We start from the raw sequence: 95,169 nt of genomic DNA on the forward strand, positions 1-95,169 counted from the left end.
CGCCAACCTCAACCAGTTCAGCGGAGGACGGCTGATCCTCGGCGTCGGCGTCGGGTGGGCGCGGGAGGAGTTCGAGGTTCTCGGCGTGCCGTTCGAGCGGCGCGGGAAGCTGACGGACGAGTACCTTCAGGTGATCCGTAAGGCCTGGGAGAACGAGGCCGACTACCGCAGCGGGGGGATCCCACTGTGGGTCGGTGGCAACAGCGCCGCCGGGATCCGCCGGGCGGTGCGGCTCGGCGCGCCGTGGCATCCGCTGCGGAACAGCCTCGACTGGCTTCGTGAGGCGGTGGAACGGATGAAGGAGATCGCGGCCGAGGAGCAACGGCCGGTGTCCGCAATAGTCCCCCGCATCGTCCTGCGCTTGACCGGCGAGCCGGTCACCCGACCCGACCGGCTGGCCGGCGAGGGCACGATCGATCAGATCCTCGATGACCTCGAACAACTGCGTGTGCTGGGGGCCGAGACTGTCGTGCTCGACCCCTTTGGCGGCGATCCCCAGGAGACATGCCACCCGGAGGTGGCTTGGCAGGCGCTCGCGACCGTGGCCGCCCACCGGCACCGGGCCCGGGAGCACGCCCCGTCGTAGTGGACGCGCCGGACCCCCGTCACTCGGCAGTCCCGGGGGTGAAGCCGGCGACCCGGGACCTCCGCTCCTTCGGAGTCGATGCGCTTGCCCAGAAAGTACGCGGTGCGGGTCACCGCGGCGCCGACGCCGAAGCCGCCACCCTCTGCCTCGCGGGTCAAGTGAGCCGCGCGGTGGCGACCCCGGCCCGGACTTTGTGCAGGACCGTGCAGGTCCCGGCCTTCCTCAATCGTCTCCGGACATCCCCGCCGATCGCGCATGATCGGTCGTGCTGCCGCGCCTGGCCTAACGCGGTTACCCGGCGGGCCTCGGTCCCGGTGGGCGGATCAGCCGCCGAAACACTCAGTCGATGAGACGTGCGAGTTCTGTGAGGTCCTCCGCGGTGAGGGAGGGCTCGGTCAGTGAACGCGGGTAGGTGGTGACCCCGCGCCGGATCCAGGCGCCGCCCAGCCCCGCCCGCTGGGCGCCGTCGACGTCCCACGGGTGGACGGCCACCAGCATGGCCTGGTCGGGGCGAACAGCGGAGCGTTCGACCGCGTAGCGGTAGGCGCGCGGGTGCGGCTTCCACCGGCGAGGGCCGGTCACATCCCACAGCGCCTCGAAACACTCCCGTAGGCCCGCCTTATCCAGGAGCTGGTCAGTGAGGGCGGCGCTGCCGTTGGTCATGGTCACCAACCGGTATCCGGCCTCGCGCAACGCCCGCACCCCGGCCGGCACGTCAGGGTGAACCTCCAGCGCAGAGAACCCGGACACGACGTGGCGGACCGCCGCTTCCAGATCGGTGGGCTGGTGCGCCGTTCCCGCCAGTAGCCCGCGCAGGCTGTCGCGGGCCAGGTCGGCGAAGTCCGCGTAGCCGTCGGCCGCCGCGAGCGCGAACCCGTCACGGAGGATCCCGGCGAACCACAGGGGCATCAGATCGGCGGGGGCGCCGATCTCCTCGAACCGGCCGCGCAGCGGGGTCAGGTCGCTGAGCGTCTCGTTCACATCGAAGACAATCACCAATGGTCGGTTCGCGGGCATGGCGGTCCTCCTGCGGGACGAGGTCGTGCATGGACGAGGGGCCATGGGTCAGTCTGCCCAGCCCCCTCGGAACACCGGGTCAGTCTGCCCCGGCTCGCTGAGCGAGCATCTTGTCCGAGCCGCTCACATCCGCTGCGGTCAGCGCCTCGCACACCGGTCGGCAAACGGTGTACACGTGAGCTGGCGCCGCCTGTTCCATGCCGGCGCGGCCCTTGGGGTGTGGACGAAGGCACCCCGTGCGCCGTAGGGGCGCTCCTCACCTGGGTTTGCCCGGGTTGGGCGGCCCACCGCCGTACCGCCATCCTGGTCACGTCGGCCCGCGCCGTAGCGCGGTCCGCGCGCCTGCGCGCTGACCAGCCCCTTCGGCGCGACATCGCTTGGCCGACGCGTGGCCTTGTGCCGGCGGCGCGCGGATCTCACACGAGAGGAGGAGGCCTCCGTGGCTGAGACACCGCACACCGTGAGAGACGTAATGACCCTGCCCGTCGTGGCCGTCGGGCGGCCCGCCTGACCCGGGCGGTGGAGGGTGCTGTGGACGTCGAGTGCCATGTCACCGGTGAATACGGCGTCGCGGACCGGCCGCCAGGAAGCGTGTCCTGAACAGTGCCGATGTCTACGCGGCGGCTATTCGGCGGCCCGTCAGGCGTTTGGGTTCGATGGACACCCAGAGCGGGCGGTCGCCTCCGGCCCACGGCCGGGTGTGAGCTCGCCCGGCCAGCCGTCGCATCGCGTCGGGCTCGGTGACAGCTCGGGCCGGCCCGACGGCCAGCACGCTCCAGCCCTGACTCATGGCGTCGTCCACGTGGTCGACCTCGAACGCGACATCCGTTCCCACAGCCGCTGCCGGGGCGGCATCGGGTGCGGTGCGGAAGACGATCGCGTCGTCGACGACCTCGTAGTTCACCGGGACGACCGCCGGGCCTTCGGGTGTCGAGACCGCTACCCGTCCCACTCCGTGTGTGGCGAGCCGGTCCCGGCACTCATCGGGATCCATCTCCCGAAGCTCGGGGTGGAGCAGCGCCTGACCCTGACCGGGCGGGACGTCCGTACCACCGCCGCGCAGGTCGGCGACCGTGGTCCCCAGTGCGGCGGCCAGTCTCATCAGAGTTCCGAGACTCGGATCCGCCGGCCGCTCCTCGAGGTACGCCAGGTACTCCGGGGACATGGCGGCGCGGCGGGCCACCTCCGCACGGGTCAGCCCTTGCCGCCTGCGTTCGTGGGCCACGCGCCGACCGATGTCCGACACGGCCACCGCCTCCCTCCTTCGAATCCTCCAGTACCAGCGTCCTCCCAGAAGCTCAGCCACGCTCGGCCGGGCGCGGGCCGTCGCCTCGCCCCGCTGAGAGGAGACGGAGTGGGGGGATGGACACCCACACCTGCTGGGGATCCTCGGAGCGCATCGGGTACCGGACCGACGACACCCAGAGCTCAGCCAGCGGTGGATAAGGCGATCTTGCGGGCCACCCGGGATCCACATCAGCAAGGCCAGTGGCAGGAGTCTGAGCTCTGAAGCCGCCCCCGGGTGTCGCCGACGATCATGTGAGCCATCCGGCCCTCTGACGGTCGGGCGGCGACGCGCCCATGCCCTCGATGTCGCGCTCGGCGGCATCAACGAGCTGCTGGGCGAGGTCTCGCATGGCCCGGCCCGCGGCGAGCTCGTCACCGATCTCCGGTACGTCCGTGTCCGCAGGGTTGCACCGAGCGATACCTCGGCCGGTCAGTGCGGTCGATCCGGTATCGAGCACCACCCGGGCCGTCGTCGTTCCCTGGTCCTCGAACAGGTAGAGGCGGACCTTCCACTCCACGGTGTGCGACATCGCTTGCTCCTCACTTCGGCTCGGGCCGACGCGGTCCGGGCGCGGTCCGCTCCCGGGCGGGACTGCTGCCGCCGTGCGGTTTCAGGGCTTCCTCCGCGATACGCCGGTGTGCCCGGTCTGTGAGTGCCGGCCCGCTGCTGGGGGAAACCGCACGCGGGCGACGGGGCTCCTGATCGACCGGGCCCGCTTGCAGAAGTCCGGCCACATCGGCGGCGACCGCCGCGCCCCTCCTGTCACACCGCCCGGACCAGATGAGCCAGGGGGTGATTCGGGGTAACTGTGGAGGCGGGTGGTTCGTCCGACGTGTCCGCGCATGAGTCGCGTACCCGTTAGGGCAGGACTCGCACGGCGATCTCCCCACGAGGGTGAGATCGTGGGCATTTCCTGCGGGGGTGTCTCAGGGGATGGGGTGACAGGGCCGCGGGATCACGAATGGGCCGGGCAAGCTCAGGGTGGGGTTGGACGCTCCCGGAGCACGGCCAACCGCCGCCGGTACTCCTCCTCGTCGATCTCTCCACGGGCGAACCTCTCGGCGAGCAGTTGCTCGGGCGAAGGGCCGGTGGGAGTGCCGGGGTGCTGTGGAGCGCGTACGCCGGACCGGAAGATCAGGAAGAGAATGGTGACGATCAGCGCCCAGAACAAGATCATGCTGACTGTCATCCCGAGCCATCCCCAGCCGCCGTGGGGGCCGTACCAGAACACCATCGGTTGTCACCTCCCCGGAGCGCCGGGCGTGAGCGTGATGCTCATATCCCGGGTCGGCGTTCTCTGTCACTGCCATGGTCACTCCTCCCGGCAGCGAAGGGTGACTTTGCGGTCCACTACGCAACATCAACCGGAGCGACGGATCGACGCGGCACCCACGTCGCATATTGGCGGGATGGCCCGGGCGAGGGCGGTGCTGTGGAGGGCGTCGGCGGGATCCTCGACGGGCTTGTCGGTGCCGAACTTGTCGGTGCCGAACTTGTCGGTGCCGAACTTGGCGGCGGCCACCTTGTCGGCTGACTCCAGGCGTTCGGCGGACAGGTCGGCGAGAGCCGGCAGCCCGGGAATGGTGTGCGTGGGGTTGTGCAGGGCCGTGGCTGCGTTGGAGCGAGTGGTCGGCCGCTGGGCGGCAACGGCGACGCCGGGGCCGGCGCCGAGGGTGACGGTAACGCCTGTGGCGGTGGCCAGTGCGAGTTGGAGCGACAGTCCGGCGCCTTGCAGCTGACCGCACCAGGTCACCTCGCTACCGGGCAAACCCTGGCTGACGCGGCGCTAGTTGAGAACTCGCTCGTCGAACGGAATCGGCAGCCACGTGTCTTCGCTGAAGCCCGGGTCGCCCGCGTAATGCAGCTGCCAGGCGGTGCGGGCGTAGCCCTCCGATGGGATGGTGCGGAACGGCTGGCCGTCGTCGAGCCACTGGGTCGTGTGGACCTCACCGTTCTTCTCCCAGACGATCTCCGGCACCCAGGTGCAGTCGCACTGCCGCGTGCTCACGGTCAGATCCACATCCAGCGTTCTGCCGCCGAGGATCTCCCATGGGAGCGTTGCCTTGCCGCCGGTGACCACCACCCGGGCGTACTGGCCGCCGCCATCCAGGTCGGCTTGGGCCTTAATCTCGTCCACCGTGCCGCCGCACCCACCGGTCAGCAACCCCAGCACTGTGGCCTCGTCCGGCCCGGGCGCCGGATTGCGCTCAAGGACCTTGACCCGGACCTCTCTGACCACCAGTGGCCTGCTTCCCTCAGGCTGAATGGACAGGCTGAGCACCGTCTTGTCGGGATCACCGGCGTTCCGGTAGGAGACCAGGGAGCTGTCCAACTCTGCGCCTGACACCGGCGGGTACACCAGTGCACTCGTCGGAGCCTTCACCACCCAGACGTCCCACGGGCACAGGTAGGAGGCGTCACCGACTTTGAGACCTTCGTTGTAGGCGGTATCCGGATCAACTGAGTCCGTGGATTGGGAAGGTGTGGCCGAGGCCGTGGCCAAGGCCGGCGGGGAGCTTGTGCGAGTGGCCTCCACCACCGAAGCGCTCGGAGTCGGGCTCGGTCTCGGCGATTCCACCGTCCGAGGCGCTCGCGATCCCGACACATAGATGGGCGGCTCCTCCCCTTTGATCTTGTCAGCCACCCAAGAAAATCCCCCGGTGAGCCCGAGCCCGATCGCTGCCGCGACGGCGGCCACCACGATGGGCGCGACGACGGTAGTGGCCATGAAACGGCGGTCTCGTAACGGGAAGTAGCTCCTTCCCGGCCGGCCTTCAGGCTGACTGCCGGACTGGTCCCGCTCAGGCTGGTGGCTACCAGACTGGTCAGGCCCGGGCTGATTCGGACGCTCCACATCTCCCCCTCACTATGACCGCACACGCTAACGAGGAATTAGGAGAGAAGCAGGCGAAACCCGGCAGTAGGGAGCAATCAGCCTGACGTGCTGCTAGATTTCCAAGACACTCGCCGTCGCAAACCGGGGGCATGCAGCGCGGTGAAACCTCAGTCCGCTCGAGGGTGTTCACTTTCACTGCTCCAGGCACCGCATGCAGGACATCGGGGCCGACGGCAGGGAGCACCGTCTCCCGGGCCGGGGGCCGCAGCACCGCCACCACGAGGCCTTCGGGGAGCTCGGCAAGCAAGTCGTGGACGGCGGCGCCCTCTCGGAGAAGGCCCAGCAGGCACTGGAGAGACCATGCAAGCCATCTGGGGAGCTATCCACGATGCGTGTGGACAGCGCCTGAGGGCACGAGGCCGTGGCGCCGTGCTGGGCAGAGAGTTGCGTGAGTGACATGCAACTGCTGACCTTCGGCCACGGCACCGCGGACGCCATGGAGATGGCGCGGCTGCTGCATGGCTTCGGGGTGCGCCGGCTGATCGACGTACGGACGGCGCCGGGCAGCCGACACAATCCCGACGCCAACCGCGACGCGATGTCACGATGGCTGCCGCACGCCGGCATCGCCTACCGATGGGACAAGCGGCTCGGCGGCTGGCGGAAGGCACGCCCGGACACGCCCGACAGCGCCTTGCGCAACCGTGCTTTCAGCGGGTACGCCGCCCACATGCGCTCGCCCGAGTTCCTCTCCGCGATCGACGACCTGCTCACCGAAGCGGCCGAAGAACGCACCGCGGTCATGTGCGCGGAGTCCGTGTGGTGGCGCTGCCACCGCAAGATGATCGCCGACTTCCTGGTGCTCGCCCGCGAGGTCCAGGTCCTGCACCTCATGCACGACGGAACACTGCAACCGCACCCCCCGAGCCCCGAGGCACGTCTGCTGCCCGAGCGCCGCCTGCTCGTCTACGACGCGGGTCAACCTCCCCTCCCGGAGTGAACCCGGTCCTCCCAGCGCGGACCGCGTTCAATCTGGTGCCCACACCTGGCCCGGCGCCGCGGCAGGCCCGCCGGCCATACGCCGAGCTCGTCGAATCCACCGTCGACGTCCAGGAGTCCAGGGGCAAGACGGCTGGGGGCAGCTCAACCGTTTACAAGATCGACCACACCGCGACCGGCGCGCACCGGCGTTCACCTCGTCAGCAGACCCGCCGGGAAGGGAGCTTCCGGGAGTCGGCATCGCCGGAGGAGCACCGGGCACCGACACTTCCGGAATTGCCTGGGGGCGGCGGCTACCCGCGGCGGCTCTGATGAGTCGCAGAGCGGGTCAGTCTCGCGGTACGCACCGCTCTGGGACTGGGCGTCCATGCGAAGCCGTAGGCGCCTTCATCCGTACGCTTGCCCGACCTCTTCACCGAGCTGCCGCGAACCCATGACGAACGGGCCGTAGGATGCCCAGCATTCGAACGAATCCCTGGGCTTCCACCAACTGCCCGCTTACACAATGGAGTTACTGTTGGGCGACATCGAGATCCAAACCGCAGGTGTACGCGCCGCAGCAGAACTTCGCGCTCAAGCACGGCGCTACCGAGGTCCCACGCTCCGATGTGAAGCCGGGCGGCATCATCTACTACGAGCAGTCAGGCCCGAACGGCTCCATCGAAAAGGGCAACGCCCACCACGCGGCGATCGTCACCGCGGTGACGCCGGACGGCGAGATCAAGTACACCCAGCACATCGACTCGTACCAGAACGTGAGCCTGGAAGGCGGGGTTCCGGCGACAGAGAAGCATGAGGGTCAGCAGCACATACGGATCGTCCGCGCCAACCCGGACTGGTACTGATGACCATGGACACGCGGATACAACCATCCGCACCCGCGCCCTCCTGGCGACGTTGGTTCCTGCTGGTGCCAGTGTTGACGGTCGCATCGGCTGGGCTGCTAGCGGCCCATTTCTCCTTCGACGGCGACACCTTCCAGGAGTGCCGATACCTTGGCCCGTCCACGCGGATGTACGTCACCGCCTGGGCCGCCCCGGTGTGCGGCCTCGCGGCCCTGCTGCTCCTGCTGAACCTGCGTCGAGGCGCGCACCGCCGGGGGCAGCGCCCGGAGGCGGCTTGGCAGGGGCGGGTGGCCATGACGGCCGCGTGCCTCGTGCCGGTACTCCTCCTGGTACAGCTCGCGGCCCTGTACTGGGTGTACGAACCCGACCCGTCCGGAGGTCACGACTGCTCAGGCCTGGCAATAGCCCACAGCCGAACAGCTCCTCAGGCCTGGCGATCGATAACCCTGCCCTTGCCGAAACCCATCGGGGAGCGAATCCGTTCGCGATGTGACGGCTGCTGCCGATGAGCGGGCCGCGACTCGCTCAACGAGTCGAGGGGACGCACTGCGCGACGCGACCGCGCCGCCCGAAGAGGAAGAGAGAAGGCATCCATGAACGTCAGTGCACACATCGAGGCCGTCTACGCGGGGGTCTGCCAACGGAATCCTGGAGAGACGGAGTTCCACCAGGCGGCGGCAGAGGTGCTGCACTCTCTTGCGCCGGCGCTGCAAAAACACCCGGAGTACGTGGACGCCCGGATCGCCGAGCGCCTGTGTGAACCGGAGCGGCAGCTCATCTTCCGGGTTCCGTGGGTCGACGATCACGGTGACGTACAGGTGAGCCGCGGTTTCCGGGTGGAGTTCAGCAGCGCGCTCGGCCCGTACAAGGGAGGCCTGCGCTTTCACCCGAGCGTCAACCTCGGCATCGTCAAGTTCCTCGGCTTCGAGCAGATCTTCAAAAACGCGTTGACCGGGATGGCCATCGGGGGCGGCAAGGGCGGATCGGACTTCGATCCCAAGGGCCGCTCGGACGGGGAGGTCATGCGGTTCTGTCAGTCATTCATGAGCGAGTTCCACCGCCACATGGGCGAGCACACCGACGTTCCCGCCGGAGACATCGGCGTGGGCTCACGGGAGATCGGCTACCTCTTCGGCCAGTACAAACGGATCACCAACCGCTACGAGGCAGGGGCCCTCACCGGTAAGGGGATCGCCTGGGGCGGCTCGCACGCCCGCACCGAGGCCACAGGCTACGGCGCGGTCTATTTCGCCCACGAGATGCTCGCCACCCGCGGCGACGCCCTCGACGAGCGCCGAGTGGTCGTCTCCGGTTCCGGGAACGTCGCCATCTACGCGATCGAGAAGGTCCACGCCCTGGGCGGTTCGGTGGTGGCATGCTCCGACTCCTCCGGATACCTGGTCGATGAGGACGGAATCGACCTGGAACTACTGAAGGAGATCAAGGAGGTTCGCCGGGCACGGATCTCTGCCTACGTCGAGGCAAGGCCGACCGCGCGGTTCTCCGACCAGGGATCGGTGTTCGAGGTGCCCTGCGACATCGCGCTGCCGTGCGCGACCCAGAACGAGTTGGGTGAGCAAGACGCCGTCGCCCTGGTGAAGAACGGCGTGCTCGCCGTGGCCGAAGGCGCCAACATGCCGTGCACGCCCGAAGCGATCGAGATCTTCCGGGAGGCGGACGTGCTCTTCGGCCCGGCGAAGGCCGCCAACGCGGGTGGAGTGGCGACCTCCGCACTGGAGATGCAGCAGAACGCCTCCCGCGACATGTGGACATTCGAACAGACGGAGGCCCGACTCGCGGCCATCATGCGGCACATCCACGCTCAGTGCCGCGCCACCGCCGAGACCTATGGCCGCACCCCCGACGACTACGTGCTCGGTGCGAACATCACGGGCTTCCTCCGCGTGGCGGAGGCTATGGCAGCCCAAGGCGTTGTGTGAAACACCTACCGCGGACATGCGGGCGCACTTGGACCACGTGCCGGACGTGCCGGACGTGCCGGACGTGCCGGACGTGCCGGAAGCTGCACACCATGACGGCCCAGGGGGACTTGCCGTGCGGCGGCTTGGTGGGCAGGTTCGAATTCCGACTCGAGTGCGTGATCGACCGCGGTGGTGGGAATCGATGGCATCGTGCGGGCCTCGACGGCGATCGTGATCGAGGATCCGGTGCCGCTCCGGATCATTCCACCGGTGCGCCGGGCGTCGCCGCAGGCGCCGTAAGGACCGCTGGAGGACCACCCTTGAGGGAGGGACCGAGAAGTGAACTTCTGGGAGTACCTGGGCACCCGCTACCAACAGCTGCTGGTGGACGCGTATCAGCACGCCAGCGCCGTCTTCCAGTGCATGGTCGCCGCCACGGTGCTCGGGGTCCTGATCGGCGTCCTCACCTACCGCACCGAGTGGGCGGGAAACCTCGCGATCACCACGACCGCAAGCATCCTCACCGTCCCCTCCCTGGCCCTCATCGGCCTGCTCGTCCCGGTCGTCGGCCTCGGCGTCGCGCCGACCGTCATCGCGCTGACGCTGTACGGGCTGCTGCCCGTGGTCCGCAACGCGGTCGTCGGATTACGCGGGGTCGATCCGGCACTCGTCGAAGCCGCCAAGGGCATGGGGATGTCGCGGTTCACCCGGCTGTTCAGGGTCGAACTGCCGCTCGCCTGGCCGCCGATCCTCACCGGCGTCCGGGTGGCGACCCAGATGCTGATGGGCATCGCGGCGATTGCGGCCTTCGCCTCGGGGCCCGGGCTCGGCAACCAGATCTTCCGCGGGATCTCCAGCCTGGGCAGTGCGAACGCGCTCAACGAAGTACTCTCGGGGACGCTCGGAATCGTCGTCCTGGCCCTGCTGTTCGACGCCGGGTATGTGGTGATCGGACGGCTCACCATCTCACGGGGGATCCGTGGCTGAACCTGCCGAAACCGCCGAACCCACCGCCCAGGCTTCCGCAGCCGCGGAGTATGCCGGGCTCGCCCAGCCGGCCGAAGCCGGCGCGAGTATCCGACTGGACAACCTCACCAAGCGCTACCCGGACAGCCCCGCTCCGGCCGTGGAGGACGTGACCCTGGACATCGCGGCGGGCGAGACCGTGGTCCTCGTGGGTCCCTCGGGCTGCGGCAAGAGCACCACCCTCAAGATGATCAACCGGCTGATCGAGCCGACCTCGGGGCGGATCACGATCGGCGGCGAGGACGTCACCCGCATCGACCCCGTGGCGCTCCGCCGCACCATCGGCTACGCCATCCAGGCCACCGGCCTGTTCCCGCACATGACTGTTGCCGAGAACATCGCGCTCGTACCGAAGATGGCCGGCTGGCCCCGGGCGAAGGTGCGAGACCGGGTCGAGGAGATGCTCCATCTGGTCGGGCTGGATCCTGGGGAGTTCCGCGGCCGCTATCCGCGCCGGCTCTCCGGCGGCCAGCAGCAGCGGGTCGGGGTGGCGCGGGCGCTGGCCGCCGACCCGCCCGTGCTGCTGATGGACGAGCCGTTCGGGGCCGTCGACCCCATCACCCGCGACCGCCTTCAGGACCAGCTCATCCGGCTGCAGCGAGAGCTGCGCAAGACGATCGTCTTCGTCACCCACGACTTCGACGAGGCCATCAAGGTCGGCGACCGGATCGCGGTGCTGCGCGAGCGGTCGCACATCGCCCAGTTCGACACTCCGGAGGCGATCCTGACCAGCCCGGCCGACGACTTCGTCGCCGGATTCGTGGGCGCGGGCGCCGGGGTGAAGCGACTGCAGCTCAAGCGCGTACGGGACGTGGAACTCGGCGACGTCCCGACCGCCACCGTCGACGACCCGCTGGAGACCGTCCTGGAGCTGCTGCGCGCGGGCTCCGCCCCCGCCGGTCTACTGCTGTTGCTGGACCGGGACCGGCGCCCGCACACCTGGCTGCGGCGCGAGGACCTGACACGCGCCCAGAGCGCGCAGCCCGCCACGGAGCCCTTGCCCTTGTCGGCGGGCCTCCCGGTACGGGGCCGGATCGGAGTGGAAGCGACGCTGCGGGACGCGCTGGAGGCGCTGCTGGGCGACGGCTCGGGCCGCGTCGCGGTCACCGGGCAGGGCGGCGAGTACGTCGGCGTCGCGGGCATGGCGACGCTGCTGAACGCCATGAACGGGGCGCCGGAAGAGCGGCGGGCTGAGGAGGCTCAGCGGACCGGCCGGGGTGAGCCCTCGTGAGCCGGAGCGAGGTCAGCGGCAGGGGTGGCGGCGGGGCCGGTGGCAGGGCGGCTCCCGAGGCCGGTCACGGGGCTCCGGGGCCGGACGGGCGTGGTACCGGGCTCGGCGCACCCGACCGGGTCCCACCCCGTGTCCCGGCTATCACCTGGCAGAAGCTGGTGACGGTGCCGGCCTTCGTCGCGACGGCCCTCGGAGCCACCGCTCTGTATCTCAGCACCGCCGAGCTGGACTCGATCGCCAGGAACTCCCTCTCCGGCGGCATCGTGGGCATCACTCTCCGCCAGCAGACCGAACTCGTGGCGATCTCCACCTTTTTCGTGCTCGTCATCGCGATCCCGCTGGGCGTGGCGCTGACCCGCAGCGGCCTGCGCCGGGCCGCCCCGCCGATCGTCGCCGCGGCCAATGTCGGCCAGGCGACTCCGGCCCTGGGCCTGCTGGCGCTGCTGGTGATCTGGCTCGGCATCGGCCGGCGGGCGGCGCTGATCGGCATCGTGGCGTTCGCGGTGCTGCCGGTGCTGAGCAACACCGTCGCCGGGCTGAAGGCCATCGACCCGGCGCTCGTGGAGGCGGCGCGCGGCATCGGGATGCCGCCGCGCCTGGTGCTGTTCCGGGTCGAACTGCCGCTGGCCGTACCGCTGATCCTGGCAGGCATACGGACCGCGCTGGTGCTGAACGTCGGCACCGCGACGCTGGCCACCTTCGGCGGCGGAGGCGGCCTCGGCGACCTGATCTCCTCCGGCATCACCAACCAGCGCATGCCGGTGCTGGTGCTCGGCTGCGTGCTGACGGTCGCCATGGCACTGATCGTGGACTGGCTGGGGATGCTCGTCGAGATGCTGCTGCGCCCGCGCGGCCTGGAGGTGGACTGATGCGCCTGTCCCGGGTACGGGCCGCTGCCGCGGGCGCTTGCGCGCTGCTCCTTGCCGCCGCGGGCCTGAGCGGCTGCGGGCTGACCAGCGGCAGCCCGCTGGCCGACTCGGTGCGGCCGGGCTCGATCGGGAAGGGGCGGCCGCTGGCGGGCGCCCGGCTGACCGTCACCTCAAAGGAGTTCACCGAGCAGATCATCCTGGGCCAGATCATGGGGCTGGCCTTCAAGGCGGCCGGCGCGGAAGTCCTGGACCGGACGAACATCCAGGGCTCGATCGGTGCCCGCGAGGCGGTCAAGTCCGGTGCGGCGGACGGGATGTACGAGTACACGGGCACGGCCTGGATCACGTACCTCGGGCATACCCGGCCGATCGTCGACCCGTACGGGCAGTGGGAGGCCGTACGCGACGAGGACCGCGGCCACGGCATCACCTGGCTGCCCGCGGCCCCGCTCGACAACACCTACGCGCTGGTCGCGAACCAGGCGAACGCGCAGCAGTACCGGCTGCGCACCCTCTCCGATGTGTCACGTCTGGTGAAGAAGGACCCGGGCGCAGCCACGATCTGCGGGGGGAGCGAATTCGCGGTGCGCGAGGACGGCCTGCCGGGCGTGGCGAAGAAGTACGGCTTCACCCTCCCGCCCGGGAACTTCAAGAAGATGGACGACGGAGTCGTCTACACCCAGGTCGCCAAGGGCGCCGCCTGCACCCTCGGGGTGGCCGCCACCACCGACGGCCGCATTCCGGAGCTGAGGTTGAAAGTGCTGGAGGACGACCGGCACTTCTTCCCGAACTACAACGCGGCGCCGGAGATGAACAGCGGCGCGATGCAGAAGTACCCCGCCATCGCCGAGATCCTCGCCCCGATCAGCAGGCGGCTCACGTCGGCGGAGGCCCAGCGGCTGAACGCGCGGGTGGATGTGGGAGGGGAGGACCCGCACGAGGTGGCGAAGGACTGGCTGGTGCGGAAGGGCTTCATCCGGGAGGGCTGACAGACGGTCAACGGTCTCGCCGGGCTGGCCGGCGAGGCCGGGTTCGTTGAAGTGGGCCCGATGCTGCGCGAGCCCCGTGAGGAGGAACGGCACCGCCGGGGCCGTCTGCTGAGGTCGCCGAGGTGACCGCGTGGCTGAAGTCGGCCGGGCCTGAAGGTCACCGCCACCACGCGCCACTACACCGCCGTCACCGGTGACGTGGCGGCCGCCGAGAAGGCGTCCGGCACTCAGCCGCAGCCGCAGGATGAGCTGCTTGACGATGGGCCTGGTGGAGGTCCCAACATGCCTGCCTCCAAACCATCCTGACGAGGTATGTGGGTGCGGGGGTACGCGGGGTCCCACCGCGCAGTTACAGGGGGCGTGGAATCTTGCCCCTGCTTCCGCTGGTTCGCTGACGCCTCGGGCCGAGGTCTTGTGACCGTGTGACAAGGGGTAAGGCCAAGAAAGCGAAGAGTAACCAGCCAGCCAACCGCCGCTCCCACGCAGCATCCCGGACGAGTATCCGCCCGGCCTGAACGTCCGTTTCATGGGCATCAGCGATCAGGCCGTCATGCGCTACGTCGTCACCGCCCACTACAGCGCCGCGATCCTCGTGCCCGACGCGATGGGGCTGCTGGAGAACGTTGAGATTGCGAGGTATGACACGTGATTCCCGCCGTGTTGCATCCGATTCCCGTCCCTGTTCAGGCCCCGCACACATCGGGTGTTCTGGGAGCATCGGCCCTCACCCCCATGGGCACCACCAGGGGCACCGAGCAGTTGTACTGCCCCCCGCCAGTCCGTGATGATCCGGTGCTGGCGGACGAGATCAACCGGCGCATCCTGGTCTGGATGGACGAAGTGGGGCTCGGCGCCGAGCAGCACCACGAAGGTGTGCTGGCCCACGACCCCGGACGGGGCACGGTCCTGTGCCATCCGGGCTGTGACGACATCGAGCGGCTGATGGCCCCCGCGAAAATGGTCGTCGCCGAGACAGCGGTCGACGACTACTTCTGCGAAACCAACAGGTACCGGGACCGGGCGGACCAGAGCATCGGGCCCAACCTGTCCCTGGCTCAGTCCGCCATCGACCCGCCCCGCCTCACCGGGGAACTCCAGGCCACGTGGGAGAAGCACCGCGACAGCCAGCCGGTCATCAAGGCCCAGCATCAGGCGATGAACCACCTCGCCCGCTACGCCACGCCGGCCCAGCTCAAACGCGCCCAGCACGATATCGCGCAGCTCTACCTCGGATATCAGGCCGAGAATGGGTGGCGTATCGCCGGCCAACTGCCGCCTGTATGGCAGTACCTCGCCAACCGGCAGATGAACTCCTTCCGGCCCTGCCTGACCCTCACCGACAGCGTCGACGGATACGAGATTCCCCCACAGCTGTACGCGCACCCGCTCGTTCAGGACGCCACCGCCACAGCGTCCCTGGCCACCACCCTGGTCAACGACGTGTACTCCACGCTGCGTGAGCTCCGCGCAGACGGCCTTCCGTTCAACCTTCCCTGTGTCATCGCCGCCGACGAACACCTCCCTCTCGACGAGGCGTTCCGCAAAGCCGTCCGGATCCACAACGACCTCATGCACGCCTTCGAAGAATCCGCAGCGGCAGCCATGGCCGCCGTGCCCGAGCCCACCGTCGTCCGCTACCTGACCGGCGTGTGGAACTGGATGGGCGGGAACCGGGAATGGCACGCCACCAGCACACGCCACCAGGTCACCGACACCCAAGGAACGTCAGCATGAGCCCGCACAGGCAAGCGCACATCCCCGCCCAAATCCCGAACCCGATCATCGGGACCGGCTACCAGCAATCGGTCGCCACCTACTGGAACAGGGAACGAAACCCGGTCAACCTCCGGCTCGGAGAGATCGACGAGCTCTTCCACCATCACTACGGCATCGGCGACGTCGACTGGTCCGTTCTCGAGGGTGACCCGGACACGATCGAACAGCGGACGATCGCGGAAATGCACCGGCTCGAGACCGCCCAGGCAAACTTCCTCCTCGACCGCTTCGGCGACATCAAGCCCCATCACAGGGTGCTGGACGCGGGCTGCGGGCGGGGCGGGTCGTCGATCATGGCCCATGAGCGGTTCGGCTGCGAGGTGGACGGCATCACCATCTCCCGCCACCAGGCCGACTTCGCCACCCAGCAGGCGGCCAAGCGCGGAATCTCGGGCAAGGTCAGGTTCCACCTGAAGAACATGCTTGACACCGGGTTCCCGTCGGGCACCTACCAGGCGATCTGGAACAACGAGTCCACGATGTACTGCAACCTCTTCGACCTGTTCGCCGAGCATGCTCGTCAGTTGTGTCGCAACGGCCGGTACGTGACGATCACCGGCTGCTACGACGACACCTACGGACTGCCGTCCAAGGCCGTTTCTACGATCAACGCGCACTACATCTGCGACATCCATCCCCGGTCCATGTACTTCAAGGCGATGGCGGCCAACCGGCTGGTGCCGGTTGAGGTCGTGGACCTCACGCAGGCGACGATCCCCTACTGGGAGCTGCGGAAGAAGTCCAGCGTGGCCACTGGCATCGAGGACGTATTCCTCGAGGCCTACACGGGCGGCAGCTTCCAGTACATGCTGATCGCCGCCGACCGGGTGTAGGCCGATGCCGGGCCGGGCGTTGCCGGCGGTGCCGCGCGGGTGGTGCGACCTCGACGGTCTACAGACGGTGCCTCCGCGACAGCGGTGAGCGCCGCTTCAGGAGTTCGGGTGATCACCATGGCTCATGTTCTGCTGAGCGCTGTCGTCTCTGGTCCAGGGGGAGCGCCACTGCCGCCCCCGGCTGTCACAGGCACAGCACGCTGGCTCCCAGGACCGCCGGGTTCGGGGGCGAGCTCGGCGTCCGGCTCCGTCGGGCAGCAGCCGGCCGCGCAGTGCTCCCGCCAGGCCGGGTAGGTCACACCCGCACTCCTTGAGCATTTCCGCGCTGCTGACGGCGAGCGGCGGCGGCATCCAGCAGCTCGCCCACCGTACGCTCCCCGGACCCGCCGTCATCGGGTACGCGGACGCCGAGCAGGCGTCGCTGGAGTTCGGTGCGCAGAAGGGGGTCGTCGTCGCGGAGCAGGCGCAGCAGGAGGTTGTCCTTTTCAGCGGTGTCCAGGGCGGCAACCGCAGCGGCCAGGTCCCGGGCCTCTTCGCCCTCCGGCCGGGGTTGGCCGGCTCCACTGGCCTGGACGGCGACCGCCAGGAGGTCGTCGTCCAGGCGCAGGAAGTCGGCCAGGGCACGCTGCGGTGCGCTCAATTCGCCGAGGCCTGAGGGCACCGGCGGCTCCAGTTCTGCCTCGGTGTCTTCGTCGAAGGCGTACTCGTCCCGCTCCCACGTGCCGATCCCGGCAAGCCAGGCCACGTACAGCGGCCGCAGATCGCCGCCCGCCAGCTCGCCGCGGACGCCGACGATCGCGGACAGCGGCGTCTCTGCCGTCTCGTCCCAGTCGCCCCCCTCATCCTCGCTGCACATATCGAGGATGAGGTGGCTGTCATGGGTCCACGCGCGCAGGGCGTCCCCGAGGCGGAATCGCTCGACGACCCGCGCGGGCAGCGCGCGGACAGGGAAGCGGAGCATGATCCGCCGGGTGCCCCAGTCGGCGCGGTACAGGTGAGCGTCGTAGAAGCGCTCCATCAGCTTCGCAGGATCGCCCCGGAAGTCACCCCAGTGGTACTCGTTGGTGAAACTCGTCGCAGTGATCAGCGCCCTGGTAGACAGTTCTCGGACGGACGCCTGCTGCTCGGTCCTCAGGGGCCGGTCGATGGCCAGGAACTCGTAGTACTGGTACTCGCTCACCCGCCTGAGCCTACGCGGAACGCGGATCCCGCTTGGACGCGGCCGAAGACGCAGAGCTGCTCGTGCTACGGCACGAGAACACGGTCTGCGCCGGCGACTGCCGACCCGGTCCGCTACGAGCCAGCGGCGCAGGGCGCTATCCCGATACAACTCGACCAGGTCGGCAGTGTCGGCCAACCTCCACGGACGCAGAAGGAGAGCGGGCAGGCCTGGCAGTCGTGGGCCCTGCTGTGCCTGGTGATCACGGCACGGTACAGCCGTCGGAATCTTCCCCGATGGTGTGGGAGCGCGGGGCTCGTCGCAGGTCATATCGTCGACAGTGGGCCGGGGCCGGCGGTGCCCCGGTGACAAGGTCCGGGAGACGGTCCGATGTGCCAACCCATCGAACCGGCTCAACCGCTCAACACCGGCGGAGCACGGCTCCGAGAAGAGGAGTGAACCATGGGGCGAGTGACCGTACGACGGCGGGTTCTGCGCATTCGGGAGGGGGCGGCCTCGCATCGCCCGGACACCCTGGCCGCCGAGGAGCCGATGGAGATCCGGGTCGGCGGGCGCCCGCTCACCGTGACCATGCGCACCCCGGGCGACGACTTCGACCTCGCGGCCGGATTCCTGGTGAGCGAGGGCGTGGTGCACGCTGCCGACGACGTGGCCGGGATCCGCTACTGTGCGGGCGCCACGGCCGATGGCGGCAACACCTACAACGTGGTGGACGTCGTCCTGGCCCGGGGTGTGGCCGCTCCCGACGCGTCGCTGGAGCGGAACTTCTACACCACGTCCTCATGCGGGCTGTGCGGCAAGGCCAGCCTGGACGCGGTGCGCACCCAGGCGGCGTGGTCCGTTGCCGAGGACCCGCTGCGCATCGGACCGGAGGTGCTGACGGCCCTCCCCGACCGTCTGCGGGCGGCCCAGCGGGTGTTCGACAGCACCGGCGGTCTGCACGCCGCCGGACTCTTCTCGGCCGACGGGGAGCTGCTGTGCCTGCGGGAGGACGTCGGTCGGCACAACGCCGTGGACAAGGTCGTCGGCCACGCCCTGCGGTCGGGACTGCTGCCGCTGCGCGAGACGGTGCTGATGGTGAGCGGCCGGGCCTCGTTCGAGCTGGTGCAGAAGGCGCTGATGGCCGGAATCCCCATGCTGGCGGCCGTCTCCGCCCCGTCCTCGCTCGCAGTGGACCTGGCCGCGGACAACGAGCTGACCCTGGTCGGTTTCCTGCGCGGCGCCTCGATGAACGTCTACACCGGCGCCGAGCGCCTGCAGCCACTGCCCGTGGCCTGACATGCCCCACCGCTGCATGCCCTCGATGACGCGGCTGCCTCACCGAAGGCCGCATGCCGCACGCACGTGCGCGTCGTCGGTATGTGCCGCGGTTGGCACGGACCCCGATCAAAGATCGGGCAACACAGCACTGAGGAATGACCCGGCCCGCCAGGCCTTCGTGACCGAGATGGTCGGGCCGAAGGCCTGGCGAGCCGGGTTCCCAGGAACTCGGCAGCCGCTGTTGGCCTGGGACTTGCGGTCGGGGTCAGGCGGGGCGGGATCCTGACGCGCATCGCGGACATAAGGCCAGGATGGACGGCTGCTCGCCCGGCGGGGCAAGGATCTCGTGCCACCCGGCGAACAGGGTGTCGCACGCGAGCTGCTGGAACTTCGGGTCTCGCCCGGCCACCTCGTACACGGAATCCGCAAGACTGCCCGACCGCAAGGTCTCCACCAGGGGCGGAAGGCTGAAGTACCGCACTGCATGCCCCTCAACGCTCCATCACCATGCCACCCCGAGGCGACAGGGAGCGCAACATACCGGTTGCCCGTCCGCCGTACCAGCCAGAGCGCGTTGGCGCCCCCGCGCGCGCCCCCAGTGGCGCGTACCGGTTGAGGGGCCTGGAACCAGGCACTGCTCCCTGCGGGGACTTATCCGACATTCCGCCTTTATGGCGTTCGTCGCCTGTGTGGTCAGATGCCCACACATCGCCGCGCCTTGAGCGATCGAACCGTGCACACACCGCCGCGTCGCTGTTCACCGCCAAGCGGCTCACGGCCCGCAGGAGCACAGTTACCGCGGCGCGTGATGGTCAACGGGTGTTCATTCGATGGCATCTCCGCGTTCCGTGTGATCCGTCACATTGTCGACGTCTGGCATCGACCAGACCCCGACAGGTAATTTCGCCGCAGCCCGTACCTGCTCCGGGCGAGGCTGCGTCTCATCCCGGCGCGGCCTGAACCTCACCCCCCACCTACCAGTAAATACGCCTGAATCAGACATAACCAGACCAATGGTCACTAATAGTGGCCGGGTTGCCGGGACAGAGCGGACGGCGACCAGTCGCCCGTGTGACGCGGCCTGCGCGCGCCGTGAGGAGACCTCGAAGCGCAGCAACGCGGGCCCGCGACATTCGCGCGGCAGACCGCACCCCTATCCCGTCTTCGCCGGCCCGACGGTGGCCACTGGGAGACACCGAAGGCCGTCTACTTCGACAGGCAAGAAATCGGAGCTATCGGCTGTGACCATTGCACACGTCAGTCGACGATCACCCGCACCGGTGATTCTCTCCGTCCTGGCGCTGTGCGCCGCGACCTTCGGCATCGTGAACTTGCCCTTCTCCGACGGACGGGCCGACGCGACGACGCCGCTCAACCTGACCGGATACGTCAACCCGTTCATCGGAACCGACACGAGCACCACCGTGACCCATCCGGTGCGTCAGGGTGCCGGCGGGAATACCCACCCGGCGGCCATGGCGCCGTTTGGAATGGTGCAGTTCGGGCCGGACACGCCCAACGCCGTTCCCGGCGCCAAAATCCCGTTCGGCTACCGTAAAAGCGAGCCCTTGATCAAGCAGTTCAGCTTGACCCACTTCAACGGCGCGGGCTGCCCCAACAATGAGAACATCCAGATCATGCCGAGCACCGTCAAATCTCCGTCGGAGAAACACTGGCGCTTCGCATTGCCCAAGAGCAAGGAGATAGCAAGGCCCGGGTACTACCAGACGACTTTGACCGAGACGACCCCTGCCGGCGTGGCCCGCCCCACAACGGTGAAGCTCAGCGCCACCCAGCGCACTGGCGCGGCACAGTTCTCCTTTCCGCAGACCACCACCTCCCGAATTCTGATCAATACTGCCGGCAATGCCACACGCACGGTTGATCATTCCGCACCGACCACCGTCAGGCGCGGCCCAGACGGGGAAGTCGAGGTGACCGGATGGACACAAGCCGGCCGCTTCTGCCCCAACCCATCACAGAAGAGTAAGTTCAAGATTTACTTCGTGATGAAGTTCGACCAGGGCGACCGCATGCCCACCGGGTACGGTACGTTCAAGGACGGCGCCACTCTTGACGCGACCAGTGGTGAGCTGAAAGTCAGCGCCGGCACAAACAGTGGCGCCTACGTCACGTTCGACACGCGCAGCGTCCAGACCGTCAACCTCAAGGTCGGCCTGTCGTTCGTAAGCCTCGACGGCGCCCGGGCCAATCTGGACAAAGAGCAGCCGGCCGGCACCACCTTCAGCGATGTGGTGAGCCAAGCCGACAACGCCTGGGACCGGAGCCTGAACAAGATCCAGGTCACCGGCGGCTCCACCGCCGATCTGGAGAAGTTCTACACATCGCTGTACCACGTGATGCAGAACCCCAATGTGGCCAGCGATCTGGCGTACGGCACCGTGCCCGCCCGTTACGTGGGCTTCGACGGTGCGGTCCACACGGTCCCCGCGGGAATGGACGCCGTGTACCAGAACTTCTCGGGATGGGACATCTACCGGTCCTGGGCGGCGCTCGCCGCGCTCATCGTGCCCGATGTCATGACAGACGTCGTCAAATCCATGGTGCTCGACGGAGTCCAGGGCGGTCTGCTTCCCGAGTGGTCGGAGCAGAGCACCGAGACGTACACCATGAACGGCGATCCCGGCCCGATCGTCATCTCAAGCGCCTATGCCTTCGGCGTACGCGACTTCGACACGACGACCGCGCTGAGCCTGATGCGGAAGAACGCCAGTGGCGGTTCCTTCAGCCAACCGGCCGAAGGGCGCTCCTCGTGGTTCGAAGCAAAGAAGATCCGGACGCATTCGGATAAATACCTTCACCTCGGTTATGTTCCGGGCAAGGCATCGGACTCGCTGGAATACGCGGCGTCGGACTTCGCCATCGCCCAGTTCGCCAAGGCACAGGGCGCCCCTGACTGGTCCACATACATGCGGCGCGCCCAAAACTGGACGAAAGTGTTCAACCCGGCCTCGCGCTACATCCAACCGCGCCAGGAGAACGGGGAATGGACCCCGGACTACGACCCGGCCTCGGGTGACGGCTTCACCGAAGGAAGCGGGGCACAGTACACGTGGATGGTCCCGTTCAATTATCAGTCCCTGTTCGACCTGATGGGCGGTCGGGCGACCGCGATCCGGCGGCTCGACCACCACTTCACCAAGCTCAACCACGGACAGACGGGACCGTACTTCTACATCGGCAACGAACCCGAGCACAACGTACCGTGGGCGTACAACTTCGCCGCCCACCCCTCAGGAACGAGCAGTGCGGTGCGGCGGATCATGAACGAGTTCACGACCGATCCAGGCGGACTGCCCGGCAACGACGACCTCGGTGCCACCTCTGCCTGGTACGTATGGGCGGCCCTGGGCATGTACCCGGTCACTCCGGGCGCGGACACCCTCGCCCTGCACGGCCCGCTGTTCTCCTCGGTGCTCATCCATCGCACCGCCGGCAACATTCAGATCAACGGCACCGGCGCCGGGCCCGGCGCGCAGTACGTTCAGAGCCTGTCCGTCAAGGGCACTCCGACAAGCCACAACTACATCCGCTACCGGGACATCGCCAGCGGAGGCACGCTGGACTTCACGATGGGCTCCTCCCCCAGCGCCTGGGGAACCGCTCCCGGCGACGTGCCGCCCTCGTTCACCGACGGTTTCACCTCCACGGATCCCCAGCCTCCGCGCCGATCCTGAGGGCGCCCGGACCGGGCCGTCAACTGATCCGGCTTGCTGCGCCTTCCGCGGTACAGGGCGACCAGGTGGGAGGTCCTGCGGGCCTGGACTGTCGGCAAGGTGGGCAGCTCGGCGTCTCCCCGAAGTCCACCGACCGGAACCCCGCGGGCCCGCGCAGCGCACTCGCATACGAGCAGATGCGCCGCCACGTAGTCGTCGCGGTGGAGCGCCAGGAGCGAACCGCCCAAGCAGGGCGGTTCGCTCCTGCTGTGTTCCGCCGTGGTGGGCCGTTCGTACGCCCCGCAGCGCACGGAGCACGGAGACGGTGTCTTCGGAGAGGACGTGCGTGCGCATCATGGACCCTATCTCCCCACCGTTCCGCTCACCGCTCCGCTGCCGCATCGACCCGGGGGAGACGGCGTACGGCGGGGACGGCCAGCAGCGCGGTGCAGACGACCAGTGTCATCAACCCGCTTGCCAGAAGGACGTGCTGTGCGCCGAACGACGCGGCGGCGGGGCCCGCGAGAGCCTGGCCGACCGGCATCATCGCGAGCGAGCCCGCCACGTCGTAGGCGTAGAGGCGGTTGAGCACGGCGGGCGGGACCTGGGTCTGTACGCTGGTCGCCCACATCACCCCCCAGAAGGCCATGGCCGCGCCCGCGACCGTCGCGCAGGTCGCCATGGCGACCACCGGCGACTGTGCTCCCACGGAAGCGGGGAAGAGGGCGAAGCCCACGAAGGCGATGGCACCGGCCCGGAGCATGAAGCGAGGGCGCAGCCGTAGCGCCAGCAGTCCGCCGCAGATGGTTCCCGCCCCCAGCGCCGAGTTGACCAGGCCGTAGGCCCGCGGGCCGTGCTCCCGGACCACCTCGGTCGCAACCAGTGGGATGGTCGGGCCCCAGACGGAAATCGTCAGCACGCACCAGATGACGATGACGCTCCACAGCCACGTGCGTGCCCTGAACTCCTGCCAGCCATCGCGAAGGTCGACCCAGAAGCCGGCGGCCCCGTGCTGAGCGGTGGCCGCCGTCGTCGTCTCCCCGGGCAGACGCATCAGCAGCAGACACAGGGCGCTGACGAGGTAGGTGCCGGCGTGCAGCGCGAAGACGCCGCCCGCGGAGGAGAAAGCGACGACCGCCAAGCCCGCGATGGCCGGTCCGGCCAGCGCCATCACCGACTCGGCGATGCGGATCGCGCCATTGGCCTTCTGGGCGTCATCCACGAGGCGCAGAATCGTACTGGCCACGCCCGGCTGGAAGACGGCCGCGGCGGCACCGTTGACCGCGCCGATCGACAGGACCTGCCACAGCGCCACCTGACCGGAGAAGAACAGCCCCGCGGCCAGCGACTGCGTACCCAGCCGGACCAGGTCGGCACCGATCATCAGCCGGCGAGTGCTGAACCGGTCGGCGAAGACCCCGCCGAACACCACCAAGGCCACGAAGAAGGCGGTTGGCGCTGCCATCGCCAGGCCGACGGCACCGGCTCCATAGCCGCTCTCGAGCAGACCGGCGGCGAGTGCGACCGGCAGCATGGTGTCGCCCAGCTTCGCCGCCGCACGGGCGGTGAAGAACAGTACGAAGCCGTGTGACCAGATGGATCTCCCGTCGAGGCGGTCGGACTCCGGGCTCTGGCTCCTGATCGAGTCATTCGCCGATGTTTCGGCCATACGCGCCGAACACTCCCCCCACCATGCAACCCACTCCGGCCCACGACGCCCCCGGTCCGTCGAGACGCGACATCGCCGCTGCTCGTCATCATGAGAAGTTCGGTGACGCCGACGCAACTTGCCCGCCCCATGCTGACCCGAACCTGATATCACCCTGACAGGACTCTGACGGAAATTCGATATCGGCGCCTCCCGGCCGGAAAACAACTGGACTTCCGCTCCGGCGGAGAGATTCACTGGGCGAGTTGATCGACTTCTACGGGGGGGTGTCGAGCAGGCATGACCGAAGACTCGGTCTTCCTCGCCGGAATCGCTTACGAACTCGGCGAACACGAACGTTCCCTGGCGGACCTCACTTCCGTACCCGCGGATACTCTCGATGGGCTGCGTGAGGTCGGCGTACGCAATTACCGAGTGAGTTCACGGACGTCCACGGCTCTGGCCCGCGCCTCGGCACTGAGGACGCTGGAAGCGGTCGCCCCGAAGCGGCGTGCCGGGATCACTCATCTGATCCATGCCACCAACAGCCACTGGGACGAGCTCGCGATGAAAGAGGTGGCCGCCGGCCGGCTCCAGCGCGACCTCGGCCTTCCGAACGCCTACCCCATCGGCGTGTCCTTCTCGTACTGCGCCAATCTGCACACCGCCCTGCACATGGCGCGGGCACTGATCGTGTCCGGCATGGCCGGTGACATCCTGGTCATCTGTGCAGACACCCGCGAGGCCACCAGCGACCGCATGGTGATCGGGAAGATCTCGGTGCACTGCGACGCCGCGAGCAGCCTGCTGGTGACACGTGACCCCCTGCCGGGCGCGGTGCGGCACCTGCACTCGGAACTGCACATCGACCCCGACCTCGCGAAGGTCGACCCGGGCGTGAATTTCATGCGCTACATGTCGGCCTTCGGCAAGGGGTGTGCGTATGCGGCGGGAAGGGCACTCGCCGCCGTCGGGTCGATACCCCAGGACATCTCCCGTGTACTTCCGAACAACTACAACAACCGCGTCAACCGGGGACTCGCGGAACTCACCGGATTCTCCGTCGACCAGGTGTACCTGGAGAACATCCCCAGGCTGGGCCACGCGCTGGCGTCCGACAATTTGATCAATCTTGTGGACGCGGCAGGGAATCGCCCGGCGGAATCAGGTGAACGCATGCTGCTGCTCGCATCCGGCCCCAGTCAATGGGGCGTGACCGTGATCGAGGCCCCCTGATGACGGCCCGCCCCGGACCCTCTCCCTACGGGTCGCACCATGACACGCTGTTCCACCACTTCCTGCTCCGGTACGCACAGGAACGCGCCGACCAGCCGGCCGTGGTCAGCCGCGACGCCACCCTCACCTATGCGGAACTGGCCGCCCGTGCCCGGACGCTCGCCGGGCAGCTGGCCGAGTGGGGAGTGGAGCCCGGCGACCGCGTCGTGCTCGGGCTCGACCCGTCCCCCGACGCCCTGGCGCTGCTGTGCGCCTGCTCCATGGTGGGCGCGGTGTTCGTGCCGGTCGGCCCCGAGGCGCCCGAGACCCGCCTCCGCTCCATCGCGGAACGCACCGAAGCCGCACTGCTCGTTGCCGAGGCCGCCTCCGTGGGACCGGCCGACCCGGAGCCCGGCCGCACCGCCCACTGGGTCAAGGCCGGCCTGAGCGACGGCACGCTGCTGTTCCGTGGGCCGCGCCGGGCACCTTCCGCCCTCGTACGCCTGGAGACGACCGAACGCGACCTCGCGTACCTGATCTTCACCTCCGGGACCACGGGCGAGCCCAAGGGCATCATGATGAGCCACGCGGCCGTACTCGCCTTCTGGCGCGCGCTGTGTGAGCACTGCGCACTGGAGGACGGCGCGCGGGTCGGCAGCTTCTCACCGCTGCAGTTCGACTTCTCCCTGCTCGACTACGGCCTCGCGCTCGGCTCCGGAGCCACGCTCGTCCTCGTCGACCGCGCGCTCTACCACCAGCCGCGCAAGATGCTCGACTATCTGGGCAGCAGCGGGGTGACCCAGATGAACGGCGTGCCGTCGCTGTGGTCCTCGATCCTGCGGTACGTGCCGCGGGAACTGCCCCGGGCCGCGGCGCTGCGCACGGTCTTCTTCGCGGGAGAGGCCTTCCCGGCGGCCGAACTGCACACGATGCGGGAGGCCTTCCCCGAGCTGAGGGTCATCAACTGCTTCGGCCACTCGGAGTCCGTGGCCTGCTCCTTCCTCGACCTTCCGAACCCGCTGCCCGCCGATGCGGACACCTTCCCCATGGGCTGGGGGCACCCGGGAGCGCAGCTGCTGTTGCTCGACGAGGACGGCAAGCCGGTCACCGAGCCGGGCCGCACCGGCGAGCTATATCTGCGCGCCGACAACCTCTTCTCCGGCTACTGGCGTGATCCGCAGGCGACCGCACGGGCCCTCGTCCCCAATCCCCTGCGGCCGGACCACGGGGAAGTGGTCTTCCGCTCGGGTGATCTGGCCGAGCTCGGCAGCGACGGCTACCTCTACTTCCGGGGCCGGTCCGACCTTCAAGTCAAGGTGCGCGGCAACCGCGTCGAGCTGGAAGAGGTCGAACGCGCACTCGGCTCCCATCCCCGAGTCGCCCAGGCCGCCGTCACCGTCTCCGGCTCCGGAGACGAGCTTCTGGCCTTCGTCACCGGGCGGAGCGGTCCCGGACACCCCGCCGAAACGCTGGACGCGGCCACGCTGCGCCAGTGGTGCGCCGGCAACCTGCCGCCCTACATGGTGCCCGGCCGGATCCACATCACCGACCGTCCGCTCCCCACCACACCCAACGGCAAGATCGACCGTGCCCGGCTGCGCGCGGAGTACGTCCAGGCCACACCCCCGACCAAAGGATCCCGATGACCACTCGGATCAGCCCCTTGGACGAATCCTCCGTCCTCGGCCATGGTCTCACCCTGGAGAGCGCCCGCAACGCGACGCTGGTACTCCGTCACGCGCACGGGGAGACCGCCACATACACCGACCTCATGAGCGCGTACGGCGCGGTGAACTTCGGGCACCTCAACCCGGAGATAGCGCCCTTCGGCGGACTGACCGCCGACGTCGCCGCCGGTGTCTATCCGCCGGAGGCCGCGACGGTCGCCGAGTGGCTCACCGACCGGCTGCGACTGCCCGAACACCAGGTGCTCTTCCAGGTCGGAGGCAGTTTCGCCGTCTCCAGCGCGCTCGCCATCGGCCAGCGCGTCCGCAGGGGAAAGGTGCTCGCCCTGGAAGGGGCCTTCCACGGACTGGGACTCGACGCGCTCGCCGCGACCTCGGCCCAGCGCGAACTCGCCCTGCAGAACACACCGTTGACCAGATCGGTCGACCCGCTGGTGACACACCTGCGTCCGGGTACGGAATTCACGGAGTGGGAAGGCGTCTCCTCCTTCATCTTCGAACCGGTTCAGGGCGCCAACGGCTACGTGCCCGTGGACCCCGACTGGCTCGCCGCCACCGTCGCGGCGGCCCGCCGGGCGGGTGCGGTCGTCATCGCCGACGAGATCCAGGCCGGCTATTACCGGCACGGCAGCCTCAGCCCCACCCGCGCCCTCGGCATCGACGCCGACATCCACCTGTTCAGCAAGTCGATGACCAACGGCCTGTACCCCTTGTCCGCCGTGGTCTATCCGAAGGCGTTCGACGGCACGGCCGGGACCGGTCTCGCTCTCGCCCACACCTTCCAGACGGGCGTGCTCGGCTTCCGTGCGGCGGCCGCCGTCGCGGACTGGATCGACAGCGGCCGGCTCACCTCACTGATGGACGGGGTAGAGGAGGCGCTCACGCTGTGCGCCAAACGCATCCAGGAGATCCCAGGGGTGCACACCGTGCATCTGACCGGTCCCGCGCTTTCGTTCGGGCACGCCAAGGCCAGTGACGTGGTACGCGGATGCGTACGGCGCCGTGTCCTGCCCTTCACCGGCGGTGCGGCCGGCGACCGCGTCCGGGTGGCCCCGCCCCTCACCATCCCGCGCGACCAGCTCACCGACGCCCTGAACGTGCTCGCAGAGGAGGTGAAACAGCCCCTCTGACCAGAAAACGGAAAATCCCCAGCATTTCGCAGGAGTTACGCAATGCAACGTGAAGAGTTCTACTCCCGTTTCTCGACCATCCTCCAGACCCTGCGGGCCCCCCGGGAACTACCGGTACCCGGGCCCCGGGACAATCTCTGGGACCTCGGTTATCTGGACTCCTTCGCGATGGTGGAAGTCCTGATACACCTGGAAGAGCTCATTGGGCGGGAGATCGTCCTGACCGCAGACTCCCTGCGCACGTTCCACACCCTGGAGCGCATCTACGACACCTACGTCGGCGATGCCGGGTCCGACACGGTGACGACGGCGGACGGGGTGTCGGCATGAACGCGTCGTACACCGAAGAACGGATCGACGAGATCCGCAAGAGCTTCACCGCGTTCGGCTGCGCCCAGCTCAGGGACGCCGCGCCGAAGTACGTCGAGGTGGTGGCCTGGCCACTGGAGCGCCGCACCTCGGTGACCCATCTTGCGGGCCCCGCCTTCCCGGTCGCCACCGACAACGACATGCTGCCGATGCTCCAGGCCCTCGACGCCACCCCGCCCGGCCACGTTCTCCTGGCCACCAACACCGCGGAGCGCTCCGAGGCGCTGGCCGGCGACATCCTGGGCACGGCCGCCGCCGCGCAGCGCCTGGGCGGCCTGGTGGTCAACGGGGCCGTGCGCGACCTGGGCTTCCTCCGCGGCCTGGACCTGCCCGTGTACTCCACCGAGGTCAACATCATCTCGGCGAAGACCGCCCTGGTCCCCGCGGTCGAACTGCCCATGACCATCGAAGTCCCCGCCGTCGACGCCGACCGGGGCGGCAGCACTCCCCTCGAAGTCTCCGCGGGCGACTGGGTGTTCGGTGACGAGGACGCCGTCGTGGTGGTGCGCGAGCGCCATCTCTCGGCCGTCTTCAACGCGGCACGCCTCCTGCGCGACCAGGAGGAGCAGCTGCGCCGGGCCGTACGGGGCGGAAGCCGGCTCAGCGAGGTCTGCGGTCTCCACGACTACCTGGCAGGACGCCGCCCTCTGCGCATGGACATCTGATGGTGATCACGACGACGACGGTGGCGGCCGGGGAGGTGGGCTCCCGGGACTTCGACGCCTCCCTGCACCAACATCACCCCTGGGAGTACTACGCCTGGTTCCGTGAGAACCAGCCCATCGGCTGGTCGGACGTCCACCGCTGCTTCTTCGTGCACAGCCACGCCCTGGCCGAGCAGGTGTTCCGCGGGCCCGACTTCACCGTGGAGTACCCCTTCCGCCGCAGCCAGCAGGTCCTCGGGCCCACCCTGGTCGACACCGACGGCCCCGACCACACCCGGCTGCGGCCCTTCGTCAACGCCGACCTGACGGGCAAGAGCGTACGGACGCTGATCGAGCGTGTCGTACGGCCCGTGGCGGCGGAGCTGGCCGAGCGGATGGTCGCCCACGGCTCGGGCGACTTCATCGAACACTTCGCGCAGGAGCTGCCGCTGCGCGTTGCGATGGCGGTGACCGGCCTCGACCAGGACGATCGCCACTGGCTCGCCGAGCGACTGCGGCCCATCATCGACTACCTCGACCGGACGAGCGCTCCGCTCGCCCCCGCCGCGGACGCACGGGAGGAACTGGAGGCCTATACCGCCGAAGTTCTGCGGAAGGGTGTGGGGAGCGGGCGCGGCGGTCTGATGGGGCGCTGCGCGGAGCGCGAAGGGCTGGACATCTCCGACGGGGAGATCGTACGGACCGCGACCCTGCTGCTCAGCGCGGGCACCGAGACGACCATCTGCTCGCTCGCCAATGCCCTGGTGTGCATGTTCACCGTGGACGGCGTCCAGGAGGAGCTGCGGGAGGGCCGCCTGTCCGTCCAGGACTTCGTCCACGAAGTCCTGCGCTGGGAGCCGCCCATGCACTTCACTCTCCGCTATGCCCGTCACCAGACGGAACTCGGCGGTGTGGCGATTCCGGCGGGCGCGGGAGTCCAGGTGAACCTTGCCGCGGCCAACCGGGATTCGGAGGTGTTCAAGGACGCGGCGAGCTTCCTGGCGGGCCGCACCGAGCGCTCCGAGCTGACGTTCGGCCGCGGCCGGCACACCTGCCCCGGCAACCGGCTGGCCGTCGCCGAGATCCAGTACGCTCTCGACGAACTGCTCAAGCGCACCGCGGCCATGGAAACGCCCGGCGGAGCAGCTCCGCCACCGGTCACGGGCGTGACGTTCCGCAGGCCCCGCACCCTTCCTGTCGTCCTCAGGACCGCCGAGTGAGAGCGAGACCCATGGATTTCCACCACGAGGTATTCGACTCGATCGCCGCCCACTGCACCCGGCTGGGCTTCGCCATGTCGTGCGAGCCGCGCACCGGAGCACTGCTGCGGACACTCGCGGCGGCCAAGCCCGGCGGCCGCGTTCTGGAACTCGGCACGGGCGCGGGCATGTCCACCGCGTGGCTGCTCGGCGGAATGACCACCAACAGCACCCTGCTCACCGTGGAGAACGACAAGTCGCTCGCGGACGTGGCCGAGCAGCACCTCGGGCACGATCCACGTGTGCGATTCGTCCACGACGACGCTGGGGCGCTGCTGGACGGCCTCGACTGCGAGCACTTCGACCTGATCTTCGCGGACACCTGGGTCGGCAAGTTCGAACGGCTCGACGAAACGCTGGAACTGCTCGCACCGGGAGGGCTCTATGTGGTGGACGACCTGTTGCCACAGCCCACCTGGCCCGAGGGACACGGCCCCCGGGCGGATGCGCTGAAGGAGCGCCTGCTCGCCGACGAGCGCCTGGCGACCACCCACTTGGACTGGTCCTCCGGCGTCCTCGTCGCCACCCGCGTCTGAGCACGATCCATAGGGGCCGGGGGCCGACGGCCATCACCGTCGGCCCCCGGCCTTGGGGCACCTCCACAGGTGCATCGCCCGGCGTCAGCTGGGGAGCATCCCGGTCAGAGCCCGAGCAGGGACCGTACGGAACGCGGCCAGCCCTCGACCGAGTGGCCGTGCCGGTGCCGCAGGGCGATCACGATCCGGTCCAGGCCGAAGGCCATGCAGGCGCTGTGCGCCACCGCTCCGTCCGGGAGCACCAGGCCGAATGCCTCCCCGAAGTGCTCCTTGTGACAGTTGGCGGACGCCACCGACTGCACCAGGCCATCGGCCAGCTCGGTGGTCGACTCCCACTTGAGCTTCTCGGTGCGCTGCACAGCCGCCATCAGACGTCCCGGGCGCCCGAAGAAGGGGTCGTTGGCCGCGACCACCTCGGTGTCGAGCCCCAGCTCCCGCAGCCAGGCATCGGCCGCCGCCAGCGCCTTGTCGCGCCACGGTGCGACGGTGTCCGGGGCCCCGAAGCGCACGATCTCGTACATCCGGAACGAGCGGAGACGACCGGTCTCCGTGGTGGCCTCGCCCCGGTAGCAGGGGGCTTCCACGCTCAGGGAGCGCTCGCCCACGATGGTCTCTCCCGCGACCAGCGGATACAGGTGATGACAGGCTGCCGAGGTCAACACCAGGTCCGTGGGACCCGGTTCGCCGCCGTCCGGCGCACCGTGCACGGTGCCGAGCAAGTGGGGGAACGACTCCGGATAGCCGGCCCGCTCCGCCGTGGCACGGGCGATGACCGGCGGTGCGATGTAGTGCTCTTCGCTCTCGGCGCCGAAAATCCCCGCGATACCGGCGCGCAGACCGTCCAGGATGCCGTTGTCCTCGCTCGGGGTGAGCACCACACCGGGGGCGGGAGCGCCGGGGGTTCGCGGCAAGGACGCCGTCATCTCTCTCCTCGGGACAGCAGCAGCAGCTGGGCGTTGGAGGCCAGCAGCCGGCCATTACCGATCATCAGCGGGGCGGAGTACGTGTCGCGCAGGATCCGGGCGATCGAGTACGGACCGTGCTCGACGAATCCAGCCATCCCGCAGATCCGCAGGGCAAGTTGGGCGACTTCGATGGCGGCCTCGGAGATCGAGACCTTGAGAGCGTTGAGCTGGACACCCAGGCCCATCGTCGGCACCTGCCCCGCCTCCAGGACCGGCGTCGCGGCCACTGCGGCGGCTTCGAGCTGGGCGCGCATTCCGGTGAGCCTGGCGTGCGCCTGGGCCAGCTCCGGGACCTGGACGACCGTCCCCGCGCTGGACTTCTGCCGGACGTAGAGAACCGCACGGTGTACCGCCTCGGCGGTGAGCCCGGTCCATACCCCAGCCCACAGCAAGTGGGAGAGCGGCACCATGGTGGCGGCCGCGATGTCCTGGAAGGGCGCCGGCAGAATCTGCGACTCGTCGAAACGCGCGCGCAGGCGGAAGGCCGCGCTGCAGGTCCCGCGCATGCCGAGCGTGTCCCACTCGCCCGCCTGCTCCAGCGCGGTCTGCTCACGGGTGACCAGAACGGCGACCTGGCTGCTCGCGGCGGCGTCGACGGAACGGCGCGCCGTGATCAGATACGCGTCCGCATGTGCCCCGTACGAGACGGTGGTGCCGTCCTTCTCCAGCGTATGAGTGCCGTCGTCTCCGCCGGCGACGCCGGTACGGGAGCGGCGCAGATCGCCGCCCACACCGCGCTCGCTGGTCACCGAGGCGATCAGCCAGCGGTCGGCAATGGCCCGGCGCAGCAGTGGCGAGTCCGAATGGTGCCTGACCAAACAGGCCAACTGGGCCTGATGCATGGCCCAGATCATCGCCGCGGAACCGCATCCGCGGGCGAGCCGCTCGGAGATCTCCACCAGGGCCCCGAGATCCAGCCCGAGGCCGCCCAGCTCCCGCGGCGCCACCGCGGTCAGCAGGTTGCTGTCCCGGAGCACCTTGATGGCCTCGGCGGGCAGCCTCGCCCCACGGTCGACCTCGGGGGCGGACGCGGCGGCCTGTTCGACAGCGGCGTTCAGCGCCCGGTCGAGGTCCGGGGTGATTCCCGTCCGTACCGTCGCGGTCATCCGGCCGTGACCTCCTGTGTCCCGAGAAGTCCGCCGAGCACCGCAGCGAGGTTCCGGATGCTGGCGAAGGCCTCCCGGGTCAGCGCGCTGTCCGGGAACTCCACTCCGAAGTGGTCCTCGAGCCGCAGCATCATCTGCACGCTGGTCATGGAGTCCATGCCCGCGTCCCACAGGTCGGCGTCGGGCGGCAGCTCGTCCACGATGCCCTCCAGCTTGGGCACCTCGGCGATGACCTGCCTGATTTCTTCATACATGACGTGGTCTCCTCAACCTCCGAGCGCGAGCTCTGCCAGTTGCCGGATCGGGATGTCCTCGACCTCGTCCGCCGTCCGCAGCAGGGCGAGGATCTCGTGACCGACGGCCTCGGACCGGGCCAGCCCCTGGGTGGGGCCGCCGAAGTACGAGCGCAGGGTGGTCCGGCGGGGTGAGAACCCGAACCGCCAGGTGGTCACGGTCAGGTCGTGGGAGGGCTCGAACGGGCCGTGCTCGGTGACGGTGCGGCTGTCCACCGGTTCGGGGAGGTGCGCGTCGTCCGCGTCCTCGGCCTCCATCCACACGTGCAGTTGTACGTAATCCACGCCGTCGTCCAGCAGCGTCGTGCCGAAGGCGGGAATCTCCTGGGCCAGGTCCGGAACGCCAAGCAGGGCGTTGCGGAACCCTCGCCAGGTCCCCGCCATCATCGCCTTCATGTACTCCGACAGGCGCTGGTCGGGATCGACGTGGCAGACCACCGGCCGGTCGTGCGCGAAGCAGCCGACCGCGGCCTCCGAAGCAGTGTCACGTCGAGTCGAGACCGGGCTGAAGATCACGAACCGGCTCCGGCCGGTCCGTCGCCAGATCGCCAGCGCGGTGAGGGCGGACATCGCGGCGAACGGCGTGGACTCGTGCCTGTCGCTCAACGCCGTGACGCGGGTGTGCAGTTCTGGACCAGCGAAGACACCATCGACTTGACTGCGTGTCAGCTCGCCTGAGCCCGCAGCGGGGGGCCCGGCATGGGGCATGAGTCCGGTCAATGGCTCCAGGTCCTCCATCGCCGCCGTCCAGTTGCGCAGCTCCCGGTCACGCCTGCCGGTCGCACCCGTTGTGCGGTCCCTGCACAGGTCGGCGAATCTCTTCGGCAGCGGGCCGAGGTCCTCGCCGCTCCGCATGAGGCGTACGAGGTCGGAGGCGACCACCGCCGCGGCAATCCCGTCGCAGACGAAGTGGTCGAGGGCGATCGTCACATGGCGCTCGCGCCCCTCGGCATCCTGGACGAGCTCGAAGTGGGCCCGCCCGGGCCGGTTCCGCCGCTGCTCGGTGTTGAGCAGTGCGGCACGTCGCTCTTCCAGGGCCTCGGCGACGCTCCGGCCCTCGGCGACGACATTGACCACCAGCGGTGCGGTGGTGGGGCCGGTCGTCTGCACGAAGGCCGATCTACCGACGAGATGGCTGCGCAGCGACTCCTGACGCTGCTGGAGCCGGGTTACGGCGAGCCGCACGGCATCCGTGTCCACCCCTTCGGGGACAGGCACGGTGACCCGCATGTTGTGGAAGATCCCAGGGCCGAAGATGCCTTCGAGGAAGAGCATGCTCCGCTGTTCGGGAGAGAGCGGGAAGTACGTCAAGCACGTCACCTGTCCTTGGCATGGATGTGTCGTCAGCTCGCATCGCAGGGATGGTCGTCAGGCTGCTGGGACGGAGCGGAGTTGAGGGGTCATCGGGAAGTGGTGGTGGAGCACGGCGTTCATGCATTCCCGCAGGAGCGGCGAGGGTTCGATGCCCTGCTGCTCCCGGAGGGCGCGACGAACCCTGGCGTACGCCGCCAGGGCCTCGGATTGGCGACCCGCGCGGTAGAGGGCGACCATGAGCTGACGGGCGAAGTCCTCATGGACGGGGTGCAGTGAGGTGAGCTCCCGCAGTTCACCGAGGACCTGGGTGTGCCGGCCCAGATCGAGTTCGATGTTGATCTTCTCGCTGTACGCGACCAGTCGGCTCTCGTTCAGGCGCGCCCGCACACCGCGCAGGTGCGGCCCGTCCGAAACGCCGTCCAGTGCGGGCCCACGCCAGAGCGCCAGCGCGCGCTCGTACAGGTGGAGCGCCTCCTCCCCGGCCTTCTCACGCGCCTGCCCGCAGAGCTGGTCGAAGAGCCGGGAATCGACCTCGGAATGCGTCAGTCTCAGCCCGTATCCGGGTCGCCCCGTGATGATATGGGAATGGGAGAATCCAGTTCCGCAGAGTCGGTCGAGATCCCGGCGTAACCTGGATATCAATGCATGAAGGGCATTGTCCTCTTTGCTCGGCCGGCGACTCTGCCATATCTCCTGAAGAAGGTGGTTGTTGGAAACGAGAGCAGGAGACGCGACAGCCAACAAAGCCAGCAGAGCGCTGATTCTTCCTCCCTTGACGGCGACCGCCCCTTGCGGGGACTCGACTACCACCCGACCAAGCAATGACACACGCACGACGGGAACCTCGAATCAGCGGCCAGTGCGAACGGAAACATTCCCGCGCGTTATCGATGCGAAGTCAACACCCATCTCAGAATCTGGTATGGACCACTTTTACCGCCGACACGGACAACCTTAACCAAGCCCGGCCGGACCGGATTGGGAGCGAAAGTCCCGTCAGTTTCGCGCGTATTCCCTCGGTTCTTCAACAGATTCCGTTGAATTCTACAACCAAATTCAGCCACTGCCGGATCACCGGCCACTGCCGACCAGATCCGGAGCCGCCCGCCCGCTCCGGCCGTCCTTGTCGCGGTGGACGCGCCGCAGCAGCGGGCCGGTCATGACCGTGGTCACCACGGCCATCACGACCATGACGGAGAACAGGCGGGTGTCCATCACCCCGAGGGTGAGCCCCACGTTCAGAATGACGAGTTCGGTCAGGCCCCTGGCGTTCAGCAGGATGCCGAGGGTCAGCGACTCGCGCGGGCCCGCGCCGGTGAGCCGGGCAGCGCCGACGGCGCCGGCGAACTTGCCCGCGCACGCTACGAGGATCACGGCGGCGAGCATCACCAGCCCCCTCCCGCCCAGCGAGTCCAGGTGCACCGACAGCCCGGTGACGGTGAAGAAGACCGGCAGGAACAGCAGGCTGGCCTGCTCGATGCGCTCGGGGACTTCGGGCGCCGTCGCGTCGATGTGCTGCCGAGGCACGACGGTGCCGAAGGCGAACGCGCCGAATACGGCGTGCAGACCGATCCGATCGGTGACCCACGCGCAGCCCAGCAGGCCGCAGATGAGCACCGTGTTCAGGAACACGGAGCTGCTGGTCCAGCGCCGTTCCGGGGCGAGCAGCCACGCCAGGCCGGGGCGTACGACCAGGACCAGGACGGCGACGAAGGCCGCGGAGGCGAGGGCCATGCGGAGCAGCGGGCCGCCGCCGTGCGCGGTCGCCACGGCGACGGCCAGCGGCAGGATGCACCAGGCGAGGAAGTCCTGGATGGCGGCGCAGGCGAGGGCCATGGTGCCCACCCGGTGCTTCTGCATGCCCTGCTCGGTGATGATCCGGGCCAGGACGGGAAACGCGGTGATGGACATCGCGGCGCCCAGGAAGAGAGCGGGGGCCAGCGGCCCGTCCGTCTTCAGCTGGGACTGGTCGAGCCAGGGGTACAGCGCCAGTGCCAGCCCCGCGCCGAGCCCGAACGGCAGCACCACCGAGGCCAGGGACACCGACGTCACCTGCGGTCCGGCTCCCCTGAGGTGGGAGACGTCGAGCTGATAGCCGATGCCGAACATGAACAGCACCAGGCCGAGCTGGGCCACCACCTCCAGATACGGGCGGACGGCCGTCGGAAACAGGAGCTGGGTGAGGTCCCCCGGTAACAGCCCGAGCAGGCTGGGGCCGAGCGCCAGTCCGGCGATGATCTCTCCCACCACCGCCGGCAGGCTGACGAGCCGGGCGAGCCGGGCGAAGACGGCAGCCACCGCGAGGATGAGCGCGAGTCCCGCAAGGACGGTACCGATGGCCGATTGAGCGGACCCAGCCGCCATGTCGTGCATGTGCAACGTCCTGCCTTCCCCGGGAGTCCCGGACATACGAGGGCCCGGCGGTCAGGCCGGGCCCCAGTCGTGTGTTCGCCTTCCAGCTACCGCCAGAGTGAGAACTTCTTGGTCAGCTCGTCGATCGTCGCCCGGTCACCGAAGGTCGCCAGCGCCAGCACGGCGACCTCGGAGGAATTCCGCTCGCTGGTGATCTTCTTCTGGTGGGCCCATCCGCCGGTGAGCATGGTGTCCAGATACGCCGAGTGCGGGAGCTGCCGGATTTTCAACGTCTCGCGCAGCGTCTGCAGCTGACCGCCGCGAGCCTTCAGAATGATGAACGGCCAGTCGCTGATCCAGGGGTAGCCTTCGCCGTCGGCCGTTTTGTACTCGTCAAATTTCAGTTCATCCAGATCCTTCGAGAGGCTCGCCACAAGCCCCGCCGTGACGTGCCCGATACCGGAAACAAGCTGTGGGAGTTCATAGCTGCGGTTGAGCACCACTACGAACTTGTTGTCCTTCTCCATCTCCCGCTCCTCTTCCTGCTACCAGCCGACGGCCTGGACGTCCGGAGGAAGTCCGCCAACCCGCTGCTGAGCCATGTCGGGTTGGCGCCTTCCTGGACCACGGACCAGGCTAGAGCCTGTCCGGACGATCAACCGAATGTTCTTCTCACCGCCGGCATTCATTCCGTCGGAGGCTCAGTCGGCTGGATACCGGGGCGGTTCCGCCATCAGCGGGAAGGGCAATCGCTCTGTCGTCCCGTCGAATCTGGCTTGAATCAGCCCTACGGCAGGGGGAGATATCCGTACGGGTTTTGATGTCCCGGATTGACGTACGGTGCCGGGGCCGTCGCCGGCCCCGGCACCGGGCCGCCAGTCCGCCGGGTCAGCTCGTCGGGCGCAGCCCCAGCCGCGGCGAGGTCACCACGTGCAGGCCCGTTCCCGCGTCGTACAGGTCGCCCGGCTCCAGGCGGAAGACGGCGATGCCCCGGTCCTGGGACTTCTCCTCGCTGTCGTTCCACTCCTCGGTGGTCTTCGCCTGCTGCAGCAGTGCCTCCGCCTTGACGCCCCGCTGGGCCTCGTAGGCGTCCCGGAGGTCGGTCATCCCGGAGGTCAGCTCGGTGAAGGCGGCGTTGGCAACGTCCTTCCCGCCCTCGTCCTGCGGGGTGACCATGTTCTGGGCCAGCCAGAAGTAGTTCGACTTGCCCTTGTACTGCTTGTACACGCCCGCGACCAGGATCAGCAGCCGCGAGTAGGTGTGCCGGTAGGCGGACTCGTAGAAGGCCTGGGCCTGCTCCTCGGTGACGGTGCCGTCGCCGACCGAGATGATGCTGGCGGCGGCGAGCATCGCGCTGTACATGGCGAGATGGACGCCGGTGGACAGCAGCGGGTCGAGGAAGCAGGCCGCGTCGCCCACCACGAAGTGGCCGGGGCCGCAGAACTTGTCAGCGACGTAGGAGAAGTCCTGCTCAACCCGGGTCGGCGCCTCATAGGTGGCGCCGTCGAGCAACGCGCTGACGGTGTCGGACTCCTTGATCAGGGAGTGCAGCATCTCCTCCGTGGAGCCGAAGGACGGGCGCCGCTCCACGAAGTTGGTCTGGTGCGTCACGAAGCCGACGCTGTGCCGGTTGTCCTTCAGCGGGATGACCCAGTACCAGCCGTCGGGGCTGGAGATCACGTTGATGCCACCGCCCGGAGTGTTCGGCAGGGTCTTGCCGCCCTTCCAGTAGCCCCAGATGGCGACGTTGCGGAAGATCTCGTGCGGACGGCGGTGCCGCAACTGCTTGTTGGCGATGATCCCGGCACGGCCGGAGGCGTCGATGATGTAGTCGGCGGACGTCCGTATGACCTTGTCGGGCTCGCTGTTGTAGGACCACTCGAGGGCGACCGGCCGGTCGCCCTCGAAGACGACCTTCTTCACCGTCGCCTCGGTGTGGAGTTCGGCACCCGCGTCGGCGGCATTCCGCAGAACGATGTCGTCGAAGACGTCGCGGTCGACGTGCCAGGACCTTACGTCGTCGCCGAACATCTCCTGCCAGTCGATGGTCCAGTCTTCCTCGACGCCCCAGCGAAGCAGGGCTCCGCGCTTGATCGGGAAGTCGGCCTTCTCCACCTTCTCCAGCGCGCCGGACATCTCCATGATCACGCGGCAGGAGGCGGCCAGGGATTCGCCGATGTGGTAGCGCGGAAAGGACTCCCGCTCCAGCAGCATCACTTCGATACCCGCGCGGGCGAGCAGCGCGGCGGCGGTGGCACCGCCAGGGCCGCCGCCGATCACGACGACCTTCCGGTGGTCGAATGCGGTGGTGGTCATGGTGTGTGTCCTCTCCTCTGTCTGACGGCTGTCTGCCTTCTGGCGGATGTCCTCGTGCTCCGGGCGGCGATTGCCGGCGGCCCGGGTACGCGGGGCCGGACGGGCCCCGTTCTCCCGCGCGGACGCCGTGTCGCGCCGCCGGGCCGTTCTCGCGCCGTCGGCCTCCACCGCCGGCGGCGCCAGCCGACGCGTTCCGGGGGCGACGTCGTCGACGACGAGGGCCTTCGCACCGATCACCGCGTCGTCGCCCACCGTGACGGGGCCGATCACGGTGGCGGCCGCCCCCAGGACCACCCGGTCCCCGATGCGGGGGTGCCGTGCTTCACCGGGGGCCCGGTGAATGTCGTGCCACCAGCCCACGGCGCCGAGCGTCACCTGGTGGTACATGGTCACGTCGTCGCCGATCACCGCTGTCTCCCCGATGACGACGCCCGAGCCGTGGTCGATGAACAGTCGTCGGCCGATCCGCGCACCGGGGTGGATCTCCACGCCGGTCAGGAACCGCCCCACGTTCGACAGCAGCCGGGCGGTGCACCGGTGACCGCGCTCGAAGCGATGGCGGGCCAGCCGGTGCGTCCACAGGGCCACCAGGGTCGGGTGCAGCGCGGCCTCGTGCAGGGACCCGATGGAGGGGTCCCGCTGCAGCACGGTCTCCAGATCTTCCCGGAGGGTCGCCCAGAGACCCCGTCGTCTCCGCCCGCCTGACGCGCCAGGCGGGCCTGACGGGCCTGACGGGCCTGACGGGCCGGGCCGGCTGCCGCGGCCCGCGTCAGGTCCGGAGGGCTTCGGCATTGGCCCAGTCCTCCACCGTTCCGGCGTCCGCGAACAGGGTGACCACCGTGCGGTCGGGCGGCATCCGGTCGGCGAGCTCACGTGCCACCAGCCAGTTCGCGGCGGACGACGGCCCGATGGACCGACCGGTCAGATCGCGGAACTCGTTCATGGCCGCCAGCGCCGACTCATAGGAGGCGGTGCGTTCTTCCGGCGGCGTGATGAGCCGGTCCACGAACGGCTGCCGGAAGCCGTATCCGATGCCGCCCGCACCGGGGAACTTCCGCCGTGCGTTGGGCGGCGAGCTGGTGCCGTAGGGCAGCTCCTCAGGAGACACCCCCACCACGGTCAGGTCGGGGAACCGGCCCCGCAGGGCCCGGGCGACGCCCGCCAGGGTGCCCCCGGTGCCGATGGCCGCCACCCAGCCGCCGACTTCGGCGGACCCGAGCTGCTCCAGGATCTCCGGGCCGGTGCCGAACTGGTGAACAGCGAGGTTGCGGACATTGCGGTGCTGGTGGAGAAGGGTCCAGCTGGGATCCTCGGCCGCGATGGCGGAGGCGCGCCGCATGATGCCGTAGAGGAACTGGTCAGCGCTGACGAGGTCCAGCTCCGCCCCGTGTTCCTTGAGCGTCGTCAGCAGGCTGTCGGGCATGGTCTCCGGGATGGCGAGGCGGACCGGAATGCCGGTCAGCGCCCCCAGACCGCTGAGGGCCTTCGCCATGTTGCCGCCGGAGAAGTCGACCAGCTTCAACGGCTCCGGTGCGTCACCGTGGTCGTTGACGGCCCCGCACAGCAAGGCGTACGCCGGCCGGTCCTTGACGGATCCGAATGGATTGTGGAATTCGTACTTGGCCACGATCCTGGCCCCGCCGGGCGGGCCGGGCACGGATTCCAGCGGAGTGTTCCCGAGCCGTTCCCGGAACTCCGCGAGGGCCGGATAACGGGCCAGGGCCAGGCTGTCGTCCGGTAATGCGTTGAGCGGTTGGGGTAAAGAGAGTTCCATCTGGACGGGGCGTTCCTGCACTGCGTGTCGGTTCCTCTCGTCGCTGGGCCGCGAGGGCGATGCCTACTGTGCGTTCTCCCGGGGCCGCAGGAAGTTCTCGGAGATGCTGCTCAGGGTGCGGAACTGCTCCAGCTTCAGGCCGTCGAGCTCGATCTTCCGGCCCGTCAGCTTGCCGAGCAGGAAGGTCAGCTCCACGATCTTCAATGAGGTGACCAGGCCCGTTTCGACCAGATCGGTGTCCTTGTCCAGGGTGACGATGTCGTCGTTCTGGTTCCTCAGCCATTTCTCGACTTCGTCGAGCATCTGCTGCTCGGTCATGGGTGCCGTCTCCTTGTCACGGGTCTTGGTGGGGGCGAGGGAGAACTGATGGGGGTGGGGGGAGGCTGAATGGGTAGGGGAGGACGCTGGGTGGGGTCAGCTGCCGGGGGCCGCGTCGGCCCTGGCGTTCTCGACGGCCTGCAGGATGGCCTTCCAGTCCCCGTCGTAGGTCTCGGCCAGGGCGGCGATCCACCGCTCGAGGCCGAAGGCCGCGCATCCGGAGGAGATCTTGGCGCCGTCGGCTTCGGCGCGGATGCCACACCGATCGCCGAAGAAGGTCCGGTGGTTGTTCACCGAGGCGATCGCGAGCTCACCGCCGTACACGAACTCCTGCTTGACGGGGGCGATCTTCTGCCACATGGCCTGGACACCGTCGGGGTCGAAGAACGGGTCCGTCGCCGACTGCGGCTCGAGCTTCAGGCCGATGCGAGCGGCGAAGTCCAGGATGAGTCCGGTGAACCGCTCGATGTGGCGCTGCACGTGCTCCGGACTGCCGAGCGAGACGACCTCCCGCATCCGGAAGGCCCGCAGCCGGCGCAGCCCGTCGAAGTGGGACTCGTTGCGATAGCAGGTGTTGACGCTCGTCACCAGCGTGCCGTCGGGGATCTTCCGGTCGCGCAGGCCCAGATACACGCCGTAGCAGGTTGCCGAGGGCAGCGCCAGCTGTGCGTCCCGCAGTTGTGCGGTGGCGATGCGCTCGGGCTGCTGGAGCTCCGTTAGGCCCTCGTCGGTGCGCAGCGTGGTGGCCACCATGGCCAGGTGCGGGAAGTTCTCGTAGACCCCGAGCGTGGCGATGTCCTCCACCGGAAGCAGGGCAGGCAGCGTCCGCTGCTCCGCTCCGGCGTCCACTGCCCACTGGAGGAACACCCCGTCGAGCAGGGTGATCAGTCGGGTGGCGTCCTCCCCGAGTGACGCCAGTCCCTGCCGAACGGTGATGTCGGCGCCGGCGATGTCGCCGTCGGCGGTTCCGATGCCGGCCATCAGGCGGCCGCTCCCTCGAGCACACCGAGCTTGCGGAAGAACGCGATCGGCTTACGGGCGACCTGGTGCTCCATCTCCTTGCGCCGCGGGTCCTCGATCAAGGCCTGGCGGAAGGCGATGGGGTTCTCGATGCCCGAGTCGTCGTATGCCTCCAGGCTGTAGAAGGAGTGGAGGCTGAACTGGAGGTACTCCTCGATGTAGGCGCCGATGCGCTGCATCTCCTCGTCGGTGCGGCTCTCCCGCGTCCGGGCGTGGAGCAGGGAGACCAGTTCCCGACCGAAGGCGATGTGGCGAGACTCGTCCTTGTGGTGGATGCGGTTGATGCCGCGGATCGTCTCGTGCAGGGATTCGTCGTCAGCCATACGGGAGTTGTAGTAGTCGACGATCTCCTCGAAGATGAGGATGCGGGCGAAGACCAGGAAGTTCTCCACGTCCGCCCCGTCGGGCAGCTGAGTGGTGCTCTTCAGCCGCGGGAACCGGTACATCTTGCCGCCGTAGCGGCGGCAGAACTCGGCGAAGAACCACATGTGTTCGTTCTCCTCGCCGATGAAGTGGTGGAAGAACTCCGAGGGAATCTCGAAGCCGGGCATGTGGACCCGGTCCACCACTTCGATGAGCAGCTCACGAATGCCATGGACGTTGAGACTGTAGAAGTTGACGCTCTCCCACCGGCCGAGTTTGATGAGCTGCTGCTCATCGAGCTGTTCCATGACCGGGGTGTTGTACACGCTCAGCAGATCGCGGCTCATCCAGAGCTCGTCGTCGGGGAGCTTCTCCGGCCACTCGAACATACGGTAGGGGTTGTAATAGTCCTCGACGGACATGCGCCCCAGCCGGTCGAGGACCGTCACTAAGCGCTCGGTTTCCTTCGTCACTGCGGGTATCACTGGCGTTTCTCCTCCTCCGAACGCGGTCACAGACAGTGCAGGAGCTTTTCGATGCGGTCGAGGCCTTCCGACAGGACCTCCGGAGGCCGGGCGTAGGTGAGCCGGATGCCGTGCTCGGCTCCGAACACCTCCGCCGGCATCACCAGCACCCGGTGTTCCTCAAGGAGCCGGTCCACGAAGTCGAGCGACGGGCAGGATGGGGGCAGCCGCAGCCAGGCGAAGGGCGTTCCGTGCGGCGGCACGAGGGTGAGCGAACCGGAGTTGCGCTTCACGAACTCCGTGAGCTTGGCCAGACCGGGACGCAGCAGCTGCCGGCTCCGTTCGACATACGGGGCCCGGTTCCCGAGCACGTCCGCAGCGAGTCGCTCGCTCAGCATGGAGTTGCACATCGTTGTGTAGCGCTTGTAGTTGACCATCCGCTCGATGATCTCGGCGCCCGCCGTGCCGGTCGCCGCCGCCCAGCCCACGCGCAGCCCGGGGAACCCGTACATCTTCGACAGGCCCGACACCGACAGCCCACGGTCGTACCGGGAGACGATGGCGCGGCTGAAGTCGGTCTCGAACTCCTCGTCGCTGACGATCCACACGCCGTTCGCCTCGGCGATCTCCGCGATCCCGGACCATTCCTCGGGGCTGATCACACAGCCGGAGGGATTGCCCGGGCTGTTCAGCACGAACACCTTCGTCTCCGGCCGGACGGCCTGCCGCAAGGCCGCCAGGTCGAACGGCTCGCCCGGCGTCCACAGCAGCTTTGAGACCTCGCACCCGATGTGGAGCGGCACCTCCCACGACTGCTGCCAGCCGGGAACCGTGGTGACGACGTGATCGCCGGCCGAGAGGAACGACCGGTAGAAGAGGTACAGGGCCTCCTGCGCGCCGTGCGTCACGATCACACCGTCATCGGGGCTGACGCTGTCGCCGTACAGCTCCGCGACGGCCCGACGGACATCCATCAGCCCACGGTCCTGGCTGTAGTCCAGCGGCCATTCCGGGGAGATGTCCAACTCGCCCGTGCGCACGGACTGGACACCGCTCTGGGCCAGGTCGATCTCGTATCGCCCCTGCGCGGATTCGAAGAGCCATTTCTGGATGGCGAACGTACCGATCAAGAGATCACTCCGATGCCGTTTTTCCGCATGCCGACAACAGGCAGTCACAGGAAATTTCGCACAGGCATGGCGACACTGCCATTCCACATGCTTCAGAATGCCTCCGGCGGCAGGAAATCATCCGGAAGCATGGACACAAAAGAGCGAAGGGAACTGCCACATGACAATGAGGCAGGAGAAACTACCGCCAGGGTGAGAGCGGCTGTGACGGGCACCGTTGACCCGCGAACCCCCTCAGGCGATCAGTGGTCTGCTGTCGCCTGGTGGAACCAGAGAGGCACGACAAATACGGAACCAAAGGTTCCTGCCTGTTGGTGCTGAGAGAATTCGAGCTGGCTCTAAGTCAGCGGGGGTAGACACGAGATGGACTCCATCGTGCGTGGGGCCAGTTGCTCGGACCGTTAGACGCCTCTGTGGCGGTGGAAACGACCCTAGTAAGTGCATCCGGCAAGTGTCAATCATCTTCCGCACCCCTCGAGGGGTAGTGGTGAGCGCTTCTCGGCCGGATACGCGGTGGCCTACGGGTTCCGCGCCTCGTCCGGCGCCTTGGGAACCCGGCACCCAATACAAGGCGTCACTGATGTGTGGGCAAGGCCCCTCCGTTTACCGCTCACATGCTGGGCATCGCGGTCAACTTGCCTGCGATACAGGCGTGTTACCGTGCCGGATATGTCAGGCCGCTAGCGACGAAGGCAGTTAGTCATGGTGCAGCGACAAGACCTCTCCACCCCGAACGATGCGCCGGAGGACACCGACCGCTCCGCCCCCGAGAGCTGGGTCAGCGCCGCACGCTCCGCCATACGGGACACGGTGCCGGTCGCGATGGGCTACATACCCCTGGGCACCGCCTACGGACTGCTCCTCGTCAACAGCGGCCTGGACTGGTACTGGGCTCCGCTGTCGAGCTTAGTGATCTTCGCCGGGGCCATGCAGTTCCTGTCCGTCAGCCTGCTGGCCGTCGGCACTCCCCTGGTCACGGTGGCCACGACCACCCTCGTGATCAACTTCCGGCACGTCTTCTACGGCCTGTCCTTCCCCCTGGGACGTCTTGAGGGCTTCTTCCGCAAGCTCTACGGCATCTTCGCCCTGACCGACGAGACCTACTCGCTGGTGGCCGCCAAGCGGGGTGAGAACCTCTCCGGCCGTCGCATCCATCTCATCCAGGTGTTCAGCCAGGGCTGGTGGGTGCTGGGCAGCACTCTGGGAGCCGTGGCCTCGGTGGTGATCCCCAGCAGTGTCGAGGGCCTGGACTTCGCGCTGACCGGCCTGTTCATCGTGCTCGCGCAGGAACACGCCTACCGCCGCGAGAGCTGGCGCTCCATGCTCTTCGGCCTCGCCGCCGCACTGGTCGCGTACGGGCTGGGCGGCGATCAGTTCCTGACCGTCTCGATCGGTGCCTTCCTGGTGATGCTCGCCGTGCAGTGGTGGCTGACCAAGCGGAAGGAACGGCTGAACCAGGCGGAACGGGCGGAGCGGACGGAGTCGAAGGAGGTTCGGGAACAGTGAACTGGTACCTGCTCTGGGCGGTCGTGATCATGTCGGGTGTGACCTTCGCGCTCCGCCTCCTGCCGTTCGCCGCGCTGGGCCGCATGACCGAGACCCCCGCTCTGCGGTACGTGAGCCTCATGATGCCGCCCGGAATCATGGTCATGCTGGTCGCCTACAACCTCAGGACGGTGGACGTCCTCGCCTCTCCCTACGGCATACCGGTGATCACCGCCGTCGTGACCACCATCCTGGTACACCACTGGCGACGTAACCCGCTGCTCAGCATCGTCTCGGGGACGGCGGTCCACATCCTGCTGCTGCACGCGCTCACCTGAACCATCCGGTGAGCCGAGCCCGGCTCCGTTGGCCGCCGTGCGGGATACCGGCGGCCATGTCGCACGATCCGCTGGAGTTTCTGCCCCTCCTCTGCCACCTACGGCACAGCCGTGCAGGCGCACCCTGGCCATCCGCGCCGCCCTTGCCCTGACCGCCACCCTCGCTCTGGTCTGCCCGACCGCTGAACCACGGTCCAACCCCGGCAATTGCCGAGGGTGACGCCCGGGTTCAGGGCAGGGCCCGAGTGTGGTGGGCGGCCAGGGCGGCCTTGCCGACCGTGCGGGCGCGGCGGTGAACGCCCCTGGGCAGCAGTCGCCACAATGCCGCCGGCAGCACCCGCGTCCTGCCGCTCCAGCCGCGTTCGCGTGACTTGACGTTGCAGGACAGCGGGCTGCTGCCGCAGTACCAGGAGCTCCACCTCCAGCGCCCCGTCCTTGCACAGGCACAGGCCCACCAACTGCAGAGGCCAACACGTCAACAGGTGGATGCACGACCACCGCTCGCCCCTGAACAGGCGCCCCCACCCCGTCCGCCGTGGAACGCCGCAGTTCAGCGGCCCGAACCCGGGTTTTGCATGGGACAACGTTGGAAGAGCTCACTCACCGCTCCGGCGGACGCGTGCGCCACTGTGAGTATCATCCGCTACCAACGCCACGAAAAGACATACCGAAAGCGAGCTGTCATGTCGGAAATCCTCCCGGAACACCCCACTCTGAAGTCTCAGTATGTCGCCCAAATCGCTGCCGACTTGGAGCGCAACGCAAAGGAGCAGGAACGTATCAGCTCCGAAATGGCCGCTCTGCAGGACCAGTTGCATGCGCTGGAGCGCGACCACGCCCTGCTCGTGAGCATGCAGCAGGCCCTCGCCAGCGAAGCGCCGGCGAACGTGTCCGGAACCGATGTGAGCACCACCTCGGCCGACAACGCTGCCGCCCCGAAGCCCGCGGCCCTGCCCAAGCCGCGCAAGCCAAAGGATGCGGGTAGCGCCACCGGGAAAGGCAAGAGGGAGACGGGGCCGGCCAAGAGCCGTGCCAAGCAGGTCCAGGCAGCCGGGGCACCCACGCTCCGTGTACTCCTGATCGACCAGCTTACCCACCACAACGAGCCACGTTCCGCCGCCGAAGTCACCACCGCTCTCCAACAGGCACACCCAGACCGTAATATCAAGGCCACCGTGGTGCGCAGCACCCTCGAAGCGCTCGTCGCCAAGGGACAAGTCCACCGAACCAAGCAGCAGAAGTCCGTCTTCTACTCGGCTGCCGACACGGAGCCGACCGGCGACACGGCTGAGCAGTCCGCCGCAGCATCCGCCTAAGCTTGTCCTACCTTCCAAGCGTGGGTCTGAGACGGTCATTCTCAAAAGTCGTCGGCCCCAGGGGTAGCATCCGATTCAACCCGAGCCGGAGCGAGCAGGTCTGGTGGTGTCCAGCCTGAGCCGGAGCCAGTCTCGCGAGGCATGAATGGGCCTCTGGGGGGAGGTCTGCTCCCAGATTTCTCCCACAAAAACGAGGTTGCGAAAGGCAGCCGGCCCAGGTCGTTGCGTGCCGAGGCGGTTGCCATCCCGTTACCAGCCGTGCACACTGCGGTCCATGCCGGACAGCGACCGCATCCTGCTCCTGAGCTTCGATGCCGAGGACGGGCGCGTGATCATCGCGCGGAACAACCCGGACCACGCGCGCTGGGTCGTCGTGACGGTCCCCGGCGTCGGTGCGGGGTTACCCGTCTTGGAGAGGCTCCTGGAGCGAGCGGAGGATCTGTTCCGCAAGGTCGCGTCAGGACCGGACGACGACTCGGTGTCCGTCATCACCTGGGCCGACTATGCGGCACCCCAGTCGTCCCGGGAAGCCGGGGCCCCGGCCTTCGCGGCTGCCGGCGCCCCGCGGCTCGCCAGTTTTCTTGCCGGCCTGCGGGTGACGTCAGGGCACTCCGGGCGCCGGCCCGGCCCGGCCCGCATCACCGTGATCGCGCACGGCTACGGCGGGCTTGTCGCAGGTCTCGCGGCGCGGGATCACGCTCTGGACGCTGATGCGCTGGTGCTCCTCGGCTGCGCGGCAGCGGGTGTCGAGACGGTGCACAGCCTGCGCTACGCCGGCCCGGTGTACGCCACATCACCCGATATAAACGGCGACGGCACCCCAGTCGGCGTGCATGGTGCGCGGCCGGACAGCCCCGGGTTCGGCGCGACAGTCCTGCGGTCCGGCCCGCTGTCGTTCCGGGGTGATCCAGCTGTCCGGTACCTGCCGGAGCTGCGCCGGATCATCCTGGGGGAGGTCTGATCGTTTTCACGCGCCGAAGTGCAGATGCGATGCCCACAGGGACGGCGTGCCGGAGTACCGGTCCCGCTGAATGCGGACGGCGCGGTGCAGGGAATGTGCGGCGTGGTTGAGGCCGAGTCTCCCGGTCTGCGGGTCGCGGAGCCAGGTGTAGAAGTCCTCGGTGATCTCGACGGCGATCTCGTCGTCCAGTTCCCACAGCGTCCCGACGACCTGCGGGAAGCCTGCCGCCTGCAGCGCCCCGGCCAGGTGCATCCCCTCCCCCAGCAGGCGCTCGGCCGGGTTCACGGCGGTGTGGCACGCGGAGAGGTAGGCAAGCTGGGCGCCGTCGAGATTGGCGGCGTTGAGATCGGCGACGGTCAGCGGATTCCGTTCGTGGTCGTCCAGCAGGAGCCGGCCGGCCGCCGGGTTGTCGAGATCGTAGCTGCCGTGACAGGCGAAGTGCGCGACGAGGCGGCCAGGCAGCTCCGCCAGGACCCGGTCGCGGTTCGGCTCGGACAGGACGAGGGGGCTGGGCAGGACATCGACCAGCAGCTCGGTCTCGTCCGGGACGTTCCGCAGCTCCGGTAGCCCCGGGGCGGCGGGCATGGCGACGATCAGTGAACGGTTCGCGGAGGTGCTCGTCGCCGCTTGCCGCCGTCGCGCGTGCCGCAGGGTCCTGGCGGTGGGCGTGTAGGAGGATACGACGCGGTCCATGACCGTCCGCCGGCTCGCAGGATCGTCGTGGTGGCCGGCGGCGTGCAGCGGCAGCAGGCTGAGGTACCCGCCAGGCGCCCACCACACCCGAGGCCAGGGCGCGCCGTCGGCGGGGGAACCGTGGTAGCCGAGCACGTCGAGGACCGGGCCTGTGACGTTGTCCCAGAGCCATTTCAGGACGTTCGTGAGGGTGCCCTGCGCCGCGACTCTGTCCCCGGCCGGATCGTGGGCTTCCCGCAGTGCCACGTGGAAAGCGTTGACCTGGTCGATCACCGTTGACGCGGTGACGGCGGGCAGGGGCAGCGCAACGATGCCTTCCGCGGTGAGCAGGAGGGCGTCGCTGCGGTACGCGACATTGAAGCTGACGACCGGGCCCTGGCCGGCCGCGGCAAGAAGCTCCTCAGCAGTGGGAGGCAGGGCGAAGGCGGCGAAGCCCTCCAGGCCCCGGATCTCGCGGAGCGTCGCCGCCAGGGCCGCGGCCGCCCCGATGCGGTCGTAATCGCCGGGCAGCGTCGGGTCGGCGTCCCGATCCAGAAGATCACGTAAAGCGGTGAATCGCGCCGCCAGTTCCGGGTGGGTCTCCCGGAGTCCGGTCAGGTCGCCACGGGTATCCAGGAGCTGGCTCAGCAGCACCGCACGCCCTGCCTCCAGCAGCGAGAGGGCGCGCCGCGCGCGCTCCGTCAGCGGCCGGGTCCGGTCGGCCAGTGCCAGCGCCGCGGCATCGTCGGCGAGGCCCGCGGCCGACTCGATGGCGCCCTGCTGTTCGTCACGGCGCATGCGACGCGGCGCCACCTCGGGCAGCAGATTGACCGCCGTCTCCAGTAGGTCGGAGGCGAGCGCCAGATCCTCCCTGCCAGGCGTAGGAGCTTCGGCGGCCAGCCATGCGCCGATCTTTGCGCCCTGTACCCGTAGCCGTGGCGGCGCTGCAGGGGAGCGGACCAGCTCTGCTATGACTCGAAGTGCCTCCGTGCGGTCGGCCTCGCGACCGGGCTCGTCGCGGGAATCGCGACGGTGGCGGGCGCGGGTGATACGGGTCAGCAGCGCTTCCCCGAGGACCAGCAGCCATTTCGGCCGGTCGAAGTCATCCCCGGCCATCGCGATGGCTTGACGTGCGGCGTCCACCGCCTCATCGATATCTGCCGAGTACGGGTGCAGGTCGAAGCGGGTCCGCAGCAACTCACAAAGGTTCCCGAGCACGTCTGCCCGGACCTCGTCGTTCTCCGACGCGATCCATGCTGCACGGCGGCCCATCTCCACGGCTTCCTCAAGGTCTGCCTCGTCTCGGTCCGCCAGGAACCGGAGTTTCATGGTGTCGCTCAAGGACACCAGACAGACGACATTGTCGGGATCCATATCAAGGGCGTGCTGACACGTCATCACGGCTTCGTCGAGGTCCGCTCGCCTGCCTGCCCGGTTGAACCGGAGCTTGAGCGCGTAGCTGAGCGAAGCCAGGTTCCTGGCGCGCGCGGCACCATCAGCACTCATCGTCGCGACCGCCTCCCGGCGTGCCTGGACGAGGGCATCCGCGTCAGCCAGTACGTCAGTCCACTCAAATCGCCGCGTCAGATAGGCACCAAGCAGGCGCTGCACCTCCGTGTGCCCAGGCTCATCGTCGTTCTTCGGGGCGTTCCAGAGGCCCGCTGCCCGTGCCTGGATGTACCCACAAGCCCGGCTCGCCCGTGGCTGTCGCCCGGAGGCCGTCTCCGCGGCGGCACGCCGAACGAGCCCGATCGCCGTGTCGAGATCGGCCAGAGCCCCAGTCGTGCGCGCGCGGCTGTCCAGCACGACAGCCAGGCTGATCAGCAGTCCCGGCGAGAGTTCTGGGTGTGCTTGAACCGCAGCGCTTCGGGCGAGGTCTGCCGCCTCGTCCAGGTCAGCTCGCGTGGCCGAGTGGTCGAAGCGGGCGTGCAACGCGCAGCAGAGATCCGACAGGCAGAACAAGCGCTCGGCGTCCGTCGCCGCGCTCGCCAGGGCGCTGCGCAGGACAGCCACGGCCTCGTCCAGGTCCGCCGGTGTCGTCCGGTCTTCGAAGCGGGTCACCAGCGCATGGCCCAGTTGGGAGAAGCGCTCGCTTCGCTCGGCGTCGTCGGCCGGCGTCGCGTCGGCGATCGACCGCCGGGTGGCGATCACCTCGTCCAGGTCGCCGGATTCGCCGGAGTGCCGGAAGTGTGCCCACAGCACGCGCTCGAGCTGGAGCAGGCAGAAGAGGTAGTCATCGTGGTCCTCCGCCGCCGAGATCGCAACGGCGCGACGAGCAAGGGCTGCGGCCTCATCCAGGTCCGCCGTCGTGTCCAGCTTCTCGTAGCGAAACAGCAGCACGGTGCTCAGGCCGGCGAGCAGGTACGCGCTGCCGGGATCGGCCTTGAAGGCCTGCCGGTTGACCGAGACCAACTCGTCGAGGTCTGCCACGTCGCTTACCAGGTGCCTGGCCGGGATGTCCCAGCGTTCTTCCTCATTGAGGCTTGCGGTCAGGTTCTCGGCTGTCGCGATCACATCAGGCGCCCACGCCTGCGACGGATCACCGGTCTCTCGGATCCCCTGCATGAACTCACCGAGCAGCAGCAGAAGTTGGTCGCGGCGTCCCATCCGATCCTCCTCGTGGCGGCGCGTCTCAGCGTACGATGGCAGCACCCCGCAGCGTCGGGGTCTGGGAGTCGGCCGGCATCCGGGAGAAGGCCCAGTGGCACGCGGCAGTACGCGGACGACGGAACAGGTCGCTGACGGTATTTCACACGTCTGCGAGAACATCGGGCAGATCCGCGCCACCTTGGAACACGGCCCGGCGGACGGCCTCCGGCGACTCGATGAGCTGCTCGCCGTCCTGCGCGACGGGACGGACCCCACCGAGCTGCTCGAGGCCGTTCATCGCGCCCTGCGGCGGGCGCAGGACGCCATCGGCGTCTTCGGACGCACCCGTGACGCGTCGGTGGTGACCCTGGCCGGGATCGACGCCGACCGGCCGGGCGAACCGGTCTTGCTCTGCCCGCGCGCCGGTCATCCGTGCGCCCGCTACGCCTGGCCAGGGCCGGACGGCACCCCTGTCTGCCATGTGACGGGCACTCCCCTCCGGCGCACCACACTCGCGAAGTGAAGGAGATTCTCGGCGGGTTCGGCACCGAACTCGGCAAGAGCCTCGCCGACAAGTGGCTGAGCCTGCTGGCGCTCCCCGGGGCGCTGTATCTCGCCGTGTCCGCGACCGCCCGAGCCCTCGGCCAGTCGCAGGCACTGGATGTCTCTCACCTCGTCCGCCAGATCACCGCTTGGGCTCATGATCCGGCCGTGACCACCGCAGGCGGCCAGATCGTACTGCTGGCAGCCGTCCTCGCCGCGTCTGTGGCAACAGGTCTTGCGGCCCGCGCTCTGGGGTCGGCGATCGAACGGGGGGTGCTGGCAGCGGACTGGCGTTCGTGGCCGCGCCCGGCACGCGCCCTTGCGCGACGCCGGACTCAGGTCCGCCGGAACCGATGGGACGAGGCACACCGCGAATACAGCGGCCGGTGGGCCGAGTCTGCGCGCGCGCTGGCACTGAACCGTCGTCTCGACCCGGGAACGCGGCATTCCGCGCTCCGCACCAGGGCAGCGGTCTCTGTGGAACGGCCGGACCGGCCGACCTGGAGCGGTGACCGGATCCACGCCGTTTCTGTGAGGCTGCTGCGTGACCATCGCTTGGACCTGGCCTTGATCTGGCCGCACATGTGGCTGATCCTTCCTGATCTGGAGCGCAACGAGATCATCGCGACACGTACTGCCGTCGCCCGTGCTACCGAACTCGGCGCCTGGGCGGTGCTGTACGCGCCGCTGGCGTACGTGTGGTGGCCCGCCGGCATCATCGCGGTGCTGCTGGGGGTGACTGCTCGTCTGCGCACCCGCGGCGCGACGGACGGATACGCGCGGCTTGTCGAGGCAGCCGTCCGCCTGCATGCCCGCGAACTCGCGCAGTTCCTCGGCATCGATTACGCCGGACCGCTGCCCGCTGACGTCGGCGACCGATTCAGTGAGCTGCTCGGCTCCGCGCCACCGGTGGTGCCGGGCGCGGGGCTGGAGTCAGGCCGATCCGACAATCAACCGGCCTGAGGACGCCTCCGCCCTCTGGCACCTCTCGCACTCCCGGCACCGCGGTGACAATCGTGATCACGCCCCTCCCGCCGCGCTGTGCTCGCTCTCGGCGCTGGGGCAGCAGTGGCCGCTGCCGTTCCGATGGGCATGAGCGCCAACGCGGTCAGCGTCCGGCCACCACGAGATCAACTTGCGCCGCTGTGACATCGACGTCAATGGCATCTCTGACCGAGCCTTTCCCGGACCTGTGATCCCCTCCCGTGGAATCACTGAGTACCGGGCGGTGCCCGTCGCACGAAATTCGTTCCCGGTTCTTCCGACGTCGTGTGACCAGGTGACGCAGCACAGCGACACCCGCATGAACATCAAGGCAGGGGTCTTGCGGACGGGACATCGCTCCGTCGCGGTGGGTTCGAGGACCGGGGTGGGCGGAGGTGGCAGATCGGCCATCACGGTCTCCCGTACGGCGCGCGAACAGGTGGTGAGGGAGCCCGGCTCACCGGCCGGCACGCAAGGCAGGGCCCATGGCGCAAGGATCATGCGGCCGGCGTCGGATTTCGCAGGCCGGGGCCGTGCTGCGGTCGAGACGGTCCGCAAGACAGGTCTGGTGCGGCGATATCGGCGGCGCCGGCGCCGTGGCGCAGACCGCGGGCGGTGCACGATCCGGGCAAGATCCTGCTCGAAGTGGCACTCGTGGTGGCGCTGGGCGGGGACTGCCTGGCCGATGTGGGCCTGCTGCGAGCCGAGCCGGCTGTGTTCGGGCCGGTGGCCTCCGACCCGACGGTCTCCCGTCTGATCGGCACGCTGGCTTCTCCCGCATCCTCACCCATCCCCGTGTTCTTCCGGGCTTGCTGTGCAACCGGTTGCATGCCAGGCTACGCTGCCGTCCCCGGACAGCAGCTGAGTCCTGTTGCCGCGAGTAAGGAATGAGAGCCTCATGAAGATCGTCGCCGCCGACGTCATCGTGACGTGTCCCGGACGCAACTACGTCACGCTGAAGATCACCACCGAGGACGGGATCACCGGCCTGGGGGACGCCACCCTCAACGGGCGCGAGCTGTCCGTCGCTTCCTATCTGCGCGACCATGTCTGCCCGATGCTCATCGGCCGCGACGCCGACCGGATCGGGGATACCTGGCAGTACCTGTACCGGGGCGCCTACTGGCGGCGCGGCCCGGTGACGATGACCGCGATCGCCGCGGTCGACTGCGCGCTGTGGGACATCGCCGGCAAGGCGGCCGGAATGCCGGTGTACCGGCTGCTCGGTGGTCAGGCCAGGGACGGCGTGATGATCTACGGTCACGCCAACGGCCGGAGCGTCGACGAACTGCTCGAGGACGTGGAACGGTTCCTCGACAAGGGCTACCGGGCGGTGCGCGTGCAGGCCGCGGTGCCGGGCCTGGAGAGCACCTACGGCCTGCACGGCCAGGGGACCGGGATGACGTACGAGCCGGCCGATGCCGCCGTGCCGACCGAGAATGTGTGGGACACCGGCGCCTACCTGGACTTCGCACCGGCTCTGATGGCCGCGGTACGCGAACGGTTCGGGTTCGGCTTCCACCTGCTGCACGACGTGCATCACCGTCTTTCACCATTGGAGGCGGCGCGGCTGGGGCGCTCTCTCGAGCCGTACCGAATGTTCTGGATCGAGGATCCGACCCCGGCGGAGGACCAGGAGTCGTTCCGGCTGATCAGGCAGCACACGACCACGCCGCTGGCGGTGGGTGAGGTCTTCAACTCGATCTGGGACTGCCGGGATCTGATCACCGGCCGGCTGATCGACTACATCCGCACCTCGGTCTCACACACCGGAGGCATCACGCACCTCAAGCGGATCTTCGACCTGGCCGACCTGTACGGGGTGCGCACCGGCTCGCACGGCGCCGGTGACCTCTCTCCCGTCTCCTTCGCCGCCGCGCTGCACCTGGACCTGACGGTGCCGAACTTCGGCATCCAGGAGTACATGGGGCACCTGGCGCCCGCCGAGGAGGTGTTCAGGACCGAGTACACCTTCACCGACGGATACATGCACCCAGGTGATTCCCCGGGCCTGGGCGTGTCCATCGACGAGGAGGCAGCGGCTCGTTACCCGTACACCCCGAGGAGCCTGCCCGTGAACCGGCTCCGCGACGGCACCATGCACGACTGGTGAGATGCGCGTCAGATGACCGCGGCCCGACCACGAAGGAGCAGCCGGCAGTGCCCCCGACAGCAGACAGCCCGCCCACCCCGCCCCGGCTCGACGCCGATACGGCCGGGGCGCTGTCCTCGGCCGTCCGTCCCAGGCCGGGCGGCCGAGGACGATCCACCGGGATCGTGCACATCGGTCTGGGCGCCTTCCACCGTGCGCATCAGGCCGTGTATACCGAGAACGCCATGGCTGTCTCGGGGGAGGACGAGTGGGGGATCCTCGGGGTGAACCTCCGCTCCACCGCCGTGGTGGAGAACCTGCGTCGGCAGGACTGCCTGTACACCGTGCTGGAGCGGGACCGCGACTTCGCCCACGCCCGCGTCGTGGGGTCGCTGCGGGAAGCGGCGCATCTGCCGAGCGAACCCGGCCGGGTACTCCAGGCGTTGGCGGCGGAGTCCACCCGGATCGTCACCGTCACGGTCACCGAGAAGGGCTACCGCCGCGACGCGGTCGGCCGGCTGAAAGTCGATGAGGAGGTGCGCGCCGACGCTGACCGATTGAGTTCCCGCGCCGGCGGCGCGGCGGACACCAGTCCGCCGCGGACCGTGCCCGGTCTGCTGATGACGGGACTGAAGCGACGGCTTGCGGCGGGCGGTGCTCCCCTGGCACTGGCCTGCTGCGACAACATCCCGGCCTCGGGGGAGACGCTCCGCACCCTGCTGGAGGACTTCTGCCACCTGCTGCCCGCGGAGCACTCCCGTCCGCTGCTGGACTATCTCTCCGGCGCGGTCGGCTTTCCGTCGTCCGTGGTGGACCGGATCGTGCCCGCCACCACGGAGGACGATCTCGCGGAGGTGGCCGAGGCGCTGGGCGTGGTGGACCGGGCCGCGGTGGTGGCCGAGCCGTTCTCGCAGTGGGTGATGACCGAGGAGTTCCCCGCGGGGCGCCCGGCGTGGGAGCGGGCGGGTGTGACGTTCACCGACGACGTCACGCCTTACGAGCAGGCCAAGTTGCGGATGCTGAATGCGGCGCACTCCGCTCTGGCGTATCTCGGTGGGCTGGCCGGTCACGAGTTCATCGCGGGTGCGGTGGCCGATCCGCTGCTCGCGGAGGCAGCGCGCCGGCTGCTGACCGAGGACGCCGTCCCTGTGCTGAAGCCGCCCGAGGGCGTTGATCTCGATGAGTACGCCGCCGGCGTGCTGCGGCGGTTCGCCAATCCGGCCTTGCCGCACCGGACGGCCCAAGTGGCGGCGGACGGCTCGCAGAAACTGCCGATCCGGCTGCTGGGCACCGTGCGCGATCGGCTCACGGCCGGGCGCGAGCCGCGGTGGGCCGTATTGGCCGTGGCGGCCTGGTTGCGCTACACCGTGGTCGCGGAGTCCGACGAAGGCCGAGCGCTTGCCGTGCAGGATCCACTGGCCGGGCTGCTGTGCGAGGCGGCCGGGCCCGAGTCGGGCTCCGGGCTCGGCTCGCGCCTGGACGGTGTGCTTCGTGCGACCGATGTCTTCGGCGAGGGGCTTGTGGAGAACCCCACCTTCCGGGCGCTGCTCGAGGAGAGCGTGCGTCAGCTGGCCGCTCACGGTGTCAACGGCACACTCCGCCGCATGCTCTGACCTGTGGTGACAGGACGGCCGACGTGACCGACTCCGAGCAGTTACAGGACAGGGCCATCAGCGGTGGGCCCGTCCGTGCGGGGCCGGCGGGTGTGCGGTGTGGGACGGCTCGCTCCCCCGCAGGGTCGCCGCCCGGCCGGTCGGGGCGGTCGGGGCGGTCGACGGGTTTCTCAACGTGCCGCCGGTCCCGTGGTGGATCGCAGCACCAGCGGGCACTCAAGAACCTGCCGGTCCGGCGAGCGCCGCCCCTCAGACGGTTCGAGGAGCAGCCGCACCGCCAGCTCGCCCGCCTCGGAACAGCGCGCGGCGATGGTGCTCAGCGGCAGGTAGGTGCCGGCCAGGATGTCGTCACAGCCCAGGACGCTGACGTCGGCGGGCACCGCGAGGTGGTGCTCGGCCAGCCCTCCGATGACACCTTGGGCGACCACGTCGTCGAAGGCGACCACGGCCGTGACTCCGGCGGTCACCAGATCCGGCACGACCTCCTTGGCGCCGGCGTAGGTCGCCGGCGTGGCACGGCACTTGATCAAATCCAGACCGTGCTCGCGGGCATAGGCTGTGGCCGCCTTCGCACGCTGCTGATCCGACCAGGACCGGGCCGGTCCGCCGACGTAGGCCAGCCGGCGGTGCCCGAGCTCGGCCAGATGCCGCATGCCCTGCCGTACTCCGGCGCTGGTGTCGATGAGCACGCGCCGGACGCCCTTGACGTCGCGGTTGATGACGACGATGTTCCAGCGGTCGGCCATCGCCTGAAGACGGCTCGCAGGCAACCGCGGCGACACGATCAGCAGCCCCTCGACCTGGGGCGCCAGCCGGGCGATCAGCTCTTCCTCGCGGGCGGCCTTCTCGTCGGAGTCGCCGAGCAGGCAGCATAGGTCCTGTGCGTCCGCGTACGATTGCGCGGCTCGGATGATCGGTGGAAAGAACGGGTTCGCGATGTCCGGCACGATCAGCGCGAGATTGCCGTATCGGCCGGTCGACAGCGCACGGGCGACGCGGTTGGGGCGATAGCCGAGTTCCTGCGCCGCGGCCTTGACCCTTGCGACGGTCCCGGCCGGCAGCATCTCCGGCCGGTTGAACGCGCGCGAGACCGTGGAGGTCGCGAGGCCGAGATGTGCCGCGACCTGACTGATCGTCGCCGCGCCGTGAGCATTCCCCATAGGGTGCAGCCTAAAGGGATCGCGGCCATCCGGCGGATCTGACCCGATTGGCGCTCATGCCGATCCGGCGGCGAGGCCGGCCGCCAGCTCGGCCACTCGCGCGGCCGCCAGCTCGGCCGCCCCTGCGGCGAATGGCGCCGGCATACCGTAGTAGCGGTGGGCGTCCAGGATTTCGTACGCGCCGTGCGCGTACTCATCGGCGGTGGGGAGATATCCCGGGCAGCCGTTGGCGTAGCCGAGCACGATCCGCGACCGGCCGGCGGGCGCCGACCGTCGCAGCGCCACGGCGGTGGCCAGGAAGGGCTCGCCGGGCAGCGCGAGCAGTTCCACGGCTCCCCAGCGCAGCGCGCTGACCGTGCCGCGCCAGCTGGTCGCCGCCGCACGGGCCGGCCCGTTCGCCCAGTCGATCCAGGAGGACAGCAGCTCGGCCTGGCCCGGCTCGGCGGTGGCCCGCTGCCGGGCCCATCGCGCCGCCAGCCGGTCGGGAGGCTCCTCATCGAGGGTCGCCAGTCCAAGCTCGATCGGGACGCAGCCGGCAGCGATCGGGTCCGTCGGTCGGATCGGCCGGTAGCGGGCAGTCAGGACCGCGTCGGCGATCAGGCCGCCGATGTGCGCGCACGCCTCGAACGTGCGGGCCGGGGCGGCCGTGGTCGAGTACGACGCCTGGGCGCGGTGGCCGGTGTTGATGTCGCCGGCGCAGCCGGTGAGGAAGAGCGCCGTGGAACCGGTGGCCGCCTGTTCCAGTCGTGCCCGCACCGCACCCGGGTAGTCGGCGGTCCACCGCGTGTTGCCGGCACCGAGCACGACGGGGTGACACGGGTAGCTGACCAGCCAGGCCCGCACCGCGTCCGCGGCGTCGACGAAGCGCAGCGCCTGTACGACGGCCTCGGCGGGCCGGCCGCCGTGCCGCCGGTTCGCGGCCACCGGGAGCGGGCCGGTCTCGGCGTATTCGATGCGCAGCGGACGCCGTTCGCGCAGCGCCTCGGTGCCCACGGCTATCGCGGCGGCCGTGATCGTCTCCAGGTACGCCGGCGCACCGGCCGCGCCCAGCCGTCCGGGCATGACGGACGGACCTCCGTGGGTGTGCGTGGCGGTGACCACCACATGCTCATCGGCCGTGGGCAGCGCCGCCCGGATCCTGGTGCAGGTGTCCTCGTGCAGCCCGCAGACGTCCACGCTGATTACGCAGGTCTCGCCGACGGCAAGGGCGCGCACCGTGATCGGGTCGTGGGTGCCGGTGGCGGGCAGCGTGCGCGCGGCGAAGCCGGACATCGCGATACCCGGCGGTGGCGTGACGTCGCGCACCGCCCATCCGACGGGCACGGTCATGCTCGCCCTCCCGGGTGCTCGACGCCGGCGACCACGACCTGGCGCATGCGCAGGGTGTCCTCGCCGGGAGTGAAGGCAAAGGTGATGAGGTCGGCAGCGGCGCCGGGTCGCAGGGCACCGCGTTCCGGCGACGCACCGCTCAGCTGCCGGGCCGGATTGCCGGTCGCCAGCCGCAATGCCTCCCCGAGTCCGATGCCGGCCAGCCGGGTCGCGATCGCGACGCCGTCGGTGAGGCTGCGCGCCGCACCGGCCAGGTATGGCGTGCCCGCGTGGGACAGGCGGCCATCGGGCGACAGCTCAACCTCACCCCCGACCGGCGTGGTGTAGCGGCCGGACGGGGATCCAGCCAACGCGGTGGCGTCGGAGACGAGGTGCGCCCGGTGCGGGCCCAAAGCCCGGAGCATCACCGTGAACGTGTCGGCGGGCAGGTGATGGCCGTCGGCGATGAGGCCGGCGCGCAGCCGGTCGTCGGCGAGCTGGGCCCAGATGTAGTTCGGGTGCCGGGCCAGCATCGCGTGCGCTCCGTTGCCCAGGTGGGTCGACAGGGTCGCGCCGGCGTCGGCGGCGGCGCGCACCTGGTCGGCGGTGGCGTGTGTGTGCCCGACGGCCACCTGGACGCCAAGCGCGGTGACCTGGCGGATGAACTCCGGGCTGCCGGGCCAGTGCGGTGAGAGGGTCAGCATGCCCACCAGGCCGTCAGCGGCCCGCTGCCAGCGGCGTACCTCCTCGATGTCCGGAGGCCGGATCGAGGCGGCGTCGTGCACGCCGCGCGGGCCGTCCTGGTCGGACAGGAACGGCCCCTCCAGATGTACGAACGGGATGGCGTGCGCGATACCCGGATCCTGCGCGCGGGCGGCGGCGATGACGGCCAGCGCGGCATTCAGCCGGTGCTCGCTCGCGGTCACCAGTGTCGGCACGACCGTGGTGACGCCGATGGCGCGCAGAGCGTTCACCAGGCCGCGCACCGTGTCGACATCGACGTCCGCGGTGTTGACATCGTGGCCGGCGAAACCATTGACCTGGAGGTCGATCAGCCCCGGGGCGATCCATCGGTCCGGGCGATCGTCGACCTCGGTCACGGCGTCGATGATCCGGCCCGCTATGTCCACGCGCAGCGCCCGGCCGCTGACCGGGTCCCGCCCGACGAGCCGCATCAAAGCGCGCCGACCCGGTCGCGGAATCGGGCCAGGAACCGGCCGTTGGCCTCGTCGCCGCCAGGCGCGTTGCCGCTGCGCCACACGGGCGGGTCGACGCCCCGCTCGACCAGTTCGGCGACGGTCGCCAGGACCAGGACGTTGAGGGTGTACGCGTTGGCGAACGTGGAGACCGCCGCCAGCCGCTCGGAGACCTTCTCCATGCTCACCGCTGTGTCGCCGATGGGGACCTTGGTGTCGATCGCGACGTCCACCAGGTCGTGCAGATTGGCCTTTGACGGGTGCCGGGCCGGGTGGCCGGGGGCGGTGCCCTCGGCGTGCTCGCGCGAGCTGACGCCGATCAGCCGCACCCCGCGCTCGCGCGCGGTCAGTGCCGCGTCGATCAACGCCGCGTTGATGCCGTAAGCGTTGACCAGGATCAGCACATCATTCGCGCCCAGGTCGGCGTCATCGATGACGACGCGACCGTATCCCGGCGTGCGCTCGACCGCCATCGAGCGAAGCGCGCCGTTGGACAGCAGCGTCCCCTCGTCGAGGATCGCGGACATGTGCATGAGCCCGCCGGCGCGGAAGAACACCTCCTGGCTGGCCAGGTTGGAGTGGCCGCCGGGGCCGAAAATGTGCACAAGCCGGTCGGCGGCGATCTGGTCGGCCAGCACGACCGCGGCGGCGTCGATGTTCTCGGCCTCCTCGTCGCGGATGCGGTTCAACAGATCGGTCACCACACCGAGGTACTCGCCGGACAGTCGCCGGGTGCGATCACTCATTCGGGGGCTGACTCCTTGTCCAGGTAGAGGCTGACGGCCTGGTGGGTGCGCAGCGCGGTGGCGGGGTGCCGGCCGGAGATCGGCGCGCGCAGGGCGGCCCGTACGGCCTCGGCCTTGCTGGGCCCCGGGACCATGCAGAACACGCGGGCGGCCGACAGCAGGCGCGGGATGGTGACGGTGAGGGCGTGCGTGGGCACCGCCTCGACGGTTTCGAACAGCCCGTCCTGCACCTGCTGCTCGCGGCTGGTCTCATCGAGTCGGACGACGCGGACCGGCTCGGGGTCCCGGAGGTCGGCGGGTGGGTCGTTGAAGGCCAGGTGGCCGTTGACGCCGATGCCGAGCAGGACCACGTCGAGCGGCGCGGCGGTCAGCAGGGCGCCGTACCGCTCGGCCTCGGCCTGCGGATCCGCGCCGGGGTCGATCAGGTGCACGCTCCCGAGGTGCACCCGGTCGAAGAGGGCTGCGCGCAGCCAGTTGCCGAAGCGCTGCGGCGCCTCCGGGGAGAGCCCGAGGTACTCGTCCATGTGGAAGGCGGTGACCTTCGACCAGTCGATACCGGGCTGCTCGGCCAGCGCGTGCAGTGTCTCCTGCTGGCTGGGGGCCGCGGCGAACATCACCCGCACGTGCTCCTGCGACCGGGTGAGCGACCGCAGCAGCGCGCCGACGTCGGCGGCGGCGGCCCGCCCCAGAGCCGTCCGGTCGTCGTGCACCCGGACGTCGAGTGGGCGGGACGACGGTCGGGTCGTCGAGGCATACCAGTCAAGCGAGTGCATGGTCACCTTCCCCCAGGCGCCCGGCGTTCACGTCTCTCGCCGGTAGGTTGCGGGACAACGTTTCATGCAACCGGTTGCATGTCAAGGTCCGTCATATCCGTCGCATCGACGATGCCTCGAAGCGACGGCTCAGGCTGATTCGGTTCCGGCACGCTCGAGAGCCAGGAGCAGCCCACGACAATCACCCGGCCACGCGACGACCATGGCCTCAACGGAACCGGCGTTCCACGGCTGAGCCGTGGAACGCCGGTCCGTGATCTCTGATGTCAGCGTTGGGATCTGTCGAGGTTTGAGATCATGTCGCCGACCTTTGTGCGCCACGCGCGGTAGGCCGCCGGGTCCTCGGTGTAGTCGATCGTGCTGCCGACCACGTTCTTCGGCACGTCGAGCAGCGCCTCCGCCTTGGTGAGCTCGTCGCCGGGCACATTGTGAGACTGTTGTGCCGTCGAGACTCTGTCCCGAAGAGCCTCCAGGAGGTTGTAGTCCTCCATGCCGTCGCGGAAGTTCTGGATGCGGATGGACGCCAGCGGACCGTTCGGGCCCGGATAGAAGAGCGAGCCGTCGCCGTTGGCGGAGTGGAAGACGCCATCGACCGTCTCGCCCCACGTTGCCGGGTCCCAGCTGCTGAAGACACCGTCTGCCAGGGCGGAGTGGTTCACCCAGCGCTCGACCCGGTAGTAGAGCATGCCGTCGACGCGGTGCTTGTGGGCCATCGGTCCCATCAGCACCCGTGTGTCGATCGGCGGATACCCGTTGAACCAGTTCGCGTAAGGGTGGCCGACTCGCACGTACGGGTACCACCAGACCTGCTCACCCCGCTTGCGGGCCTGTTCGGCGGCTGCCGCGTCGTACTTCGGCACCTCGGGCACCCAGATGTCGATCAGGCCCTTCAGTCCGCTCTCCTCGCCGAGGGTGGGGTCGATGAGGGTGGACATCGTCCTGAGCTCGGGGAAGCGCGCCTTGATCTGGCGCAGGACCTCGCGGATCGCCGGGAAGTACTCGGGCCGGCTCTCGTCGAACCCGTAGATGTACGCGTGCTGGAGCAGGCCCGCGTCGCGGTACTTCGCGGTCCACTCGTCGAGCCGCCCAAGGATCTCGTCGATCTTCGGCTGCCAGGAGCCGGGGTTGTTGGGGTCGAACTTCCGCGGGTCGATGTAGAAGATGTTGAAGTTGCGTAGGCCGTACTTGCTCTTGAGCTCCTGCAGGTCCTCCACCGACGGCGGATCACTGCGGTAGATGTTGTCGGGCTCGAGCTTGAACTGCTCAAGGAAGTCCCAGAACTTGGCGCGCACTCTCTTGAGCTCGTCCGGATCCTTGATCCCGTATACCGACGCCAGGTTCGCCGGGTTGAAGGTGATGGCCGTGGGCTGTGCCGGTCGGGTGGGGAGAGTGAACGGCCAGACTTGGACGTCGACCGCGACGTCCTCAGCCCTTCCTCCTTGTGTCTCGGCCCGCAGCGCCACGCGGTAGCGACCCGGCTTCATCGTCTCCGGGGCGTGCAGTTCGACCCAGAAGGGCTGTACGTCTCCGCTTGCGACATCGACGGAGTCGAGGTCGCTGCGGATGGGATCGGGCGTCCACCCCACGTAGTCGGCAGGGCGTCCGGCCGACGGTCGGATGTGGTAGTACGGCGACTGCTTCGTGTAGAGGGAGCCAACCGGGTGCACGCGAGCGGCGAGCGTGTCGCCGGAGACGGGGTTTCCTTCGGCATCGGTGACCCCAGCGACGCGGACGCGGACGTCCTCCAGCCGTCTCTCGTATGCCATCACGGCGATCTGGACGTTCTCGTGCTCGTTCCGGGCGAGTTTCACCTCGGCGGGTTGCGTGAAATCGCAGGCGCACGGGAGCTCTCGCGGGTAGACGAGGTTCATCGAGTCGGCGACTCCGACGCCGATGTCGGCTCGTGGCCTCGCTCGGCGCGCCTCGACGAGTGTTCCCAGCCGCTGGACGGCTTGACCGGCCGCCTGGATCTGGTCGCTGAGCGTCTGCGCCGCGGAGAGTTCCAGGTCCGCGTCCTGTGCTTTCTCCCGCAGGTCCGCGAGCCTCCGCTGGAGCGCCTGCACCTGTTCGTGCAGATAGCCGTCGGGGCCGGCGGTCGACGCCCCAGGCAGGCGACCTGCCACGCGTTGCAGGTCGGCCTGGGCCCGTTGTACGCGGTCGTCGAGGCGCATCGCGTTGATCAAAGGGTCGGTCAAACGGGAGGTGGTGGCCGTGTGTACGGGCTGATCTGTCGTGAGCTCGAGCCCGTCGACGTGGAGGGTCTGGTCCCACGGCGTGCGGTACATGTTCTGCCAGCGCGTCAAACTGATCTTGACGAAGCTCACATGGGCCACATCCACCGCCGAGGCGATGTCGGAGACGGGGATGTCGACGGGCTGGTAGCCGTACCCGGGCACGGTGACCGTCCGCTGGTATGGCTTGCTCTCCCCGGTGCCGCCGATCCATATCGTGACAGCGGTGGGGTGCTCTCGGGGATTCACCAGGTCGACGGTGAAGAACCGGTAGTCGTTCCAGTCGACGGATTTGAGCGCTTGGCCGGCGTCGAGCTGGATCGCGGGGTAGTCCTTACCTTGCGGAGTCGTGAATCCGGGTGCGTCGAAGCGCAGGCCGGAGCGTCCCTCGGTCGCGAACTCGGAGTCTTGTGCGACACGGTCCAGCTTTGGCGCCCGGACCGTCACGGCGTTCGCGGCGGCTGCGTCCTCGAAGCCGGCCAAGGTGACGACGCCGGCCGGGGACGCCCCCCACGCCGACGCGCTGGACGCCAGTATGAGGGGGAGCAGGGCGCTTATCACACGCAGATGCCTTCTCGGGCCTGGCATGACTACTCCTTGGATAGGCCGGCGGGCGGGACGTACCCAGGGGCGAGGGCCGAGAGCGCCTCGCCCGTGTGCTTGTCTCCGAGCCGGACGAACACGGGGTTGTCGGCGAGTGGGGTGGGGTAGTCGCGCAGCCATGTCGGCCCGTGCCGCACCTTGCGGGTACGCACATCCAGCCAGCTCCCCTCCGGGAGGTAGATATCGCGCTGCGTGGCGGAGGTCAGTTGCGGTGCGGCCATGACGGCCGATCCCAGCAGCCACTGGTCGGTCAGCGTGTACGTCTCCGTGTCGGCCGGGAAGTCGTAGAAGACGGGCTTCATGACCGGCTCGCCGGTACCCACCGTCTCCTTGGAACGGTTCCAGATGTAGGGAGCCAGGTTGCGGTGGCGCTGGATAGCTTTGCGGTAGAGGTCGATGGTCTCCTGGTCGTACGCCTCGCTCTGCCCGGTGCGCGTGTTGGTGACACCGAGCGGTGAGGTCGACGAGTACATCAGCGGCATCAGCGCGGCCGCCTGGGCCCACCGGACGAGGAGGCGCTTCTCCGGCGGGGGACCGGTCATCGATCCGCCGATCATGTCCGTCTCGACGAACGGGTAGCCGATCGTGACCTCGGCCAGCGCCTGCGTGACGCCCAGCTGGAGACCCTGCCAGTCGGTGTACTTGTCCGCCTCGCGCGTCACGAAGCCATGCTTCTGGCGCCCCCAGGAGATGCGGATGCCGACGCCCTGCAGGTCGAACTTGTCGGCGGACTGGGCACCGAAGTCGAGGTAGTCGACGGGCTTGGTCCCCGGATAGGGCCTGCAGTGCGGTTCGTAGAAGCGCGTGTCGAACTTGAACCCGTCGACGCCGTAGCTCTCCATGAGGTGGCGCAGCTTGCCCTCATACCATGCACGGGCCGCCGGGTTGCCGAGGTCGACGATGCCGGCCACGCCGTTGTAGACCTTGCACGTCTTGGTCGGATCGGTGCCGTCGCGCATGAGGTAGCCGAGACGCTCCGCCTCGGCATAGGCCGCGGAGTTCTCGCGGAGCCACAGCCCTGTCCACAGGCCGAAGTCCATGCCCATGCGGTGGATCTCTTGGCTCATGGCGCGTGGGTCCGGGAACTTCGTCCGGTCGAAGTCCAGATCGCCCCAGACGCGCTCCCAGCCGTTGTCGAGCTGCACGCCATGGCCCGCGAGACCGTTGTCGGCCAGGCCGTGAGCCCACTGGAGGACCTTCTGCTGGTCCATCCCCTGGTAGAACTGGGCCCAGCTGTTCCAGAGCGGAGAGGCGACCTGCTTGTACGTGGCATCGATCTTCTCCGGTGCGCCGACGATGCCGATGTAGTCGCGGTAGACGTCCCGCGCGTAACGCTCCACGAACACCGTGCCGTGGAAGTCATCGCCGTCTTTGACAGTGAACCTGCCGAGCCCGTCGGCACCGTCGTTGATCGCCACGTCCATCTGCCGCGTCGTGTCGACCCACACGCCCGCACCGGAGGAGGTGAACCAGAACGGGTCGACCTGCAGGATGCTGGACGGATCGAACGCCGCGTCGTGCACCTGCCCGGTCTCCAACGGCCAGGGTTGCGCCCGGTTCCCCACTTCGCCGTGGCCGTACCAGTGCCCCGCCGAGGACAGCCTGTAGCTCTCCCCGACAGATCGAGCAGACGCGGCCTCGTTCGCCCCGGCGCTCTTCTTGACCTGCCAGTCGAGGTGATAGCGATCCGAACCGGCAGTGATGCGGTAGTCCACCACGTGGTCCGGCGAGGTGGTCGCCAGGGTCAGGCTCAGGACGGCCTTCTGCTCGTCCCAGTGCCAGGAGCGAACGCTCGTCGCGTGGTGCCAGCTGTCCCCGACGAGGAATCTGACCGGCCCCTGTGCGCCGTCGCTGGACGGGGTCGCGAGGACCGTGCGCCCGGACCTGACGGTGGTGACCTGCAGGGCGTCGGTCTGGATACGAACACTGTAGCCGGGTGGGGAGTTGGCGGTGTCCGCGGCGCCGACGCGGAGGACGAGGACATTGCCCTGCTGATCGACCTCGGGCGCGGGCGTCGTGGACTCGGTGCGTGCGGGGCTCTCCGCGGCCGCAACGGCTGAGAGGGGCGCGAGCAATGTCGCGGCCAAGGCGAGCACCAGCGAGTGCCGTGGTCGTTTCGCTCGGCGGGAGAGCATGGGAGGACCTCCTCGAAGGCGATTGATAAATAATGCTTGAACCAGGGGCATTGCGCGCATGATTGCGCAGGCCATCAGGCCGGTCAAGGCCCCTCGGCATCACTTTTAGTGCGATTGGAGAGCGCCGCAGCTCAGGCCAGGTGTGCGCATTCATGCTTGAAGGAGGCAACTATGCGCCATGTTTGAACACGACGCCACGCAACCGTCCGACCTGGAGAGGGCGGAAGGGAGCAGCGATGTGCAGGATCTCGAGCGCAGGTTCCCCGCGGAGCGGAGGGGCGCGTACATGGCGCGCCGGCAGAAGAGGCTCTTCCACGAAGTCGGTGCGTGGGACTCCATCGCGGACGTCGTGGGCGTCTGCGCCGCACTGCACGACCTCGGGATCACAAGACTCACAGCGAGTGCCGTCGCCGTCGGTTCCGGGCGGGTGCGCGTGGCTCCCGGTCGGCGCAGGAAGCAACGGGAGCACGCATGGTTCCCGGACCGTCCTCGCTTTGCGACATCGAACGAAGCGTCAGCGCACGTTCGCGCCACATGGTCTTCAGTCGCCGCGTGCCAGCAAGCCGGACAGCATGTCGAGGACCGAGTCGGCGGCGTCGCCGTCGGCTGTGAGAACGACCTCGTCGCCGTGCCGCGCGCCCAGGGTCATCAGCCCGAGGAGGCTGGAGGCGTCGACGGTGGCCTTGCCCTCCTTGCCCACCCGTACCGTGATCGGCTGCTTGGCGGCCGCCTTGGCGAAGTCCGCCGCCGGGCGTGCGTGCAGACCTTCCTTGGCGGCGATGATGACGCGGCGTTCAGGCATGAGCGCCTCCTTTGGAGGACTGTAGGGAGATGAGGATCGGGGTGCGGCGCCGCCACGGAACGGTGAGGTGACGGCGAGCGCCCTGCGATGGCGGGGCTGAGCGGCCTTTCAGAGGTAGAAGATGCGGTCGCCGTTCTCGGCGAGAAGCCGCGCGTTCCATTCCGTGCCGCCGTCGACATTGGCGGCCAGGAACACCGGCGGGGTGATCCCCCGTTCGATCAGCTTCTCGACGGTGGCGGCGACCAAGGCGTGCAGGAGTGCCGTGCTCGTCACGCCCGAGGCCGGGCAGAAGCGCTGCGGCATCTGCTCGCTCTCCAGGATCGCGTCCCCCTTGTCGACCTTGTTGTCGAGGACGAAGTGGGCGAAGTCCTTCATCTTCTGTCCGGAGTCGTGCCGGGAGGCGACCGCGTCCGAATAGGCGTGCGAGGTCACGCCGATCACGGTGATCCCGCGGTCGGCCGCCAGCCGTGCCATCTCGATCGGGACGGCGTTGCGGCCCGAGACGGACACGACGATGAGGACGTCGCCGCTGCGAATCGGCGCGTTGTCGAGGATCACCTGGGCGTATCCGGGCAGCTTCTCGATCCCGGTCCCGACCGTCGGGGGCCGGGTGTCGAGCGCGGCGATGCCCGGCCCGAACAGCGGGTTCACCAGCATCAGACCGCCGGCGCGATAGACGATGTCCTGGACCGGCAATGAGGAGTGGGAGCACCCGAAGGCGAATAGCCGCCCGCCGCCCGCCAGGCAGTCGGCGATCTCGCCGGCCGCCTCCCCGATGGCCGGAACCTCCTCATCGCGCAACCGTTGCAGCAGGTCGATCACTGAGTCCAGATAGGACGTGCTGAGCTCACTCACCGATGGATGCCTTTCGCAGGTTGTCGGTCGGTGGACGGCCGCGGGGGGTGCTGTACGGCATCAGAAGCCGAACAGGCGGCCGACGGCGTCGATGGCGATGGCCGGGATGATCAGGTCGGGCACGGTGAATCCAATCCCGGTGGCTCCGAGGGCGGTGAGGTCGCCGAAAACCTTGAACTCGTAGGCGTAGCTGATGAGGAACCAGCCGACGAAGCCCCAGAGGAAACCGCCCGCCCAGGCACCGCGGCGGCCGCCGGTGGCGTTGCCGAAGATGGCGCCCGCGCCGGAGGCGAAGAACGCGACGATCATGCTGGGAATGGGCACCGGCCAGCCGATCGCGGCCATCAGCGCCATGCCGGCGATCTGCCCGATCAGGCCGGAGATGAGGCCGACGATCAGCGCGTTCGGGGCGAAGGGGAAGATCACCGGTACGTCGAGGGCGGGCTTGGCGTTCGGGATGACCTTGCGGGCGATCCCCTCGAAGGCAGGCACGATCTCGGCGATGAGCATCCGCACGCCGTACAGCAGGATCAGCATGCCCGCGGTGAAGCCGAGCGCGGCCAGGAAGGTGAAGACGGCCCAGTTCTGGCCGTCGGAGATCTGCTTGGTGAAGGTGGCGGTGTCCTTGCTGATGACCGCCGCGGTGCCCGCGATGAAGGCCACCAGCATCATCATCAGCGTGGTGGACACGGCGATGTCGCGGAAGAAGTTGAGCTTCTTGGGGACCTTGTAGTCCTCCGTGCTGTGCTCCGGGTTTCCGATGAGCTTGCCGAAGCCGGCGGCCAGCATGTTGAGCGAGGTCTGCCCGTGGGCGAAGGCGACCTGGTCGGAGCCGGTTATGCGGCGCATGACCGGCTGCGCCAGTGCGGGCGCGAGCGTCATGTAGGCGCCGTCGGCGATCGACGCCGACGCCACCGTCCAGAACCCGTTCATGCCGAGGCTGTGGAAGAGGATCGCGAAGCCGGCGGCATGGACCCAGATCATGTGACCGGTGAGGTAGACGTACCGGAACCTGGTGATCCGGGCCAGCACCAGGTGGAAGGCGTAACCGAACAGCAGGGTCAGCCCGATCAGCGTCCCCAGTTGGTGGACGTCCTTGGTCTGGATCGCGCTGACGACGGCCTCGTCGAAGGTCACGAACGTCTTGACGCCGCCGGTCGGCAGAGCCATCTCGAACATCTTCTGAATCGGCGTCAGCGATTCGAGCAGGACCGTGACGCCGCCGGCGACGATGAGCAGGCTCAGCACCGTCTTGATCGTGCCGCCGACGATGTCGCCGAGCGGCTTTCGCTGGACGATCAGCCCGATGAGGGCGATGCACCCGACGATGATCGCCGGTATCTGGAACAGGCTGACGACGAACTCCAGGGCTTCCATGGGGGCCTCCAGGGCCAGGCAGGGGGCGGCGCCGGCATCGCCGATGCCCGCCGAGGCATCGCCGTCAAGGTGGTGGACGTGAGGGGACGACGACGGGGGGCGAGTCAGGGCGGGAAGGAGATGGGAACACGCGGGGGAGGGCGGGGGCGAACAGAGGTCTCAATCGCTGTGCATGGAGCGGACGGTGTCGAGCAGCTTGGTTTCGATCTCCTGCTTGTCGACGAGATTGTCGATCAGCACAACGGCGGAACCGGCGCCCGTGACATGCGACTCCATGTCCCGCGTCGTGACGACGATGTCCGCCTGCATCGTCTTGAACGAGCCCAGGTCAACCGGGTCCACGCTCGCGTCGACCTTCTCGTCGGCGAGGATCTCGCGGATCCGCATGGCGAGCATCATGCTCGTGCCGAAGCCCATGCCGCATACGGTGGCGATCTTGATCAACGGGTTCCTCCGCCGGTGTCGTCGTTGATGCCGGTGTCGTCGTTGATGGAAAGGGCCGCGCGCAGGTCGCCGTCCGTCCGGGCCTCCCGGACCCTGGCCAGCACCGGGGCGTCCAGCAGCAGCGCGCTGATCCGTTGCAGGGCAGCGATGTGGGCGTCCTTGTCCACGGCCGCGAAGGGGATGACCAGGTCGACGGGGTCATTGGCCGGATGGCCGAACTCGACCGGCTTCGCCAGCGTCAACAGCGCGATCCCGGGCCGCAGGACGCCCTGCTCGGGCCGGGCGTGCGGCATCGCCACCCCTGGGGAGATGACGATGTACGGCCCGAACTCGGTCACCGCCGCTCGCATCGCGTCGGCGTAGCGGGACTCGCAGGCTCCCGCCGCGACGAGCAGCCGCCCCGCCTCGTCCACCGCCTCCTCCCAGGAGGTCACGTGGACGCGAGCCCGGACGGTGGAGGCGGACAGGAGTGCACCGAGGTTCCCGTCGATCATCTGTAACCCCTTGACCTGGGGAGTCCATTTGGCTGCAACTCTTAGCTTGGTTATGCTCACTGAATGGGGATAGCGTGCAGAATCGATCAGGGCATGTCAAGGTTTGACTTCAGATGATCCGGTCGGCGTACGTCGCGGTACCGTCAATTCCAGTGGCCGGCCGACAGCGCGACGCACGGCGCCGACAGGTCGCCGACAGGTATCCGTGCCGCTCAGACCCGGCGGCGTGCAGAATCGCATACGGAGGCCGGAAGGGCCGCGATCGGGGGCCACAGCATGATCGCATCGGCGCGTTGGGCCCCCGCCATGTCCAGGCGCGGTCTCCGTGCTCTGCCACCACCCGCTCGATCCATTGAAGGAGCACCATCCGTGAACCGCTATGAGCGCCTGAACGCAGTCTTGGAGCTGCTGTCGGAGCAGGGCCGCCTCGAGGTGGACGACATCACAAGGGCGCTCGGCGTGTCGGCGGCGACGGCCCGTCGCGACCTCGACCACCTGGCACAGCAACAGTTGCTGACCCGCACGCGCGGGGGCGCGGTGGCCAACGGGATCGCCTACGACCTGCCGCTCCGTTACAAGACCGCCCGCAACGCCGATGAGAAGCAGCGCATCGCGCACGCGGCCGCCCGGCTCGCCTCCCGCGGCGCGGTGGTCGGCCTCAACGGCGGCACCACCACGACGCAGCTGGCCACTGCGCTGGCGACCCGCCCCGACCTCACAGGATCGGCCAACGACCTGGCCTTCACGGTGGTGACGAACGCGCTGAACATCGCCTACGAGCTCACCGTCCGCCCGCATGTGAAGGTCGTCGTCACCGGAGGCGTCGAGCGGCCGCAGTCCTACGAGCTGATCGGCCCGCTCGCCACCCGGATCCTGGAGGACATCTCGCTCGACATCACGTTCCTCGGGGTGGACGCGATGGACCCGGAGGCCGGCGCGACCGCGCATCACGAAGGCGAGGCGAGCATCAACCGCCTGCTGGCGTCGCGTGCCCGCAAGGTCGCGGTCGTCGCGGACTCCTCCAAGCTGGGCAAGCAGGCGTTCGCGCGGATCTGCGACACCGATGACGTCGACGTGCTGGTCACCGACACCGCGGCTCCGGCCGACCTGCTCCAGCGGTTCAAGGACCGCAACGTGGAAGTGATCACGGCCTGACGGTCCCGCACCTTCACGCCCCGTGCCCGGGCGCCCGTTCATCCGCGCCTGCCCCGAGCGAGCGGACGCCGCCCTCCCCCTGAGCGAGTGTGCTCACAACATCATGAAACCCATCACCGATTGACATGATGGATCACGCTCTCGGAGGTCATCCCCGGGGACGCTCGCCATGGTGAACCCCATGTGAACCCGCGCCCTGCGGTGCGCCCCGCCTGCGCTCCGCCCACCCGTTCACGGCACCCAGACCACGTGGGTACAGGCGTTCTCGGTGGGCCGTTCTCGACTGCCTGCGTTCTCCGGAACCGGTCGTCCGAGCACGCTCGCATCGGACGACGGAGCACGCCCACACTGCGAGCGTCAGCGCCGCGACGATCCGGCGCGGGTTCGCGTATGGTACGCGGCGCCCGTTCTCCCACCGGAGCGGAAGAGCCTGGCATGCGGACTCATCACTTCTCCCCGGGGACGTAGAGGCGGATGTCGTCGACTGTGGCCGAGCCCTCGTAGAAGTTCAGATGCGGGTCACCGAGGATGAAGTAGTCCGGGTAGGCCGACCCCTTGGGCCACTGCTCGACCGAGTAGCTGCCGTGCGGCCCGCTGAACGTCAGGGTGGAATTGAACCGGCCGTCGTACTCCCCGGGCGTGTTGTTGTAGTGCCAGATCGGCGTGGATCCCTGGACGAAGTCGCGGTGGTAGCGCAGCGTCATGCGGCCCGCGTTGCGGAAGTTGCCCGACATCTCGGTCGTGTAACCGGTCGCGTCCCGTTCGATGGCGAAACGGTAGGTCTCACCGGGCATGAGCTCCGGCTGGATCTCGGCCGCGGAGACGATGGTGCCCGGGGTGGACTCGGTGCCGTTGAACGTGCCGCACTCGGTCGGCATGACGAACTGGTTGTACCCGATGCTCGCGTCCCGCCAGCGCGAGCCGTCGAAGAAGATCTCGTTGATGCCGTTGCCGCTGCTCTCGGGCGCGTTGTAGTTGTACGGCTGCTTCGTCGCCGGATTGCAGATGGCGTAGCTGCTGACGCCCGTCCGCTTCACGTTGTACGCGTCCATGCCCACCTTGCGGTGGTTGTGGATGAAGACGTTGTTGTGCGGGGCCGGCCGGGCGTAGTCCATGATCGACAGGAAGTAGAAGCCGTTGTCGGTGCGGACGTCCCCGAAGTTCGGGTTGCAGGGGTCCGCGGGGCCCGAGAAGTCGCCGCGCGCCTTCCAGGGCCAGTTGGTCTTGCAGCCCTCCGTCCCATAGCCGTTGGTCTTGCCGTCGTACTCCCAGGTGCCGTCGCGCTTGCCGCCGAAGTCTATGGTGCGCAGGGTGTACTCGATCCGGTACCGCGGAGGCAGCGCACGGGTGGAGCGGATGATGCCCCCGCCGTCATGGCGCGGCTCCTCCAGCTTGGCGGCCCGGCCGCCCGGTTCCGTCGTGACATTCCGCAGCGAGGGAGGACCCTCAGGGCGGCCGTCCTTGTCGATGTCGCGGGCGGCCAGTTCGGCGGTCAGCCAGCCGTCCTTGCCGAACGCCACCCGCTTGCGCAGGATGTCGGAACCGGCGAGCTGGCGGCGGAAATCGGACCCGCCCTGGATTTCGTAGTACTTGCCGTCGTCGTCGATGTGGTCGACGTTCCAGGGGCTGGCGTCCCCGTGCGGGTCCTTCACCCACGGGGCCGCGTCGACCGCGAGCGGCGCGCCGAAGCTCTCGTCGTAGACCAGTCGCCAGGCGCCGGGATCGGCCGAGGGGGCGGGGTCGGGATTCGCGCGCGCCGGTGAGGCCAATAGCGCGACGAGCGACGCGGAGGTCCCGATGGCCAGTGCCAGCCGTCCGGGCGCATCTGATCGGCGCATGCCCTTCCTCCTTTGATGGAGCGGCTCTGGTGTTCCCTGGATGCTGCTTGCAGATGCTTTTAATGTCAAGATTCCAATCATTAACAAACACAAGTCAGCATGCTTGGTGCAGTGAGAACACGGCGACTGTGCGGTCCCCCTCTGATGCGGCGGACTGACGACCGCTTGCAGCGGCGCCCGCCCTTGACATGCAACCGGTTGCACGCCACAGTGCCGCAAAGCGCGCGTCGCCTCGGAAGCGGGCGCGCGCGGCCTCTATCCGGCCCTCCGGAGGGATCTATGGGTTTCCTCGACTGGCTCATGCTCGGCGGCTACTTCGTGGTGATGATCGGGATCGGGGTCTGGTCCAAGGCCCGCATTCACGACGCCCGGGACTTCTTCACCGCCGGCGGCCGGATGCCTTCGTGGCTGTCCGGCATCTCGCACCACATGTCCGGCTACAGCGCGGCCGTCTTCGTCGCCTACGCGGCCGTGGCGTACGAGGTCGGCTTCACGCTCTACATATGGTGGGCCGTCGGCATCACGATCGCGATGCTCATCGGCGCCGCGCTGTTCGCCCCACGGTGGGCACGGATGCGCCAGCGGCTCGGCGTCATCTCGCCGCTCGAGTACCTCGCCACGCGCTACAACGTCCCGACTCAGCAGCTGCTGGCGTGGAGTGGCGCCGGACTCAAGGTCTTCGACGTGGGCGCGAAGTGGACCGCCTCGGCGTTGCTGCTGAACGTCTTCGCCGGTGTCCCGCTCGTCTGGGGGGTACTGCTCACGGGCGGCGTCACGCTCGTCTACTCGACGATCGGCGGTCTGTGGGCGGACGCCCTCACCGATTTGGGGCAGTTCATCATCCAACTCATCGCCGGCGTCACGCTCTTCGTGGCGGTGCTCGCGCGTCTCGGCGGCGTGCCGGCCGTGTGGCGCATCTGGGACGAACTGCCTGAGGGTCACTCCCACCCGTTCAACGGGGACTACACCGTATGGTTCGTCCTCACCTACCTGCTCATCAGCACGTTGTCGTACAACGGCGGCACATGGAACCTCGCGCAGCGGTTCATCGCTGCACCCACCGGTGCCGAAGCCCGCCGAGCCGCGCTCCTCTCGGCCGGGCTCTACCTGTTCTGGCCCCTGGTGCTCTTCTTCCCGATGTGGGCGGCGCCGGTGATCCTGCCAGGCCTCAAGCAGCCCGACCAGTCGTACGCGCTGCTGACCCAGGAGTTGCTGCCGGGCGGACTCATCGGCCTCGTGCTCGCGGGCATGTTCGCCCACACGATGGCCATGACATCCTCCGACGCGAATGCAATCTCGTCCGTGGTCGTCCGTGACATCCTGCCTGCGGTCTGGAAGAACGGCCGGAACATGGTCGGCCGCACCGAGCTGTTCGCCGGCCGGCTCAGCACCTTCCTCTTCATCGCCCTGTCGATGGGTATCGCACTGACCGCCGACTCCTTCGGTGGCGTGCTCGGCCTCATCATCCTCTGGTTCGGGGCGCTCGTCGGCCCGATCGCGATCCCCATGCTGCTCGGCATGCTGCCAGCGTTCCGTCGCTGCGGACCTTCGGCGGCGATCAGCTCATGGGCGTCCGGGCTTGTCGCGTTCGCGCTGGTCAAGTACGTCTTCGCGAACGATGTCGAGGTATTGACGATCGCCGCTCCGGTGCTCACCTCGCTGGTCGTCTTCGTGTTCGTCGGTCTCTTCCACCCCTGGCGTGAGCCGGCCTCCGACGCCCTGGTCGACGCGCTCGGGGTCGAGGAGCCGACGGAGCAGATCAGAGAAAAGGCTGCCGATCGTGTCTGATGACGGCCGCCCGTACCGCGAGCACCTGCTCCGGGATGTGCTGTCCTGGTGGGAGCGCAACGGTCCCGACGACGAGTACGGCGGCGTGCTGACTTGTTGGGACAACGCGGGCAGGACGCTGATCTCCAGCGACAAATACACGTGGTCGCAAGGGCGCTGGATCTGGCTCATGGCTCGTGTGGCCGACGCGGCCCGGCGGGGCGTGCTCCCGCCCGGCGGCCCGGCCGATCCGGAGGCCTGCCTGCACCGGGCACGCGCGACCGCGGCCTTCGTGCGCGAACATGCGTTGCTCGGCAACGGCACGACTGCCTACGTCACCGACCGCGTCGGCACGCCGCGGGAGCCCGCACCGGGATCGGGTCTGCACACGAGCGCGTTCGCCGATTGCTTCGCCGCGCTCGGGTTCGCCGCGCTGGCTCAGGTGGACGGGGACACGGACGCGGGCCGGCTCGCCGAGTCTCTGCTCCTGGGGGTCGCAGCGCGGGCGCGCGATCGTACGCTCCGCACCGACCCGTATCCGATCCATCCCCGCTTCCGGGCGCTGTCGGTGCCGATGATCCTTGTCGGTACAGGCACCGAGGTGTGGGCGGCGACCGGCAGCCGCCGCTGTGCCGACGTAGTGGCCACCGCCGCCCGTGAACTCGCCACAACCCTACGGTCCGGCGATGATCTGGTCGAGATGCGACCGGACGATCCCGAGCTGGCCGACACGCTCCTGGCCCGGCATCGCACTCCAGGGCACGTGCTCGAGGTCCTGTGGTTCCTCATACACGCCGCCGACACCCTTCCCGCCGTCGCGGCGGAGCTCGGTGCCGGAGACGTGTTCCGGGGTCGTCGCAGGCTTCCGGACTGGCTGCCGGAGGCGGCGCTACATGCACTCGAGACGGGTTGGGACGACGAGCACGGCGGTCTGTTCCGCTACGTCGACATGGCGGGCGGAGCGCCCAACGGCCTTCTGCTGGGTGATCCGTACGAGACACTGGTCGTCGAAACGTGGAACACCAAGCTCTGGTGGCCGCATGCGGAAGCGTTGTACACGACGGCGCTGTTGGCACGTCGCACTGGCGACCGCCGGTTGGCGGACTGGCACGCACGCCTCCGTGACTACACTCTCACCACGTTCCCTGCGGGTCCCGGCGGGGAGTGGACTCAGATCCGGGCGCGTGATGGGACGCCGCTCGACCGCGTCGTCGCTCTGCCGGTCAAGGACCCCTTCCACATCGCCCGCGCGCTGCTGTTGCTCACCGAGCTGGAGGCAGGAAACATGCGCAGCGATGAGGGGAACTCCGCGTGAGGCGAAGGGTGCGCCTGTGTCAGTGCGGAATGCCGTCCTCGTCGGCGGCACGCTCGTCTCATAGCAGCAGAACGCCGAGATGCGGGCGCTGGCCGAAGCGCTTCGAACAGATCGAGGAGATCAAGAAGATCTCGGCCGCGGCGCCGGGCTGGCCTCTGGCCGGGAGGTGCCCCCGCGCCGCGTTCTCGAATCATCCGAATAGGCCTATGTGGGGACGCGTCTGCGCCGCGGGAGACACCCGCACCCCGCGAGCTGGCGGACGCCGGCTCGGCCTCAGCGATCGCGGCCCGCGCTCGAATGACCCGGTCGAGCGCGGGCGACGCGGGTGCGGGCGCCGGCAACAAGAAGGCGTCCCGCTTCTTCGGTTGGCGGGGGCGGGCCGTCCGCGTCACCAGGCCGGCGCCTCCTGCGCGAGCGCGGTGAGCGCCGAGGTGAAGCACTCGGCGGGTGGAGTGACGAGCCCCGCGCCGACCTGGCCGGTGCCGGCGACTCGTCCCGCCATCCCCGTGTTGATTTGAGGCAGCACGCCGGTGCGCACGACACTGGCGACGTCGATGCCGGTGGGGGTGCCGCGGAAGTCGAGCACGGGCACCTGGTACGCCGGGTTCTCGGCCAGTGTGATCTCGTACATCCGGCGTGTCGCGTCGAGCGCGTCCTTCACCTCTCCCCCCACGAACCGGACGATCGCGGGAGCCGCGGCCATGGCGAAACCACCGATGCCGGCCGTCTCGGTGATCGCCGAGTCGCCGATGTCGGGGTTGGCGTCCTCGGGACCGTAGGAACCCAGGTAGAGCCCGTCGGGTACCTGAGCCGGGCCGGTGAACCAGCGGTCGCCCGTGCCGGACACCTGGATGCCGAAGTCGGTGCCGTTGCGGGCCATGGCCACGACCATCGTCGAGCCGGGCACCCCACGCCCCGCATCCAGCGCGAGCTTGCAGGCAGGCATCGCGAGGTTGAGGAAGAAGTGGTCGTTGCCGCTGACGAAGCGGATGGCCTCGGCGATGTCGGCGGCGGGAGCACCGCACTCGACCAGGTCCGAGAGCAGCTCACGCAGCAGCATCAGGGTGCCGGCCCGGTTGCGGTTGTGCCCCTCGTCGCCCATCTGCAGCATCTGGGCGATGATCGCGCGGATGTCCACCGGACCGTGCGCGCGTACGGCGCTGCGCAGGAGCGGGCCGAGCACGGAGGACATCCACCGCAACCGGTCGATGACCTCGGGGCCGTACGCTCCGTAGCGCAGGACCTTGCCGAGCCCTTCGTTGATCGAGCACCACGCGCGGGTGCCGTGGGTGGTGTCCTCCAACTGGAACATCCACATCGAGGGGCTGACGACACCTGCCATCGGGCCGACGGCACTGTGGTGGTGGCAGGGTTGGAGTTCCACTCCCCCGCCGGCCAGACGTGCCGTGGCTTCCTCGGGAGTGGTGGCCAGACCCTCGTAGAGCATGGCGCCGATGAGGGCGCCGCGCATCGGGCCTGAGGCCCGCTCCCAGTCGATCGGCGGCCCGGCGTGCAGGAACTGCCCGTGTCGCAGGCCGAGGACTTCACTCGCAGGCCGCACGTCCACCAGCTGTGCGGTGGCGGCCAGCACACGCTGCACGGCCGTGCGGTTGGCCTCCTCGCGGCGCGGGTCGGCGAGCACCCGCGCCAGGGTGTCGGCGGTTCCGGGCAGCGGCGGGCGCCAGTCGACGCGGGTGACCGGTACGGCCTGGGCCGACAGGGCGTCGGCGAACAGGTCCGCGCCCACGGCCACCACCGCGGGGTCTCGGCGCAGGAGACGGCCGGAGGTCGGGAGACGGTCGTTCACGGGTGCTGCCTTTCCACGAGTGCCACGGCGCGGCGGGCGGCCGCGGCATTGGACAGGTGGACCTCGGCGCCGGCGTCGGCCAGGGTACGGGCCTGGGCGTGCAGGTCCTGCGGGTCGAGGTCGGTTCCGCACAGGGAGACCACCACTGCCGGAGCGTCGGGGCCGGCCGCGCGGACAAGCTCGGCGACGTCGGCGCCGGGATCGGGATGGGAGCCGTGGCCGATCACCACGTCCAGCAGCACGGCGGCGGTGGCGGGGTCGGCGAGTTCCTCGGCGAGCCGCTCAAGGCGCAGAGTCGGGTCGATCATGGGGTGGGGGCGGCCCGCGGTCAGCAGGTCGTCGCCGAAGTCGATCATCAGGTGCCCGGTGGTGCGCAAGTCGCCCGGGAGGGCCCAGCCGGGTTCGAGTGGGATGTTGGAGGCGATGGGGCCCAGCGCGTCGGCCGCGATGACCATGGCCTCGTCGCAGAGCGTGCCGCCGCAGAACAGCCCGCGCAGGGCTCCGGACCGCGGTGTCAGCGGCCGGTCGGGCAGCCAGGAGGGCCAGCCCGGTCCCTGCTCGTCCGGCGCCGGGTGTCCCAACCCGGCCAGTGCCTTGGTCGCGGCGGCGGTCAGGTCGTCCTGGCCGCGGCCGAGGAAGGCGAGCTGCACGGGCGTGGCCAGACCGGCGGCGTAGCGGGCGACTTCGGCTGCCACCGAGGGCGCCGGCGGCTTGGACACGACGACGATCAGCTCGGTTTCCGGGTCGGCGTCGAGCAGGGCCATGGCCTGCAGTGTGGAGCGGGCGCCGACGGCCTCCGACAGGTCCCGGCCGCCGACGCCGAGGCAGTGGCTGATGCCCGCCCCGGCGGCGTGCAGCAGGCACATGAGCTCCTGGGAGCCCGTTCCCGAGGCTGCCACCAGGCCGGCCTTCCCGGGCCGGACGGTGTTGGCGAAGCCCAGCCCGACGCCGCCGACGACGGCGGTTCCGCAGTCCGGCCCCATCACGAGCAGACCGCGCGCGCGCCCGTGATCCTTGAGCCGGATCTCCTGCTCGACCGGCACGTTGTCGCTGAAGACAATGACGTCGAGACCGGCGTCGAGGGCGTCCACGGCCTCGGCGAAGGCGTTGGGGCCAGGTACGGAGACCAGCGCCAGGGTGGCCTCTCCGGTGGCCGCTGCGGCGCGGCGGACGGTTCGGTGGGCGGGCCCGGTGGAGATGCCGCCGGAGCCGCCCGAGCTGCGCGCGGGGGCGGACAGCGCTTGCTCCAGGCAGTCGCCGGCGCGCCGCAGGGTGTCCTCGTCCTCCGCCCGGATGGCGACGATGAGGTCGTTGGGGCCCGCGCCCTCCGGGATGTCGAACCCCATGCTCGCGAGCAGGCCCAGGTTCAGTTCCGTCCCCATGGCCACGAGCGCGTTGTCGACCCCTTCGACCGCCGTGACCGCCCGGCTTACTTGCATCAGACTTACCGAGTCGCGGTACGTTCCGCGGCGCAGCTCCAGTGTGCTGATCACGCATGCTCCTTCCGTTGAGCGTTGCAGGGGGCGTTGCGCCGCGTGCGACGCCACGCCAGAGCGGCGTGGGCACCCGCGAGCACCCCCAGGCCGAGGTCCGCTCCCGAGGTGTGACCCACCGTCAGCAGGCGGGTCAGGGCTCGGTCGACGGACGCGTTGCCGGCGACGGCGTCGACGAGGTCGATGACCTGGTCGCAGCCGTCACCTCGCGCGGCGTGGCCGAGCAGTGCCGCGGACAGGTCCGTGGTGCGGCCTATGGCGTGCGCGGCGAGGTGGTCGCCGAGCCGGGCCTGCTCCTCGGTCCAGGTGCCCAGGTGGCGCAGTGCGAGCAGGAAACCGCTCAGCACGTCGTCGCCGCTGGGGGTGAGGCCCGGGCCGAGGCCGACCATGCGGCCGGCGGCGGCCGCGGCGGCGGTGCGGTGGCCGCGAGCCGCGTGGCCGAGCAGTTGCAGGAGGGCGGCACGTCCCGTCCGTGGCAGGCCGGGTGACGGTCCGCCGGGGCGGCGGAAGGCGGCGTTCAGCTCGCGGACCGCCGCCCGTACCGTCGACGGGTCGCGCGGCGCCTGCGGTCGCCTGGGTGTCCACCAGCGGGCGACGCGGACGGAGAGCGTCCCGACGCCCACCATTCCGGCGCCGCACCGGGCTGGGGCGCGGACGCAGTCTCGCAGGGCGGTGAAGGGGGAGGTCGTACGGCCGGCCGGGACGACCACCGCGTTGGGCAGCCGTACCGCGTCCGTGGTGACCAGGGCGAGGACCGTACCGTCCGGTGCGGACAGGTACACCGCGGAGGGGAAGACGGCGAGGAACCGGGCCGGGCCGCACGGCCCTTCCAGGACCCCGCGCAGGCTCCGGGACGCGGCCCCGGGTAGGTGGTGCGTATCGCGGTGGTCACCGTCGATGACGAGCTGGAGCGTCATGGACGCATACCTCCTCGCATGCGGTGCTCGGCTTCGCCGGTCGGGTCGCGACGAGGGCGGTCCGCGAACTCCTGCCGGTCGCTGGACAGCCTGAAGCCACGGGTTCCGTGCGGGTTCCGCTGGTCCCCGGGTCGATCCGACCTCTGTTGCGAACCTAATTCGATCGTTAAGGTCCCCCCATGGGAAAGGTTGCCAATCATCAGGCTGTTTGTTCGCGTGACTTGCCAAGTCCCGCGACCGCTGCGGCGGTCACGGGGCCGTCTCCGGAGGCGTCCGAGGCTGCGGCTGGGGCCGGGTCGGTGCGTTCCGCCAGTACCGGGACGTTTATTCGCGGCGTGCCCGTGCGCGAGGTGCTGAGTACTCCGTGCTTCGAGGGCGCTCGGCTGGTGGCCGGGGAGAGCGGGCTCGACCGCGTCGTGCAACGGCTGAACGTCATGGAGGTCCCCGACATCCTCCCGTGGACCAAACCGCACGAACTGCTGCTGACCACGGGCTATCCGCTGCGGGAGACCCCGCAGGCACTGGCGGGTCTGGTGACCGAGCTGGCACAGCGGCAGTTGGCGGCCGTGGCCATCAAGCCGGGCCGGTACATCGACGAGCTGCCACCCGAGATGCTGGCCGGGGCCGACCGCCTCGGGCTGCCGATCATCCGCCTTCCGGACGACGTGGCGTTCGACGACATCATCAACCAGGTGCTCACCGACATCCTCAACCGGCAGGCGGCGGTCCTCGCCCGCTCGCAGGAGGCGCACCGGGCCCTGATGAGCGTGGTTCTTGCCGGCGGCGGACTGCAGGCGCTCACGGACGAGCTGACCGCCCTGCTCGACGGCACCGTCATGGTGACCACGCCCGACGGCCGCGTGCTGGCCCGGTCCGACCCGCCGGGCGGCCGGGCACCGGTTCAGGACTGCTTCGACGCCAGCGGACGGTTCCGGGTCGAACAGTTCAAACACGGGCTGCGCACCTTTGAGGAGCACGGCACCCGCGTCGCCCTCGTGCCCGTGCACGCCGGATCGCTGGACCACGGCCGGGTCGTGCTCATCGCGGGCGACCGGCCGCTGGACGACAGCGACGTGCATGTGCTGGAGCAGGCGGCGGCCACCGCCGCACTGGTGATCACAAAACAGCTGGCGGTCGCTGCCGTGGAGAGCAAGTACCAGGGCGACTTCCTCCGCGACCTGCTCGCCGGGCGGGCGGGCGAACCCCACGACACGGTGCCGCACTGTGCATCCCTCGGCTGGGACATCGACCGGCCGCTGGTCGTGGTCGTCGCCGAGCTGGATCCCGGCACGGAAGCCGGTCGGCAGTCGCATGACCTGCGCCCGCTGCATGAGCGCTTCGCCGCAGCCTGGACGATGGTCGTGCGCGAACGCGATCCCAAGGCGGCAGTGGTGGGCTACAGCCAGGAGGTCGTGGTGTTGATGGGCGCGACCGACCAGGACAGCGCCATCCGGGTGGTGCGGCAGATGGTGGCGCAGGTGTCCGGGGACGGCGGAGGCGGGCGACGCTCGTTCTGTACCGGGGTCAGCCGGACCGTGGCCGGTCCGGCGATGCTGCCCGAGGGGTACGAGCAGGCGCGCCGTGCGGCCAAGGTCGGCCGGCAGATGCACGGCCCGGGTGCGGTGGCGGACTTCGACAGCCTGGGCGTGTTCCGGCTGCTCAGCCTCGTGCCCGACTCGGCGGAGCTCACGAGCTTTATGCAGGAGACCCTGGGCGAGCTGGCCGACCGGGACGATTCGGAGACGGCCGACCTGCGGACCACCCTGCAGGTGCTGCTGGACACCAATCTCAATGTGGCCGAGACCGCACGGGTACTGCACTTCCACTACAACACGTTGCGGTACCGCATCGGCAAACTGGAACGTCACCTTGGGCCGTTCACCACCGACCCCTCCTTGCGGCTGAACCTCGCGCTGGCGCTTCAGGTGCTGCGCATGCGCGGGCTGTGAGGGCCGGCGCGGGCGGGCACCGGGCCGGATCCGGTGTGCGAAGTGGGCCGGCAGTAAGGAAGGTTCCGCCACAGCCGCCGGTGCGACATGACGCCGCATTGACGGAAAAAACTGGACATAACTTAACGAACCGTATGGCCTGGCAGACACAGCCTGGTTGACTATCGACAACTCGACTCCGGCTGCTCTGGCAACTCTTTCCCATGCTGGAGCTTCCGGTCCTTCGTAACGTTCCCCTCCTCGGCACTGTGGCGGCGCCGGCTCGGCCATCGCCGTTCACCTTCGCCTACCACTCGGAACTGTGTGCGCCAACGCCTCTGGCGCACCCCGGCACGGCGACCGCGGTCCGGTACCTCACGCGGGTCCGGCACCCGACCGGTCTCCACGCCACCTGGACGAAAACCAGGGGCACCGCCCCGCACGCCTGGAAGGCGGCTCCAATGGCACTCGGTTTGGGTTGGAAACTCCACGGCGACGGCACAACACCACCTCCGGGCGAGGTGGTGCCGCCGGACGAACGGCTCTCCTGGGGCCGGACCGTGGGTCTTGGTGCCCAGCACGTCGTCGCCATGTTCGGCGCGACGTTCGTGTTCCCCGTCGTGATGGGGCTCGACCCCAACCTGGCAATCATGATGTCGGGCATAGCGACGGTGGTCTTCCTGCTCATCGTGCAGGGAAAGATCCCCAGCTACCTCGGCACGAGCGCGGCGTTCGTCGCCGCCGTGGCATCGATACGCGCGGCCGGCGGCACCGACGCGACCGTCACCGGGGCGATCCTGGTCGCCGGCGCGGTACTCGCCCTGGTCGGCGTACTCATCCACATCGTGGGCGCGCAGTTCGTCAACCGGGCACTGCCTCCGGTGGTCACCGGCGCGGTCGTCATGCTGATCGGCTTCAACCTGGCGCCGGTGGTGGCGCAGGTGTACTGGCCTCAAGACCAGTGGGTGGCTGTGCTCACCATGATCGCGGTGGTGGCCATGACGGTGTTGCTGCGCGGGTTCTGGTCGCGCATCGCCGTCTTCCTCGGACTGGTCTTCGGCTATCTGTTGTCCTGGATCCTTGACAAGACGTCAGGAAAAATCACCTCGGTGCTGCCGGGCAGCACGGACGGCAAGGAGGTCCCGCACTTCCGGGTCGACCTCCACGCGGTGGGCGAGGCCGACTGGTTCGGTCTGCCGAGCATGCACGCCCCCGATTTCAAGACCTCGGCGATCCTGGTGGCGCTGCCCGCGGTCATCGCGCTCGTCGCGGAGAACACCGGCCATGTCAAGGCTGTCGCCGAGATGACCGGGCAGAACCTCGACGGCAGCCTGGGCAAGGCGATCAGCGCGGACGGTCTCGGCACGGTGATCGCCAGCTCGCTGGGCGGTTCGCCGACGACGACGTACGCCGAAAACATCGGCGTGATGGCCGCCACCCGCGTCTACTCGACGGCCGCATACTACGTGGCGGCCCTGGTCGCCGTGCTGTTCGGCCTGTGTCCGAAGTTCGGCGCGCTGGTGGCGGCAACGCCCGGCGGCGTGCTCGGCGGTATCACCGTGGTGCTGTACGGCATGATCGGCTTGCTGGGCGCGAAGATCTGGATCGAGAACAAGGTGGACTTCGCCAACCCTCTGAACCTGGCGCCCGTGGCGGTCGGCCTGGTCATCGGCATCGGCGGCGTGGCCTTGAAGATCAGCGACGACTTCACCATCGAGGGCATCGCGCTCGGCACGGTGGTGACGATCGTCGGCTACCACGGGCTGCGCGCGCTTGCCCCCGCGCACCTGCGCGGCGCCCCCGCCGGTGGCGAGCAGCAGGCCGACGGTCCGCACCGGCCCGGTGCGCCCGCCGCGGCCCCGGCCCGCGCCGGGGAAGAACCAACGGCCGGGGCAACCGTCGGGAGCGGACCGGAAGAACCGTAGACCAGGGGCCCTGACGCTGCGAACGTGAGCGTCTCCGGACCAGGTACGGACCCGCGGGCGCGCAGTCAAGACCCGCATCCGTACCGGCAAATGACCAGAACGAACGAGGAAGGCACACCGTGAAGCCGCCGGCTTTCCAGTACCACGCACCGAAGAGCCTCGCCGAGACGCTCGATGTCCTCCACGGTGTCGGCGACGACGGGAAGATCCTCGCCGGCGGTCAGAGTCTGATCCCGATCCTCAACATGAGGCTGGCGGCGCCGGGCCATCTCGTCGACATCAACGGCGTGGCGGACCTTGCGTATGTGCGCACCGATGCCGGCGGGGTCCGGGTGGGCGCGCTCGCCCGGCACAGCGACGTCGAGCACGACACGGCGGCGCACGCCGCCGTGCCGCTGCTGCGCCAGGGACTGCGGCTCGTGGCCCACCCGGTGATCCGCAACCGCGGTACGACCGTGGGCAGTCTGGCGCACGCGGACCCCTCCGGTGAGATGACAGCGGTTCTGGCGCTGCTCGGCGGCTCGGTGGATCTCGCCCGGCGGGGCTCGACACGCACCGTGGCCGCGCAGGACTTCTTCGTCGGCCCGCTGGAATCGTGCGTCGAGCCGGGCGAGCTGGCCGTCTCGGCCTACTTCCCGCGGCTGCCGGGCCGCACCGGCACCGAGTTCGTCGAGAGCGCCCGCAGGCACGGTGACTACGCGATGTGCGGCGTGGCAGCGGCAGTCACCCTCGACGACGACCTGCGCATCGTCCGGGTCCGGGCGGCGTATCTGTCCGTCTCGCCGGTCCCCCTGGTCCTGGATCTGACCGAGGCCGTCACCGGTGCCACCCCCGACACCGCGAACTGGCAGGCCGCCGGAGAGCTTGCGGCGGAGCAGGTCCAGCCGGAGCAGGACATACACGCCACGGCCGAGTACCGGCGCCACCTCGTGCGGGTCCTGACCGCACGGGCCGTGCGGTCCGCGGCCGTCCGGGGGGCCGACCTGGCAGCCGGCTGCACGGATGTCAGCGACCAGGGCAAGAACGACAACCAGGAGCGTTACGACCGATGACCGAGCAGATGCACGAGATCCAGCTCCGGGTGAACGGGGTGCTGCGCACGGCCACCGTGCCTGCCCGCCGGCTGCTGTCCGACTGCCTGCGCCGCGACCTGGGCCTGACCGGTACGCACGTCGGCTGCGAGCACGGCGTGTGCGGGGCGTGCACCGTGCGGATCGGCGGACGGCCGGTGCGCTCCTGCCTGATGCTCGCGGTGAGCGCGAACAACCACGACATCACGACCGTGGAAGGCCTTGCCCGGCCCGACGGCGGCCTCCATGCGGTGCAGCAGGCGTTCCGCGAGTGCCACGGGCTCCAGTGCGGGTTCTGCACGCCGGGGTTCCTGAACGTGATCGCCGCCTACCTCGAGGACAACCCGGATCCGACCGAGGAAGAGGCCCGCGAAGCCGTCTCGGGCAACCTGTGCCGCTGCACCGGCTACCAGAACATCGTCAAGGCGGTGCTGCGCGCGGCACAGATCAATCGCGAGCAGGGGCGAGGGCACCAGGCCGCGGACGCCGGCGCGGACGCTTCGGTGGAGGGGGCGGCACGATGACGACGGCACCGGCCACCACGACCGGCGGGACGACCACCACGCCCACGCCGCCGCGCACGGAGCAGGCGCAGCGCACGACGCGGAAGCCGACCGGGGCGGTCGGCACGCCGATGGAACGCACCGAGGACCCGCGGCTCATCGTCGGCGAAGGCCGATACCTTGACGATCTGGGAGCGACGGCATACGAGGCCGCTTTCGTACGCAGCCCGCACGCCCGCGCCCGCGTCATCGGCGTCCACACCGATGACGCGCTCACCGTGGACGGCCTTATCGGCATCTACACCTACGAGGACCTCACCGGGAAGCTCGCGGAGCCGCTGCCGCTTCTGCTCCCCCACCCCGCACTGACCCACGGCCGCACCGCCTACCCGCTGGCGAAGGAGTTCGTGAACCATGTCGGCGAGCCCGTCGTCATGGTGGTCGCCCGCGACCGGTACGCGGCCGAGGACGCCTGCGAGCGCATCGTCGTGGAGTACGAGCCGCTGCCTCCGGTGGTGGGGATCGAGAACGCCTTCCGGGCCGACCACCTGGTGCACGCGGATGTGCCGGGGAACGTCGCGGCCCATCTGGTCCAGGAGGTCGGCGACGCCCGCGCCGCCGTCGCGGCTGCGCCCCACACGCTGGAGTTGCAGCTCGACATCGAGCGCAGCGCCTGCATGCCGATGGAGGGGCGCGGGGTGTACGCCCGTTGGGACGCCGCGGACCAGTCACTGCGGGTGTACAGCTCGACGCAGACGTCCACCGGTGTGCGGGCCGCCATCGCCGCGAAGCTCGAGCTTCCGCCGGCCCAGGTCGAGTGTGTGACCCCGGACGTCGGCGGCGGCTTCGGCGTGAAGATCATGCATCCCTGGCCCGAGGAGGTGCTGGTCCCGTGGGCGGCCCGACTGCTCGACCACGAGGTGAAGTGGACGGAGGACCGCCGGGAGCACTTCATCTCCTCGGCCCACGAGCGCGGGCAGCTGCAGACCGTGCGGGTCGGTTTCGACGACTCCGGCCGCATCCTGGGCCTCGACGTCGAGATCCTGCACGACAACGGTGCGTACACCCCGTACGGCATCATCGTGCCGATCATCACCTCCACCCAGTTGCTCGGCCCCTACAAGCCGGGGGCGTATCGGGTGGACTTCCGCAGCCTGTACACGAACACCGTGATCGTCACTCCGTACCGCGGTGCGGGCCGGCCGCAGGGTGTGTTCGCGATGGAGCGCACCATGGACGCCATCGCCGACCGGCTGGGCCTGGACCGCACGCAGGTACGAGCGGTCAACTTCATCCAGCCCGAGGAGATGCCGTACGACCACGGGTTGCTGTTCCAGGACGGCCGGCCGCTGGTCTACGACTCGGGGGACTTCCCCGCCTCGCTGGAGAAGCTGAAGAAACTCGTCGACTGGGAGGGCTTCGAGACCTTCCGGGAGCAGGCCAGGGCGCAGGGCCGCAAGGTCGGGATCGGCATCGGCTGCTATGTGGAGGGCACCGGCGTCGGCCCGTACGAGGGCGGCCATGTGCAGGTCGAGACCAGCGGCAGGGTCAACGTCGCCACGGGCCTGACCAGTCAGGGGCAGGGCCATCAGACGGTGTTCGCGCAGATCGTCGCGGACGAGCTCGGCGTGCGGGTGGAGGACGTGACCGTGACGACGGGCGACACCCGCAAGTTCGGCTATGCGGTGGGAACCTTCGCCTCCCGGGCGGCCGTGATGAGCGGCAACGCCATCGCGCTGGCCGCCCGCAAGGTGCGCGCGAAGGCGCTGCGCGTGGCCGGGGAGGCACTCGGCGCCGACCCGGAGGATCTGGAGATCGTCGACGGCCAGGTGCGCGTGCGCGATGATCCGTCGTCGTCCATCGCGCTGGGCACCGTGGCGGTCCTCTCCAACCCGCTGCGGTACGCCTTCGACGAGGCGTCCAAGGCCGCCACCCAGTTCGGCGGCCAGGTCGATTTCAGCAGGCCGCCGGTGGCCGAGGGCGACGAGCCCGGCCTGGAGGGCCGCGACTACTACTCCCCGACGAGGGCGACGTTCGCCAACGGCATGCACGCCGCGATCGTCGAGACCGACCCGGAGACGGCCGAGATCCGGGTGCTGCGCTACTGCGTCGTGCACGACTGCGGTCACCTGCTCAACCCGATGATCGTCGAGGGTCAGGTGCACGGCGGTGTGGCGCAGGGCGTGGCGGGCTCACTGTACGAGCGCATGGAGTACGACGAGAACGGCCAGCTGCTCAACGCCTCGTTCATGGACTTCCTCATGCCGTACGCGAGCGAGATCCCCGCGATCGAGATCGACCACTTGGAGACGCCCTCTCCGCTGAATCCGCTGGGCATCAAGGGAGCAGGCGAGGCCGGGGTGATCCCGGCAGCGGCCGTCCTGGCCTCCGCGATCGAGGACGCAGAGGGCTTCGCGATCAACCGGATGCCGATACAGCCGTGCGAACTGTTCCATCTCCGGCAGCAGTTCGCGGCCGGAAAGATCCCACCGCTGCGCCGTACCGGCGGTGCAGCGAACGACACCGGGAGCCGCGCAGGCAACCCTACAGACAAGGAGCACCCCGAGGCATGAAGGTCAGCGGAGACGCCATACTGAACGCGCCGGTGGAGAAGGTCTGGGACGCTCTCAACGACCCCTCGGTACTTGTCCGCACCATTCCGGGCTGCGAGAAGCTCGAGACGACCGGCCCGGACACCTACCGGATGACGGTGACGATGGGTGTGGCCTCGATCAAGGGCACCTACCTCGGTCAGGTCCAACTTGTGGATCAGCAGAAGCCGGGAGCGTTCACTTTGAAGGCGTCCGGGGCCGCGGCCCCGGGCACGGTCAGCGCCGAGGCGAAGGTCAAACTGCTCGATCTGGGAGACGGGCGGACCCGGTTGGAGTACGACGCGGACGCGGTCGTCGGCGGAATGATCGGCGGCGTCGGGCAGCGGGTGCTCACCGGAGTCGCGAAGAAGACGGCGGGCCAGTTCTTCTCCGCGGTGGACATGACGCTCAACGGCCAGGCCCCGGCGGAGGCAGCTGCCTCGGCTGAGGCGGCCGGCCCGGCCGAGTCCGCGAAGCCGGCCGTGACCGCCGCACAGCCCGCGCCCGGGGCAGGTGCCTTCGTTCCCGCGGCCTCCCCCGGCCCGCTGGGCGCCCCCTCAAGCGGCCAGTTCGTCAAGGGTGCGCTGTTCGGTGCGGCCGTGGCGCTGCTCGGCGCCGCCGTGGGCGCCATCATCAGCGGCTGCTGACGGAACGTCAAGGAGGATATGTCATGCGTCCGTTCATTGCCGCGGCCGTCCAGGTCGCGCCCAGGCCGGAACCGCTCACCCCGTCCGTCGTCAAGGAGAACGTCGACCGGGCGGCCGAGTGGGTCACCCGGTGCGTGGAGTCCACCGGGGCGGAACTGGTGGTGCTTCCGGAGAGCGTGACCACCGGCTTCAGCCCGGGGCTGCCCGCAGAGGAGCTGTGGGACCTCGTCGACGAGGTGCCCGGCGTGCTGTGCGAGCCGTTGCGGGAGCGGGCGCGGGCACTCGGGGTGCACCTGGTGTGGGGCACGTACGAGCGCGGTGACGGCCGCGGCGTGGTGCACAACTCCGCCGTGCTGGCCGGGCCGGACGGCGGGGTGCTCGGCGTGTACCGCAAGACCCACCCCTTCGGGCCGGAGCTGCGCGAACGCGGCGGCTGGGTCACTCCGGGCGACCGGGTGACGGTGGTGGAGACCGACCTCGGCCGGATCGGCATGATCATCTGCTTCGACGGCGACTTCCCGGAGCTCAGCCGTATCCAGGCCGTGCAGGGAGCGGAGATCCTGTGCCGGCCGTCGGCCCTGCTGCGTTCGGCGGACCTGTGGGAGCTGACCTGCCGGGCCCGCGCGTACGACAACCACGTGTACGTCATCGGCACCAACGCCACGGGCACCGACCCGGCCGGAGTGCTGTACTTCGGCAACTCGATGATCGTCACCCCGGGCGCCGAGGTCGTGGCGCGCGGGTCCACCCACGAGGGCTGGGTGTCGGCCCACCTCGACCCGCAGCGCGCGCTGGCGGCGCTGACACCCGGGTCGAGCGTGCCGCAGGTCTTCGACCACCTGCGGGACCGCAACCTGACGCTGGTGCGCCGTTATGGGGAGGACCTGGCCCGCCCCGCCGGGACGCCGTTCCCGCACGGGTAGGAACCCGGGACGAGGCAACCGCGCTCCGCCCCCGCACCACGGGGGGCGGAGCGCGGTTGTGCGCGCCTTCCTCGGGACCTGTCGGACATGTCCGTCCTTCGGCGGGGCGCGCCGTCCCCCTTTCGCACGTTCGAGGCTGCACCAACTCTTGCCGAAAGTGTTGGCAGACATTGCCGAGTCACCGCGGGCCGTCGCGAAGTTGAATCGTTCCCAGCGACGCGGGCCACCGGCAGCAGCTGGGCATCGCCTGAGCCGGACTCGCGGCGAATCACTTGTCCCTGCATCGCTTCCCCGTCCGAGAGGAGCGCCCCATGACGCCTGCCGGAACCGAGGGACCCCGGCGCCGGATCCGCATCGGCATCGACACCGGTGGAACGTTCACCGACGTCGTGGCCCTGGACGAGGACACCGGCGAACTCGTCACCACGAAGACGCCGTCGACCCCGTACGACCCCGCCGACGGCTTCATGAACGGCGTGGACAAGGTGCTCGGCCTCCTGGAATGCACCGGAGCCGATGTGACCGCCGTGGTGCACGGCACCACCGTGGCCACCAACCAGCTTCTGGAGGACAAGGTCGACCGGCTCGGGTTCATCACCACCGAGGGCTACGAGTTCATCCTCGAGATCGCCCGGCAAGCGGTGCCGGACGGCTATGGCAACTCCTACTTCTGGGTGAAGCCGGACCGCATCGTCCCCGTCGACCGGATCAGGACGGTCGGTGGACGCCTGGACCACCAGGGCCGTGAGGTCCGGCCGTTCGACGAGGCCGGTGCGCGGGAGGCGGCGCGCTGGTTCCGCGACCACGCCATCACCACGCTCGGTGTCTGCCTGCTGCACTCGTATGCCAATCCCGCGCATGAGCAGCGGATGCGCGACATCCTGCGCGAGGAGCATCCGGAGGCCGTCGTCTCGATCAGCTCGGAGGTGCTCCGGGAGTACCGCGAGTACGAGCGGTCGATGACCACGCTGGTCGACGCCGCGGTCAAGCCGCGCGTCGCCCAGTACGTGGGCGGCATCAAGGAACGCCTGGACGCGTTCACCGCGGCTGCGGGCGAACGCCGGCCATGCCGGGTGCCGTTCGCCATCATGAAGTCCAACGGCGGCATCCTGTCCGCCGAGGAGGTCGTGCACCAGCCGATCACCACGGTGCTGTCCGGGCCGGCGGCGGGCGCGCTCGGCGCGGCCCTGATCGCGCGGCACGCGGGCTTCGACAAGGTCCTGACCTGCGACGGTGGCGGCACCTCGACGGACGTGTCCGTCGTGCTCGACGGCGAGCCGACGCTGACGACCGAGGGCACGGTCGGGCGCTTCCCCTCCAAGATCCCGATGATCGATGTGGTCACGGTGGGCGCGGGCGGCGGTTCCATCGCCTGGATCTCACCCGAGGGCACCCTGAAGGTGGGTCCGCGTTCGGCGGGCGCGGATCCGGGGCCGCTGTGCTATGCCAAGGGCGGCTCCGACCCGACGGTCACCGATGCCCATGTGGTTCTCGGCCGTATCCCGCCGCACCTGCTCGGTGGCGAGATCCCCCTCGACGTCGAGGCGGCCCGCGAGGGGCTGCGCAAGCTCGCCGGCGAACTGAATCTCAGCCTGGAGCAGTGCGCCACAGGCGTGTTGGAGATCTCGGCCTGGAACCAGGCGAACGCGCTGCGGCAGATCACGGTCAAGCGGGGTCTTGACGTCCGGGACTTCGTGATGGCGACGTTCGGGGGCTCCGGCTCGCTGCTGCTCTGCCGGTTGATCGACATCCTGGGCCTGGCCGGCGTGATCGTTCCTCGGGACCCGGGCAACGTCTCCGCGTTCGGCCTGCTGACCGTCGACGTCCGCTGCGACTATGTGCAGACGGCGGTGTGCCGGCACCCCGACCTCGACCAAGGCCACCTGGCGAAGATCTACGGCGACCTGACCGCGCGGGCGGCCGAGGCCCTGGACAAGGAGGGCTTCGACCGCGCCGAGCAGCGGTACGCGCGCACCGCCGACCTCCGCTACTTCGGGCAGGCCTTCGAGGTGCGGGTGCCGGTGCCCGACGGCCCGCTGGACGCGTCGTTGACCGAGCGGGTGGCGGAGCTGTTCCACGACGCCCACGAGCGGCTCTACGGATACAACTTCCGCGGCGACGCGAGCCAGACGGTCGAGTGGGTGAACCTGCGGGTCACCGGCATCGGCCCGATCAGGCGCCCCGCGCTGCGCGAACTGCCGCCGGGTGACGGCGACCCCGGCCGGGCCCGCACCGGCGTGCGCCCGGTCTGCTTCAACGCAGCCGACGGGTACGTGGACACCTCCGTGTACTGGCGCGAGGACCTCGCGCCGGGCGACGCGGTCGAAGGTCCGGCCGTCGTCGAGGAGTTCGGCTCCACCATCCCGATCCATCCGGGGTTCACCGCCCGCGTCGACGCCTATGGCAACGTCGTCGTCACGAGAGCGGGCGCCGACCGCAACGAGCAGAACAACCAGCAGAAGGGGGCCTGAGGCCATGACCGTTCAGGCACCGGTCCACACCGTGGACCCCGTCCTCCTGGAGATCGTCGAAGGGACCCTCGCCTCGGTCGAGATGGAGGTGGAGACGGCCATCGCCCGCACGTCGCGCTCACCGATGATCCGGGACGCGCACGACTTCAGGGCGGGCATCCACGACCGCAGGCTGCGCAAGCTCACCGGCCGGTCGTACTCGGCACTGGTGCACCCGGTCGCCCGGGACTTTCCGCTGCACACGATGCGCCCCGGTGACGTGTTCTTCCACAACGACGTCTACGAGTCCGAGGGCGGCATCGGCCACCTGCCCGACCTGTGCGTGACCGTGCCGGTCTTCCACGACGGCGAGGTGGTGGCCTTCGTCCAGGCCTTCGGTCACCACGACGACATCGGGGGCTGCTGCCCGGGCTCGATGCCGTCGGGCGCGACGAGCGTGTACGAGGAAGGGCTGATGGTCCCACCGATCAAACTGTGGGATCAGGGTGTGCCCAACCAGGCTGCGCTGCGCATCATGACGCGCAACTCGCGGATGCCGGACTCCCTCGCGGCGGATCTGGACGCCGAATGCTCGGCCTGCCTGATGGGTTCGCGCCGCCTGACCGAGCTTTTCGACCGGTACGGCCGGGCGACCGTCGAGGCGTGCTTCGACGCCATATTGGACAAGACCACGCAGACCTACCGGCGGGAGATCCTGTCGAAGATCCCGGACGGCCAGTACGTCTGGGAGGACTACGCGGAGCACGACGGCGTCGACGAGCCGAAACTGCACACCCAGCGGATCACCCTCACCAAGGTTCCCGACAAGATCATCATCGACTTCACCGGGACTTCCGCGCAGGCCAAGGGCCCGATCAACCACTGCGGCGACTACGCGGACGGCAACTTCCTCAAGAAGTGGCTCGCGCCGATCCTGCGCAACCTCGCGGACACTCCCGAGCGCATGGCGGAACTGGACGTCAACGAGGGCATTGTCCCGCTGATCGAGATGAAGTTCCCGGAGAAGGGCACCTTGCTCACGCCGGTGTTCCCGGCGCCGACGAACGCGCGCACCTTTGTCATCCTGCGCCTGCTCGGCGTCCTCGCCGGCGTGCTCGCCAAGGCCGTGGACGGCAGGATGCCCGCGGACCAGGAGACCATCCGCTACACGGGCGTGTACGGCACGGACGCCCAGGGCCGCCCCTACCTGATGCGCGAGGTGCTCGGCGGCGGGTCCGGGGGCCGGTACTACGCGGACGGTGAGGACACCATCCATGTCGTCCCGGACTCGCGGAACCTGCCCACCGAGTTCACCGAGTCGCGGTTCCCGTTCCGGGTGGAGCGCCTGGGCCTGGCCGCGGACTCCGGCGGACCGGGGCAGTTCCGCGGAGGACTCGGCTACGAGAAACACATCCTTATGCTCCAGGACGCCTCGTTCATGTCGATCGCGGACCGGTCCATCCTGTCCTGCTGGGGCGTCAAGGGCGGCCGGGCGGGACGGCCGTTCGAGGTGGTCATCGACCCGGGCGGGCCCAACGAGCGGGTGATGGAAGGACTGGTGGACGGCGAGCCGGTGCGGGCGGGCGAGATCATCCGCATCCGCACGACCGGAGGCGGCGGCTGGGGCGATCCGCTGGACCGCGACATCGCGGCAGTGGTGCGGGACGTGCGGTGGGGCAAGGTCTCCGTGCGCGGCGCCCGTGACGACTACGGGGTCGTGGTGGCCGGGGACGGCGACGAGCTGCGCGCCGACGAGGAGGCGACGCGGGAGCTCAGGGCCCGGATGAGGGCCGCTCGACCGGACGTGCGGCCGTTCTTCGACCGCGGGCCGGGATACACGACCCTGTCGGGCGGCCGACCGTATCCGGAGGTGGACCTGCTTTAGTGC

General features: G+C 69.1%; 77 protein-coding genes and 5 pseudogenes. 44 read left to right on the top strand and 38 right to left on the bottom strand.

Annotated elements, in window-relative coordinates; all coding sequences use genetic code 11:
- Positions 1-586 (top strand): LLM class flavin-dependent oxidoreductase (locus tag ACY34J_RS15780; protein WP_462727114.1); only part of this gene is annotated, 586 nt, incomplete at its 5' end.
- 339 nt (positions 587-925) lie between these two features.
- Here the strand turns inward: ACY34J_RS15780 and ACY34J_RS15785 are convergent.
- From ACY34J_RS15785 to ACY34J_RS15810, 6 genes and pseudogenes are all read right to left on the bottom strand, one after another.
- Positions 926-1,603: a haloacid dehalogenase type II gene (locus ACY34J_RS15785; protein ID WP_462727115.1), complete on the bottom strand. Its 678-nt coding sequence runs from the start codon at positions 1,601-1,603 to the stop codon at positions 926-928.
- Positions 1,604-2,216: 613 nt separating this feature from the next.
- Positions 2,217-2,843 (bottom strand): annotated as a pseudogene (locus ACY34J_RS15790) (helix-turn-helix domain-containing protein); the annotation flags it as partial.
- Between the two features lie 295 nt (positions 2,844-3,138).
- Complete coding sequence (locus ACY34J_RS15795; protein WP_462727116.1) at positions 3,139-3,420, bottom strand: DUF1876 domain-containing protein; 282 nt, start codon at positions 3,418-3,420, stop codon at positions 3,139-3,141.
- A gap of 447 nt (positions 3,421-3,867) precedes the next feature.
- On the bottom strand, positions 3,868-4,125 hold the full coding sequence (locus tag ACY34J_RS15800) for an SHOCT domain-containing protein (RefSeq protein WP_462727117.1): 258 nt from the start codon (positions 4,123-4,125) through the stop codon (positions 3,868-3,870).
- Between the two features lie 126 nt (positions 4,126-4,251).
- A complete protein-coding gene (locus ACY34J_RS15805) occupies positions 4,252-4,644 on the bottom strand; it encodes a hypothetical protein (protein WP_462727118.1) in 393 nt (130 codons plus the stop codon).
- Positions 4,645-4,677: 33 nt separating this feature from the next.
- Complete coding sequence (locus ACY34J_RS15810; protein ID WP_462727119.1) at positions 4,678-5,619, bottom strand: hypothetical protein; 942 nt, start codon at positions 5,617-5,619, stop codon at positions 4,678-4,680.
- A gap of 565 nt (positions 5,620-6,184) precedes the next feature.
- On the opposite strand from ACY34J_RS15810, the gene ACY34J_RS15815 reads away from it, so the two are divergent.
- The 12 genes and pseudogenes from ACY34J_RS15815 to ACY34J_RS15870 all read left to right on the top strand — a co-directional run bounded on the left by ACY34J_RS15815 (position 6,185) and on the right by ACY34J_RS15870 (position 16,217).
- Positions 6,185-6,727: a DUF488 domain-containing protein gene (locus tag ACY34J_RS15815; protein ID WP_462727190.1), complete on the top strand. Its 543-nt coding sequence runs from the start codon at positions 6,185-6,187 to the stop codon at positions 6,725-6,727.
- Positions 6,724-7,038, top strand: coding sequence for a hypothetical protein (locus tag ACY34J_RS15820; RefSeq protein ID WP_462727120.1), 315 nt, complete (start codon positions 6,724-6,726; stop codon positions 7,036-7,038). Before ACY34J_RS15815 ends, ACY34J_RS15820 begins: the two co-directional genes overlap by 4 nt.
- Positions 7,039-7,271: 233 nt before the next feature.
- Positions 7,272-7,571, top strand: a complete 300-nt coding sequence (locus tag ACY34J_RS15825; protein WP_462727121.1) for a hypothetical protein — start codon at positions 7,272-7,274, stop codon at positions 7,569-7,571.
- 593 nt (positions 7,572-8,164) lie between these two features.
- The gene (gene gdhA, locus ACY34J_RS15830; RefSeq protein ID WP_462727122.1) at positions 8,165-9,511 is read left to right on the top strand and encodes an NADP-specific glutamate dehydrogenase; all 1,347 of its coding nucleotides are present in this window, start codon (positions 8,165-8,167) and stop codon (positions 9,509-9,511) included.
- Between the two features lie 321 nt (positions 9,512-9,832).
- On the top strand, positions 9,833-10,480 hold the full coding sequence (locus tag ACY34J_RS15835) for an ABC transporter permease (protein ID WP_462727123.1): 648 nt from the start codon (positions 9,833-9,835) through the stop codon (positions 10,478-10,480).
- Positions 10,473-11,750 carry an ABC transporter ATP-binding protein gene (locus ACY34J_RS15840; RefSeq protein WP_462727124.1) on the top strand — a complete coding sequence of 426 codons (1,278 nt, stop codon included), beginning with the start codon at positions 10,473-10,475 and terminating at the stop codon, positions 11,748-11,750. Before ACY34J_RS15835 ends, ACY34J_RS15840 begins: the two co-directional genes overlap by 8 nt.
- Positions 11,747-12,619 (top strand): ABC transporter permease, encoded by an 873-nt coding sequence (locus tag ACY34J_RS15845; protein ID WP_462727125.1) that lies wholly within the window; start codon positions 11,747-11,749, stop codon positions 12,617-12,619. The genes ACY34J_RS15840 and ACY34J_RS15845 overlap by 4 nt, the downstream gene beginning before the upstream one ends.
- Positions 12,619-13,608, top strand: a complete 990-nt coding sequence (locus tag ACY34J_RS15850) for a glycine betaine ABC transporter substrate-binding protein (protein WP_462727126.1) — start codon at positions 12,619-12,621, stop codon at positions 13,606-13,608. The genes ACY34J_RS15845 and ACY34J_RS15850 overlap by 1 nt, the downstream gene beginning before the upstream one ends.
- Before the next feature lie 107 nt (positions 13,609-13,715).
- Positions 13,716-13,839, top strand: a pseudogene (locus ACY34J_RS15855) (protease pro-enzyme activation domain-containing protein); the annotation flags it as partial.
- Between the two features lie 256 nt (positions 13,840-14,095).
- Positions 14,096-14,257: pseudogene (locus tag ACY34J_RS15860) on the top strand (Crp/Fnr family transcriptional regulator); the annotation flags it as partial.
- Positions 14,258-14,340: 83 nt separating this feature from the next.
- Complete coding sequence (locus ACY34J_RS15865) at positions 14,341-15,342, top strand: family 2 encapsulin nanocompartment cargo protein terpene cyclase (protein ID WP_462727127.1); 1,002 nt, start codon at positions 14,341-14,343, stop codon at positions 15,340-15,342.
- Complete coding sequence (locus ACY34J_RS15870) at positions 15,339-16,217, top strand: geranyl diphosphate 2-C-methyltransferase (RefSeq protein ID WP_462727128.1); 879 nt, start codon at positions 15,339-15,341, stop codon at positions 16,215-16,217. The genes ACY34J_RS15865 and ACY34J_RS15870 overlap by 4 nt, the downstream gene beginning before the upstream one ends.
- A gap of 295 nt (positions 16,218-16,512) precedes the next feature.
- On the opposite strand, the gene ACY34J_RS15875 is transcribed toward ACY34J_RS15870, so the two are convergent.
- Entirely contained in the window at positions 16,513-17,397 is an 885-nt protein-coding gene (locus tag ACY34J_RS15875) for a hypothetical protein (protein WP_462727129.1), read from the bottom strand.
- Positions 17,398-17,838: 441 nt separating this feature from the next.
- Between ACY34J_RS15875 and fdhD the strand changes: the two genes are divergently transcribed.
- Together fdhD and ACY34J_RS15885 are read left to right on the top strand one after the other, a co-directional pair.
- Positions 17,839-18,675: a formate dehydrogenase accessory sulfurtransferase FdhD gene (gene fdhD, locus ACY34J_RS15880; protein ID WP_462727130.1), complete on the top strand. Its 837-nt coding sequence runs from the start codon at positions 17,839-17,841 to the stop codon at positions 18,673-18,675.
- 1,223 nt (positions 18,676-19,898) lie between these two features.
- Entirely contained in the window at positions 19,899-22,355 is a 2,457-nt protein-coding gene (locus tag ACY34J_RS15885; RefSeq protein WP_462727131.1) for a GH92 family glycosyl hydrolase, read from the top strand.
- 361 nt (positions 22,356-22,716) lie between these two features.
- On the opposite strand, the gene ACY34J_RS15890 is transcribed toward ACY34J_RS15885, so the two are convergent.
- Positions 22,717-24,003 carry an MFS transporter gene (locus ACY34J_RS15890; RefSeq protein WP_462727132.1) on the bottom strand — a complete coding sequence of 429 codons (1,287 nt, stop codon included), beginning with the start codon at positions 24,001-24,003 and terminating at the stop codon, positions 22,717-22,719.
- 279 nt (positions 24,004-24,282) lie between these two features.
- Between ACY34J_RS15890 and ACY34J_RS15895 the strand changes: the two genes are divergently transcribed.
- Genes ACY34J_RS15895 through ACY34J_RS15925 form a run of 7 tightly spaced genes read left to right on the top strand, consistent with a single transcriptional unit; the run spans position 24,283 to position 30,820 of the window.
- Entirely contained in the window at positions 24,283-25,218 is a 936-nt protein-coding gene (locus ACY34J_RS15895; protein WP_462727133.1) for a 3-oxoacyl-[acyl-carrier-protein] synthase III C-terminal domain-containing protein, read from the top strand.
- A complete protein-coding gene (locus ACY34J_RS15900; protein ID WP_462727134.1) occupies positions 25,218-26,843 on the top strand; it encodes an amino acid adenylation domain-containing protein in 1,626 nt (541 codons plus the stop codon). The genes ACY34J_RS15895 and ACY34J_RS15900 overlap by 1 nt, the downstream gene beginning before the upstream one ends.
- Complete coding sequence (locus ACY34J_RS15905) at positions 26,840-28,012, top strand: aminotransferase class III-fold pyridoxal phosphate-dependent enzyme (RefSeq protein ID WP_462727135.1); 1,173 nt, start codon at positions 26,840-26,842, stop codon at positions 28,010-28,012. The genes ACY34J_RS15900 and ACY34J_RS15905 overlap by 4 nt, the downstream gene beginning before the upstream one ends.
- Positions 28,013-28,054: 42 nt before the next feature.
- On the top strand, positions 28,055-28,342 hold the full coding sequence (locus tag ACY34J_RS15910) for a hypothetical protein (protein WP_462727136.1): 288 nt from the start codon (positions 28,055-28,057) through the stop codon (positions 28,340-28,342).
- Complete coding sequence (locus ACY34J_RS15915) at positions 28,339-29,046, top strand: RraA family protein (protein ID WP_462727137.1); 708 nt, start codon at positions 28,339-28,341, stop codon at positions 29,044-29,046. The genes ACY34J_RS15910 and ACY34J_RS15915 overlap by 4 nt, the downstream gene beginning before the upstream one ends.
- A complete protein-coding gene (locus ACY34J_RS15920; RefSeq protein WP_462727138.1) occupies positions 29,046-30,245 on the top strand; it encodes a cytochrome P450 in 1,200 nt (399 codons plus the stop codon). The genes ACY34J_RS15915 and ACY34J_RS15920 overlap by 1 nt, the downstream gene beginning before the upstream one ends.
- An 11-nt stretch (positions 30,246-30,256) precedes the next feature.
- Entirely contained in the window at positions 30,257-30,820 is a 564-nt protein-coding gene (locus ACY34J_RS15925) for an O-methyltransferase (protein WP_462727139.1), read from the top strand.
- Between the two features lie 104 nt (positions 30,821-30,924).
- On the opposite strand, the gene ACY34J_RS15930 is transcribed toward ACY34J_RS15925, so the two are convergent.
- From ACY34J_RS15930 to ACY34J_RS15990, 13 genes are all read right to left on the bottom strand, one after another.
- Positions 30,925-31,743, bottom strand: coding sequence for a class-II aminoacyl-tRNA synthetase family protein (locus ACY34J_RS15930; RefSeq protein ID WP_462727140.1), 819 nt, complete (start codon positions 31,741-31,743; stop codon positions 30,925-30,927).
- Positions 31,740-32,891, bottom strand: a complete 1,152-nt coding sequence (locus tag ACY34J_RS15935) for an acyl-CoA dehydrogenase family protein (RefSeq protein WP_462727141.1) — start codon at positions 32,889-32,891, stop codon at positions 31,740-31,742. Before ACY34J_RS15935 ends, ACY34J_RS15930 begins: the two co-directional genes overlap by 4 nt.
- Positions 32,888-33,145: an acyl carrier protein gene (locus ACY34J_RS15940; RefSeq protein ID WP_462727142.1), complete on the bottom strand. Its 258-nt coding sequence runs from the start codon at positions 33,143-33,145 to the stop codon at positions 32,888-32,890. The genes ACY34J_RS15935 and ACY34J_RS15940 overlap by 4 nt, the downstream gene beginning before the upstream one ends.
- A 12-nt stretch (positions 33,146-33,157) precedes the next feature.
- Positions 33,158-34,495 (bottom strand): condensation domain-containing protein, encoded by a 1,338-nt coding sequence (locus ACY34J_RS15945; protein WP_462727143.1) that lies wholly within the window; start codon positions 34,493-34,495, stop codon positions 33,158-33,160.
- Positions 34,496-34,552: 57 nt separating this feature from the next.
- Positions 34,553-35,332 carry an AfsR/SARP family transcriptional regulator gene (locus ACY34J_RS15950; RefSeq protein ID WP_462727144.1) on the bottom strand — a complete coding sequence of 260 codons (780 nt, stop codon included), beginning with the start codon at positions 35,330-35,332 and terminating at the stop codon, positions 34,553-34,555.
- A 237-nt stretch (positions 35,333-35,569) separates the two neighbouring features.
- On the bottom strand, positions 35,570-36,871 hold the full coding sequence (locus tag ACY34J_RS15955) for a cation:proton antiporter (protein WP_462727145.1): 1,302 nt from the start codon (positions 36,869-36,871) through the stop codon (positions 35,570-35,572).
- An 86-nt stretch (positions 36,872-36,957) separates the two neighbouring features.
- Positions 36,958-37,377 carry a DUF2000 domain-containing protein gene (locus tag ACY34J_RS15960; protein WP_462727146.1) on the bottom strand — a complete coding sequence of 140 codons (420 nt, stop codon included), beginning with the start codon at positions 37,375-37,377 and terminating at the stop codon, positions 36,958-36,960.
- Between the two features lie 361 nt (positions 37,378-37,738).
- Entirely contained in the window at positions 37,739-39,814 is a 2,076-nt protein-coding gene (epsC, locus tag ACY34J_RS15965; RefSeq protein ID WP_462727147.1) for a serine O-acetyltransferase EpsC, read from the bottom strand.
- 121 nt (positions 39,815-39,935) lie between these two features.
- Complete coding sequence (locus ACY34J_RS15970) at positions 39,936-40,940, bottom strand: PLP-dependent cysteine synthase family protein (protein ID WP_462727148.1); 1,005 nt, start codon at positions 40,938-40,940, stop codon at positions 39,936-39,938.
- 63 nt (positions 40,941-41,003) lie between these two features.
- The gene (locus ACY34J_RS15975; RefSeq protein ID WP_462727149.1) at positions 41,004-41,258 is read right to left on the bottom strand and encodes a hypothetical protein; all 255 of its coding nucleotides are present in this window, start codon (positions 41,256-41,258) and stop codon (positions 41,004-41,006) included.
- 96 nt (positions 41,259-41,354) lie between these two features.
- Positions 41,355-42,239 (bottom strand): aminoacyl--tRNA ligase-related protein, encoded by an 885-nt coding sequence (locus tag ACY34J_RS15980; protein ID WP_462727150.1) that lies wholly within the window; start codon positions 42,237-42,239, stop codon positions 41,355-41,357.
- Positions 42,239-43,114: a diiron oxygenase gene (locus tag ACY34J_RS15985; protein ID WP_462727151.1), complete on the bottom strand. Its 876-nt coding sequence runs from the start codon at positions 43,112-43,114 to the stop codon at positions 42,239-42,241. Before ACY34J_RS15985 ends, ACY34J_RS15980 begins: the two co-directional genes overlap by 1 nt.
- A gap of 38 nt (positions 43,115-43,152) precedes the next feature.
- Complete coding sequence (locus tag ACY34J_RS15990) at positions 43,153-44,235, bottom strand: pyridoxal phosphate-dependent aminotransferase (RefSeq protein ID WP_462727152.1); 1,083 nt, start codon at positions 44,233-44,235, stop codon at positions 43,153-43,155.
- A 702-nt stretch (positions 44,236-44,937) separates the two neighbouring features.
- Between ACY34J_RS15990 and ACY34J_RS15995 the strand changes: the two genes are divergently transcribed.
- The 4 genes from ACY34J_RS15995 (at position 44,938) to ACY34J_RS16010 (ending at position 48,335) form a co-directional block, all read left to right on the top strand.
- On the top strand, positions 44,938-45,741 hold the full coding sequence (locus ACY34J_RS15995) for an AzlC family ABC transporter permease (RefSeq protein ID WP_462727153.1): 804 nt from the start codon (positions 44,938-44,940) through the stop codon (positions 45,739-45,741).
- Positions 45,738-46,058, top strand: a complete 321-nt coding sequence (locus ACY34J_RS16000) for a branched-chain amino acid transporter permease (RefSeq protein WP_462727154.1) — start codon at positions 45,738-45,740, stop codon at positions 46,056-46,058. The genes ACY34J_RS15995 and ACY34J_RS16000 overlap by 4 nt, the downstream gene beginning before the upstream one ends.
- A gap of 683 nt (positions 46,059-46,741) precedes the next feature.
- On the top strand, positions 46,742-47,374 hold the full coding sequence (locus ACY34J_RS16005; RefSeq protein WP_462727155.1) for a hypothetical protein: 633 nt from the start codon (positions 46,742-46,744) through the stop codon (positions 47,372-47,374).
- A 274-nt stretch (positions 47,375-47,648) separates the two neighbouring features.
- Entirely contained in the window at positions 47,649-48,335 is a 687-nt protein-coding gene (locus ACY34J_RS16010; RefSeq protein ID WP_462727156.1) for an alpha/beta hydrolase, read from the top strand.
- 6 nt (positions 48,336-48,341) lie between these two features.
- On the opposite strand, the gene ACY34J_RS16015 is transcribed toward ACY34J_RS16010, so the two are convergent.
- On the bottom strand, positions 48,342-51,614 hold the full coding sequence (locus tag ACY34J_RS16015) for a CHAT domain-containing protein (protein ID WP_462727157.1): 3,273 nt from the start codon (positions 51,612-51,614) through the stop codon (positions 48,342-48,344).
- 94 nt (positions 51,615-51,708) lie between these two features.
- Here ACY34J_RS16015 and ACY34J_RS16020 point away from each other — a divergent pair, with 94 nt between their 5' ends.
- The 5 genes and pseudogenes from ACY34J_RS16020 to ACY34J_RS16040 all read left to right on the top strand — a co-directional run bounded on the left by ACY34J_RS16020 (position 51,709) and on the right by ACY34J_RS16040 (position 56,828).
- Positions 51,709-52,119: a hypothetical protein gene (locus ACY34J_RS16020; RefSeq protein WP_462727158.1), complete on the top strand. Its 411-nt coding sequence runs from the start codon at positions 51,709-51,711 to the stop codon at positions 52,117-52,119.
- Entirely contained in the window at positions 52,116-53,102 is a 987-nt protein-coding gene (locus tag ACY34J_RS16025; protein ID WP_462727159.1) for a hypothetical protein, read from the top strand. Before ACY34J_RS16020 ends, ACY34J_RS16025 begins: the two co-directional genes overlap by 4 nt.
- 506 nt (positions 53,103-53,608) lie before the next feature.
- A pseudogene (locus tag ACY34J_RS16030) lies at positions 53,609-53,897 on the top strand (transposase); the annotation flags it as partial.
- 124 nt (positions 53,898-54,021) lie between these two features.
- Complete coding sequence (gene manD / locus ACY34J_RS16035; RefSeq protein WP_462727160.1) at positions 54,022-55,236, top strand: D-mannonate dehydratase ManD; 1,215 nt, start codon at positions 54,022-54,024, stop codon at positions 55,234-55,236.
- Between the two features lie 47 nt (positions 55,237-55,283).
- Positions 55,284-56,828, top strand: coding sequence for a mannitol dehydrogenase family protein (locus ACY34J_RS16040; protein WP_462727161.1), 1,545 nt, complete (start codon positions 55,284-55,286; stop codon positions 56,826-56,828).
- A 170-nt stretch (positions 56,829-56,998) separates the two neighbouring features.
- Here ACY34J_RS16040 and ACY34J_RS16045 read toward each other — a convergent pair whose 3' ends face one another.
- The 7 genes from ACY34J_RS16045 to ACY34J_RS16075 all read right to left on the bottom strand — a co-directional run bounded on the left by ACY34J_RS16045 (position 56,999) and on the right by ACY34J_RS16075 (position 66,980).
- Complete coding sequence (locus ACY34J_RS16045; protein WP_462727162.1) at positions 56,999-57,988, bottom strand: LacI family DNA-binding transcriptional regulator; 990 nt, start codon at positions 57,986-57,988, stop codon at positions 56,999-57,001.
- A 54-nt stretch (positions 57,989-58,042) separates the two neighbouring features.
- Entirely contained in the window at positions 58,043-59,317 is a 1,275-nt protein-coding gene (locus ACY34J_RS16050) for a hypothetical protein (RefSeq protein WP_462727163.1), read from the bottom strand.
- Complete coding sequence (locus tag ACY34J_RS16055; RefSeq protein WP_462727164.1) at positions 59,314-60,471, bottom strand: N-acetylglucosamine-6-phosphate deacetylase; 1,158 nt, start codon at positions 60,469-60,471, stop codon at positions 59,314-59,316. Before ACY34J_RS16055 ends, ACY34J_RS16050 begins: the two co-directional genes overlap by 4 nt.
- On the bottom strand, positions 60,471-61,238 hold the full coding sequence (locus tag ACY34J_RS16060; protein ID WP_462727165.1) for a sugar isomerase domain-containing protein: 768 nt from the start codon (positions 61,236-61,238) through the stop codon (positions 60,471-60,473). The genes ACY34J_RS16055 and ACY34J_RS16060 overlap by 1 nt, the downstream gene beginning before the upstream one ends.
- Complete coding sequence (locus tag ACY34J_RS16065; RefSeq protein WP_462727166.1) at positions 61,235-62,011, bottom strand: glucosamine-6-phosphate deaminase; 777 nt, start codon at positions 62,009-62,011, stop codon at positions 61,235-61,237. The genes ACY34J_RS16060 and ACY34J_RS16065 overlap by 4 nt, the downstream gene beginning before the upstream one ends.
- A gap of 266 nt (positions 62,012-62,277) precedes the next feature.
- On the bottom strand, positions 62,278-64,830 hold the full coding sequence (locus ACY34J_RS16070; protein ID WP_462727167.1) for a DUF4091 domain-containing protein: 2,553 nt from the start codon (positions 64,828-64,830) through the stop codon (positions 62,278-62,280).
- Between the two features lie 2 nt (positions 64,831-64,832).
- Positions 64,833-66,980, bottom strand: a complete 2,148-nt coding sequence (locus ACY34J_RS16075; RefSeq protein WP_462727168.1) for a glycoside hydrolase family 31 protein — start codon at positions 66,978-66,980, stop codon at positions 64,833-64,835.
- 286 nt (positions 66,981-67,266) lie between these two features.
- Here ACY34J_RS16075 and larC point away from each other — a divergent pair.
- Positions 67,267-67,365 (top strand): annotated as a pseudogene (larC, locus tag ACY34J_RS16080) (nickel insertion protein); the annotation flags it as partial.
- Positions 67,366-67,521: 156 nt separating this feature from the next.
- Here the strand turns inward: larC and ACY34J_RS16085 are convergent.
- From ACY34J_RS16085 to ACY34J_RS16105, 5 genes are all read right to left on the bottom strand, one after another.
- On the bottom strand, positions 67,522-67,782 hold the full coding sequence (locus ACY34J_RS16085; protein ID WP_462727169.1) for an HPr family phosphocarrier protein: 261 nt from the start codon (positions 67,780-67,782) through the stop codon (positions 67,522-67,524).
- Between the two features lie 108 nt (positions 67,783-67,890).
- The gene (locus ACY34J_RS16090; RefSeq protein ID WP_462727170.1) at positions 67,891-68,637 is read right to left on the bottom strand and encodes a sugar isomerase domain-containing protein; all 747 of its coding nucleotides are present in this window, start codon (positions 68,635-68,637) and stop codon (positions 67,891-67,893) included.
- Between the two features lie 60 nt (positions 68,638-68,697).
- Positions 68,698-70,014: a PTS ascorbate transporter subunit IIC gene (locus tag ACY34J_RS16095; protein WP_462727171.1), complete on the bottom strand. Its 1,317-nt coding sequence runs from the start codon at positions 70,012-70,014 to the stop codon at positions 68,698-68,700.
- Positions 70,015-70,173: 159 nt separating this feature from the next.
- Positions 70,174-70,458 (bottom strand): PTS sugar transporter subunit IIB, encoded by a 285-nt coding sequence (locus ACY34J_RS16100; RefSeq protein WP_462727172.1) that lies wholly within the window; start codon positions 70,456-70,458, stop codon positions 70,174-70,176.
- Positions 70,455-70,952 (bottom strand): PTS sugar transporter subunit IIA, encoded by a 498-nt coding sequence (locus ACY34J_RS16105; RefSeq protein ID WP_462727173.1) that lies wholly within the window; start codon positions 70,950-70,952, stop codon positions 70,455-70,457. The genes ACY34J_RS16100 and ACY34J_RS16105 overlap by 4 nt, the downstream gene beginning before the upstream one ends.
- Positions 70,953-71,321: 369 nt before the next feature.
- Between ACY34J_RS16105 and ACY34J_RS16110 the strand changes: the two genes are divergently transcribed.
- Positions 71,322-72,107, top strand: coding sequence for a DeoR/GlpR family DNA-binding transcription regulator (locus ACY34J_RS16110; protein ID WP_462727174.1), 786 nt, complete (start codon positions 71,322-71,324; stop codon positions 72,105-72,107).
- Between the two features lie 446 nt (positions 72,108-72,553).
- Here ACY34J_RS16110 and ACY34J_RS16115 read toward each other — a convergent pair whose 3' ends face one another.
- Positions 72,554-73,945, bottom strand: coding sequence for a mucin-5B (locus ACY34J_RS16115; RefSeq protein ID WP_462727175.1), 1,392 nt, complete (start codon positions 73,943-73,945; stop codon positions 72,554-72,556).
- A gap of 279 nt (positions 73,946-74,224) precedes the next feature.
- On the opposite strand from ACY34J_RS16115, the gene ACY34J_RS16120 reads away from it, so the two are divergent.
- Together ACY34J_RS16120 and ACY34J_RS16125 are read left to right on the top strand one after the other, a co-directional pair.
- Positions 74,225-75,733: a sodium:solute symporter family protein gene (locus ACY34J_RS16120; protein ID WP_462727176.1), complete on the top strand. Its 1,509-nt coding sequence runs from the start codon at positions 74,225-74,227 to the stop codon at positions 75,731-75,733.
- Positions 75,726-77,027 (top strand): AGE family epimerase/isomerase, encoded by a 1,302-nt coding sequence (locus tag ACY34J_RS16125; protein ID WP_462727177.1) that lies wholly within the window; start codon positions 75,726-75,728, stop codon positions 77,025-77,027. The genes ACY34J_RS16120 and ACY34J_RS16125 overlap by 8 nt, the downstream gene beginning before the upstream one ends.
- Before the next feature lie 388 nt (positions 77,028-77,415).
- On the opposite strand, the gene ACY34J_RS16130 is transcribed toward ACY34J_RS16125, so the two are convergent.
- Genes ACY34J_RS16130 through ACY34J_RS16140 form a run of 3 tightly spaced genes read right to left on the bottom strand, consistent with a single transcriptional unit; the run spans position 77,416 to position 81,244 of the window.
- Positions 77,416-78,834: a YlbE family protein gene (locus tag ACY34J_RS16130; protein WP_462727178.1), complete on the bottom strand. Its 1,419-nt coding sequence runs from the start codon at positions 78,832-78,834 to the stop codon at positions 77,416-77,418.
- A complete protein-coding gene (locus ACY34J_RS16135; RefSeq protein WP_462727179.1) occupies positions 78,831-80,327 on the bottom strand; it encodes an FdrA family protein in 1,497 nt (498 codons plus the stop codon). Before ACY34J_RS16135 ends, ACY34J_RS16130 begins: the two co-directional genes overlap by 4 nt.
- Positions 80,324-81,244, bottom strand: a complete 921-nt coding sequence (locus ACY34J_RS16140) for an oxamate carbamoyltransferase subunit AllH family protein (RefSeq protein WP_462727180.1) — start codon at positions 81,242-81,244, stop codon at positions 80,324-80,326. Before ACY34J_RS16140 ends, ACY34J_RS16135 begins: the two co-directional genes overlap by 4 nt.
- 335 nt (positions 81,245-81,579) lie before the next feature.
- Here ACY34J_RS16140 and ACY34J_RS16145 point away from each other — a divergent pair, with 335 nt between their 5' ends.
- The 9 genes from ACY34J_RS16145 to ACY34J_RS16185 all read left to right on the top strand — a co-directional run bounded on the left by ACY34J_RS16145 (position 81,580) and on the right by ACY34J_RS16185 (position 95,166).
- Positions 81,580-83,193, top strand: coding sequence for a PucR family transcriptional regulator (locus ACY34J_RS16145; RefSeq protein WP_462727181.1), 1,614 nt, complete (start codon positions 81,580-81,582; stop codon positions 83,191-83,193).
- Positions 83,194-83,633: 440 nt separating this feature from the next.
- Entirely contained in the window at positions 83,634-85,097 is a 1,464-nt protein-coding gene (locus tag ACY34J_RS16150; protein ID WP_462727182.1) for a uracil-xanthine permease family protein, read from the top strand.
- Positions 85,098-85,216: 119 nt separating this feature from the next.
- Positions 85,217-86,149 (top strand): FAD binding domain-containing protein, encoded by a 933-nt coding sequence (locus tag ACY34J_RS16155; RefSeq protein WP_462727183.1) that lies wholly within the window; start codon positions 85,217-85,219, stop codon positions 86,147-86,149.
- Entirely contained in the window at positions 86,146-86,691 is a 546-nt protein-coding gene (locus ACY34J_RS16160; protein ID WP_462727184.1) for a (2Fe-2S)-binding protein, read from the top strand. Before ACY34J_RS16155 ends, ACY34J_RS16160 begins: the two co-directional genes overlap by 4 nt.
- Positions 86,688-89,243, top strand: coding sequence for an aerobic carbon-monoxide dehydrogenase large subunit (cutA, locus tag ACY34J_RS16165; protein ID WP_462727185.1), 2,556 nt, complete (start codon positions 86,688-86,690; stop codon positions 89,241-89,243). Before ACY34J_RS16160 ends, cutA begins: the two co-directional genes overlap by 4 nt.
- Positions 89,240-89,908 (top strand): SRPBCC family protein, encoded by a 669-nt coding sequence (locus ACY34J_RS16170; protein ID WP_462727186.1) that lies wholly within the window; start codon positions 89,240-89,242, stop codon positions 89,906-89,908. Before cutA ends, ACY34J_RS16170 begins: the two co-directional genes overlap by 4 nt.
- 23 nt (positions 89,909-89,931) lie before the next feature.
- Positions 89,932-90,831 carry a carbon-nitrogen hydrolase family protein gene (locus tag ACY34J_RS16175; RefSeq protein ID WP_462727187.1) on the top strand — a complete coding sequence of 300 codons (900 nt, stop codon included), beginning with the start codon at positions 89,932-89,934 and terminating at the stop codon, positions 90,829-90,831.
- A 311-nt stretch (positions 90,832-91,142) separates the two neighbouring features.
- Entirely contained in the window at positions 91,143-93,302 is a 2,160-nt protein-coding gene (locus ACY34J_RS16180) for a hydantoinase/oxoprolinase family protein (protein WP_462727188.1), read from the top strand.
- Between the two features lie 4 nt (positions 93,303-93,306).
- On the top strand, positions 93,307-95,166 hold the full coding sequence (locus ACY34J_RS16185) for a hydantoinase B/oxoprolinase family protein (RefSeq protein ID WP_462727189.1): 1,860 nt from the start codon (positions 93,307-93,309) through the stop codon (positions 95,164-95,166).
- Positions 95,167-95,169: the final 3 nt, after the last annotated feature.

Source organism: Streptomyces sp. HSS9-12 (assembly GCF_054963655.1).

Bases quoted from the DNA above. Each gene is read 5' to 3' on its own strand.
- ACY34J_RS15785 (WP_462727115.1), bottom strand. From the start codon at position 1,603: ATGCCCGCGAACCGACCATTGGTGATTGTCTTCGATGTGAACGAGACG.
- ACY34J_RS15795 (WP_462727116.1), bottom strand. From the start codon at position 3,420: ATGTCGCACACCGTGGAGTGGAAGGTCCGCCTCTACCTGTTCGAGGAC.
- ACY34J_RS15800 (WP_462727117.1), bottom strand. From the start codon at position 4,125: ATGGTGTTCTGGTACGGCCCCCACGGCGGCTGGGGATGGCTCGGGATG.
- ACY34J_RS15810 (WP_462727119.1), bottom strand. From the start codon at position 5,619: ATGGCCACTACCGTCGTCGCGCCCATCGTGGTGGCCGCCGTCGCGGCA.
- ACY34J_RS15815 (WP_462727190.1), top strand. From the start codon at position 6,185: ATGCAACTGCTGACCTTCGGCCACGGCACCGCGGACGCCATGGAGATG.
- gdhA (WP_462727122.1), top strand. From the start codon at position 8,165: ATGAACGTCAGTGCACACATCGAGGCCGTCTACGCGGGGGTCTGCCAA.
- ACY34J_RS15850 (WP_462727126.1), top strand. From the start codon at position 12,619: ATGCGCCTGTCCCGGGTACGGGCCGCTGCCGCGGGCGCTTGCGCGCTG.
- ACY34J_RS15865 (WP_462727127.1), top strand. From the start codon at position 14,341: ATGGGCACCACCAGGGGCACCGAGCAGTTGTACTGCCCCCCGCCAGTC.
- ACY34J_RS15870 (WP_462727128.1), top strand. From the start codon at position 15,339: ATGAGCCCGCACAGGCAAGCGCACATCCCCGCCCAAATCCCGAACCCG.
- fdhD (WP_462727130.1), top strand. From the start codon at position 17,839: ATGGGGCGAGTGACCGTACGACGGCGGGTTCTGCGCATTCGGGAGGGG.
- ACY34J_RS15890 (WP_462727132.1), bottom strand. From the start codon at position 24,003: ATGGCCGAAACATCGGCGAATGACTCGATCAGGAGCCAGAGCCCGGAG.
- ACY34J_RS15895 (WP_462727133.1), top strand. From the start codon at position 24,283: ATGACCGAAGACTCGGTCTTCCTCGCCGGAATCGCTTACGAACTCGGC.
- ACY34J_RS15900 (WP_462727134.1), top strand. From the start codon at position 25,218: ATGACGGCCCGCCCCGGACCCTCTCCCTACGGGTCGCACCATGACACG.
- ACY34J_RS15905 (WP_462727135.1), top strand. From the start codon at position 26,840: ATGACCACTCGGATCAGCCCCTTGGACGAATCCTCCGTCCTCGGCCAT.
- ACY34J_RS15910 (WP_462727136.1), top strand. From the start codon at position 28,055: ATGCAACGTGAAGAGTTCTACTCCCGTTTCTCGACCATCCTCCAGACC.
- ACY34J_RS15915 (WP_462727137.1), top strand. From the start codon at position 28,339: ATGAACGCGTCGTACACCGAAGAACGGATCGACGAGATCCGCAAGAGC.
- ACY34J_RS15920 (WP_462727138.1), top strand. From the start codon at position 29,046: ATGGTGATCACGACGACGACGGTGGCGGCCGGGGAGGTGGGCTCCCGG.
- ACY34J_RS15925 (WP_462727139.1), top strand. From the start codon at position 30,257: ATGGATTTCCACCACGAGGTATTCGACTCGATCGCCGCCCACTGCACC.
- ACY34J_RS15930 (WP_462727140.1), bottom strand. From the start codon at position 31,743: ATGACGGCGTCCTTGCCGCGAACCCCCGGCGCTCCCGCCCCCGGTGTG.
- ACY34J_RS15935 (WP_462727141.1), bottom strand. From the start codon at position 32,891: ATGACCGCGACGGTACGGACGGGAATCACCCCGGACCTCGACCGGGCG.
- ACY34J_RS15940 (WP_462727142.1), bottom strand. From the start codon at position 33,145: ATGTATGAAGAAATCAGGCAGGTCATCGCCGAGGTGCCCAAGCTGGAG.
- ACY34J_RS15955 (WP_462727145.1), bottom strand. From the start codon at position 36,871: ATGCACGACATGGCGGCTGGGTCCGCTCAATCGGCCATCGGTACCGTC.
- ACY34J_RS15960 (WP_462727146.1), bottom strand. From the start codon at position 37,377: ATGGAGAAGGACAACAAGTTCGTAGTGGTGCTCAACCGCAGCTATGAA.
- ACY34J_RS15970 (WP_462727148.1), bottom strand. From the start codon at position 40,940: ATGGAACTCTCTTTACCCCAACCGCTCAACGCATTACCGGACGACAGC.
- ACY34J_RS15975 (WP_462727149.1), bottom strand. From the start codon at position 41,258: ATGACCGAGCAGCAGATGCTCGACGAAGTCGAGAAATGGCTGAGGAAC.
- ACY34J_RS15980 (WP_462727150.1), bottom strand. From the start codon at position 42,239: ATGGCCGGCATCGGAACCGCCGACGGCGACATCGCCGGCGCCGACATC.
- ACY34J_RS15995 (WP_462727153.1), top strand. From the start codon at position 44,938: ATGGTGCAGCGACAAGACCTCTCCACCCCGAACGATGCGCCGGAGGAC.
- ACY34J_RS16005 (WP_462727155.1), top strand. From the start codon at position 46,742: ATGTCGGAAATCCTCCCGGAACACCCCACTCTGAAGTCTCAGTATGTC.
- ACY34J_RS16010 (WP_462727156.1), top strand. From the start codon at position 47,649: ATGCCGGACAGCGACCGCATCCTGCTCCTGAGCTTCGATGCCGAGGAC.
- ACY34J_RS16015 (WP_462727157.1), bottom strand. From the start codon at position 51,614: ATGGGACGCCGCGACCAACTTCTGCTGCTGCTCGGTGAGTTCATGCAG.
- manD (WP_462727160.1), top strand. From the start codon at position 54,022: ATGAAGATCGTCGCCGCCGACGTCATCGTGACGTGTCCCGGACGCAAC.
- ACY34J_RS16045 (WP_462727162.1), bottom strand. From the start codon at position 57,988: ATGGGGAATGCTCACGGCGCGGCGACGATCAGTCAGGTCGCGGCACAT.
- ACY34J_RS16050 (WP_462727163.1), bottom strand. From the start codon at position 59,317: ATGACCGTGCCCGTCGGATGGGCGGTGCGCGACGTCACGCCACCGCCG.
- ACY34J_RS16055 (WP_462727164.1), bottom strand. From the start codon at position 60,471: ATGCGGCTCGTCGGGCGGGACCCGGTCAGCGGCCGGGCGCTGCGCGTG.
- ACY34J_RS16060 (WP_462727165.1), bottom strand. From the start codon at position 61,238: ATGAGTGATCGCACCCGGCGACTGTCCGGCGAGTACCTCGGTGTGGTG.
- ACY34J_RS16065 (WP_462727166.1), bottom strand. From the start codon at position 62,011: ATGCACTCGCTTGACTGGTATGCCTCGACGACCCGACCGTCGTCCCGC.
- ACY34J_RS16070 (WP_462727167.1), bottom strand. From the start codon at position 64,830: ATGCCAGGCCCGAGAAGGCATCTGCGTGTGATAAGCGCCCTGCTCCCC.
- ACY34J_RS16075 (WP_462727168.1), bottom strand. From the start codon at position 66,980: ATGCTCTCCCGCCGAGCGAAACGACCACGGCACTCGCTGGTGCTCGCC.
- ACY34J_RS16085 (WP_462727169.1), bottom strand. From the start codon at position 67,782: ATGCCTGAACGCCGCGTCATCATCGCCGCCAAGGAAGGTCTGCACGCA.
- ACY34J_RS16095 (WP_462727171.1), bottom strand. From the start codon at position 70,014: ATGGAAGCCCTGGAGTTCGTCGTCAGCCTGTTCCAGATACCGGCGATC.
- ACY34J_RS16105 (WP_462727173.1), bottom strand. From the start codon at position 70,952: ATGATCGACGGGAACCTCGGTGCACTCCTGTCCGCCTCCACCGTCCGG.
- ACY34J_RS16115 (WP_462727175.1), bottom strand. From the start codon at position 73,945: ATGCGCCGATCAGATGCGCCCGGACGGCTGGCACTGGCCATCGGGACC.
- ACY34J_RS16120 (WP_462727176.1), top strand. From the start codon at position 74,225: ATGGGTTTCCTCGACTGGCTCATGCTCGGCGGCTACTTCGTGGTGATG.
- ACY34J_RS16140 (WP_462727180.1), bottom strand. From the start codon at position 81,244: ATGACGCTCCAGCTCGTCATCGACGGTGACCACCGCGATACGCACCAC.
- ACY34J_RS16150 (WP_462727182.1), top strand. From the start codon at position 83,634: ATGGCACTCGGTTTGGGTTGGAAACTCCACGGCGACGGCACAACACCA.
- ACY34J_RS16160 (WP_462727184.1), top strand. From the start codon at position 86,146: ATGACCGAGCAGATGCACGAGATCCAGCTCCGGGTGAACGGGGTGCTG.
- cutA (WP_462727185.1), top strand. From the start codon at position 86,688: ATGACGACGGCACCGGCCACCACGACCGGCGGGACGACCACCACGCCC.
- ACY34J_RS16170 (WP_462727186.1), top strand. From the start codon at position 89,240: ATGAAGGTCAGCGGAGACGCCATACTGAACGCGCCGGTGGAGAAGGTC.
- ACY34J_RS16175 (WP_462727187.1), top strand. From the start codon at position 89,932: ATGCGTCCGTTCATTGCCGCGGCCGTCCAGGTCGCGCCCAGGCCGGAA.
- ACY34J_RS16180 (WP_462727188.1), top strand. From the start codon at position 91,143: ATGACGCCTGCCGGAACCGAGGGACCCCGGCGCCGGATCCGCATCGGC.
- ACY34J_RS16185 (WP_462727189.1), top strand. From the start codon at position 93,307: ATGACCGTTCAGGCACCGGTCCACACCGTGGACCCCGTCCTCCTGGAG.